This window comes from Hyphomicrobium denitrificans 1NES1, assembly GCF_000230975.2.
Classification (GTDB): Bacteria; Pseudomonadota; Alphaproteobacteria; order Rhizobiales; family Hyphomicrobiaceae; genus Hyphomicrobium_B; species Hyphomicrobium_B denitrificans_A.
Genome location: NC_021172.1, coordinates 1,486,257 through 1,601,599 on the forward strand (window position 1 = coordinate 1,486,257; position 115,343 = coordinate 1,601,599).

Annotated in this window: 105 protein-coding genes and 1 tRNA gene (1 of these 106 only partly in view); 60 read left to right on the top strand and 46 right to left on the bottom strand. The window is 60.6% G+C overall.

The features are described 5' to 3' along the window. Positions 1-62: the 3' portion of an OmpP1/FadL family transporter gene (locus HYPDE_RS07005; protein ID WP_051111978.1), read on the top strand. It extends 1,171 nt beyond the left edge of the window; 62 of the gene's 1,233 nt are visible here — the last part of the coding sequence; its start codon lies beyond the left edge, outside the window; its stop codon occupies positions 60-62. 84 nt (positions 63-146) lie between these two features. Here the strand turns inward: HYPDE_RS07005 and HYPDE_RS07010 are convergent, their stop codons facing one another. After that, positions 147-695: a hypothetical protein gene (locus HYPDE_RS07010; RefSeq protein ID WP_015597713.1), complete on the bottom strand. Its 549-nt coding sequence runs from the start codon at positions 693-695 to the stop codon at positions 147-149. Positions 696-865: 170 nt separating this feature from the next. Here HYPDE_RS07010 and HYPDE_RS07015 point away from each other — a divergent pair, with 170 nt between their 5' ends. Then, positions 866-2,071, top strand: a complete 1,206-nt coding sequence (locus HYPDE_RS07015; RefSeq protein WP_051112060.1) for an MFS transporter — start codon at positions 866-868, stop codon at positions 2,069-2,071. 7 nt (positions 2,072-2,078) lie between these two features. Here HYPDE_RS07015 and dgcA read toward each other — a convergent pair whose 3' ends face one another. Then, a complete protein-coding gene (dgcA, locus tag HYPDE_RS07020) occupies positions 2,079-3,056 on the bottom strand; it encodes an N-acetyl-D-Glu racemase DgcA (RefSeq protein WP_041320122.1) in 978 nt (325 codons plus the stop codon). A 63-nt stretch (positions 3,057-3,119) separates the two neighbouring features. Continuing rightward, on the bottom strand, positions 3,120-5,852 hold the full coding sequence (locus HYPDE_RS07025; protein ID WP_015597716.1) for an apolipoprotein A1/A4/E domain-containing protein: 2,733 nt from the start codon (positions 5,850-5,852) through the stop codon (positions 3,120-3,122). A 376-nt stretch (positions 5,853-6,228) separates the two neighbouring features. On the opposite strand from HYPDE_RS07025, the gene HYPDE_RS07030 reads away from it, so the two are divergent. From HYPDE_RS07030 to HYPDE_RS07040, 3 genes are all read left to right on the top strand, one after another. Then, a complete protein-coding gene (locus HYPDE_RS07030; protein ID WP_015597717.1) occupies positions 6,229-6,621 on the top strand; it encodes an Hpt domain-containing protein in 393 nt (130 codons plus the stop codon). 190 nt (positions 6,622-6,811) lie between these two features. Then, entirely contained in the window at positions 6,812-7,132 is a 321-nt protein-coding gene (locus tag HYPDE_RS07035) for a 2Fe-2S iron-sulfur cluster-binding protein (protein WP_015597718.1), read from the top strand. 24 nt (positions 7,133-7,156) lie between these two features. Then, positions 7,157-8,218, top strand: coding sequence for an NAD(P)/FAD-dependent oxidoreductase (locus HYPDE_RS07040; RefSeq protein WP_051111979.1), 1,062 nt, complete (start codon positions 7,157-7,159; stop codon positions 8,216-8,218). Between the two features lie 23 nt (positions 8,219-8,241). Here the strand turns inward: HYPDE_RS07040 and HYPDE_RS07045 are convergent, their stop codons facing one another. The 6 genes from HYPDE_RS07045 to HYPDE_RS07070 form a co-directional block, all read right to left on the bottom strand. Continuing rightward, positions 8,242-9,492 (bottom strand): GNAT family N-acetyltransferase, encoded by a 1,251-nt coding sequence (locus tag HYPDE_RS07045; RefSeq protein ID WP_015597720.1) that lies wholly within the window; start codon positions 9,490-9,492, stop codon positions 8,242-8,244. A 111-nt stretch (positions 9,493-9,603) separates the two neighbouring features. Then, positions 9,604-9,969 carry a hypothetical protein gene (locus HYPDE_RS07050; RefSeq protein WP_041320124.1) on the bottom strand — a complete coding sequence of 122 codons (366 nt, stop codon included), beginning with the start codon at positions 9,967-9,969 and terminating at the stop codon, positions 9,604-9,606. Between the two features lie 65 nt (positions 9,970-10,034). Continuing rightward, positions 10,035-10,538: a hypothetical protein gene (locus HYPDE_RS07055; RefSeq protein ID WP_015597722.1), complete on the bottom strand. Its 504-nt coding sequence runs from the start codon at positions 10,536-10,538 to the stop codon at positions 10,035-10,037. A gap of 138 nt (positions 10,539-10,676) precedes the next feature. Then, a complete protein-coding gene (locus HYPDE_RS07060; RefSeq protein ID WP_015597723.1) occupies positions 10,677-11,855 on the bottom strand; it encodes a vWA domain-containing protein in 1,179 nt (392 codons plus the stop codon). A 119-nt stretch (positions 11,856-11,974) separates the two neighbouring features. After that, positions 11,975-13,303, bottom strand: coding sequence for a porin (locus HYPDE_RS07065; protein ID WP_041320977.1), 1,329 nt, complete (start codon positions 13,301-13,303; stop codon positions 11,975-11,977). 404 nt (positions 13,304-13,707) lie between these two features. Continuing rightward, positions 13,708-15,039, bottom strand: a complete 1,332-nt coding sequence (locus tag HYPDE_RS07070; protein ID WP_041320126.1) for a porin — start codon at positions 15,037-15,039, stop codon at positions 13,708-13,710. 776 nt (positions 15,040-15,815) lie between these two features. Between HYPDE_RS07070 and HYPDE_RS07075 the strand changes: the two genes are divergently transcribed. After that, positions 15,816-17,375, top strand: a complete 1,560-nt coding sequence (locus HYPDE_RS07075; RefSeq protein WP_015597726.1) for a glucan biosynthesis protein — start codon at positions 15,816-15,818, stop codon at positions 17,373-17,375. Positions 17,376-17,422: 47 nt separating this feature from the next. Continuing rightward, complete coding sequence (mdoH, locus tag HYPDE_RS07080; RefSeq protein WP_244437797.1) at positions 17,423-19,333, top strand: glucans biosynthesis glucosyltransferase MdoH; 1,911 nt, start codon at positions 17,423-17,425, stop codon at positions 19,331-19,333. A gap of 16 nt (positions 19,334-19,349) precedes the next feature. Here the strand turns inward: mdoH and HYPDE_RS07085 are convergent, their stop codons facing one another. The 3 genes from HYPDE_RS07085 to HYPDE_RS07095 all read right to left on the bottom strand — a co-directional run bounded on the left by HYPDE_RS07085 (position 19,350) and on the right by HYPDE_RS07095 (position 22,659). Continuing rightward, positions 19,350-20,387, bottom strand: a complete 1,038-nt coding sequence (locus tag HYPDE_RS07085) for a YcjF family protein (RefSeq protein ID WP_015597728.1) — start codon at positions 20,385-20,387, stop codon at positions 19,350-19,352. Beyond that, complete coding sequence (locus HYPDE_RS07090) at positions 20,384-21,832, bottom strand: YcjX family protein (RefSeq protein WP_015597729.1); 1,449 nt, start codon at positions 21,830-21,832, stop codon at positions 20,384-20,386. The genes HYPDE_RS07085 and HYPDE_RS07090 overlap by 4 nt, the downstream gene beginning before the upstream one ends. A gap of 329 nt (positions 21,833-22,161) precedes the next feature. Then, positions 22,162-22,659: a hypothetical protein gene (locus HYPDE_RS07095; protein ID WP_015597730.1), complete on the bottom strand. Its 498-nt coding sequence runs from the start codon at positions 22,657-22,659 to the stop codon at positions 22,162-22,164. A gap of 83 nt (positions 22,660-22,742) precedes the next feature. On the opposite strand from HYPDE_RS07095, the gene HYPDE_RS07100 reads away from it, so the two are divergent. Together HYPDE_RS07100 and ypfJ are read left to right on the top strand one after the other, a co-directional pair. Further along, on the top strand, positions 22,743-24,182 hold the full coding sequence (locus tag HYPDE_RS07100; protein WP_015597731.1) for a malonyl-CoA decarboxylase: 1,440 nt from the start codon (positions 22,743-22,745) through the stop codon (positions 24,180-24,182). Positions 24,183-24,332: 150 nt separating this feature from the next. Beyond that, entirely contained in the window at positions 24,333-25,292 is a 960-nt protein-coding gene (gene ypfJ, locus HYPDE_RS07105) for a KPN_02809 family neutral zinc metallopeptidase (protein WP_015597732.1), read from the top strand. A gap of 105 nt (positions 25,293-25,397) precedes the next feature. Here the strand turns inward: ypfJ and HYPDE_RS07110 are convergent, their stop codons facing one another. Beyond that, on the bottom strand, positions 25,398-26,267 hold the full coding sequence (locus HYPDE_RS07110; protein WP_015597733.1) for an SPOR domain-containing protein: 870 nt from the start codon (positions 26,265-26,267) through the stop codon (positions 25,398-25,400). Between the two features lie 377 nt (positions 26,268-26,644). Between HYPDE_RS07110 and glmU the strand changes: the two genes are divergently transcribed. From glmU to HYPDE_RS07135, 4 genes are all read left to right on the top strand, one after another. Further along, complete coding sequence (gene glmU, locus HYPDE_RS07120; RefSeq protein ID WP_041320979.1) at positions 26,645-27,997, top strand: bifunctional UDP-N-acetylglucosamine diphosphorylase/glucosamine-1-phosphate N-acetyltransferase GlmU; 1,353 nt, start codon at positions 26,645-26,647, stop codon at positions 27,995-27,997. A gap of 144 nt (positions 27,998-28,141) precedes the next feature. Beyond that, positions 28,142-29,962, top strand: a complete 1,821-nt coding sequence (gene glmS / locus HYPDE_RS07125) for a glutamine--fructose-6-phosphate transaminase (isomerizing) (RefSeq protein ID WP_015597736.1) — start codon at positions 28,142-28,144, stop codon at positions 29,960-29,962. A gap of 111 nt (positions 29,963-30,073) precedes the next feature. Then, positions 30,074-31,372 carry an SPOR domain-containing protein gene (locus HYPDE_RS07130; RefSeq protein ID WP_244437798.1) on the top strand — a complete coding sequence of 433 codons (1,299 nt, stop codon included), beginning with the start codon at positions 30,074-30,076 and terminating at the stop codon, positions 31,370-31,372. 44 nt (positions 31,373-31,416) lie between these two features. After that, positions 31,417-32,241 carry a DUF502 domain-containing protein gene (locus HYPDE_RS07135; protein ID WP_015597738.1) on the top strand — a complete coding sequence of 275 codons (825 nt, stop codon included), beginning with the start codon at positions 31,417-31,419 and terminating at the stop codon, positions 32,239-32,241. Here HYPDE_RS07135 and recG read toward each other — a convergent pair. Beyond that, entirely contained in the window at positions 32,238-34,352 is a 2,115-nt protein-coding gene (recG, locus tag HYPDE_RS07140; RefSeq protein WP_041320129.1) for an ATP-dependent DNA helicase RecG, read from the bottom strand. The genes HYPDE_RS07135 and recG overlap by 4 nt on opposite strands. A gap of 231 nt (positions 34,353-34,583) precedes the next feature. Between recG and HYPDE_RS07145 the strand changes: the two genes are divergently transcribed. Beyond that, complete coding sequence (locus HYPDE_RS07145) at positions 34,584-34,856, top strand: succinate dehydrogenase assembly factor 2 (RefSeq protein WP_144061219.1); 273 nt, start codon at positions 34,584-34,586, stop codon at positions 34,854-34,856. Positions 34,857-34,865: 9 nt separating this feature from the next. Beyond that, complete coding sequence (gene mfd, locus HYPDE_RS07150; RefSeq protein ID WP_015597741.1) at positions 34,866-38,351, top strand: transcription-repair coupling factor; 3,486 nt, start codon at positions 34,866-34,868, stop codon at positions 38,349-38,351. Here mfd and HYPDE_RS07155 read toward each other — a convergent pair. Then, the gene (locus HYPDE_RS07155; RefSeq protein WP_015597742.1) at positions 38,348-39,889 is read right to left on the bottom strand and encodes a class I adenylate-forming enzyme family protein; all 1,542 of its coding nucleotides are present in this window, start codon (positions 39,887-39,889) and stop codon (positions 38,348-38,350) included. The two genes, mfd and HYPDE_RS07155, sit on opposite strands and share 4 nt — an antisense overlap. Beyond that, positions 39,889-41,685, bottom strand: a complete 1,797-nt coding sequence (locus HYPDE_RS07160; RefSeq protein WP_015597743.1) for an extracellular solute-binding protein — start codon at positions 41,683-41,685, stop codon at positions 39,889-39,891. The genes HYPDE_RS07155 and HYPDE_RS07160 overlap by 1 nt, the downstream gene beginning before the upstream one ends. 331 nt (positions 41,686-42,016) lie before the next feature. On the opposite strand from HYPDE_RS07160, the gene HYPDE_RS07165 reads away from it, so the two are divergent. Then, positions 42,017-42,895, top strand: coding sequence for an invasion associated locus B family protein (locus tag HYPDE_RS07165; RefSeq protein WP_015597744.1), 879 nt, complete (start codon positions 42,017-42,019; stop codon positions 42,893-42,895). Between the two features lie 112 nt (positions 42,896-43,007). Here HYPDE_RS07165 and hspQ read toward each other — a convergent pair whose 3' ends face one another. After that, positions 43,008-43,340 carry a heat shock protein HspQ gene (gene hspQ, locus HYPDE_RS07170; RefSeq protein ID WP_015597745.1) on the bottom strand — a complete coding sequence of 111 codons (333 nt, stop codon included), beginning with the start codon at positions 43,338-43,340 and terminating at the stop codon, positions 43,008-43,010. A 54-nt stretch (positions 43,341-43,394) separates the two neighbouring features. Then, positions 43,395-44,453 (bottom strand): HpcH/HpaI aldolase/citrate lyase family protein, encoded by a 1,059-nt coding sequence (locus tag HYPDE_RS07175; protein WP_015597746.1) that lies wholly within the window; start codon positions 44,451-44,453, stop codon positions 43,395-43,397. 220 nt (positions 44,454-44,673) lie between these two features. On the opposite strand from HYPDE_RS07175, the gene HYPDE_RS07180 reads away from it, so the two are divergent. Then, complete coding sequence (locus HYPDE_RS07180) at positions 44,674-46,299, top strand: isovaleryl-CoA dehydrogenase (protein ID WP_041320131.1); 1,626 nt, start codon at positions 44,674-44,676, stop codon at positions 46,297-46,299. 212 nt (positions 46,300-46,511) lie between these two features. Further along, positions 46,512-47,399, top strand: a complete 888-nt coding sequence (locus HYPDE_RS07185) for a hypothetical protein (RefSeq protein ID WP_244437799.1) — start codon at positions 46,512-46,514, stop codon at positions 47,397-47,399. Positions 47,400-47,403: 4 nt separating this feature from the next. Here HYPDE_RS07185 and HYPDE_RS07190 read toward each other — a convergent pair whose 3' ends face one another. Continuing rightward, complete coding sequence (locus HYPDE_RS07190) at positions 47,404-47,751, bottom strand: DMT family protein (RefSeq protein WP_187290872.1); 348 nt, start codon at positions 47,749-47,751, stop codon at positions 47,404-47,406. A 620-nt stretch (positions 47,752-48,371) separates the two neighbouring features. Beyond that, a complete protein-coding gene (locus HYPDE_RS07195; protein ID WP_041320133.1) occupies positions 48,372-48,668 on the bottom strand; it encodes a hypothetical protein in 297 nt (98 codons plus the stop codon). A gap of 183 nt (positions 48,669-48,851) precedes the next feature. Here HYPDE_RS07195 and HYPDE_RS18745 point away from each other — a divergent pair, with 183 nt between their 5' ends. Together HYPDE_RS18745 and HYPDE_RS07210 are read left to right on the top strand one after the other, a co-directional pair. After that, positions 48,852-49,157, top strand: coding sequence for a hypothetical protein (locus HYPDE_RS18745; RefSeq protein ID WP_081625101.1), 306 nt, complete (start codon positions 48,852-48,854; stop codon positions 49,155-49,157). A gap of 137 nt (positions 49,158-49,294) precedes the next feature. Beyond that, a complete protein-coding gene (locus tag HYPDE_RS07210; RefSeq protein ID WP_015597751.1) occupies positions 49,295-49,534 on the top strand; it encodes a DUF883 family protein in 240 nt (79 codons plus the stop codon). 29 nt (positions 49,535-49,563) lie between these two features. Here HYPDE_RS07210 and HYPDE_RS07215 read toward each other — a convergent pair whose 3' ends face one another. The 3 genes from HYPDE_RS07215 to HYPDE_RS07225 all read right to left on the bottom strand — a co-directional run bounded on the left by HYPDE_RS07215 (position 49,564) and on the right by HYPDE_RS07225 (position 52,667). Next, positions 49,564-50,370, bottom strand: coding sequence for a hypothetical protein (locus HYPDE_RS07215; RefSeq protein ID WP_015597752.1), 807 nt, complete (start codon positions 50,368-50,370; stop codon positions 49,564-49,566). 75 nt (positions 50,371-50,445) lie between these two features. Next, complete coding sequence (locus HYPDE_RS07220; protein WP_015597753.1) at positions 50,446-51,291, bottom strand: lysophospholipid acyltransferase family protein; 846 nt, start codon at positions 51,289-51,291, stop codon at positions 50,446-50,448. A 143-nt stretch (positions 51,292-51,434) separates the two neighbouring features. Then, positions 51,435-52,667 (bottom strand): FAD-dependent monooxygenase, encoded by a 1,233-nt coding sequence (locus HYPDE_RS07225; RefSeq protein WP_244437800.1) that lies wholly within the window; start codon positions 52,665-52,667, stop codon positions 51,435-51,437. Positions 52,668-52,906: 239 nt separating this feature from the next. On the opposite strand from HYPDE_RS07225, the gene HYPDE_RS07230 reads away from it, so the two are divergent. The 8 genes from HYPDE_RS07230 (at position 52,907) to HYPDE_RS07265 (ending at position 58,051) form a co-directional block, all read left to right on the top strand. Beyond that, positions 52,907-54,229 (top strand): porin, encoded by a 1,323-nt coding sequence (locus HYPDE_RS07230; protein ID WP_041320139.1) that lies wholly within the window; start codon positions 52,907-52,909, stop codon positions 54,227-54,229. A gap of 305 nt (positions 54,230-54,534) precedes the next feature. Next, the gene (locus HYPDE_RS07235) at positions 54,535-54,855 is read left to right on the top strand and encodes a hypothetical protein (protein ID WP_244437801.1); all 321 of its coding nucleotides are present in this window, start codon (positions 54,535-54,537) and stop codon (positions 54,853-54,855) included. A gap of 306 nt (positions 54,856-55,161) precedes the next feature. After that, positions 55,162-55,428 (top strand): FtsB family cell division protein, encoded by a 267-nt coding sequence (locus tag HYPDE_RS07240; protein WP_244437802.1) that lies wholly within the window; start codon positions 55,162-55,164, stop codon positions 55,426-55,428. A gap of 138 nt (positions 55,429-55,566) precedes the next feature. Beyond that, positions 55,567-55,896 (top strand): DUF5076 domain-containing protein, encoded by a 330-nt coding sequence (locus tag HYPDE_RS07245; protein WP_015597759.1) that lies wholly within the window; start codon positions 55,567-55,569, stop codon positions 55,894-55,896. A gap of 245 nt (positions 55,897-56,141) precedes the next feature. Beyond that, the gene (locus HYPDE_RS07250; protein WP_041320983.1) at positions 56,142-56,570 is read left to right on the top strand and encodes a hypothetical protein; all 429 of its coding nucleotides are present in this window, start codon (positions 56,142-56,144) and stop codon (positions 56,568-56,570) included. 241 nt (positions 56,571-56,811) lie between these two features. After that, positions 56,812-57,099, top strand: a complete 288-nt coding sequence (locus HYPDE_RS07255) for a hypothetical protein (protein ID WP_041320141.1) — start codon at positions 56,812-56,814, stop codon at positions 57,097-57,099. Between the two features lie 82 nt (positions 57,100-57,181). Next, positions 57,182-57,436: a GlsB/YeaQ/YmgE family stress response membrane protein gene (locus HYPDE_RS07260; RefSeq protein WP_015597762.1), complete on the top strand. Its 255-nt coding sequence runs from the start codon at positions 57,182-57,184 to the stop codon at positions 57,434-57,436. Positions 57,437-57,568: 132 nt separating this feature from the next. Next, entirely contained in the window at positions 57,569-58,051 is a 483-nt protein-coding gene (locus HYPDE_RS07265; protein WP_015597763.1) for a type II toxin-antitoxin system RatA family toxin, read from the top strand. On the opposite strand, the gene HYPDE_RS07270 is transcribed toward HYPDE_RS07265, so the two are convergent. The 5 genes from HYPDE_RS07270 to HYPDE_RS07290 form a co-directional block, all read right to left on the bottom strand. Then, positions 58,048-58,896, bottom strand: coding sequence for a pentapeptide repeat-containing protein (locus HYPDE_RS07270; RefSeq protein WP_015597764.1), 849 nt, complete (start codon positions 58,894-58,896; stop codon positions 58,048-58,050). The two genes, HYPDE_RS07265 and HYPDE_RS07270, sit on opposite strands and share 4 nt — an antisense overlap. Further along, complete coding sequence (locus HYPDE_RS07275; protein WP_041320143.1) at positions 58,896-59,384, bottom strand: CinA family protein; 489 nt, start codon at positions 59,382-59,384, stop codon at positions 58,896-58,898. Before HYPDE_RS07275 ends, HYPDE_RS07270 begins: the two co-directional genes overlap by 1 nt. 120 nt (positions 59,385-59,504) lie before the next feature. After that, positions 59,505-59,981 (bottom strand): MarR family winged helix-turn-helix transcriptional regulator, encoded by a 477-nt coding sequence (locus HYPDE_RS07280; protein WP_244437803.1) that lies wholly within the window; start codon positions 59,979-59,981, stop codon positions 59,505-59,507. A 177-nt stretch (positions 59,982-60,158) separates the two neighbouring features. After that, complete coding sequence (locus HYPDE_RS07285; protein ID WP_015597767.1) at positions 60,159-60,773, bottom strand: cation transporter; 615 nt, start codon at positions 60,771-60,773, stop codon at positions 60,159-60,161. After that, the gene (locus tag HYPDE_RS07290; protein ID WP_015597768.1) at positions 60,770-61,957 is read right to left on the bottom strand and encodes a bifunctional 2-C-methyl-D-erythritol 4-phosphate cytidylyltransferase/2-C-methyl-D-erythritol 2,4-cyclodiphosphate synthase; all 1,188 of its coding nucleotides are present in this window, start codon (positions 61,955-61,957) and stop codon (positions 60,770-60,772) included. The genes HYPDE_RS07285 and HYPDE_RS07290 overlap by 4 nt, the downstream gene beginning before the upstream one ends. Before the next feature lie 216 nt (positions 61,958-62,173). Here HYPDE_RS07290 and dusB point away from each other — a divergent pair, with 216 nt between their 5' ends. From dusB to HYPDE_RS07335, 9 genes are all read left to right on the top strand, one after another. Beyond that, the gene (gene dusB / locus HYPDE_RS07295) at positions 62,174-63,160 is read left to right on the top strand and encodes a tRNA dihydrouridine synthase DusB (protein WP_015597769.1); all 987 of its coding nucleotides are present in this window, start codon (positions 62,174-62,176) and stop codon (positions 63,158-63,160) included. Then, a complete protein-coding gene (locus HYPDE_RS07300) occupies positions 63,157-64,314 on the top strand; it encodes a two-component system sensor histidine kinase NtrB (protein WP_015597770.1) in 1,158 nt (385 codons plus the stop codon). The genes dusB and HYPDE_RS07300 overlap by 4 nt, the downstream gene beginning before the upstream one ends. Continuing rightward, positions 64,314-65,759, top strand: coding sequence for a nitrogen regulation protein NR(I) (gene ntrC, locus HYPDE_RS07305; RefSeq protein ID WP_015597771.1), 1,446 nt, complete (start codon positions 64,314-64,316; stop codon positions 65,757-65,759). Before HYPDE_RS07300 ends, ntrC begins: the two co-directional genes overlap by 1 nt. Positions 65,760-66,029: 270 nt before the next feature. Further along, positions 66,030-68,351, top strand: coding sequence for a sensor histidine kinase NtrY-like (locus tag HYPDE_RS07310; protein ID WP_144061221.1), 2,322 nt, complete (start codon positions 66,030-66,032; stop codon positions 68,349-68,351). Between the two features lie 30 nt (positions 68,352-68,381). Next, the gene (locus HYPDE_RS07315) at positions 68,382-69,782 is read left to right on the top strand and encodes a sigma-54-dependent transcriptional regulator (protein WP_015597773.1); all 1,401 of its coding nucleotides are present in this window, start codon (positions 68,382-68,384) and stop codon (positions 69,780-69,782) included. A gap of 11 nt (positions 69,783-69,793) precedes the next feature. Next, positions 69,794-70,657, top strand: a complete 864-nt coding sequence (locus tag HYPDE_RS07320) for a D-amino-acid transaminase (protein WP_015597774.1) — start codon at positions 69,794-69,796, stop codon at positions 70,655-70,657. A 170-nt stretch (positions 70,658-70,827) separates the two neighbouring features. After that, on the top strand, positions 70,828-71,076 hold the full coding sequence (hfq, locus tag HYPDE_RS07325) for an RNA chaperone Hfq (RefSeq protein ID WP_015597775.1): 249 nt from the start codon (positions 70,828-70,830) through the stop codon (positions 71,074-71,076). Positions 71,077-71,171: 95 nt separating this feature from the next. After that, positions 71,172-72,476, top strand: coding sequence for a GTPase HflX (hflX, locus tag HYPDE_RS07330; RefSeq protein WP_041320991.1), 1,305 nt, complete (start codon positions 71,172-71,174; stop codon positions 72,474-72,476). 22 nt (positions 72,477-72,498) lie between these two features. Next, the gene (locus HYPDE_RS07335; RefSeq protein WP_015597777.1) at positions 72,499-73,725 is read left to right on the top strand and encodes an FAD-dependent oxidoreductase; all 1,227 of its coding nucleotides are present in this window, start codon (positions 72,499-72,501) and stop codon (positions 73,723-73,725) included. On the opposite strand, the gene mazG is transcribed toward HYPDE_RS07335, so the two are convergent. Then, complete coding sequence (gene mazG, locus HYPDE_RS07340; protein ID WP_244437804.1) at positions 73,722-74,780, bottom strand: nucleoside triphosphate pyrophosphohydrolase; 1,059 nt, start codon at positions 74,778-74,780, stop codon at positions 73,722-73,724. The genes HYPDE_RS07335 and mazG overlap by 4 nt on opposite strands. A gap of 69 nt (positions 74,781-74,849) precedes the next feature. After that, positions 74,850-75,515, bottom strand: coding sequence for a DUF2306 domain-containing protein (locus HYPDE_RS07345; protein WP_041320146.1), 666 nt, complete (start codon positions 75,513-75,515; stop codon positions 74,850-74,852). Here HYPDE_RS07345 and HYPDE_RS07350 point away from each other — a divergent pair. From HYPDE_RS07350 to HYPDE_RS07365, 4 genes are all read left to right on the top strand, one after another. Beyond that, entirely contained in the window at positions 75,514-76,011 is a 498-nt protein-coding gene (locus tag HYPDE_RS07350; protein ID WP_015597781.1) for a hypothetical protein, read from the top strand. The two genes, HYPDE_RS07345 and HYPDE_RS07350, sit on opposite strands and share 2 nt — an antisense overlap. Further along, positions 76,008-76,523, top strand: a complete 516-nt coding sequence (locus tag HYPDE_RS07355) for a GNAT family N-acetyltransferase (protein WP_015597782.1) — start codon at positions 76,008-76,010, stop codon at positions 76,521-76,523. Before HYPDE_RS07350 ends, HYPDE_RS07355 begins: the two co-directional genes overlap by 4 nt. 67 nt (positions 76,524-76,590) lie before the next feature. After that, positions 76,591-77,316, top strand: a complete 726-nt coding sequence (locus HYPDE_RS07360; RefSeq protein WP_015597783.1) for a hypothetical protein — start codon at positions 76,591-76,593, stop codon at positions 77,314-77,316. Positions 77,317-77,333: 17 nt separating this feature from the next. After that, entirely contained in the window at positions 77,334-77,693 is a 360-nt protein-coding gene (locus HYPDE_RS07365; protein ID WP_015597784.1) for a hypothetical protein, read from the top strand. A 138-nt stretch (positions 77,694-77,831) separates the two neighbouring features. Here HYPDE_RS07365 and HYPDE_RS07370 read toward each other — a convergent pair whose 3' ends face one another. Then, positions 77,832-79,361: a leucyl aminopeptidase gene (locus HYPDE_RS07370; protein WP_015597785.1), complete on the bottom strand. Its 1,530-nt coding sequence runs from the start codon at positions 79,359-79,361 to the stop codon at positions 77,832-77,834. A 359-nt stretch (positions 79,362-79,720) separates the two neighbouring features. Here HYPDE_RS07370 and lptF point away from each other — a divergent pair, with 359 nt between their 5' ends. From lptF to rsmA, 6 genes are all read left to right on the top strand, one after another. Continuing rightward, complete coding sequence (lptF, locus tag HYPDE_RS07375; protein ID WP_041320999.1) at positions 79,721-80,917, top strand: LPS export ABC transporter permease LptF; 1,197 nt, start codon at positions 79,721-79,723, stop codon at positions 80,915-80,917. After that, entirely contained in the window at positions 80,914-82,008 is a 1,095-nt protein-coding gene (gene lptG / locus HYPDE_RS07380) for an LPS export ABC transporter permease LptG (protein ID WP_015597787.1), read from the top strand. Before lptF ends, lptG begins: the two co-directional genes overlap by 4 nt. A gap of 3 nt (positions 82,009-82,011) precedes the next feature. Then, positions 82,012-84,462, top strand: a complete 2,451-nt coding sequence (locus tag HYPDE_RS07385) for an LPS-assembly protein LptD (RefSeq protein ID WP_041320148.1) — start codon at positions 82,012-82,014, stop codon at positions 84,460-84,462. Positions 84,463-84,613: 151 nt separating this feature from the next. Then, complete coding sequence (locus tag HYPDE_RS07390) at positions 84,614-85,918, top strand: SurA N-terminal domain-containing protein (protein ID WP_244437806.1); 1,305 nt, start codon at positions 84,614-84,616, stop codon at positions 85,916-85,918. A gap of 2 nt (positions 85,919-85,920) precedes the next feature. Then, complete coding sequence (pdxA, locus tag HYPDE_RS07395; RefSeq protein WP_041320150.1) at positions 85,921-86,967, top strand: 4-hydroxythreonine-4-phosphate dehydrogenase PdxA; 1,047 nt, start codon at positions 85,921-85,923, stop codon at positions 86,965-86,967. Between the two features lie 5 nt (positions 86,968-86,972). Then, positions 86,973-87,836 (top strand): 16S rRNA (adenine(1518)-N(6)/adenine(1519)-N(6))-dimethyltransferase RsmA, encoded by an 864-nt coding sequence (rsmA, locus tag HYPDE_RS07400; RefSeq protein WP_041320152.1) that lies wholly within the window; start codon positions 86,973-86,975, stop codon positions 87,834-87,836. On the opposite strand, the gene gmk is transcribed toward rsmA, so the two are convergent. The 8 genes from gmk to HYPDE_RS07440 all read right to left on the bottom strand — a co-directional run bounded on the left by gmk (position 87,833) and on the right by HYPDE_RS07440 (position 95,417). Further along, positions 87,833-88,510, bottom strand: coding sequence for a guanylate kinase (gmk, locus tag HYPDE_RS07405; RefSeq protein ID WP_015597792.1), 678 nt, complete (start codon positions 88,508-88,510; stop codon positions 87,833-87,835). The two genes, rsmA and gmk, sit on opposite strands and share 4 nt — an antisense overlap. 1 nt (position 88,511) lies before the next feature. Continuing rightward, entirely contained in the window at positions 88,512-89,402 is an 891-nt protein-coding gene (locus HYPDE_RS07410; RefSeq protein ID WP_015597793.1) for a YicC/YloC family endoribonuclease, read from the bottom strand. Positions 89,403-89,499: 97 nt separating this feature from the next. After that, entirely contained in the window at positions 89,500-90,783 is a 1,284-nt protein-coding gene (mltG, locus tag HYPDE_RS07415; protein ID WP_244437807.1) for an endolytic transglycosylase MltG, read from the bottom strand. Positions 90,784-91,050: 267 nt separating this feature from the next. Then, positions 91,051-92,313, bottom strand: a complete 1,263-nt coding sequence (gene fabF, locus HYPDE_RS07420; RefSeq protein ID WP_015597795.1) for a beta-ketoacyl-ACP synthase II — start codon at positions 92,311-92,313, stop codon at positions 91,051-91,053. A gap of 140 nt (positions 92,314-92,453) precedes the next feature. After that, positions 92,454-92,696: an acyl carrier protein gene (locus HYPDE_RS07425; protein WP_013215676.1), complete on the bottom strand. Its 243-nt coding sequence runs from the start codon at positions 92,694-92,696 to the stop codon at positions 92,454-92,456. 399 nt (positions 92,697-93,095) lie between these two features. Then, positions 93,096-93,842, bottom strand: a complete 747-nt coding sequence (gene fabG / locus HYPDE_RS07430) for a 3-oxoacyl-[acyl-carrier-protein] reductase (RefSeq protein WP_015597796.1) — start codon at positions 93,840-93,842, stop codon at positions 93,096-93,098. A gap of 10 nt (positions 93,843-93,852) precedes the next feature. Then, complete coding sequence (fabD, locus tag HYPDE_RS07435) at positions 93,853-94,800, bottom strand: ACP S-malonyltransferase (RefSeq protein WP_015597797.1); 948 nt, start codon at positions 94,798-94,800, stop codon at positions 93,853-93,855. Between the two features lie 371 nt (positions 94,801-95,171). Beyond that, positions 95,172-95,417: a hypothetical protein gene (locus HYPDE_RS07440; RefSeq protein ID WP_015597799.1), complete on the bottom strand. Its 246-nt coding sequence runs from the start codon at positions 95,415-95,417 to the stop codon at positions 95,172-95,174. A 398-nt stretch (positions 95,418-95,815) separates the two neighbouring features. On the opposite strand from HYPDE_RS07440, the gene rpsF reads away from it, so the two are divergent. The 11 genes from rpsF (at position 95,816) to HYPDE_RS07495 (ending at position 106,174) form a co-directional block, all read left to right on the top strand. Next, positions 95,816-96,352, top strand: a complete 537-nt coding sequence (gene rpsF / locus HYPDE_RS07445) for a 30S ribosomal protein S6 (RefSeq protein ID WP_015597801.1) — start codon at positions 95,816-95,818, stop codon at positions 96,350-96,352. A gap of 3 nt (positions 96,353-96,355) precedes the next feature. After that, complete coding sequence (gene rpsR, locus HYPDE_RS07450; RefSeq protein WP_013215683.1) at positions 96,356-96,610, top strand: 30S ribosomal protein S18; 255 nt, start codon at positions 96,356-96,358, stop codon at positions 96,608-96,610. Positions 96,611-96,726: 116 nt separating this feature from the next. After that, entirely contained in the window at positions 96,727-97,677 is a 951-nt protein-coding gene (locus HYPDE_RS07455) for a DUF2232 domain-containing protein (RefSeq protein WP_051111982.1), read from the top strand. A 39-nt stretch (positions 97,678-97,716) separates the two neighbouring features. Then, entirely contained in the window at positions 97,717-98,301 is a 585-nt protein-coding gene (gene rplI / locus HYPDE_RS07460; RefSeq protein WP_015597803.1) for a 50S ribosomal protein L9, read from the top strand. A 155-nt stretch (positions 98,302-98,456) separates the two neighbouring features. Then, on the top strand, positions 98,457-99,965 hold the full coding sequence (locus HYPDE_RS07465; protein ID WP_041320155.1) for a replicative DNA helicase: 1,509 nt from the start codon (positions 98,457-98,459) through the stop codon (positions 99,963-99,965). Between the two features lie 23 nt (positions 99,966-99,988). Then, positions 99,989-101,131, top strand: a complete 1,143-nt coding sequence (gene alr / locus HYPDE_RS07470) for an alanine racemase (RefSeq protein ID WP_015597805.1) — start codon at positions 99,989-99,991, stop codon at positions 101,129-101,131. After that, positions 101,131-102,507 carry a DNA repair protein RadA gene (radA, locus tag HYPDE_RS07475; protein WP_015597806.1) on the top strand — a complete coding sequence of 459 codons (1,377 nt, stop codon included), beginning with the start codon at positions 101,131-101,133 and terminating at the stop codon, positions 102,505-102,507. The genes alr and radA overlap by 1 nt, the downstream gene beginning before the upstream one ends. A gap of 55 nt (positions 102,508-102,562) precedes the next feature. Beyond that, positions 102,563-103,195, top strand: coding sequence for a CvpA family protein (locus HYPDE_RS07480; RefSeq protein ID WP_015597807.1), 633 nt, complete (start codon positions 102,563-102,565; stop codon positions 103,193-103,195). Positions 103,196-103,285: 90 nt separating this feature from the next. Continuing rightward, a complete protein-coding gene (purF, locus tag HYPDE_RS07485) occupies positions 103,286-104,767 on the top strand; it encodes an amidophosphoribosyltransferase (RefSeq protein WP_015597808.1) in 1,482 nt (493 codons plus the stop codon). A 39-nt stretch (positions 104,768-104,806) separates the two neighbouring features. Further along, positions 104,807-105,592, top strand: a complete 786-nt coding sequence (locus HYPDE_RS07490) for an SDR family NAD(P)-dependent oxidoreductase (protein ID WP_015597809.1) — start codon at positions 104,807-104,809, stop codon at positions 105,590-105,592. Between the two features lie 180 nt (positions 105,593-105,772). Further along, positions 105,773-106,174, top strand: coding sequence for a DUF930 domain-containing protein (locus tag HYPDE_RS07495; RefSeq protein WP_041320157.1), 402 nt, complete (start codon positions 105,773-105,775; stop codon positions 106,172-106,174). Between the two features lie 40 nt (positions 106,175-106,214). Here the strand turns inward: HYPDE_RS07495 and HYPDE_RS07500 are convergent, their stop codons facing one another. From HYPDE_RS07500 to HYPDE_RS07530, 7 genes are all read right to left on the bottom strand, one after another. Then, positions 106,215-107,012 carry an MBL fold metallo-hydrolase gene (locus tag HYPDE_RS07500; RefSeq protein WP_015597811.1) on the bottom strand — a complete coding sequence of 266 codons (798 nt, stop codon included), beginning with the start codon at positions 107,010-107,012 and terminating at the stop codon, positions 106,215-106,217. Then, complete coding sequence (locus tag HYPDE_RS07505; RefSeq protein ID WP_015597812.1) at positions 107,009-107,818, bottom strand: TatD family hydrolase; 810 nt, start codon at positions 107,816-107,818, stop codon at positions 107,009-107,011. Before HYPDE_RS07505 ends, HYPDE_RS07500 begins: the two co-directional genes overlap by 4 nt. Then, entirely contained in the window at positions 107,818-109,380 is a 1,563-nt protein-coding gene (metG, locus tag HYPDE_RS07510; RefSeq protein WP_041320159.1) for a methionine--tRNA ligase, read from the bottom strand. The genes HYPDE_RS07505 and metG overlap by 1 nt, the downstream gene beginning before the upstream one ends. A gap of 49 nt (positions 109,381-109,429) precedes the next feature. After that, complete coding sequence (locus HYPDE_RS07515) at positions 109,430-110,551, bottom strand: DNA polymerase III subunit delta' (protein WP_015597814.1); 1,122 nt, start codon at positions 110,549-110,551, stop codon at positions 109,430-109,432. Continuing rightward, positions 110,551-111,180 carry a dTMP kinase gene (gene tmk, locus HYPDE_RS07520; RefSeq protein ID WP_015597815.1) on the bottom strand — a complete coding sequence of 210 codons (630 nt, stop codon included), beginning with the start codon at positions 111,178-111,180 and terminating at the stop codon, positions 110,551-110,553. Before tmk ends, HYPDE_RS07515 begins: the two co-directional genes overlap by 1 nt. A gap of 29 nt (positions 111,181-111,209) precedes the next feature. Further along, positions 111,210-112,391 (bottom strand): D-alanyl-D-alanine carboxypeptidase family protein, encoded by a 1,182-nt coding sequence (locus tag HYPDE_RS07525; RefSeq protein ID WP_015597816.1) that lies wholly within the window; start codon positions 112,389-112,391, stop codon positions 111,210-111,212. Positions 112,392-112,499: 108 nt separating this feature from the next. Beyond that, on the bottom strand, positions 112,500-113,597 hold the full coding sequence (locus tag HYPDE_RS07530; protein WP_015597817.1) for a septal ring lytic transglycosylase RlpA family protein: 1,098 nt from the start codon (positions 113,595-113,597) through the stop codon (positions 112,500-112,502). A 228-nt stretch (positions 113,598-113,825) separates the two neighbouring features. On the opposite strand from HYPDE_RS07530, the gene HYPDE_RS07535 reads away from it, so the two are divergent. Next, a tRNA-Ser gene (locus HYPDE_RS07535) sits at positions 113,826-113,915 on the top strand. A gap of 152 nt (positions 113,916-114,067) precedes the next feature. Continuing rightward, the gene (locus tag HYPDE_RS07540) at positions 114,068-115,264 is read left to right on the top strand and encodes a tyrosine-type recombinase/integrase (RefSeq protein ID WP_015597818.1); all 1,197 of its coding nucleotides are present in this window, start codon (positions 114,068-114,070) and stop codon (positions 115,262-115,264) included. Positions 115,265-115,343 lie beyond the last annotated feature (79 nt).

Sequence of the window (115,343 nt, forward strand, 5' to 3'; positions counted from 1 at the left end):
ATACCGGCACCGTCGAGGCGTCCGTCGACCTGTTCTCGGTCGGTATGCGGACGAGGTGGTAGGCCGCGTTTTTCCCTCGGTTCCTGCAAACAAAAAACCGGGCTTCGCGCCCGGTTTTTTTATTCCCGATCCAGCTGTCGGATCTGTTACGCGCCGTCATCAATCTTCAATTCGTGCAGGACGCTTTCGAGGATGCCCTCGAGTTTCGTTGCGGCGGCATCCAAGGTATTGGCCGCCGCAACGGCGCGGTGCGATTGGGCCGCCTGGGACTGGCTCATCGCGTAGAGCTTTCCGGCGTTGCGCGCAATTTCCTCACACCCTTTCGGATCGAAGGGATTGGCCTGCAGCGACCAGGCGATGTCGTGGATATCTTCCGCCGCCTTCAGGATGGCATGGGTCGGCAGGATGCTCTCATCGACAGTCGGTCGGGCCATGAGTCTGGCGCGCGTCTCGGCGAGGCTTGCCTTGAGCGTCTCGATCTCCGCCTTGAGTTGCCCCAAAAGCGCCGGCGGCTCGCGCAACGAATTCTGGAGTCGCTTGATCGCGTCTTCGAGTAGATTGCTGTCGAGGCGGCGCGCGCGACGGCCATGCTCGGCCAGGAACCACCGGCCGCGTGCGGTTTCCAGAAGCGTCGCTTCAATCGCCCGGTATTCGGTGTCGGCGTCCTCTGCGACCGGTAGAGACAAAGGCTGCATCGTCGTTTGTGCTCCGCAAAAAACACTCAACGCATATGCGATTCTCGTGGCATGAGCAGGGGTTGCCATGACATCCACAGCGATAAGCCGTGCAGAGCCGGTGGTCGTATCAAATTCGCATCTTTCCGCTACATGGTTGGCTCGTCTTTGAGCATTTCGAGGGGTCGCACGTGACCGGTATTGAGGATAAAGGCGCATTCGCTGTGCCGATCGCTCTCTTCTACGGCGCGCTTTTCGTTGTCTACGGCATGTATGTGCCGTTCATGCCTGTTTGGCTCGATTGGAAGGGATTGACGGCTGGCGAGATCAGCACCGTGATCGCCGCTCCCCTTTTCGTTCGCGTCCTGGTGACCCCGACCGTTGCCGTGGCTGCCGACCGTAGCGGACTTCATCGCCGTCCCTTGATCGGGCTCGCATGGGCGGCGTTGGCGTTTGTGCTGATGCTGACCGTGTCGCGGTCGTTCTGGGCAATTCTGATTTTCGCGATCCTGCTGATGATCAGCAATTCGACGATCATGCCGCTGATCGACACGATCGCGGTTCAGGGCGCGCGGCAGAGAGGACAAGATTATGGACGCCTCAGGCTTTGGGGATCACTGAGCTTCGTGGCGGCGAGCTTTGTGGGCGGCATCGCAATCACGAAGTTCGGAGGCGGCGCAGGAATCTGGCTCATCGCGATCGGCTGTGCGCTGACATTGGTCGCCGCGTATCAGGTGCCGAACGTGGGCGGCAAGCCGGTATTGCCCGCCGACAATCCGCAACCGCTCTGGAAGATCGCCGAACCTCGCGAACTCTTGGCGCAGCGTGAATTCCGGCTGTTTCTCATTGCAGCGGGACTCGCACAGGCGGCCCATGCCACGTTCTTCACGTTCGGAACGCTCATCTGGCAGAAACAGGGGTTGTCAGCGGCGTGGTGTGGAACGCTCTGGGCGATCGGCGTTTTTGCCGAAGTTCTACTTTTTACGTTTTCCGGGCGCGTCGTTGCAAAATTCGGAGCTGCGCGGCTGATCGCAATTGGAGGAGCCGCCTCCATCCTGCGCTGGCTGACGCTCGCCAGCGATCCGTCGCTTGCGATCCTTGTGCCGTTACAACTCCTGCATGGTGTGACCTACGGAGCGTCACATATCGGAGCGATGCATTTTATTCATGACGCCGTGCCGCGTGACAGGGCTGCGAGCGCGCAGGCTCTCTATGCGACGGTGTCGGCGGGTGTCGCGATGGGCGTTGCGACGCTGATTGCCGGCTACGCTTATGCCCAGGCCGGTCCTCTTTCATATGTCGCGATGGCGGCGATTGCCGCGGTGTCGCTAGGGGCGGCGCTGCGACTCCTTCAGATTTGGAATGGCGCTGTGCTTGTCCCACGGCCAGCGGCCTGAACGCACATCATCCCCACAACGCGCGCTCAGGCGGAGATATCCGGCCATTCCCGACGCGGAGCGGCGGCTGGCGGTCCCGTGCCAGAAGCAGCGGACCATCGAGATCGGCCCAATCCGCTGTTGCCGCGAGAAGCATCGCCGGCGCGACGGCAAGGGAGGTTGCAACCATCGAACCGATCATCACCTTGAGGCCGTGCTGCCGGGCCGCACGCTCCAACGCCATTGCCCCGGTGAGACCGCCGGCCTTGTCGAGCTTGATGTTGACCGCATCGTAGAGGCCATTCAGGCGATCGAGATCGGCGGCCGTGTGAACGCTTTCGTCGGCGCAGATCGGCACCCGATGCGGCATAGAGCGGAGAGCTTCATCTGCCGAAGCCGGAAGCGGCTGCTCGATGACCTCGATCTTGCACTCGGCGGCGACTGCGATCAGCTCAGGCAGTGTTTCTGGTGTCCACGCTTCGTTGGCATCGACCAGTAGGCGAGCGCCCGGCCTTGCAAGGCGTACGGAGCGCATGCGGTCCACATCGTCTGGGCCGCCGAGCTTCAGCTTCAAGATCGGAAGATCGCGGGCGTCGGCGGCTTTTGCGGCCATAGCCTCGGGGGTATCGAGGCTTATCGTGTAAGCCGTGTACGCAGCCTCGGGCTCGGCTAATCCGGCGAGGTCAGCAACAGTGCGGCCGGTGCGTTTCGCTTCGAGGTCCCAGAAAGCGCAATCGAGGGCATTGAGCGCTGCGCCTGGTTTGAGGATACGCGTAAGGTCGCTGCGCGCGTTGACGGTTGCGGACGCGTCGCGAATTTGATCCAGCACGCCCTCGACCGTTTCGCCGTAGCGCGCATAGGGGACGGCTTCGCCGCGACCCGCGAAATCTCCATCGCGCACCGTGACGACGACGACGTGGGCCGCTGTTTTTGATCCGCGCGAGATCGTGAAGGCGTCCTTGAGCGGCCAGATCTCGCTTTGAGCGTCAATGCGGAGAGGGGACATCAGCAATGGCCAGAGTTGCGGTGTTTCACAGCACGCCCCGCAACCTTTGCAATCATTGCGTGATCAGCGGATGCGCCCTGCAGCATGGGCGAGGAACAGATAGACGCGGCCGGTATCCGATACGAGGTGGTTCTGTGCGGTGCGTCCGCTCGGATCGCGTGCCTCGGCATCCTTGATGATGCGTTCGAAGTCGGTCAGATAACGGAAAATCGATTGCTCGAGATCGCGGTCGATCCGAACACGGTTCGAAATCTGGTCGAAAAGGGCCCGCGCTTCCGGCGCATAGATGCTGCGCACCAGGACGTTGCGCTGACCTGCGCGAATGCGACCCCAGATGGCGGACGCGGTAGCCGGATCGATAGCCCTCGCAATAGTTGCAATGTCGAGCCGGGCAGGGGCAGCATTCGGCGGCGCACTCTGATCCTGCGCTTGGGCGGCTTGGGATTGGGCTTCGTCTTCGTGCGACGCACGCGCCAGCAAATCGCCGAGTGACCAGGATTCACGGCCGTCTTGGGACGAGGACGTCTTGCCACGGCTTGCGGACGACCCCTGCTGGACCAGCGCCGAGGTGAGCGAAACCGGTGAGCGCGCCGTGCCAGGCAGTTCCGGCCGAACGACATCGCGAGGGGCGTTGGCGCGCTGTGAGATCTGATTGAGCTGCTCGATGGCGCGGAGCTGATCCTGGAGCGCGCGGCGCATCGATTCAGCGGTCTCGCGAGTCGACGCAGGAAGGCGCGCAGCTTCTTCGCGGATGCGGGCCTGCTCGCGGGCAAGAGTCGCAGCCGCCTCGGCGGCGCGTTCGCGGGTTTCGTCCGACGCGGAGGCAAGCCGGGACGAGAGGGCTTCGAATTCCCGCGACAGATCCCCGGAAACGCTATGGAAGCGGGTTCGGAGGTCTGCGATCACGCGGTCGCTTTGGGCTTCCGTTTCGTTCTTGACGCGGTCGAGTTCCGCCATCAGCACGCGCGACCGGCTTTCGGCCCCATCGCGAAGCTCTTCGGCGATAGCGCGGGCGCGCACTTCGATATTCGACAGGGAGCCTTCAAGATCGTTGGAGTATCCAGCGAGCGTGCGGCCGAATTCGTCGGCTTTGCCGGAGAAACGGTCGAGTGTGCTGCTGAGTTCGGCATGGCGCGATTGAAGCGTGGACTCGATCCTGAGATTTGCAGTGTCGAGTACGTTCGCGGCCTTCAGGATCTGCTCACCGTGGCTTTCGAAGCGATCCGTCACGCCATGAATTTGCGAGAAGAGGTTTTCGGCCACGTTCTGCAACGCGCCCGACTGCTTGGCGAGGCCGTCGATCGCCTTCATCGTCTGGCGGGTGATGTTCTCGCTGGTGCGGCGGACGGCGCTGATGCCATTCATCACCGAGTCGTCGAGGTCCGCCGCCTGCCGCGAGATTGTTTCGCGGAACGAGTGCGCGTGGAGTTCGAGAGCATTCGTCAGCAACGAGGCCTTCTCGCTGACTGCCGTGTCGATCGCCGTTGTCGAGCGCATGATCTGGTCGTCGAACAGATCGAGCCGCTTTTGGAAGGCTTCGTCGAGCGAGCGGGTGCGTTCGACGAGCTGAATATCGAGGGCCTGAGCCCGGTTTGACAGCGTGGTATCGAGGGCGCGCGCATATTCCTCGAAGACTGTCTGCAGGTTTTCCGTGCGATTGCCGAGTGTCGTATCGAGTGTCTGCATGTAACCGTCGAACGTCAGACGCATCTGTTCCGTTCGAGCGCCCAGCGCCGTCGCGAAAGCGGCGGTATAATCTTCGAGTACCGTCTGCAGCTGCTGGGTACGGGCGCCAACGGTGCCTTCGAAGCGCCCGGTCGCGGTCGCGAGCGATCCTTCGAGGTTTGCCAGGTTTTCGCCGGCGCCGCTGATGATCTGCGAGAGCGTAACCTGCTGCGTCGAGAGCTTTTCGATCAGCATCGGGATCTCTGTCCCGAGCGTTCTGAGTGTGTCGGTGACACTGGTCGATGTGTCGACGAGAGCGTGGCGTTCGCCGCTCAGCTCCTTGATCAGGTCGCGGATGCGCTGCTCGTTCTGCTCGTAGGAGCGTTCGAGTTCGGCGATCTGGTTGTGAACGAGCGCTTCGAGCTCCCCTGCACGACCGAGCGCCCGAGAGACCGCGTCGTTCATGAAGGAGACCTGACGGCGAACCGCCTGGCCGAGGCTCGCGATCGATTGCTCCGCAGTGCGGTCGGGTTCGGCAAGGCGGATCGCAACTTCGCTCATCGTGGAGGATTTGAGCGCGAGCGACGCGACATGCCAGCTGAGCAGGGCGAGCAGCCAGATGATGCCGATCGGTGCGATCACCGCCGTCGCCGTGTAGAATGCCGCGGGCTGCAGCAGGAGCGTCCCGAGGGAGGCCCCAGCCTGCCACTGCGGCACAAGAGTCAAAGCGCCGATCGCCAAACCGCCGATCGCCCAGACGATGCTGCCGATGGTGGCTAGGCGAAAGACTTTGCTCGATGGTTTTTGCTCGAGCGCATAGATGAGCCCGCCGATGCTCGGAACGTCGTCGTTGGCGGCGATCTTGCCGCGAACGGGGCCTGCGGGGCGACGGCGCGCGACGCGGCGCTGTGGCGGATCTTCTGCCGGCGCTTGTTTTTCAGGTTTCGCCTGTTCGGAAAGTTGCGGTCCGCCCAACAGAGGTGGGGGTAGGGCGAGTGCGGGCATGGCGGCGGAAACGGGGCGCGCCTCTTTGTCGGACGCTGGCTGGCCAAGCGTCGGCTCGACCGGTGTCGCCGTTGCAGGCGCCCTCCCGGCAATAGCCATCAGCTTCGCAATTTGATCTTGCGACATTGCGCAACGCCCCCCACTCAAACCGGCAATCAGAAACAGACCCCGTGCGCCCGGGGCAGCCGGAACTCTCTTTGCACACTATCGGACTTTCTAACCGTCCGCAAAATGGAAAGACCTATCCGATGATAAGAAATGCCTATGCATCCTCGGCACTTAGCAGCCTATCGCGACGTTTGCGGCTGGATTACGGCAAACGCGCCGTCAAAAAGAGCGCCCCGACGCGTAACGCGGTTGAACGGCCATACCTAAATATCTCTTGACGAAACTCTTCGAAATAGACGCTTCGACTTTACCCAGAGTTATTCCGCATTTGCCACAATCTGAGAGCTTTTGCCGCGATGCAATGAGGAAATGGGTCGCAATCTCGGGGAGTTCGATGCAGAGAGCGCCAATCTTGGCACACGGCCCGGGGCCGACTGGGTCAGCCGCAGACTTATCCGAGCCGGTCGATCTCCAGCATCTCCGGCGATACACGTTCGGTGATCAAGCTCTTGAAAAAGAAATACTCTCTTTATTCATGACGCAACTTTCGGAGACGATAGCAGCTCTCCGCGCCGCAGCGAATCAGAAGGACTGGAAAGTGGCTGCTCACACGCTCAAGGGTTCATGTCGGACGGTCGGGGCATTCCAGCTCGGCGACATCGCTCAGGACGCGGAGAAATTGACCTTTAATGCCGGCTCGGAGGCCTGCACGGAAGCCATTTCCCGGATCGAGCTGGCCACAGCCGAGGCCTGCGCATTCATTCGGAACGCCTACGGGCTATCTTGAACTCCGACCGCGGCTCAGGCATTCGAGGTTGCGCTACAGGGAGCGCCTTGTCTCAGGGTGCCGAAAGCCCTTTGGCTTGAAATGCCGCAAGCGTGCCTCTAAGTGTGCGCGCTATCGTAACTTCCAATCAGCTCAGAAAGCCAAACCCACCGTCGGGTTTGCGAAATAGCGACAGGATGCGCACGTAACCATGACGAAAATCACGTTCATCCAACCCGACGGCGAGAGCCAGACGGTGGAGGCGGAAAACGGACTGACCGTCATGGAGGCTGCCAAGCTGAACGATATTGCCGGTATCGAGGCAGAATGCGGTGGAGCGTGCGCCTGCGCGACGTGCCATGTTTATGTTGACGAAGCCTGGCGCGAGAAGACAGGCAAGCCGTCCGAGATGGAAGAAGACATGCTCGATTTCGCTTTCGATGTGCGGGAGGAAAGCAGGCTTTCCTGCCAGATCAAGATCAGCGATGCGTTGGACGGGCTTGTCGTTCGCGTCCCCGAGAAGCAGTTCTGACAGCAATAGTTATTGGGCTTTGGAATGACCCTGACCGCGCCGGCACCAGAGGCGACGAAGACCTCCGAGATCATCGAGACCGATGCCGTCGTCATCGGCGCAGGGCCGTGCGGACTTTTTGCGGTGTTCGAACTCGGGCTTCTCGATATCAAGGCGCATGTGGTCGATATTCTCGATCGTCCGGGCGGGCAATGCGCCGAGCTTTATCCGGAAAAGCCGATCTATGACGTTCCGGCTCTGCCGATCGTCACCGGCCAGGAACTGACCCAGCGGCTAATGGAGCAGATCAAGCCCTTCAGCCCCAAGTTTCACTTCAGCGAGCAGATCAATACGCTCAGCCGCGAGGCCGACGGGCGCTTTCGCCTGACGACGGATGCCGGGACGGAATTTCTGACGAAGGTCGTGATCATTGCCGCCGGCGGCGGATCCTTCACGCCGAAGCGACCGCCACTCGCCGGGATCGAAGACTACGAAGGAAAATCCGTTTTCTACTCGGTACGCAAAATCGAGCAGATGCGCGGCAAGGACGTGGTCATCGTCGGCGGTGGCGACAGTGCCCTTGATTGGACGCTGAACCTTGCACCTGTCGCCAGAAGCCTGACGCTGGTGCACCGCCGCGACGAATTTCGCGCGGCTCCCCATTCCGTCGAGAAGATGCGCAAGCTGGTCGAAGAGGCGAGCATCCGGCTTTTGATCGGTCAGGTGGCGGCACTCGAAGGTGCGAACGGCGAACTCTCAGCCGTTCAGGTCAAGACCGCGAATGGTGTGGAGAGTGTTCCGTGCACCGCCATGCTTCCGTTCTTCGGGTTGACGATGAAGCTCGGGCCGGTTGCGGACTGGGGCCTCAATCTTCATGAGAACCTCATTCATGTCGATACGGAGCGCTTCGAGACGAGCGAGAAGGGCATCTTCGCCATCGGCGACATCAACTGGTATCCCGGAAAACTGAAGCTCATTCTGTCGGGTTTCCACGAGGCGGCGCTGATGGCGCAGGCTGCCCATCGTGTCGTCTATCCGGACAAGAAGCTGATGTTCCAGTACACGACGTCATCGTCGAGCTTGCAGAAGAAGCTCGGCGTCAAATAGGACGGCGCAGCTTATTTTGTCAGTCAGCTTGGTACCGAAGCGCTGCCAAGTCCCTGGCGCATCAGGCGACGAAGCGGTTTCGGCATGGATTTGAGCGTCGACTTCAGGCGGGTGCGCAGAAACCCGAGATACACGCGAGCATAGAGGTAGCCCTTGGCACTCAAGGGTTTCACCCAATCGACGACCGGCTCGGACTCGTCGCACCAATCGAGTTTGTAGGCGTCGCCGGGCGCCATCATGTCGTAGACGGCCAGCTTTTCTTCGTACCCCGCTTTCAAATTCTGTTCGAGAAGCAGCACTCCGACACCGGCTTTTTCGTGCGCGAGTTCGAATGCCATCACATGCACGACGAGGCGACCCTTGCATGTGAAGGAAATTTCGAATGCGGCGGCTTGTCCGCAGGTCTTGAGGATCGAGACAACGCAGGGAACCTTCTTATCCCTGCCTTCGGCGAGATCCTGGAAAAGCCGAACCGTCCTTTTGTCGTTGAGGGCGCTCGAAACCAAGCCGCGATCCTTGAGCCAAAGAGATTTGACCGCAATCGCTTTTGCTGCGAGTTCGCCCGCTTCGGTCCCTCCGCGCAGTCGCAGGAATTCGACGAGGCCTTTTTCCTCCAGGCGTTTTATCAGCCGCCGGCGATTGCGACGCATTTTAGCCGAAAAGCGTTCTTCGAACGTCGCAAAGTCCTTGGCGCTCGCAAGATCCATGTAGGGCGCGATCTGCTCATCCGCGACCTGCGCGCCGATTTCGGCCATGAGCGGCGCGATGTTCGCGTCGGCGCGGACGCGCCTCAAACGCAGAACATCCGACGACAGATTTTTGCGGAGAAATTCCAGCCCGGCGCGCAAGGTCTCGACGGCGTCGAAGTCCGTATCGATCAGAGCGTCGCCGTATTGGCTCAAGGGCTCACCCATCCAATAGGTCTGCGTGACACCGTGCATGCGCTCCGAAACGAGCGGCCAGATCATGATCAGGCGGCCGTTGCGGCGACCGGTCAGGATCGCGAGGCGGGGAGCGGATTTGCCGCTTTCTTGCGCGAGGAAGTGGTTTGCCCAATGCCAGCAGACGTTAAAGGATTGGAACACGTGAATCGATCTTGCCGCGCGCTCGAAGAGGGCGTTCCACTCGGGCTCAAGCGCATCGAATGCGCTTCGCTCGGTTATGAGGTTGAGATCGAGACGTGGCTCAATGCTCTCGCGCCCAAGAGCACGCGGTGCCGTCTTCGCCGGTTTTTCCAGATTGAGCGAACTGACCGAACGGGCGGCAGCGTGCATAGCGATTTTTCCATAAGAGTTCGGCACGACCGAACTGGCGCGCTCGATAGACGTTCTTTTCTAGAGGGCAATCGTTAGGCGACGGTTACAGGCCGCACATGAACCGAGTGTCTACACGTGTGCGATTTCGAGAAACGAGAGCACTAGGAGCAAGGTGGCGGAGAAGGCGACTATGAACTTGCCTCGTCGCGATGGAGCCGCCTTGCCAAGGATGAGGGGAGCGATCAGCGCCCCGGCCACGGCGAGATTGATCGCAATCAGGCCGCCTGGACCGATCGCGCCCCTAGCCTCCGGAAACTGCAACCCGATCCAGATGCCTGCAGCGATGCCGAGCGTAACCGCGCCGAGCAGCCTGGGCCAGAAGCCTGTGTTCGGCCGTTCGAGTCCGAGAAACGCCAACGCCGTCAGCGGCGCAAAAACGAGCAGTCCGCCCGTGATGGCCTTGATGACGATTTCAGCCCACAAAATCTGTTGCACGGAATAGGATCCGGATCGACGGACTGGAGCGAAGCGGTGTCACCGAGCAGGAAACCGCACGCAGATTACTGCATCATCTGCTGCATGTTGGCGCCATGGCCATCAGGCGACGGCTGTCCCCAGCCTCCAAACAGGCTGTCGTCTTCAACCGGCTCAGGCGGCGAAGGCGTATAGTCGCCCGCCAGATGCCGGTTCAATGCCAGTTTGATCTTGGCTGTCTTTTCCGACGTGCAATAGTCTGGCTTGTCGACGAGAGCCTTCGAGACTGTGTTGAAGGACGCATCGTAGATTTGCGTGAGCTTGGGCAGATCGGCCGGGTTGCCCGCGGATTGAGTCGTCAGAAAACTTGTCTTTAGCTTTGCGGGATCGAAATTATAACCGCACTTGATCGCGCGGGCAGACGTTGCGGCAACGTCCATCGTGCGCGTCGCGGGATCGTTGTCGCGGTCGATCGGCGTTTCAGTCTTGGCGCCGAAGAGCGAGCCCGTCGACAGTTTCGGCAGGCTGGCGCCGCAGCCGCCGAGGCTCGCTGCCGCCAAGCCCACGAATAGCATCCGTGCGATCTGCATCTGGGAATGTCCCCGTCCCCCCAATCCACCATGACATGGCGCAGGTCAAAGGCCCGGTCAACCTCCACGGCCGATTTCCCTAAGTGCTTTGCACCGCATTAACTCAACGTGAGCACCCGTTGCGAACGGCATGATGCGTCAACGCATCAGTTCGCGCATGGCGGCGTCGAGGCCTTCGAGCGTCAAGGGGTACATGCGGCCGCTGAGCAACGTCCGAACCATGTCGATCGAGGGAGTCCAATTCCAATGGCGCTGATCGATCGGATTGAGCCAAACCGCGTGCTTGTAGATGTCGGTGATGCGGTTGAGCCAGAGCGCACCCGACTCTTCGTTCATATGTTCGACGGACCCGCCCGGGACCGTGATTTCGTAAGGGCTCATCGATGCGTCGCCGATGAAGATCACCTTGTAGTCGGCGGGGTAGGTATTGAGCACCTGCCACGTTGCTGTCCTGTCGGTATAGCGCCGCGCGTTGTCCTTCCAGACGCTCTCGTAGAGGCAGTTATGAAAGTAGAAGTACTCAAGGTGCTTGAATTCCGAGCGCGCCGCCGAGAACAGCTCCTCGACCTCCTTGACGTGATCGTCCATCGATCCGCCGATATCGAAGAACATCAGCAGCTTTACCGCGTTGTGGCGTTCGGCCCGCATGCGGACGTCGAGATAGCCTTTTTCGGCGGTGCCGCGGATCGTGCCGTCGAGATCGAGTTCGGACGCGGCGCCGGTGCGGGCAAACTGGCGCAGGCGGCGCAGCGCGACCTTGATCGTGCGCGTGCCGATTTCTGCGGTGCCGTCGAGATCCCTGAACTCGCGCTTGTCCCAGACCTTGATCGCGCGCCTGTGCCGGCTCTCATGCTGGCCGATGCGGATACCGGCGGGGTTATAGCCATAAGCGCCGAAGGGTGACGTGCCGCCCGTGCCGATCCATTTATTGCCGCCCTGATGGCGTTCCTTCTGCTCGGCGAGGCGCTTCTTCAATTCCTCCATGATCTTGTCCCAGCCGCCGAGCTCGGCGATACGCTTCTTATCCTCGTCGGAAAAAAGATGCAGCGTGCTGATGCGACGGAGCCAGTCCTCGGGGATCTCGGCCTCGATCGCTTCGCTCGTCAATTCGAGGCCCTTGAAGACGTGACCGAAGACCTGGTCGAAGCGGTCGAGGTTGCGCTCGTCCTTCACCAGGGCGGCACGCGAGAGATAGTAGAAATCTTCGACGCGTGTGCCGGCCGCGCCCGCCGCGACGGCTTCGAGCAGCGTCAGATATTCCTTGAGCGTGACAGGGATTTTGGCCGAGCGCAGCTCGGTGAAAAACGTCTCGAACATGGAGGGGAGTGTAGCGCAACATAAGGATCGAGCAACGCGGCGGGATAACGGACGAGCGTCACGCAAAAAAGAAGCCGCCCGGTGAAGGGCGGCTTCCGTATTCGTGGTTTCCGATCGGATTAGAAGTTGATCAGAGCACCGGCGGTGACTTCGTTGAAGTTGTCCGTTCCGAAGCCAGTCTCGCTGTTAGTCTCGACGCCACTGAAGCTGGCGTCGATGTTGCGATACTTCAGCCACAGAGACATTGCAGCAGCATCGATTTCCTGGACCACGCCGACGCCCCACAGCCGTGCCGACGAGCTGTCGTAAAAGGTAACACCGCCGCCCGTGTCGGTAACCGGTCCGGTAAACGCAGTGCCGTTACGGTTCTCGATGTGCTCGTACTCGCCGTAAAGAACGGTGTGGCCGAGCGGGTTCCAACGCTGACGGATACCGGCCTTGCCGTACCAGGTGTCGTTGCTCCGGGCGTCGCCCCAGTGATCGCCACCGTAGTTCAGGTGGCCATAGGCACCGTAGGCGAACAAGCCGGTCGGCACATGCTCAGCGTAGGCGCCGATCTGGAAGTATCCGGTATCGATTGGCTGAAGGGTGTTGCCCGCCGGGAAGAAGGCGTTCGTGTTGTGATTGTCCGACGTCTGGCTATACGCCGCAGCGATAGAAACCTTCACGCTGTTCCATTCACCCGCGTAACGAGCAGCGACATCCCAGAAATCGTCTTCACCCCACGAAGCCGACACCGAGAAGCCGCCGAAGGTCGGCGAGTCGTAACGGACCGAGTTCGTCGGAAGGCCGTTGACGTCACCCCAGACACCGGCGCCGGCCCACGCGAGATTGGTAAGAGCACCGTTATCCCGACGCACGAAGAACGAGAAGAAGTCGAAGGGCACCCAGTTGGCCGGCACGAGCGAACCCGAACCGTCGACCAGGATGGCCGTGTTGTCCGACGCCTGCGACTGCTTACCAACCGACACCTTGCCGAGCTGGTCGCTCTTGATGAACCAGAACGACTGCAACGTGCTGACGCCATTGGTTGCCGTGCTGCCCGAGAGCAGGACTGCGTTCGGACCGTCGGCAACGTCTTGGCTCGTCGTTAACGAGTCGGAGCCGATGGCTTCCAAGTGCAGCACGTAACCGGCCGTCCAGCCGGGCATGATCTGCGCCTGGCCGGTGAACATCACGTGACTGGCGAGCGTCGAGCCGAGGTCCGTCACATAGACGTTCGATTCGCTGCCGTCATCCCACCAGGTGACCTGCTGGCCGACCCAGCCGGACACCGTCAGCGAAACCTTGCGGTTGCCCTTGCGCGCCGTCGTAGCTTCGAGTTCCGCGATGCGTTCCTCGAGGTCTGCGCAGCAATTGCCGCCCAGGTCCGCAGCAGAGGCACTCGTGGCGAACCCGCCAGCGAGGACGCCTGCAGCGACCAGAGCGCCTAGCCTATATTTCATCATTCTACCTTCTCCCGTCTTCATCACTTCTAGTGGTGGACGCGGTACTTGGCGTTTCGCCGTAATGTCGACTGCGCGACTACGCAGCCCACGGCGGTACACCTGCCAAGTGACTTCGCCGCTTGCGGGGGAAGCTCTGTGATTCGCCCCTTTGCAACAATTACGGTTTGCAAATTCGGCGCGACGAATCCTGCGTTGTGGCGGGAGGGCAACTAAGAGCAGCCGGGAGAAGGGGCCGCAATCCTATGCTAATCCGTTGATTTCTTTGGATTTGTGACGATTGCGTGGAAAGTGTACTGACGAAATGGGTTTTCCACGCATCACATGAGAACAACCTGTGCAAGACGCAAAAGAAAAGGCCGCCTCGAAAGGCGGCCTTAACTTTTTTCGATTTGTCGAGGCCCAGATCAGAAGTTGATCAGAGCACCGAAGGTGACTTCCTGGAAGTTGTCCGTTCCGAAGCCAGTCTCGCTGTTAGTCTCGACGCCACTGAAGCTGGCGTCGATGTTGCGATACTTCAGCCACAGAGACATGGCAGCGGCATCGATTTCCTGGACCGCGCCGACGCCCCACAGCCGTGCCGACGAGCTGTCGTAAAAGGTAACACCGCCGCCCGTGTCGGTAACCGGTCCGGTAAACGCAGTGCCGTTACGGTTCTCGATGTGCTCGTACTCGCCGTAAAGAACGGTGTGGCCGAGCGGGTTCCAACGCTGACGGATACCGGCCTTGCCGTACCAGGTGTCGTTGCTCCGGGCGTCGCCCCAGTGATCGCCACCGTAGTTCAGGTGGCCATAGGCACCGTAGGCGAACAAGCCGGTCGGCACATGCTCAGCGTAGGCGCCGATCTGGAAGTATCCGGTATCGATTGGCTGAAGGGTGTTGCCCGCCGGGAAGAAGGCGTTCGTGTTGTGATTGTCCGACGTCTGGCTATACGCCGCAGCAACTGCGACCTTGAAGTCGTGCCATTCACCCGCGTAACGAGCAGCGACATCCCAGAAATCGTCTTCACCCCACGAAGCCGACACCGAGAAGCCACCGAAGGTCGGAGAGTCGTAACGGACCGAGTTCGTCGGAAGGCCGTTGACGTCACCCCAGGTACCGGCGCCGGCCCACGCGAGATTGGTAAGAGCACCGTTATCCCGACGCACGAAGAACGAGAAGAAGTCGAAGGGCACCCAGTTGGCCGGCACGAGCGAACCCGAACCGTCGACCAGGATGGCCGTGTTGTCCGACGCCTGCGACTGCTTACCGACCGACACCTTGCCGAGCTGGTCGCTCTTGATGAACCAGAACGACTGCAACGTGCTGACGCCATTGGTTGCCGTGCTGCCCGAGAGCAGGACTGCGTTCGGACCGTCGGCAACGTCTTGGCTCGTCGTTAACGAGTCGGAGCCGATGGCTTCCAAGTGCAGCACGTAACCGGCCGTCCAGCCGGGCAGAATCTGCGCCTGGCCGGTGAACTTCACGTGGCTGGCGAGCGTCGAGCCGAGATCCGTCACGTAGACGTTCGAGTCGCTGCCGTCATCCCACCACGTCACCTGCTGGCCGACCCAGCCGGACACCGTCAGCGAGACCTTGCGGTTGCCCTTGCGTGCCGTCGTAGCTTCGAGTTCCGCGATGCGTTCCTCGAGGTCTGCGCAGCAGTTCCCCCCGAGGTCGGCTGCCGATGCGCTGCTGACTGACATCCCGCCTGCCAGCAGGCCTGCCGCCACCAGGGCACTCAGACTATACTTGCTCATGAACCTACTCCCGTCTGCTTTGACTTGAGGAATGACGGACGGAACGGAACTGTTCAGCCCAGCACTCTTCTTATGCGATGTTATTTTGTTAACCCGTCCTCAAACCCGTCTTCTGCGGTCCACGGGTTGCCCCCCGAATCACCGCTCAGGGCAATGTTTAAAGCAGATTAGATTCGTGGGTGAAATAGCTTTGACGAAAGTGTCTGTGGAATCGCCTAGCTTTGTGACACAAAAGTCACGAGCAGATGGAGCCGCCACAGGCAGACGAGATGTTGCGGATTAGCTGCAAGCCCGAAATGCGGGCGTTCCAATATCGTCGATCACGTGGTCGTCGACGGCCTGCAGAGTCGTGCCGCTACGCCGTCATCCGAGATGGAAGGGCGATGCGCAGCTTTGGATAAAGCGTCTCTATAAGAATGCCAAGAGGATAACGACGAGCGCGGCGGCATGCGTCAGCACGACCATCATCGGCCGCATTGCGTAAGCCGCAAGCATGAAGTGTTAGTGAAACGCAGCATGAAAGCGATCGGCCTGACTGAAGCTCCAACAATACCGGTCCTGCATCGCATCGATTCTATACCAGACCATCATACCAGACCGTCCGCCGGCATCGAATATTGGAGTTGACGGGAAAGTCACACCCGCGAAGATCGGACGTGGAAAATCTGCCACAATCGTCGTTTAGCAAATTCGTGGTTGCTATTTGGTGCGCGCCTGGCGGGAGCGTACACCTGACCCGAAAAACGCTTACCGCTAAGGCCAGCAGAATATCGGACATGACAGGCAAATTACTCGATCGGCGGTCGGTTCTTGGGCAGGCCGCAATGGGAACCCTTGCGCTGGCGGCGGCGAAATTTGCCACGACCGCAGGCATTGCCGAAGCGGCAGGGGAGACGCCGTCGCAGCCAACCCCGTTCAATGCAACGAACGTCAATGCCGAGGCGAAGCGTCTCGCCGACCAACCGTTCGCCAAGCCGACCCTCGACCTGCCGCCGCCCTTCAATAAACTCAACTACGACCAATATCGCGATATCCGATTTCGACCGGAAAAGGCGATCTGGAGGGGCGAGCATCTCAACTTCGAAATTCAACCCTTCGCGATGGGCTGGCTTTACGATATGCCCGTCGACCTGTGGGTCGTCGACAATGGGGCCGCCTCCCGCCTTGTCGCCAATGGCAAACTTTTTACCTTCGGACCTCTGATCGGCCCGGGTCCCGAAGATGCGCCGTACGGCTTCTCCGGATTTCGCATACACGGACCCATCAATCGCTCCGACTATTTCGACGAGTACGCCGTATTTCAAGGCGCAAGCTATCTGCGCGCCGTCGGCCGGGGGCAAGGCTACGGTGCCTCGGCGCGCGGGCTGGCTCTCAATACGGCGCGCCCCGGTGGCGAAGAATTCCCGTTCTTTCGGACATTCTGGCTTGAAAAACCAAAGCCGGGTGCAACCCAGATCACGATTTATGCGTTGCTGGATAGTCAGTCGACGACCGGGGCGTACCGGTTCGTCATCGAACCGGGAGAGACGACCGTTATGGATGTGTCGGTGACGCTGTATCCCCGCGCCACGCTTCCCCATGTCGGAATCGCGCCTTTGACGAGCATGTTTCTCTATGGAAACGCGACGCCGCGTCGTTCGAAGGATTTCCGCCCGGAAGTTCACGACAGCGAAGGCCTGGCAATCGTCAATGGCGGGGATGAGCGCTTATGGCGTCCGCTGAATAATCCGAAAACACTGCAAGTCAGTGCCTTCATGGACAATGACCCGAGAGGCTTCGGATTGTGGCAGCGTGACCGTACGTTCCGCAGCTACGAGGATCTCGAAGCTCATTATGAGCAGAGGCCGAGCGTCTGGGTGCAACCCAAGGGACAGTGGGGCGAAGGATTTATCGAGCTGGTCGAAATCCCGGTCGAGAACGAAATTCACGACAATGTCGTCGCCTATTGGCATCCGTCGAAGGAGTTAGCTCCCGGAGGGCCGCACGTTTTCAACTACAGGCTTTTCTGGGGCAGGGACGTTCCCGCCTCGTGGTCGGGTGCGCGCGTCGCTAAGACGCGTATCGGTGGCGGCAAAAAACCCGAGAACGTGCTTTTTGTCATCGATTTGACAGGTCCTTCGGTCAAAGATGCGAAGGATTTGCCCGTGGCTGACGTTTCGGCGAGTGTCGGCCGGATTTCAAATGTCGTCGTGCAACGCAATCTTGAGATTTCCGGTGTTCGAGTGACGTTCGAGCTGACGCCCGGCGACGCCGAACTCGTCGAGTTGCGGTGCGTTTTGAAAGCTGGCGATCAGGCGGTTTCGGAGACTTGGCTTTATCGATGGACGAAGCCGTAAACGAAAATTTCAAAGGCCAAATCCCCCGAAACCCGGCGCAGCCACCCGTGGCACGCGACGCGGGACCTTGGTGGCATTTGCCGTCACCTGCACCGCTCGATATGCCGGAGCAGGACTTCGGTGAGCGCGTCGCTCTTGTCGGCGAGCCGCGGCGGCGCGGCTACTGGGTGCCTCGCACGGCGATCTTCGCGGGTGCCGCGGCGCTGACGGCAGCATTTGCTCACGAACTCTTCAGCATCCTGGCGTTCGTCGTGATTACGCCGGTGCAGTTCCTGTTTCTCATCCTGTCGACGATTGCATTCGGCTGGATTGCCGTCGGCAGCCTGAGCGCGGCTCTCGGCTTCCTGCCGTTATTCGCGGGCGAGCGCCCCGACACGATCGATCCGCCGCCGCCGACAGATCCGCTCACGTCGCGCATTGCGCTGCTCTTTCCCGTTTATCACGAGGAGCCGACCAGGATCGCCGGCGCGATCGAAGCCATGGCGCGCGAACTCGAGGCTCTTGGGCGTTCCGGGAATTTCGACGTCTTCGTTCTTTCCGACACGCGCGGAGACGACGATGGCGGCCGTGAAGCCGACGTCTATCGGGCGCTTGCGCAGGAAATCAAGTCCGTCCTTCCCGTCTACTATCGTCGGCGGTTGCAGAATACGGCCCGCAAAGCGGGCAACATCGCCGACTGGGTCAGTCGTTTTGGCGCCGGCTACGACACCTTCGTCATTCTCGACGGCGACAGCGTGATGGACGGCCGTACGCTCGTTTCGCTGGCACTTGCGATGGAGGCCGACCCGAAGGCCGGCCTCATTCAGACCGTTCCCCGTATTGCAGGTGGCGAGACATTGCTGCAGCGGCTGCAACAGTTCGCCTGCAATACCTACGGACCAGCGGTTTCTGCCGGCTTAGCATTCTGGCATCGCGACCAGGGCAACTACTGGGGCCACAACGCCATCATCCGCACGGCGGCGTTCGCCTCGGCTGCAGGGCTTCCCGACCTCCCCGGTCGCAAGCCGTTCGGCGGTCACATCATGAGCCACGACTTCGTCGAAGCGGTCCTGCTGCAGCGCGCCGGCTATGGCGTGCACATGATGCCCTCGCTCGAAGGGTCCTATGAAGGCATGCCGCCGAACATCATTGATATCGTGGCGCGCGACCGACGGTGGGCGCAGGGAAACCTTCAGCACCTCGCAATCGTATCGCAACCCGGCCTGACCCCAATGGGACGTCTGCATCTCGGCATGGGCGCGGCCTCCTACCTCATCTCGGCAGTCTGGGCGTTGTCGCTGGTAGTCGGCATGATCTTGGCGCTGCAAGGCCAGCAGATGATCCCGAGCTATTTCCGCGATGCCAAGACACTGTTTCCAATCTGGCCGATTATCGATCCCGGCGCTGCGCTCCGGCTTTTTCTCGCGACGCTGGTCGTCGTGCTCCTGCCGAAGTTTTTAGGGCTTATCCTCGCCTGGAAGGAAGCGCGCGCCCGGAATGACTTTTTCGGTGCCGTGCGTGTGACCATCGGCGTCTTCATCGAGACGATCTACTCGATGCTGATCGCGCCGATCTTCATGCTGACGCAAACAGTCGGCGCTGCGGAAATTCTAGCGGGGCTCGATTCCGGCTGGAAGCCGCAGAATCGAGATGACGGCGTGCTGTCGTTCGACGATGCGATGTGGTTCTCGCGCTGGCATACCCTGATCGGCTTGATCGCGGGCATCATCGCGTGGACGGTATCGCCGGGGCTTCTGGCGTGGATGGCGCCAGTCATTCTCGGCCTTGTGCTGGCCGGGCCGGTCAGCTGGATAACGTCGCTCAAAGCCGGGGCGATCGAGCGTTGGGCGCTGGCAACGAACGTCGACCTTTCGCCGCCGGCCGTTCTAATCGATGCGGGGCACCGGGCGAGCAACTGGGCGCGCCGCGCTGCAACGCCGGGCGGTCTTAGCATGCAGCCCGAAGCGGCCGCAGCCTAGACGCGCGACGGCAGTGCTAGGCTTTGTCGGCTTTCTCCGAACCTCTGAGCGAGCGCACAAGCTCGCTGAAGATTTCGCGCACCCGCAAAGGCTCGGCATCGAGGTAAGGCAGGGGGCGCGTCACCTCGACCGCAACGACTCCAAGGCGCGCCGTCAACGCTCCATTGAAGGCCCCCTCGCCAAGGCGGCGGGATAATCTACGAAGAACGTCCTGTCCTACGAACTGACCGAGAAGATCGTCCGTCATTGCGATGCCGCCGGTCGCGATCACATGCGCGACGACGAGGCGGGCGAGACGCAAGGCTCCGAGCACGCCCGGCCGGCCGCCATACAACCCGGCAATCGAACGGAACATTCTGATGTTCTCGACAAGCACAAACCCCATCGCGACCCACATGATCGGCGACAATGCCGAGACTGTTGCGACACGCTTGCCGGATTTCAGAATGACGCGCCGGGCTTCGCCGTCGATGGGGTGCAGCAATTCGCGGTCGGCAAGGCGAAGCAGCTCGTTAGGCTCGAGAACGTCGCCTAGATGATCCCTTACGCGAGCCAGTCCCCAGGCCAGATCGGCCCGGCCGCGATAATGGGCAAGCAAAGCATTGACCGCCGCGCGTTCGCTTGCGCGATCGGGTTTTGCGGTCGCCGTTTTGACCAACGCTCGAAGTTTGGCAAGCCGGGCAAGCCGTCGAAATCCGATCAATTCCCTGAGCACGATGCCAATCAAAGCGACGATAATGATCGACATCAGCCCGAATGCCAGCCAGCCCACCCAATCCTGGCGTTCGAGCGCAACCGAGACGAAGCGGGCGAACCAGAGCCCCGCGGCCAACGATGCCAGCGCGGCCATCGCGGATAAAAGGATGCCGCCGAAGCGGAATCCGCGATTGATGTCGGTGACTGTCAAATGACGTGATTGCACCCGCGCCGCTCGCCGTGCGGTGACTGCACCGATACCTCTCGCAACGTCATTACCTTCGGTCTCGACGACGATGTCGTCGGGTTTGAAGACGCGCGGTTTGCGCGGCGGCGGGACATCGTTCTCGAAGGTCATGCGAGATAATCCGAAATGAGGAAATCGAGCGCACGATCCAGTCTGATATGCGGGAATGCGGCAGGCTTTCCATCGGGAAGCGTATCGATAAGCTTTGGTGGCGCAAACCGAACAAGCTCAAGAGAAGCCGTTTTCACGCTTCGCGCGGCGCTCAGCGCGGCTTCAGGGTCGATCGGCAGGTCGCCTGGAAAAATTGCGGCTTCCGTTTTGCCGTTGAAAGTCACCCCGCCGATCGTTTCGCCGTTGATCGGCATCCCGCGCAGGCAGGGCAGGATCTCGCTTCCGTGTTTCGCGGTCGTCTCGCGTGTGGCGCGCAATGCCGCCATGGCAAGCGCGCTGACCCCAGCGCCCTCAGTTTCGGCGCGCGAGATTGCCTCGTCGACGATGAGTTTCAGGATTGCTTCCAGGCGATCGTGGCTCGAAGCGGGCAAATGATCGGCCTTCGTAGCGGCGAAAAGAACACGATCGATCTTGCGTCCGATGATCAGTGAAAGCCAGGAATTGGCGCCGGGGCGAAAGGCCTTCATGATCGCGGTCATCGCGCGTTCGAGGTCGCCGACGGCGTCGGCGCCGCGGTTCAAGGCGCCGAGGACGTCGACAAGCACGATCTGGCGGTCGAGACGGGCGAAATGCTCGTTGAAGAACGGTTTGACGACGGTCGATTTATAACTCTCGAAGCGGCGCATCATCATTGCGGCGAGGGAAGCGCGTGGCGGGCGTTCGTCGGATGCGAGCGGCATCGGAAAGAACGTCAGCAGCGGCGAGCCTTCGAGGTCGCCGGGAAGGAGGAAGCGTCCGGGCGCGAGTGTCGACTGGGCGCCGCCCTCGCGCACGCGGCGGAGATAATCGGTAAACAGCTTCGCGCCCGTCATCGCGATCTGCTCATCCTCGACGGCCGCAGGATCGGTCCCAGCCAGAAATGACAGAAAGGGTTTTGCGGTATCGGCACGCTCCGGAGCGGCGGCGAGCGCCAGCGCTTCTGTCGAAAAGCCTCGATAATCTTGATCGAGCAGCGGCAGGTCGATCAACCACTCTCCGGGGTAATCGACAATATCGACGTGGAGTTTCGACAGGCCGACCATACGCTTCAGAAGGGACGCCGATTGGTATTCGATTGTAACGCGCAGCTCCGAGATGCGCCGGGTGCTTTCGGGCCACGCGGGCGGTACGGAAAGAAGATCGTTGAGATGCGCCTCGTAGTTGAAGCGCGGAACGCTGTCGTCCGGCTGCGGCTCAAGATAGGCTCGGACGATCCTGTGTTCCGCGTCGGCCGCAAAGAATGGCAGCCGGCCGCCCGATACAAGATTGCGGACGAGCGCCGTGATGAAAACGGTCTTTCCCGCACGCGAGAGTCCCGTGACGCCGAGCCGGACGCAGGGTGTCAGGTAGTTGCCGAGGCGTGTCTGAGCATCTCTGATGAGATCGGAGTAGGTGAGGTCAGTCAAATTGCGCCGCGCGTTATCGCAAAAAAAGGGGCCGGTAGGCTCCCTCTAAGTGGCGCAACTCCACCCGTCCGACAAGGCCGGATCGCGCGGACTTAAGCCATGCGCAGGATTAGCCGTAAAAAATGACGACGACGCCGGCCGCCAACACGACCACCGCCATCAGCATCAAGGCTCCGGAACGAATGAATTCGGACATGGCACGCTCTCCTCGCGCGTCTCGCCACCCATAAGAAGCAGAGCTAACGCATCGTGCTTGAACGAACCCTGACGCGCAGGTTCACACCCCGTTCATGCTAGGCGAGTGAGCAGTGAGGAGAAACGTAGCCTCGTCAGGCGTCGTGCGCCTTCTTGACCTCGAAGACTTCCATGATCCGGCAACCGCGGTGCGGACCATCGACGACGAAGGTCCATTTACCTTCGGTGAAGGTGTCGCACATCTTGACTCCCTTCACGAGGATCCAATGACCTTCTTTGCCCTTGTGGATCGCAAGAATGTAATAAGCCCAGGCGTTCCTCGGCTTCTGCATCCAGGTCCAGAGCGTCGGACGTTCCTTGCGGGCGCGGTGAAGATGGGTCTCCTTCAGCACCATGCGATAGCCGAAATGAGCGAGCGCCGATTCAACTTCGTCAGCATAGGTACCCTTGACGACGGGTTTGCGATGGGGCGGCAGCTCGCGCCCTTCGCGGATCACGTCCTCGATCTTGGAAATGCCGTATCCGGTGATCGCGGAAAGCACGTAGGGACCGCAAAACGCCACGCGTCCGGTGTCGTTGTTCGCGGCATCGAGCCTCGATGCCGGTCTGCCGCTGGAAAGGCGATCGCTCATGTCGCATATGCCCTATACAAGTATGCTGAACGATGCTCGGCCGATACGGTTAAGCATAAGTTAACGCGAGGTCCCTGGCGCCGATGGGTGAACGTGTGAACGTCTCGTTTTTCCAAGAGCTGATGAATTCGATTGCGGAGCAGAGCCGGGCGCTGCTGCCAAAAGCGCTGTTCGGTGCGGCGGGCGGAGACTCGATCGAAGTTCTGGCGCGGGCGCTGATGTCAGGCCGCGGAGAAGCTTCGGGCGTCGCGATCGCGAGGCAGCTTTTGATACAACTCAAAAAGGCATCGAGCGACGAGCGCTTGCAGTTCTATCGTTTCCTTGCCGACGAACTGCAGCCCGACGCCGCCGACGTTGCCGACGCGGCGCGCGCATATCTCGATCATCCTTCGGACAAGAGCCTCGCGCGCCTGCAGAATGCAGCCTACAGCCCGCGCATGGAATTCTTCAGGCGCCTCAATCTGGCGCCGGGAGCGACTGGAGAGATCGTGGCGCTCAGAGCGGATCTCGTCCGCCATCTCAAGGCCGACGATGCGCTGGCTGCCGTCGACCGCGACCTGCAACGGTTGCTGACGTCATGGTTCAATCGTGGTTTCCTGGTTCTCAGGCGCATCGACTGGCAAACGCCGGCGGCAATTCTTGAGAAAATTATCGCTTACGAGGCCGTGCATGAGATCCGCGGCTGGGATGATTTGCGCCGGCGGCTCGATCCAAAGGATCGGCGTTGCTTCGCCTTCTTTCACCCAGCACTCATCGATGAGCCGCTGATTTTCGTCGAAGTAGCTTTGACACGCGAAATTCCAGGTACGATCTCGGCCGTTCTCGATGCCCACCGCGACGATGACGACATGCCGCCAACCACGGCCGTCTTCTACTCGATCTCGAACTGCCAGGAAGGGCTCAAGGGCATCTCGTTTGGTAATTTTCTGCTGAAGCAGGTGGTCGAAGACCTCGTTCGTGACAGCCCGAGTCTCAAGACATTCGTGACGCTATCTCCGGCGCCGAGTTTCGCACGCTGGCTCGACCGGGTGCTCGCAATTGAAGGCGACACAGGCATCGACCGGGAGGAGCGTGCAGTCCTGGCGCGCCTCGAAGATCCACGCTGGGTCGATGACGTCGTCAAAGGCGTGCCGGGGAGTGAAGAGCTCAAACCGGTGCTGCTGTCACTCGCGGCACAATACTTCCTGGCGGTCCGGTCGGCGGATGAGCGGCCCGTCGATCCGGTCGCCCGTTTCCATCTCGGCAACGGCGCCCGGCTTGAACGGCTCAACTGGCTTGCCGACACGTCCGAGAGAGGGCTCCGGGAGGCTCACGGGCTGATGGTCAACTACCGCTATGATCTCGCCGAAATCGAGCGCAATCACGAAGCTTACGCACAAGACGGCACGGTCGCCGCGTCGCGCAGCGTCAGGGCTTTGCTCAAGTCGGGCGTCCAGGTGAAGGGGCTCGCGGCGACACCCGATCTTCTCGCGTTACCGAGCGCGACAAAAGCAAAACGCGCCCGTTCAATGGGCTCGGATTGATCTGTGGCACGGATGCGCAGGAGGCGTGAAGGAAGTCCTTGTCTTGGCTATTTCTCCGTGCAGTATGACGCGGCTGGCGTTGCGGAGCGCACGTTGATTTCGGTGGGCGCTGCTTGAACCCGGAACGCGATCATCAACGATAGGGCCGCCATGCGCTACGACCAGAACGACCGCGAAAGTTCGAACGTTGAAGATCGCCGCGGGGAAGATGGCGGCGGTCCCAGATTTCCCGGCGGTGGATTGCGGATTCCAATCGGCGGTAGCGGCGGCTTCAGCATCACGACTCTGCTGATTATCGGCGCGCTGATGATGTTCATGGGTATCAACCCGCTCGACGTACTGTTCGGCACGGGCGGGCAGATCAACATGCCTCAACTTCCGCAGTCCGAGCGGCCGGAGCAACGAGCGCCGCGCAACAACATTCCCGGACTGCCAGGTTCGCCTCAAACGCAAGCCGCCGGCGAAGACGACGAGAAGGCGTTCATCAGCCGCGTTCTCGCCGACACCGAGGATGTTTGGACATCCGTTTTCAAGAGTTTTGGCAGGAACTACCCCGATCCGACACTGGTCATCTATTCCGGTATCACGCGGACGGCGTGCGGAGCTGGCCAAGCTGCGATGGGACCGTTCTACTGTCCTCTCGATCAGAAGGTCTATGTCGACCTCGCGTTCTACGACGAGCTGAAGCGCAGATTCAATGTCAGCGGCGACTTCGCGCAGGCTTACGTCATCGCGCATGAAGTCGGCCATCACGTCCAGAAGCAGCTTGGCATTCTCGATAAAGTGCAGGAGCTGAAACAACGCGCCGACGACGAAGCGACCGCCAATCAGATTCAGGTGCGAACCGAGCTTCAGGCCGACTGTCTGGCAGGTGTCTGGGCAAACCTCAACGATCAGATGAAAAAGCGGCTGCAGCCAGGCGACATCGAGGAAGCCTTGAACGCAGCCTCACAGATCGGCGACGACATGATTCAGAAAAGGATGACCGGTCGCGTTGTCCCGGATGCCTTCACGCACGGCACCGCTGCACAACGCGTGCACTGGTTCAAGGCGGGATTCGAATCGGGGCGCATGGATGCCTGCGATACGTTCAACACGTCGAACTTCTAAGAACTGCTCGCCTGTTCTCGATCACGCACACCATAAGACGAAGAGACCGGCGGGCCCTGAGCTTCGCCGGTCCAAATCGGTCTTATGCTGGCCTTGCTGCTTCAGCTAAAGCGCGTTGCCGGTGAAGTCGCCGACTGCGCAGGACACAGCCAGCGCTTGAAGGTCCTTGCAGAGCTTGATTGCCTCGGCCTTCGTTTTGACCGGCCCTGCGATCAGGTTGAAGTTCGGGTTCGCCGGATCGCCGTTGGTCGTATAGCGCGCCTTCAGCCGTTTCAACTTGTCGCCGTGTTGTTGCGCAAGTTGGCTCCAATTCAAACGGAGACCTTCGACGCTCGAACTCGATGCGAGTTCGATGCCGATCGGTTTCTTCACGGGCTTCACGATCGCAGGACCGAAACTGATTTCGCCGCTATTGGCGGCGCTCGACTTGGGCTTCGCTTGCGCCGGCGACTTGTCGACACTGCCGGTGACGATCTGCGTTTTTTCCGGCGACGCATTGATGATCTTGGTTTGAGGCAGCGCGTGCTCGGTGGACGTGTCGAGAGCGCCAGGCGCGTCGTCCGCCGCTCCAATGACGTCCGTTCCGGTTTGCGGCTGCGGCGCCGAAGCAGATGCCGGCGGCGCCTCTGCCAGTCGCATTTTATCCTCGATCGCAGTCACCTGCGCGCCGAGCGTCTGCGTCTGTTGCGCCTGGTTGGTGACATCGGACTTCACACCCGAGACATCGAGTTGCAGGCTCGCCACCGACGACTTGAGGCCATCCACGTCCGCACTCAGTTTCATGAGGGTGGCTTGCGTCTCGGCGTTGTGCTCGATCTGGGCGCTGGTTGGCGTCAGGCTGTTAAGCCAATCAGGCTGGAATATTGCGACGCCGAGATATGCCAGTCCGAGCGCCCCGAGCATCGACCAGAGAGCGGCGTAGGGCGTAAAAATCGCGTTCCTACGAACCGGCTTATCGATGGCGGGCTTGGTCATGAGATGTGGTGTCCTAAGTTCCGTTTGGGTTCCCGGTAGTTCTGCGGCAGGGTTTGTTAGCCGAATCAATTTCGCCGCATTGGGAACGTTGGGTCGCTCGGCGCGCGTTCGCAATGGCCGGGCAGGATGTGTTGCGTCGAAGTTGTGGACGGTGGCATCGATGCACGCGACTCGGCCATCCCCAGGAAACTTCTGAGCAAAATTGATCTGATGGTGACAGAAACGCTGTCGATGTGGTGGCATGAGCGCCAATTCTTGTGCCTCCCTTGCCGCGAGGGGATTGCGGGCGCTATGGCTTGGCGCCGCTGACGCAGATCGTTGATCCGCACGGCATCTCTGAAGCCCACGGCCACACGCGGCCCAGCCGAAGGTCTCCCATGAGCGCATCGTCCCCGTTGTTCGTCGTTCTCGCCGCCGGCAAGGGCACGCGCATGAGATCGGGCGTACCGAAGGTGCTGCACAAGATTGCCGGTCAATCGATGCTGGCCCACGTGCTCGGGACGGTATCCGAGGTGCCAGGCGGCGTGGCAGTCGTCATCGCTTCCGACATGGATGCCGTCGCGACGGAGGCTCAGCGGATCATGCCGTCGGCGCAAGTTTTCATACAGCCATCGCAGCGGGGAACCGCGGATGCGGTCCTTGCCGCCCGGCCGGCGCTCGATCACCAGAACGGCGACGTCATCGTTCTCTACGCCGATACCCCGCTCATTCGCTCAGAAACACTTTCTCGGTTGCGCGCGGCTCTCGACGGGGGTGCCAACATCGCGGTGCTGGGATTCCGGCCCATGGATGCGTCAGGTTACGGGCGGTTGCTGACCGACCATAACGGCGCACTGGTCGCGATCCGCGAGGAGAAAGACGCCTCCGACGCTGAGCGGCTCATTGACCTTTGCAACTCGGGGGTGATGGCGTTCCGCGTGCCGAACATTTCGGACCTGCTGGGCCGCATCGGAAATGCCAATGCCAAAGGTGAATTCTATTTGACCGATGCCGTTGAAATCGGCGTCCGTAGCGGTCTGACAGCTACAGTCGTCGAATGCAGCGAAGACGAGGTTCTTGGCGTTAACGCCCGCGATCAACTTGCCGCCGTCGAGGCGATCTGGCAGGCCCGCGCCCGCTCTCAGTTCATGAGGGACGGCGTGACGATGATCGCGCCCGAAACGGTCTGGCTCAGCTTCGACACGCGGATCGCTTCCGACGTTCTCATCGAACCGCATGTCGTTTTCGGCTTGGGTGTGACGGTCGAGGAAGGCGCCAGAATTCTCGGCTTCTGCCACTTCGAAGGAGCGGTGATCGGCAAGGGCGCCCGGATCGGACCCTTCGCGCGCTTTCGCCCGGGCGCGCGGATTGGTGCCGACGCCCACATCGGCAATTTCGTCGAAGTGAAAAACACGACTCTCGGCCCCGGCGCCAAGGCCAATCACCTTGCCTATCTCGGCGACGGCGTGATCGGCGCCAAGGCAAATGTCGGCGCGGGCACGATCTTCTGCAACTACGATGGTTACGCCAAGCACAAGACGGAGATCGGAGACGGAGCGTTCATAGGGTCGAACGCGTCGTTGGTGGCGCCGGTGTCCATTGGGGCGGGAGCCTATATCGGCTCCGGCAGCGTTATCACGAGAGACGTCAGCGCCGGCGCGCTCGCACTCGAACGGAGCACACAGGAGGAGCGTCCGGGCTGGGCTGAGAGATTCCGCACCTTGATGGCGCGCAGAAAAGCCACAAGATAATGCAATTCGTTAAGGATAGGCGTAAGTTGCGGGCCCGAGCTGGCACGGCGTCTGCAAACGTTAAACTGAAACATTCTGTGATTTGAGAAGATCCTAAACCGCCCTCATCGTGCAACCAGAGGGTGAATCACGCGGGGACATCTGATGTGTGGCATCGTCGGGATTCTCGGGAAATCGGCCGTTTCAAGCGATCTGGTCGACGCGCTGCGGCGGCTCGAATACCGGGGCTATGATTCTGCCGGCATTGCGACGGTCGAAGGCGGGACGCTTGCGCGGCGGCGTGCCGAGGGTAAGCTCAGGAATTTGGAAAAGCGCCTTCTCGCCGAACCTCTCGCGGGACGCACGGGGATCGGCCACACGCGCTGGGCGACGCATGGTCGCCCGACCGAACGCAACGCACATCCGCACATGACCGATAAGGTATCGGTGGTCCACAACGGCATCATCGAGAATTTCCGCGAGCTTCGCACCAAGCTCGAAGCCAAGGGACACCGCTTCGATACCGACACGGATACCGAAGCCGTCGTCCATCTCATCACCGATGAACTCGATCAGGGCAACGATCCCGTCGCCGCGGTCGGCAGGGCGCTCGACCATCTGCAGGGCGCCTTCGCGCTCGGCATCATCTTCGCCGGCGAAGACGATTTGATGATCGCCGCCCGCAAAGGCTCGCCACTCGCCATCGGACACGGGTCGGGCGAAATGTACCTCGGCTCCGACGCAATAGCGCTGGCACCGTTCACCGACGCGATCACATACCTCGAAGAAGGCGACTGGGCGGTGCTGCGCCGTTCTGGCGCCGAAATCTACGACCGCCAAGGCGTGCGCACCGAGCGCCCGGTCATCAAGGCTGTCGCAAGCTCGCTGCTCGTCGATAAGGGCAACTATCGCCATTTCATGGCGAAGGAAATCAATGAGCAGCCGGAAGTGGTCTCACACACGCTCGCCAACTATCTCGACATGGCGGCGGGCCGCGTCCACTTCCCCGATCTCGGCGTCGATCTCGCGCAAGTCAGCCGAGTGACCATTTCGGCCTGCGGCACGGCCTACTATGCGGGCCTCGTCGCCAAGTACTGGATCGAGCACTATGCACGAGTTCCGGTCGATATCGATGTCGCGTCGGAAATGCGCTACCGCGAGCCGCCGCTTTCCGAGAATGGCCTCGCCATTTTCGTCTCGCAGTCGGGCGAGACGGCAGATACCCTGGCGACGCTTCGCTACTGTAAAGCCAACAAGCAGCGGATTGCCTCGATCGTCAACGTCAGGACATCGACCATCGCACGAGAGTCGCACGCCGCGCTGCCGACGCTTGCTGGACCGGAGATCGGCGTCGCCTCGACGAAGGCCTTCACCTGCCAGCTTTCCGTTCTGGCCTGCCTCGCAATCGCAATTGCGAAAGCGCGAGGAGAGATAACGGCCGAGCAGGAGATGGCGCTGGTTACGGCGCTGACGGAGGTGCCCCGGCACATCGCATCAATTCTGCGCCAGGATGAAATCTACCTTTCAGTTGCGCAGGATCTCGCGAAGGCACGCGATGTGCTCTACCTCGGCCGTGGATCGAGTTTCCCCATCGCGCTCGAAGGAGCCCTGAAACTCAAGGAAATTTCCTACATTCACGCCGAGGGCTATGCGGCGGGCGAACTCAAGCACGGGCCGATTGCGCTGATCGACGAAAGCGTGCCGGTCATCGTCGTCGCGCCGGAAGACGACCTCTTCGAGAAGACCGTGTCGAATCTCCAGGAGGTTGCAGCACGCGGCGGCCAGATCATTCTGATTTCGGATGCGGCGCCCAAGATGGTCGGCTGCAATACCGCAGCGCACATTCAGATGCCGAAGGTCAATTCGTTCATAGCGCCGTTGCTGTATGCGGTGCCTATTCAACTTATCGCGTACCAGACAGCCGTCCAGATCGGGACCGACGTCGATCAGCCGCGTAACCTTGCAAAATCCGTCACCGTCGAATGATGGGGGAAAACGTGGCGATATCGGGGCCCTGAAATTGCCCAGTTCGACTGGTTGCAATATGGGGAAGGGGGTATTGCGCCTAAAGTCGTCGCCATGGGGGAAGAAACGCACATGACGCAATTCCGGAAGCTCGCGCGTGGCACACTGCTCGCCGCCGCTGCTTGTGTGTGTGCGTTTGCTTCCATCGGCATGGGAGCCCCCTCGACCGCAGAAGCAAAAAAGGCAAAGGCCCCAGCACCTCAGAGTGCCGCGCAGTCAAGCGAAGATTCGAAGCTGTCGCCGGAAGAGCAGAAAAAGAAGGCGTCTCGGCAGGCTTATGATGCGGGCCTCAAGGATTTCGCCAACGGCCGCTATCAGCCCGCGATTGATCAGCTCTCGAGTGCGCTCAAAACAGGCGGTCTCTCATCGACGGAGATGGCGAAAGCGCTCTACACGCGCGGGATCGCCTACAAAAAGCAGAAGCAGCCGGGTCTTGCGATCTCGGACCTGACGAGTGCCCTTTGGTTGAAGAACGGGCTCAGCGCCGGCGACCGAGAAACCGCGACTGCGGAGCGGGCCGATGCCTACAAGATGGCCGGGATCGAGGATACCGGAAAAGGTCCCGAGCGGGTCGTTGGTACTCCGACATCTACCACCAAACCCGCCTCAACCGCTGCAGCCACACCCGCCGCGGGTCCCAACGCAGGTTCGGCGGGATTGTCGGCGGCCGCGATTGCGCAGGCCGCCGCCAACAACAACACCTCGAACGATTCCGGCGCAGCGCTTCCGGTCACTCGCCAGGATCCGTCGAGCACCGCCGCTCAGGATGCGGCACGGGCACGGGCGGCTTATGCACCGGTTAATTCGCTCGCGGGATCGGCGGCTACCGGCGGCACGTCAGAGCCCGCGCCTGCAGCCCAGACCTCGTCTCCTGCCCCGGCACCGTCGAGCTCTTTCGGTTCGGGCGTGACGGGCTTCTTCTCCAACATGTTCGGCGGATCCTCGTCTGCTCCCGCGGCAGGGACACAGGCGCCGGCCAGCGTCACAACGGCGTCGACAGGCACGGTCGCAGAAACGTCGAGCTGGAGCAGTGCAACGGTTGTCAATGAAGGCAGCGCCGCGAAGTCCGCCGACAAGACCCGCCAGGTCACGGCCGCCGCGAAACCCACACGTGCCACCAAGGGCAAATACAAAGTCCATATTGCTGCCTTGCGGTCTCGCGCCGAGGCGGAGGCCCTGGCGCAGCAGCTCATCGCCCAGCACGGAGCCGATCTCGACAATCATGTACCGACAGTCGATGAAGCCGTTATTGGCAGCATGGGAACCTTTTATCGCGTGCGGATCAATGGTTATGCTTCGCAAGAGGAACCGCGAAGCCTTTGCGATAAGCTCAGGACCAGTGGCCTAGACTGTCTGGTCGTGACAAACTGAGGTATGCCCGATCTCCGTCGGGTAACTCGCCCGAGTAAGGAGACATGAGCGCATCCCCGCCCGATCCCGATTCGGAACACGGTGCCCGGCATCACGCGGATGCGGAGGCAGCGCAGCTCACCGAAGGGCTGAAGAGGCTTGCGAGCAGCAGCGACGGCAAAACGGGCTGGCGCCTGGGTTCGCGCTTCCGAAATGCCTTCCTGACCGGACTCGTCATTGTCGGTCCGGTCACAATCACGCTGTGGATCATGTGGGGCGTGATCCATTGGGTCGATGCGTGGATCAAGCCGCTTCTACCGACGACGTTCAATCCGGACACCTATCTGCCGTTTCCTCTGCCTGGACTCGGGCTTGTCGTCGCGATCGCCGGTCTGACGGTCATCGGCGCTCTCGCCGCCAACCTGCTGGGGCGAACGCTCGTATCCTCCGGCGAACTGATGCTGTCGCGCACCCCGATCGTGCGCAACGTCTATGGCGCGCTGAAGCAAATCTTCGAAAGCGTGATCTCGACAGCCGGGCCGAACCAAAGCTTTCAGAAAGTCGGGATGATCGAGTTCCCGTCGAAAGAAATCTGGAGCCTTGTCTTCGTCACCGGCGAGACATCGGGCGAAATCAAGGATGTGGCGCCGGGTGGAGAAAGCGATCTTTTGACCGTTTTCATGCCTACGGGCATCGTGCCGCCGACGGGGTTCATCTGCTTCGTACCGCGGTCGAATGTCGTCTTTCTCTCGATGACGGTCGAGGAAGCCGCCAAGATCATCTTGTCCGGCGGGATCGTGATGCCCAGCATGGACGACAAAATGCGACGCATCGGAGCGGGCTTGAGGCCGGGATCACATTATCCGTTGGAACGCCAAAAGAAATCCTAGGCGGCACGAAACAGGCGCACGGCCTCATCGCATTCGAAGACGTAAAGCAACGTGCGCAGCGCTTGCCCGCGCGGCGACGTGAGATGGGGATCGTTGGCGAGCACGAGCGCGGCGTCATCGCGGGCGGCAGCGAGTAACGTCTCGTAACCCGGCACCTCGGCAACGCGAAAGCTCGGGGTTCCGCTCTGGCGGGCGCCCAGAATCTCGCCGCCGCCACGCAGTTCGAGATCTTTCTCGGCAATCTGGAAACCGTCTTCGGTCTCTTCCATCATCTTGAGACGTTGCTCGGCCGTCTCTCCGAGCGGCGCCTTGTAAAGGAGCATGCAGAAGGATTCCCGCGTGCCTCTGCCGACCCGTCCACGCAGCTGATGCAATTGCGCGAGGCCGAAGCGCTCGGCGTGCTCGATCACCATGATGTTGGCGTTCGGGACGTTGACGCCGACCTCGATAACGGTCGTCGCGACAAGGATCTTGATCTGGCCGTCGGCGAAGGCAGCCATCGTCTCGTCTTTGTCCTTGGCAGAGAGAGCACCGTGCAGGAGACCGACACTCTCTCCGAAAATCTGGCGGAGATGTGCGAACCGTTCTTCTGCGGCGGCAAGATCGGTCAGCTCGGAGCTTTCGATCAGCGGGCAAACCCAATAGACTTGCGCACCTTCGGCGAGTTGCGCGCGAATGCGATCGATCAGGCGTTCTAGCAATTCAAGCGGCACGGCTTTGGTGGTGATCGGTTTCCGCCCGGCGGGCTTTTCCGTAAGCTTGGAAACGTCGAGATCGCCGTAATGCGTCATCAGCAGCGTTCGCGGAATCGGCGTTGCCGTCATCACCAGGACGTTTGTGTCGTTGTTGGCACCTTTCGCTTGCAATGCCAGACGCTGGTGCACGCCGAAACGATGCTGCTCGTCGATGACGGCGAGAGCGAGATCCTTGAACACGACATCGGATTGAAACAGCGCGTGCGTGCCGATCAAGATGTCGATGTCGCCGGATGCAAGGCGTTCTAGGATTGCGTCGCGCGCTTTGCCCTTTTCGCGGCCTATAAGCAAGGCGACCTGCAAACCCGCGGCTTCGGCAAGCGGCATGATGGTTTCGAGGTGCTGGCGTGCAAGGACCTCAGTCGGCGCCATCAAGGCGGCCTGCGCACCGGCTTCGATCGCGACGGCCATCGTCATCAGCGCAACGACGGTTTTACCGGAGCCGACATCGCCTTGCAGCAGGCGCAGCATGCGATGGGGTGCCGCAAGGTCTTCGGCGATTTCATCGAGGGCGATTTTCTGCGACGGCGTCAGCGTGAACGGAAGCGCCTCCGCGATTTTCCTTCGCAGTTGACCTTCACCCAAGAGGCGGCGGCCGCGTTCGGTTTTAAAATTCTGGCGAACGAGGGCGAACGCCAATTGGCCCGCTAAAAGCTCGTCGTAGGCAAGGCGCTGCCAGGGCCCTGCGCCGTTCGAGACATCCTGAGCATCGACTGGGCGGTGAACCCGGCTGACGGCCACTTTGAAATCTAGCCAGCCGCGCGCTTCGAGCCAGCGGCGCTCCTGCCACTCGGGCAGGTCCGGAACGCGATCCGCAGCCTGCCGCGTCGCCTTGACCATGATTTTGCCCGACAACCCGGCGGTCAACGGATAGACAGGTTCGAGCATCGGCAGATCGTCACGCGCCTCCGGCGCAACGATATAATCCGGATGTGTCATCTGCAGCGCTTCGCCGTAGCGTTCGATACGTCCCGAGACGAACCGCAATTCTCCGATGGGGAGCTGCTTTTCGATGAACTTCCGCTCGGCGTGGAAGAACACGAGATCGATCCGGCCGGTATCGTCTTCGCAGGTGACTTTGTACGGGGCTTTCCTGTTGCCGCGCGGCGGCGCCTTGTGCTTCAGCACTCTGAGCTTCAGCGTCACGATGCTGCCGGGAACGGCGGAGGCAAGCTCGGGCTCAGCGCGCCGGTCGATGACGCCGGTCGGCATATGCCATAAGAGGTCGATCACGCGTGGCTCGGCGACACCTGGCGGCAGTGTCAGACACTTCTTCAAAAGCAGGATGAGCCGCGGGCCGATCCCGGCGATCGTTTGCGCCGATGCGAACAGCGGGTTGAGAAACGAGGGACGCATTGTCGAATTGGCTTGCCGTTGAGGAATCTCGCGCCCCGCCGTCCGATAACGTGGAGAGCACGGCGATAAAACGAGGGTCGCGGCAATAAGCACCGACCTTCGCGCTAGGCGTCAAGGGCGGCGGGCGCTATAGGAACCCTTCGCACGGACGGCACACCGTGGCGGCTGATCGCTTTCCAGTCAAGCCGCGAGGGGCCGCTATCCCATTTTGCCATGCAACCCGGATTCACAATGGCGGACGATCTCGATGTGCGGCGGCGGCGCGCCTCCTATCGCGCGCACCACCGCGGCACGAAGGAGATGGACCTCCTGATAGGGCGTTATGCCGACGCTCGGCTTTCCGCATTGTCGGGCGATGCGCTGGAGCACTTCGAGAGGTTCCTGAACCTTCCCGATCCGCTGTTGCAATTGTGGATTTTCTCGGGCGGAGCTGAAAGCGGTGAATTTCAGGATCTGCTCACCGATATTCGCATTTTTCACCGGCTCGCCGCTGATGCAGACTGATGTCTTTCAATGACGGATCAATTGCAGAAATCCCGTGTTGTTTTTTCCGGCGTCCCCGAGGGGTTCGACGGCCGTGTCCTTGCGGACGTCACGCGGGCTGCGCGTGGCGGCGATCAGCCGGGTCTGCATCTCCATGTCGTGCGCGATGACAGGCGTCTCGAGGAACTGCAAGCGGCCGTCGCATTCTTTGCTCCAGACGTTGCCGTCATTTCGTTCCCGGCGTGGGATACGGTTCCATACGACCGGACCAGCCCGAACGCCGAGATCGTGGCGCGCCGCATTACGACCCTCGGACGCCTCGCCATCGGCGGGCGCAAGAAAGCGACGCTCGTTCTGACGACCGTCAACGCGATCCTGCAGAGGGTGCCGCCCAGGAGTTTCATTCGCGGCGCCGTCAAGACCATCGCTCCGGGCCAACGGATTGATCCCGCCGAACTGATCAAGCGTCTCGAGTCGTACGGCTATGACCGTTCGAGCACCGTGATGGAGCCGGGCGAGTACGCCCAGCGTGGCGGCATTCTCGATCTCTATCCGCCGGGCCGCAGTAATCCGATCCGTCTCGATTTTTTCGGCGACACGCTCGAAAGCATCAAGGCGTTTGACGCGGAAACGCAGCGCTCGATGAAACCGGTGCCGAAGTTCTCGCTGATGCCGGTCAGCGAAGTTGCATTCGGCGAAGCGGCGACGGCGCTTTTCAGGACTCGCTACGTCGCGCTCTTCGGTGGCAATACCGGCGACGATCCACTTTACGAAGCCGTCAGCAGCGGCCGCCGCTATCAGGGCCAGGAGCACTGGCTACCCTTCTTCCATCCCTCGCTCGAAACGCTTTTCGATTATCTGCCCGGCGTCGGCATCAGCTTCGATCATATGGCGGACGAAGCCGTCAAACGCCGTTTCGAGCAGATCCGCGAGCATTACGAAGCGCGAGTCGATTCTCTTGAGGGGCAGCGCTTCGGGGCGCCGCCTTACAAGCCCGTGCCGCCGGATCAGATGTTCCTCGATGGCAAGGACTGGGCGTCGGCACTCGACGCGCGCACGGTTTCGCGACTGACGCCGTTCGACGATCCGGGCACGTCGAATGTCTATGCGATGAAGGGCCGCCGAGGCCGGACGTTCGCAGCGGAGCGTGCCGATCCCGACAACAACGTGTTCGATGCCGTCGTGGGTCACATCCGGCGCATCCACGCTGAGTCCCGGCGCGTCATCCTCGCAGCGTGGACCACAGGCGCGCGCGAGCGATTGATAACGCTTCTGGCCGACCACGGCTTGAAGGACGCGGAGAAAGTCGAAAGCTTTACCGAGGTGCAGGCGCTGAAGCCGAACGCCACAGCGTTCGCAGTCTTCGGCATCGAGGAAGGCTTCGAGACGCCGGACTTCGCCGTCATCGCCGAACAGGACGTGCTAGGCGACCGCCTCGTGCGGCAGCGTCGACGGGCGCGTAAGGCTGCCGACGTCCTGACCGAAGCGACGAGTCTTTCGATCGGCGACCTCGTCGTGCATAGCGATCACGGTATCGGGCGTTTCGCCGGATTGCAGACGATCACCGCGCTCGGGGCGCCGCACGACTGTCTCGAGCTTCACTACGCGGGTGGCGACAAGCTGTTTCTACCCGTCGAGAACATCGAGCTTCTGTCGCGCTACGGCGCCGACGAAGGGGACGCGCAGCTCGATCGTCTTGGCGGCCTCGGGTGGCAGTCGCGCAAAGCACGCCTCAAAAAGCGCCTGCGCGAAATCGCCAACGAACTTATCAAGATCGCTGCGCTCAGAGCCCTGCGCGAAGCACCCGCGCTCGTCCCGCCGACCGGCGCTTATGACGAATTCGTTGCGCGCTTTCCCTACGAGGAAACGGAAGATCAAGCCGCCAGCATCGATACCGTGCTTGCCGATCTCGCGTCGGGCAAGCCAATGGACCGGCTCGTCTGCGGCGATGTCGGGTTCGGCAAAACCGAAGTGGCGCTGCGCGCGGCATTCGTCGCCGCGATGAGTGGCGTGCAGGTTGCCGTCGTCGTTCCGACGACGCTGCTCGCGCGCCAGCACTTCAGAACGTTCTCCGAACGGTTCCAGGGATTGCCCTTACGCATCGCGCAGGCGTCTCGTATGGTCGGCGCCAAGGGGCTTGCCGAAGTCAAGGCCGGGCTCAAGTCCGGAGACATCGACATCGTCATCGGTACGCACGCGCTGCTCGGCAAATCGATCGAGTTCCAACGGCTCGGCCTTCTCATCATCGATGAAGAGCAGCATTTCGGCGTCAATCACAAAGAGCGCCTGAAGAAGATGCGCGAAGACGTGCACGTGCTGACGCTATCGGCAACGCCGATCCCGCGCACCCTGCAACTCGCGTTGACGGGCGTGCGCGAGCTGTCGCTGATCACGACGCCACCCGTCGACCGCATGGCCGTCCGCACATTCATTTCGCCGTTCGATCCGGTCATTTTGAAAGAAGCCCTGCGGCGCGAACGCTTCCGCGGCGGGCAAACCTATTACGTTGCGCCGCGCATTTCCGATCTGGACGACATTGCCGAGTTCCTGCGCGAGGCGGTGCCCGATCTCGTATTTGCCCGCGCCACGGGGCAGATGTCGCCGACCGAACTCGAAGACGTCATGACCGCGTTCTATGAAGGTAAATACGACATTCTGCTTTCGACGGCGATCGTCGAATCCGGCCTCGACGTGCCGAATGCCAATACACTGATCGTGCATCGCGCCGATATGTTCGGCCTCGCGCAGCTTTATCAATTGCGCGGTCGCGTCGGGCGGTCCAAGACGCGCGCTTACGCCTACATCACGACGCCGCCCGGCCAGAAGCTGACCGAAGGCGCCGAGAAGCGGCTCAAGGTTCTGCAATCGCTCGATACGCTTGGCGCCGGGTTCTCGCTCGCGTCGCACGATCTCGATATTCGCGGCGCCGGGAATCTGCTCGGCGAAGAACAATCTGGTCACATCCGCGAAGTCGGCTTCGAACTCTATCAATCGATGCTGGAAGAGGCGGTTGCTACGATGAAGGGCGGCGAGATCGAAGCCGACGACAAGTGGAGTCCGGAGATCCAGCTCGGCACCTCCATCATGATTCCGGAGGCCTACGTCGCCGACCTGCAACTTCGGCTGGGTCTCTACCGCCGTTTATCGAACCTCGAAAAGCGCACCGAAATCGATGCGTTCGCAGCAGAGCTTGTCGATCGCTTCGGGCCGTTGCCGGACGAGGTCGGGCACTTGCTCGACGTCATGGAGATCAAGGGTCTTTGCCGCGCAGCCGGCATTGCGAAAGTCGACGCAGGGCCGAAGGGCGGCGTCATCACGCTGCACAAGGGACGCTTTGCAAATCCGGAAGGTCTTATCGCGTTCGTGCAGAATTCGCGCGGTGCGCTCAAAGTTCAGCCTGATCAGCGGCTCGTCTACCGCGCCGACTGGGATTTGCCGGAGGCGCGTCTCAAAGGTGTTCGCGCACTCATCCAGAAGTTCGTCGAGCTTGCGAGCAAGACCAGGCAGGCAGCTTAACGCGTGTCATCGACCCCAGAAGGCAACGCGAGAGCCTTGCGTTGAACCTTGCCGTTGGGCGTGCGTGGCAGCCGGTCGATGAACACAACCTCGCGCGGGATCTTGTAAGCGGCGAGATGTTCCTTCGCGAATTCCTTGATTGCGGTAGCGTCACGCACTGCGCCGTCGGCCGCAACGACGAATGCAGCGATAATCGAAACATCACTTCTTATGCGTATCTCTGCGCAGGCGACCTCCGCAACAGCGGGACAGCACGCGATTGCCGCTTCGACTTCGAGAGGGGAGACACGATAGCCTCCCGCATTCATCAGCTCGTTAGAGCGACCGAGGTGCGTGATGTAGCCGTCGTCATCGATCGAACCGAGGTCACCGCCGGTGAACCACTCGCCGCGAAAGACTTCGGCTTCCTCTTGAGGCCTCTTCCAATAGCCGAGCATCAGGCCAGGGTCCGAGCGATGCACGGCAATAAGGCCTTCGCTATCGGGAGAGAGCGGCTGGTCGTTGCCTTCGACGGCTAGGATGACGACGCGACGCCCGGCTTGCGCCTTGCCGACCGTGCCGGGTTTATGGGGAACTGACGGGCCGGTCGAAATGTAGGTCGAGATTTCGCTCATGCCGAGGGCCTCATAGAGCGGCAGGCCGGTTGCCGACGTCCAATCCTCGATCAATCCCGGCGGCGGCGTTTCGCCCGCCATCAAGCCGTGCCGCAATTTGCCAAGCGAACCGCGCCTTGGCGGCGCGTACTTCAGAATTTGCCGATAGATTCCCGGCACGGCTGCAAACAGCGTAGCACCGGTTTCTGCGATGACGTCTGGCCAGAGCTCCGGCTTTTTATCGCCTGTGCAAACGATGGCCGTCGCCCCGTTTGCCCAGGGATCGGTCAAGCCGACTCCGAGCGTGAAGGTCCAATTAAATGCGCCCGCATGCAGCATGCAATCGTCGGGGCGAATGCCATACCAGCCCTGATACATCGGCTGTCGACCGAGCGCCGAGCGATGCGCGTGGAGGACACCTTTCGGGCGCGCTGTCGTGCCTGATGTGTAGATCAGAAATGCCGGGTCGTCGCGCGTGGTCGGTACATAACCCTGGTTCGTATTTTGCGCGATCATGGCCGCGACGTCATTCGGAGAAATGGCAAGGATCGTGCGCCGCGACGCGGTATCGGGCAACGCGTCCCCAGTTGCGAGCACTGCTGCGCCGCTGTCTTCGAGAAGTGTCACAAGTTCGGACGCAGTCAGTTGATCCGAAAGCGGCAGAGCGATGAAGCCCCCGGCCATTGCGGCAAAAAACATCAACGCGGACTGCGAGGAGTTGCCAAGCCTGATCCCGATCCGGTCGCCGCGCTGCAAGCCTTTGTCTTGAAGACCTGCCGCCAGATTGCGGACGGCCTGGTCGAGTTCGGCGAACGTCCATGCCTCCAACGGATCGCGCGGATTTTCGACATCGTAAACAAGCAGCGCCGTTTTTTCCGGCATCTCGCGGGCAGCTCGACCGATCGCGTACTCGGCCATGTTGAAGAGATCGGTCCCTGGCGACATCACTTGCTCTCGACCCACCACGTATCGACGGCGTAGCCGAAGAGAGGTGTCTTCTCGGGGTGTTTCAGCCTTGCCCAGTAGGCGACCCACTGGCGCGGCGTGTAAAAGAGCGGCACGACGTAATCACCCGAGAGCAGCACTCGGTCGAGGGCGCGGACGGAAGAGACAAAATTCTCCTCCGTATCGGCAGCCAGCATGGCGTCGATCATCGCGTCGGCAGCCGGGTTCTTCACGCCCGCGAAATTGAAGGAGCCTTGCGCGTCAGCCGTTTTGGCCGACCAGCGAAAAAGCTGCTCGTTGCCGGGCGAAAGCGACGACGGCCAAGTGTTTTGAATCATGTCGTAGTCGAAGCTCGAAAGGCGTTCCTGATACTGCGCGCTATCGACGACACGGATGCGCGCGACGATGCCGAGCGGCGCCAAGCTTCGCGCATAGCTCAGGAGAAGTGCTTCCTGGGCGTTGCTGTTGGCCAGAATTTCGAACGTGAGAGGACGCCCGGTCTTGGAGTCGATCAGCTGTTCCCCCTTCAGAACCATACCGGCTTCGGTCAGCAACTTGAACGCGGCCTTTTGATTGTCGCGATTGCGGCCACTGCCGTCGCTTTCCGGAAATTTATAGGTGCCATCAAGAAATGCCGGGCGGACGGCGTCGGGATATGGTGCAAGCAATTGCCGCTCGTAGGCATCCGCCGGGCGGCCGGTGGAGGCGAGGTAGGACCGCTCGAAGTAGCTCGTCGTACGCTTGAACAGTCCGTTGTAAAGCGTCCGGTTGGTCCATTCGAAATCGAACAGCATCATCAGCGCCCGGCGCACACGCGGATCGGCAAAGACCGCACGGCGCGTGTTGAAGACGAGCGCCGTCATACCCGCCGGGAGGCCGATCGGAAATTCCGCCTTGACGATGCGGCCATCGCGAACTGCAGGAATGTTATAGGCATCAGCCCAGCGCCCTGGGTCTTCCTCGAGGCGTAGATCGAGCGTACCCGACCGGAACGCTTCGAGCATTACCGACGCATCGCGAAAGTAGTCGAAGCGGATTTCGTCGAAGTTGAAGCGGCCGCGATTGACAGGGAGATCCTTTCCCCAATAATCCGCATCTCGTCGGTACGTGAGCGAGCGGCCGGGATCGACGCGCGAAACCGTATAGGGACCCGAGCCGACGAGCGGTGTCATCGAGGATGAGTCGAATTGTTCCGGCGTCATCCCATGGGCCTCGAAAACCGGCATCAAGCCGAGGATAAGGGGAAGCTCGCGGTCGTCCGCATCCTCGAACGTAAAACGAACGGCGCGGTCTCCAATCTTCTCGGCCTTCGGAACTTTCGCAAAATATGTGCGATGATTTGGCCGGCCTTTCGTTTTCAGGAGCTCGAAGGACGCAATCACGTCGTCTTGTGTCACGGGCTGGCGATCAGAAAACTTGGCAGCCGGGTTGAGCGTGAACGTGACCGATTTCCGGTCGTCGGCGACGTCGATCGTTTCCGCCAGCAAGCCATACAGTGTGAAGGGCTCGTCGAGGCTGCGCGCCATCAGGCTCTCGACTGAGAATTCGCGTACTCCGGAAGCGGGAACGCCCCGAACAATGAGCGGATTGAGGTTCTCGAACGAGCCCAGAACACCAAGGGCGAGCTTGCCACCTTTCGGCGCCGATGGATTGACATAGGAAAACGCAGAAAAATCGTCAGCGTAGCGTGCCGCGCCATGAAGGGCGATGGACGGCCGGGGCGCCGAGAATGCAGCTTGGCAAGCGAGGACCCAAAATCCCAGTGCCGCGATAAAAGAAAATTTCCCGAATGGCATGCCGGCACCTAAAAATTGATCGACCGGCCGAAAACCATGCGAACAAGTCCTGGCGGCGTGATGTTTTTCCCGACGCCGGTGTTTTCTATCGGTGCGACTTGGGGCTTGTCTAGCTTGTCGCAGTGGCATGGGCGCAACGACCGCATATTGGGAGGCGCGTCCACTAGTTGTTGAGCCACCCGGCCACGGGATTGCCGTAATCCGAGCCTTACTCGGGCTCCGATCGGCGGGGTGCCGGGTCGACGCAGAACTGGCTGAGCCTGCTGCGCAGACGACGAGGGTAGGGGCCGGGAGATCCGGCTAGATAGCACAAGCGAGGATTTTTACGTTGATGGCAAACGCGGTATTGCGCACGAGCGGCAGGGCGCTCGTTTCTGTCCTGGCTATGGTTGCGGCGATGTCCGCAGCCTCGGCACAGGATAAGGAAAAAGAAGTTCAGATCGCGCCTAAGAAAATCCAATCGGCACCGGCGCCCGCAGCTCCTGCCGCTAAAGCGGCTCCGGCTGCGAATGCTGCCGCGGCTGCATCCAAGAGCGCCTGGGTAAAGCTTTGCGAGAAGGCGCCGGTCGCGAAGAAGGACAAGGACGGTAAGGAAGTCAAGGAAGAGAAGCAGCTCTGCCTGACGCATCATGAACGTCTGGACGGCAATACGGGCATGGTTCTCGTTTCCGCGGCCATTCGCGAGATCGAGGGTAACCCCAAAAAATCGCTGATGATCATGGTTCCGCTCGGCATGGCCATCCCGCCCGGCCTGCGCGCCGCGGTCTACAGCAAGGACGAGTGGGCGAAGGCTTCGAAAAACGAAAAGATCGACGAAAGCAAGCTGAAGCCGATTGAATTGCATTATTCGCTCTGCCATCCCGCCGGCTGCACGGCCGAAACGGAGGCAACCCCCGAAATTCTCGATCAGTTGTCGAAGGGTGGCGGCATCATGGTGCTGGCAATGAACGCCGCGGCTCAGCCCGTCGGCTTTCCCGTTCCGCTGGACGGCTACAATGAGGCCGCCGCCGGACCTCCGGTCGACAATAAAAAATATGCTGAGGCTCGCAGCGCGTTGATGCAGCAAATCCGTAACCGTCAACAAAAGCTTGCCGAGCAGTGGAAGGCCAACGAGCTGAAGAATCTCCCGCTTGATGCGCCTGGCGCGCCGCCAACCACAACGGGATCGACTGCGCCGAAGGCTCCTGCAGCCGCGCCGAAGCAAAAGTAACTGTTGAATATAGGCTAATCATTAAGCCGCCCCGGCGTTGCCTGGGCGGCTTTTTGTTTTGAAAATTCTCTCGGAGCAAGCAGCGCACCTTTGGTGCGATACTGCATCTACGTCAGTTGGCGGATCGCGGTCGCAGACGATAGATGCCGCTCTCGTCGCTGATGAAGCGGTCGGAAATGTCGGGATGACGAAGCGGCGCCGATGTCTCGTCGAGCAGCAGGTTCTGCTCGGAAACGTAAGCGAGATAGGTCGTCTCCGCGTTCTCCGCGTAAAGATGATAGTAGGGCTGATCTTTCCGCGGACGTACGTCTTCCGGGATCGATAGCCACCATTCCTCGGTATTTGCGAATTCCGGATCGATATCAAAAATCAACCCGCGAAACGGATAGATGCGGTGACGGACCACCTGTCCAATCGCAAATTTCGCATGCCGGATCGCGTCCATCCCCTCAATGTGTGACGGATGGAACAAACTCGCAAGAGCTACATGTGCCGATGTTCAGAGCACGCCGTAGAGCGCCGCCCGTTCCGGGTCCTTGGCAGCGACGATCTTCGCCAGATCGACGATGACCTTCGCCTGCTTCCAGGTGGCGTCGTCCTGCATCTTGCCGTCGAGCATGACGGCGCCGGTGCCGTCAGGCATGGCGTCGAGGATACGCTTGGCAAATTTGACTTCGGCCGGATCGGGCGAGAAGACACGCTTGGCGATCTCGATCTGCGAGGGGTGCAACGTCCAGGCTCCGAGACAGCCCTGAAGGAAAGCGTTACGGAACTGCGCCTCGCAGGCCGCCAAATCGGAAAAATCTCCGAACGGACCGTAAAAGGCCTTTAGTCCATAGGCTTGGCAGGCGTCGACCATTTTGCCGATCGTGTAGTGCCAGAGATCCTGCTGGTAGAAGGTGCGGGCTGCAGCTGCATCTTTGCCAGGGTCCGCGAGCACACCGTAATCGGGATGGCCGCCGCCGACGCGAGTTGTCTTCATGCCGCGCGAAGCCGCGAGGTCGGCCGGCCCAAGGCTCATGCCATGCATGCGAGGCGATGCCGCTGCGATTGCTTCGACGTTATTGACCCCTTCCGCCGTTTCCAGGATGGCGTGAATGAGGATCGGCTTCTTGACACCATGCTTGGCTTCGAGCTGCGCCAGAAGCTGATCGAGATAGTGGATGTCCCACGGCCCTTCGACCTTCGGCAGCATGACGACGTCGAGCTTGTTTCCGACATTGGCGACTATCTCGGTCACGTCGTCCAGCATCCATGGCGAGTTCAAGCAATTGATGCGTGTCCAGATGCCGGTTCCGCCGAAATCATTGTCGCGCAGCATCTGGATGAAACCTTTGCGCGCGTTCTCTTTCTGATCGAGCGGTACCGCATCTTCGAGATTGCCGAGAACGACGTCGACCTGCGCCGCAAGATCCTTGATCTTGGCGCGGATCTTCTCGTTATGGGGCGGCACGAAATGGATCATCCGCTCGAGCTTGACGGGGAGGATGCGGTAGGGCTCAGGCGCGCCGATAGCGAGAGGGGAGAAATGTTTAGCGGGCGTGCGTGTCGAGGCCATCGGCAGCGATCCTGTTCGAGTTCTGGGAAAATATGGGCCGCACCATTGGGCGTGAGCAAGCACATGTCAATTGGGCACTCTTTCGCTTCGAGCCGGCCCAGCTCGGTTTTGCCATCGTTAATCTGCTCCGGGACAGGAAGATCGCGCATGTTTCTTGAAATTGCGGCTGAATGATCTGACAACTAAGGTGCGATTGGCTCGATGCGTGAACGAGGCCTCCATGATCGAAGTCGCCAACCAGCCGCCGCCACTGGAAGATTATAATCTCTTTGAAAGCGACGCGGTGCTGCACGAGGCCGTCGGCCGCGAAGGGGCGACCTGGGCAGAACCCGCCCTTAGTGCACTTGGCGCGCGCCTCGGTAGCGCAGACACGATAGCCCTCGGCGCGGACGCCAATCGCAACGCGCCGGTACTGAGAGCTTTCGACCGCTATGGGACGCGCATCGATGAAGTCGATTTCCATCCCTCATGGCATGCGCTGCTGGGGCTCGCGATGGAGACGGGTCTTCATTCGAGCCCCTGGGCGGAGCCGAGACGCGGCGCGCATGTCGCGCGCGCCGCCGGATGCTACATGCTCGCTCAGATCGAAAGCGGTGTTTATTGCCCCGTTTCTATGACGTACGGTTCGGTGCCGACGTTGCAGCGCGCGCCGCAGATTGCAGCGGATTGGTTGCCACGCCTGTTTTCGCGCACCTATGACCGGAGGTTCCGGCCTGCCGCAGAGAAAACCTCGGCGCTCATCGGCATGGCGATGACCGAAAACCAAGGCGGCTCCGATCTTAGAACCAACGTCTCACGCGCCGAGCCTTACGATGTGGATGGAGAGCGGCGTTACTATCGGCTCAATGGTCACAAGTGGTTCATGTCAGCGCCGATGTGCGATGCATTTCTCGTGCTGGCGCAGACGGGAGTTGGGCCGACATGTTTTCTCGTGCCGCGATGGAAGCCCGACGGCACGCGCAACACCATCCGCATTCGCCGTCTCAAGGATAAGCTTGGAAACCGCTCGAATGCGTCGAGCGAGGTCGAGTTCGAGAACACGCACGCCGAGCTTCTGGGGGAGGAAGGCCGAGGGATTCCGACCATCATCGAAATGGGCAACTACACGCGGCTCGATTGCGCCATAGGCTCTTCCGGGCTCATGCGCCAAGCCGTGGCCCAAGCCATTCACCACGCGCAATACCGCACGACATTCCAGAAGCACCTGATCGACCACGCGCTGATGGCCAATGTTCTCGCCGATCTCGCGATCGAAGCCGAAGCGGCGACGCTCCTGGCGCTGCGTCTTGCGCAAGCCTACGATGAAGAGGGCGAGGCCGCGGTCACATTCCGTCGGGTCGCAACGCCCGCTGCGAAATTTTGGATCTGCAAGCGCGCTCCGACTTTTGCCGCCGAAGCGATGGAAGTTCTCGGCGGCAATGGCTACGTCGAAGACTTCAATCTGGCTCGCATCTACCGCGAGGTCCCCGTCAATTCGATCTGGGAAGGGTCCGGCAACATCATGTGTCTCGATGTGCTGCGGGCCCTTGCGCGGGCGTCGCTCGCCGTCGGCGTTTTGGCCGATGAAATGCGCGACGCCGCAACCGCCGACCGCCGGTTGGCGCGGTTCATCGATCGCATGCGTGCGGCCGCCGCGTCCGCGCACGATGAGGCGCAGGCCCGCAGTTTTGTCCGCGATCTCGTTGTCGCATTGCAGGCGTCATTACTTATCCGGCATGCGCCGCAAATGGTCGCCGACGCATTCTGTGCGTCGCGGCTGGGCGGCGGCTCCGGCGCATTTGGAATGCTTCCTCCTGGCGTCGACACGCGCCGCATCGTCGCCCGCGCCGCTCCCATGTTGCATTGAACGCCAGCATTCCGCGCCTATGGCACATTTTCTGCCGGGACCTCGGTATCGGAAAGAAGTTACCGTGAATTCTTCGCATTCGAATGCGGCGCCACATGATGAGCAAAGTTCGAGACTAACAGGCGCGGATGAGCATGTATTTCATAAATAATATAGCAAAAGCGCGAGCGTCCTGCTTTTGCGTTCTGGGCCTCGCGGCGTTCGCATGCATCATGCCCGCGGCTCATGCCGACGAATGCGTGAACATCGCAACGAGCATGGCAGAGCCGGACTTCTCGCCCTGCGATTCCGACTTGCCGCAGATCGACCTCGAAGCAGCACTCGCCGATCATGCCGCGTCAAAGCCTGCAATATCCGCAGACGCGGCGAGGCCCTGGATCGCGCAACAAGACAAGGGAGTGCCGCTGACGGTCAACTCGTCGGATTCAGGCGTATCGCTACGCACGAGTCTTGACGATCTTCGAAATTTCAATACCCGGACCTATGCGGTAGATCACAGCACTACCGGCGCGCCAGCGCTGCCGAAAATAAGCACACCCAACCTCCCGGTCGACGTCTGGACCAGTATAGACGTCAACGGCTATCAGGGCGATCGTGATCAATCGACTCGCACCGGCCTCGGAGTTGATTACAAACTTTCGCGTTCCGCCATCGTCGGCGTTTCTGTCGAGCGCGGCGATGCGCGCTCGGCAAGTGCTGCTACGGAACAAGATTCGAAAGCCTCTGCATATGTCACCCTGCAGGCGACGCCGTTGATCAGTCTTGATGCGCGAACAGAATGGCAGGCGGGTAACGCCGAATTCGCGGCAGCGAACGGCGCAACCGAGAAAAGCTCGATTATTCTGGCGCCAAAAATCGATCACTCATTTGCGCTCGGGGACGGCAAGACGATCTCGCCATTCCTGACCTACAAGCGCGAGTTCGATATGTCGGCAGGGCCTGAAGTCCTTAGCACACCCGAGCGATCAGCCGGCGCCGGTGTGACGTACAAAGACGCCGATGCCTATACGCTGAGCGTCACGACGGACGTTGATGAGGCGACGGCAACGGCTCCGCAAAGCGTCAATAGTAAATTCAAGCTCAGCGTGCCGATCAATTGAGCGATTACAGCGGCCCCTTGAACACGAAGAAGGCGCCGGCGGCGATCAGCGCAAAACCGACCGCGTGATTGATCGTAATTGCTTCCTTCAAATAGACGACCGAAAAGACTGCGAAGACGATGAGGGTGATCACTTCCTGCATCGTCTTCAATTCGGCGGCCGAATAGATGGCGTGGCCGTAGCGATTTGCCGGCACCGCCAAGCAATATTCAAAAAAAGCTATTCCCCAGCTCACCAGCACCACGAGCCACAAAGATCGGTCGGTGAATTTGAGATGGCCGTACCAGGCTGTGGTCATGAACACGTTCGACATCGTCAAGAGGACGATGGGCAGAATGGATGGGGGGATCATGGATCGATGCGTCCAGAGAGCGAGGGGAAGAGAATTTGCGCGGGCCACAGAACGTCTGGCAGGGCATCTGGTTCCGGGCAAGCCCATTTGCGGTTTGAGTACGGGCGCGTGCTTCTAGCACAAGCATTTCGTCAGCGGCAGTCCGATTGGTGACCGGAACCACAAATACGCGCCGTGCGTTGTTTTCTCGATAAAGCTGATGGGAACTTCAATGGCCGGCAGCATTCAGGAAACCGCTCCAAACGTCCTGACTCTTTGGAACCTGGAAAGCGGATTGCGCAGTGCTGCTCAAAGCGGCGTCATCTTGCGAAGCGAGGAAGCGCGCAACCATTTGGCGCGAGCGCGGCATCATCTCGATCGTCTTCTTGGGCTTTCGCAACGTTCCGAGGAGACGCGAAGCACCGCGTCACCGAATTCCGCGATTACATCGAACGACCAACCCCGAGGAGACAATCTATGGCACGCGATATCATTCTCTGGCTGGCGGGTGTTCCGCTGATCGTCATCATCGGCCTGCACTTGTTTGGTTTCTTGCACTAGCCCTGCGCCTGCAAGCCCGGAGTTCCGCACCGGGTTTTTCTTTTGACCGGAGTTCGCGGACGGATGCGATTCCCAAGATCTCAACTGGTGGCATCCGCATCATCGCCTTCATCTCGAGCCAGCATGACAGCGACATGGCGATTCAAGGCATCGGCAACAAGAGTCGGGAGGAGGGCGGGACCGATTGGCCCCTGAGCCGCATTATAAGCGGATCGCATATCGCCACGACCGTCCCAGACGACGAGCGCATAGCCTGCGATGTGATCGAGTTCGGCAACCGCCGCATGGCATTTTTCGAGGAGCTCCTCGCGTAACTCGGCTGCATCCTTCGCAATGCGTCGTTCGCGTTCCGAAACAAGATTAATAACAGCAGTCATTATCGACACCTCATGCGGGTTTCAAACGCATAACGTGAAAGGCCGGACGAGAGTTCGCGTCCGGCATTGCGGCCAAATCTGCCACTTCATCGACGGTCACGCGCGGAACAGCGGCGCCTGACCGGGTCGCGTAGATCTTTCGCAACATAAGCCCCAACCTTGCGAGAGAGCGGAGACGCGACGATGTTATCGAACAGATCTTTGAAAACAACCAAAGCAGTCCTGACATCAGCGATGGCGCTTGGCGGTGCGGCGATCACGGCAAACGACGCCTTTGCTGTCAGCCTGAGTGTCCAGCTCGCTTGTGCGACCGACTATTACGCCCATTGCAGCGCCTATAGCCCTGACAGCCCGCAGGTTCGTTCCTGCATGCGATCCGTTGGGAATGGTCTTTCGAAACGTTGCGTCAACGCGCTCGTAGCGGCTGGAGAAGTATCCGCCGCGGAAGTTGCCCGCCGCCATGGAGCCGCCAAGACCGCTTCAAGGTGACGTTTCCAGAGTTTCCGTTCTCTCTTGAACGTGGGTCAGGGTGTGAGCCGTGGCCCACATTTCATTTCGAGCCGCTCTGCAACGCAACCAAAGCGACGGCCTCAGCGTTGCATCGATAATTCAACAAGGAGTGGCTCATGGCATCGACATCCTCATCTTCATACGGATCTTCCGGCTCGGTCGAAGACATCAAGGGGCGCGCCCGGCAGACCGTCGACGCCGCAAACGAAGCCGCCGGAGATGCGAAACAGCAGGTCGAAGAAATGGCCGGCAACGTCAAGGGCGCTATCGACAGGTCCGTCAAGGAGCAGCCGCTGACGACGCTCCTCGTCGCGGCGGCTGTCGGCTTCGTTGTCGGCGCTCTGTGGAAGTCCTAGTTTATGGTCCCCGCCCGCGGGCGACGCAATCAGTTGCCGGCAGACGATTCTTTTTTGCTTCCCCGAAGGTCGGCGGCTGGGCCGGCCTTTCGGCGCAACTCGCCGCTGTAGAGATCGACAGCCGCCATTCCGACTTCGCGAATATAAGCCCGTGTCAATCGCGTCGTGATCGAGCCCTTCACCCACTGTAAAATGGATTTCGAAAGTCGCTCGCGCATTTCATACGTTGCGGCGGTCACGGGATTGAATACGCGCGCGATGCGCCAGATCGACCAGGCGCGTTCGGCCGCATCGTAGATGCCGCGCCAGCGGTAGATCTGCGCAAACTGTGCAACGGTGAGGCGGCTGCCGAGGGGGATGATGCCCTCGAAAATTGGGCGCAGCCTGCCGCTCACCTGCTCGATCAGCGTCAGGGCTTCGGGAACGGTGAAGCGCAGCATCGGATCGGCGCGATCCGGATGGTAGACTTTGGCGACGGTTTCGACCGTTTCCAGGCCGCTGTTCAAAGCGTCATTCCACGAGGCAATAGCTTCCGTCGATGTGCTCTTCGCAAGAGCTTCCACCGCGGCCGCTGCCTTCTTGCGTAACGGATCGTCGTCTAGCCGAAGCGTCGTGACCTGAAGATCGGAGTTGATCGGTGGCGGCGGCTCCGGACCGAGCGTCATTCTTTCGAAAACGTAAGCGATGAGCGTGCAGGCGAGTGTCGCGAACGCCCAATGAATCAGGAACCCATGCTGCCATAGCCATAGGCTTCCAAGCGGAATCAGCGCGACCGTCGGCAGAAGAAGGCCCAGAAAAATGATCGCGACGCGTAGAGGTGTGAGTGTATCGCTCATGGCGAACCGCTGAGTTCGAGGTCGGCAGCTAACAACGCGGTGCCTGGCGCCTCGGTTCCGATCCGGAACCCCTGCTTAGCTCCAGCGCCGGTTGGACCACATCCATTGCTCGGGCATTTCGCGGACCCATTCTTCGAACTGGCGGGTCATTTCCGCAGTCGCCCATTTGACATCCTCGCCGTGGTTGGCGGTGCGTGGAATTCGAAGCTCCTTGAGCTCGATTTCGAAGCGGCTGTCCTTGCCGATACGTATGCAGCGCGACATCCAGATACGCGCGCCGGCGCGTCGTGCGATCATCGCCGGAATAGCGACGGTGCGCGCGTCTTTGCCGAAGAACGGCACCGGCAAGCCCGTTCTGTCATAGAGATCGCAAACGACTCCGAGTTGTCCGCCGCGACGAACGAAATCCATGATAATGCGCGCGGTTTTCTGCGATTCCCCATGTTCGCCTTCAACCTTGCCGCGGCCGAACATGCCGCCCGGATAGAGATCGCGGCGCTGATAGCGCAGATAGCGATCGATATAGGGATTATTGACCGAACGATAAACGCAAGCCGGGTTTGTTTCTGCGATCGTCAGAGGCCAAATCGCGAGCTCCCAGTTTCCCATGTGCAGCGAAGCGCCGATGATCGGGCCGAGCTTTCTGGCGTAGCGCTGAAAAACTTTCGGGTTCCTGATCGTCAGTCGGGATGGATCGGCGACGACTTGGTCGATGCGCATCGTCTCGGCCATGACACGACCGAGATTTTCCCAATGTTCGAGTGCAATCGCGTTGCGTTCGGCTTCCGACTTTTCTGGAAAGGCGATGCGCAGATTGTCGAGCGCACGGTTGTGTCGTTTCGGACTGATGATGGGGGCTAAGCGGCGCCAGCACCACGCGGAAAAGTGCGTCGCGACGTCGAGCGGCACGATGCGAACCATGCCGACGATCAGACGCAGAAGCGCATATTCGAGCCTGAACTGCAGATCGCGCAGCGGCGAGACGGCGACGCCCGAAGACAGTGGTCGATTTCCCTAGGTAATGGATAAGACGCGCAAGTCTTGCCCGTCGAGCAACGGCACAGTCAAGGCCGGGCTGCCGGAATTTCCCCGCTTCGATGCAACGGCCGCATAAATGAGAGGTCGCCTATACTCGGCATGATGCCTTCGCGCATCACGCGGGCGCGTAGCCGACGGCTGGTCGCGAGCGCAAAAAGCCCGAAACCACGCGCAAGATGGATGCCGGGAACTGAAGAAAGAAGCGATCGATTGAGCAGATCGACCGCAAATATGCGGAATGCCACGTCGCCGCGCCTCAAGTGATCGTAGTTCGAGAGCACCTGCTCTCCGCCGATATCCTCCCCGGCGCGCATGGCTTCGTCCGCGACTTCTGCGATTGTCGCGGCGTCACGAAATCCGAGATTTAGGCCTTGCGCCCCGATAGGCGGGATAACGTGCGCCGCCTCGCCGACAAGCACTACGCGCGACTGGCCGAGGACAGAAGCGGTGCGTCCTGACAGCGGAAATGCGCGCCTCGGCATCAAGTCGGAGAGAACGCCAAGCAGAGCGCCGACGTGCGCCGTCAGTTCGCGGTTGAAGCTCTCGTCATCGAGGGCGACGAGGCGCTCGGCCTCTCCGGGCGCCTCAACCCAAACCAAGTTTGAGGTATTGCCAGGACCGGGGACGACCGTCAGCGGCCCCTGCGGCCGGTGCAACTCGGTTGAGACGCCGCGGTGAGGGCGTGAGTGCGCGAATGTCGTGACGATAGCCGTTTGAGGGTATGACCAACTCGACGTCCGGATGCCGGCGGAGGTTCGGGTTGGCGATTCCCGGCCGTCGGCCGCCACAAGCAGACGGGCTTTGATTGCGAGCCCGGTGCTAGTCGACAACACGGCGTGGGTTCCAGCCAGATCGGATACCGTTGCCTTCGGGTCGACCAGGCGCGTCAATCGCGGGTGCGACACGGCTTCGAACGCAGATGTCAGGGTTGCGTTGGGAATATTATAGCCGAAGGCCGGAAGGCCAATTTCGGACGCCTCGAATACGACCTCAGGGGCACGGACAAGCGCACCTGTCGCATCGACTAAGCGTATGGCCCTCAGAGGCGTCGACGCCGATGCAACCCGTTCCCAAACACCAAGCCTTTTCAGCAGGTTGATAGAGCCGTCCAAGAGCGCCGCCGTGCGCCCGTCCCGCGCGTCGGCGTGCGGACCGACGACGGTTGTCCGCAACCCCGCTTCCGCACATGCGAAGCCGGCGGCAAGTCCAGCGGGGCCGGCACCGACAACTGCAACGTCGAAGGTCGCTTCGTAATTCAAGGGCAAGTCCTTTTCTGTGTCCATTGAAGCACAGAAATGGTCGAAAGGACCACCTGTTGCAGACTTGCAACCGTCCGGAGCCCCAACTGTCACGCATCTGTTAAATGAGCATGCTTTGCAGGGCGCAAGGCGCTGCTGAGATTTCAAATCTCTCGCAGTGCGGTGGCAGGAATTGTCCGGTGCGCTTCAGGGGATTGCGTGCCGTTCTGGTTGGGGTCTGTAAAAACAGAGGGGCACCGATGAAATCGGTATTCACGCTATCTTGTAGCCGTCTTGCGTTGTTAGCGGCATTCGGGCTTGCAATGAGCTTCACGCAAGCCTCCGCAGCTGATCTGGGCGGCAACTGCTGCGCTGATCTCGAAGAGCGCATCGCCGAGCTCGAAGCGACGACGGCCCGCAAGGGTAACCGCAAGGTCTCGCTGACGATTTCGGGCTGGGTTAACGAAGCTGTTTTCCTGTGGGATGACGGCACGGAACGCAATGCCTACGTCGGCACGAACGCGCTCGAGCAGTCGCGTTTCAGATTCGTCGGCGAAGCTCAGATCATGCCAGGGTATTCCGCCGGTTATACGCTTGAAATTGGCGCGCAGGGCGATCCGTCGAACAAGTGGGATCAACTTGGTCCATCTAGCTCATCAGCCAACGCATTAGTCGTTCGTAAGAGCAACTGGTGGCTGAAGAGCAAAGATTACGGCAAGGTCACGGTTGGTCTTGAAGGCACTGCCACGTATCACCTTCTCGACGACGCCGACGGCGCGAATACCCGCAACGTTTCGGACGCTCAGGCTGCTGCAGTGTATCAGGGCAATTTCTTCCTGCGCAGTGGTGTTGCGGGCGTAAACGCACTGCGCTGGAGCGACGTCCTGCGTGGCGTCGATAACGGCACGGAAGGCCAGAATGGCCGCAGAAATATCGTCCGTTACGATTCGCCGACGATTGCCGGTTTTGTCTTGACCGCCTCTTGGGGTGAAGACGATCAGGCCGGCGTGTCGCTGACTTATAAGGGGAAGTGGGGCGACTTCAACATCCTCGCCAAAGGCGGCTGGGAGAAGAGCACCGACGAGAATCTGACTGGGTGCGCACCGTTTAGCTCTGGGGGTGCTGGTGATGCTCAGGACTGCGAGTGGTTTGGTGGTGCTGCGACCGTCATGCACGTGCCGACCGGCCTTTACGTCTATGGCGGTGCTGGTCAGACCATCGACCATGGTGTTCAGCTAATCTCGGCTTCCGCGGAAGATACGAGCACCATGTGGTTCATCCAGGGCGGTATCGAACAGAAGTGGACCCCGCTCGGCAAGACGACGATCTTCGGTGAGTACCGGCATGACGACGTTGGATCGAGGACCAACAAGGCCTTCGGCGCCGGCTTAGATGCAGGTTACGTCCACAATGGCGATATGAACTTCTGGGCGGCCGGCCTGGTGCAGAATATCGACGCCGCTGCGATGGACCTCTACGTCATGTACCGCCATGCGGATGGCGACTTGACGAATTCGGTCAACGTTACAGCCGATCTCGACGCCTTCGATATGGTCATCACAGGCGCACGCATTCAGTTCTGATCGCTCTCTCCCGTTTGCGACAGACGAAGGGGGCCGCCAGCTTAGGCGGCTCCCTTTGTCGTTCGCCAATCCCTCCCAAGCGCCCTCAAGAGGGCCATTTCCAGGCAAAATGAATCTTCTTGAACTTCTGTGTCGCGTCAGCAACATGGCGATGATACAACAGGCTCCAGAGAAACGGCGTTCCAAGCGTTAAGCTTCGGAAAAGGGCATTGAAGTTCCTTTATCGACCGCTCATCACTAAAGCCATGTGCGTGCTTCCGAGGCATTGCGGGGTATTTGTGGGACGACTTTGGTTGGTGATTGGCATGTTGGTGGCCCTGGCCACCGCTGCGAGCACCGGGGCAATTGCGCTCGACGAACAGCGCATGGCGATCCCCAACGCGGGACCGGATGCGCCGAAAGCGCAGGTTCAAGATCAATCCGCACCGAAGAGCGAGGAAGGAACCGAGATCCGCATTCCGGGTCTGGGTAAGCTCGGCACTTTGCCGAAAATGGATTTCGGCCTGGAGCTGCTGTACGGCGCGGCCGAAGACAACAAGACAGAGCAGAATAGCGAGCCGCCGAGCAACGGTCCCGAGTCGCCGCAGGATCTCATGATCCATGGCAGCATGAAGCACCGTTTCTAGGCTCGGTTATTGTCTCGCAAGGCGACTTGGGCCCGGTTTCAATTCATATGAACGGCTGGCCATGCGCGCGGCATTCGCGTCGGCATGCGTATACGGCCTTAAAGCGGATACACCCTTACACGCTATTTCTATCGATCCGGCGCATCTCCTCCCGTCGGATGACGCCCGAATTTACCTGCCCTTAAGTCGAGCCCTGCATAACCTCATCCTCTTCCGCGATCTCCTCCCTCGGAGACTGAATCAGTGCTGCGTGCCACTAGGCCTGATGGGCGAAATAGGCCTCGACATCTCTCACGGCAGATATTCGTGTTGCTTGCCTGCCTGACGTCGACAGCCTATTTCGTCTATCATGCGCGCTACGGTCGTCATGGATTTGAGGCTCGCAATCGCCTCATGGAGCGTTCGGCGCTTCTTGACTTCGAAATCAAGGGCCTTGAGTCCGTGCGGGCGAAACTCCGGCTCGACGTGGCGCTCCTCTCGCCGGAAGTTCCCAATTCCGATCTGATTGAAGAAATCGCGCGCGATGTGCTCGGCTATGTCCGTAGCAACGACAAGATTGTCGCTTCACGATAGGCGCGGCCAACGCCGCGCGATGGCTGCGGGGTGCCGGACGTATCTGGAGACGCCTTGCGTCTCAACGCCCTTGCGATAGGGGGCCGCGCCCATTAAAGCTGCCGGAACGTGCGTATCGCGTATTGAAGGCCCGCTGACATGAGCAATCTCCAAGACACCGAACGACCACTGGAACTCGATATCCCGGATGGCGTTCCGGAAGCCCAGCAGGCAGTCGAGTTGATTCGAGCGTGGGTCGCAGACGGTGCGCTGATGGTCACCATCAACGGCGAAGCTCTCGGCGATCAATTGCAGGATTGGGGGCGTCTCCTCGCCCAAATCGGCCACCACGTCGCGCATTCGGCCGCGCTCAACGGCCAGAAAGGCGAGCGGCAATCGCTCGATGAGATTCGCAAGGGCTTTGACGCCATGCTGCCTAGAAACGAGTCGAAGCTATCCGGAAAAGTCCGCCGACGTAGCGTCCACTAGCAGATTTTTCAACCGGACATAATAGTTGTCGACTGATGTTCGCGCTACGCGCTAGCTCAACTGGCGTATGGCGCGGCCTTGTTGCTGATGGGCATCATGTTGCAGGTGTCCACACTTTCGATGCAGGCGACGTCTGTTCACTGGGGACGAGATACCTCGATCGCCTTGCGGTGTCTGCCGCTCCATCCTTAAGCAGAGAGCGTGTGCGCGTTCTGTTGCAGGTTGCAACGTTTCGGGGGTGGACGATGATAGAGGGCGCAACGGGCAAGATTGCTTTGGCCGTACTTGCAGCAGGCTTGACCTGCGGATGCGCGGACGGTTCGAATTTGGGGCTTTCGACGCAATCGCTCGGTCCCGACAATACAGCCGCAAAGACAGACCCCATGTGCGTGTCGCTTGCGAGCCAGATCAACACGCTGAAAGGCGACGGAACGATCGAGCGACTGGAAAAAGCCGCCGACGGCAAGACGGTCAAAGTTTCGGTCAAGCGCTCGGCTTTGCAAAAGCAGGCGGAACTCAATAAGGCCTACGCCGACTTCCAGACCCGTTGCGGCCCGAAAGTTCCGGCGCAAACAGCGGCTCAGGCACAGCCGGCAGCAGCGGCCGCCGCCGCGCAGAAGACGGCCAGCACGCAACCAGCCGCTGCGCCTGCTAATGCACCAAAGCCGGACTGAAGCCGAGATAATTTCTAATGCGATCAGGCTTCCCGGTATTTCCGGGAGGCGTGATTGGCGTAGAATGGAATTTTCCGCTCGCACGCGGTCATGCTCACGTCGTGTCAAATGGAGGTTATGCTGCATCGTTGCCACATAGAGGCCATCAGGAGTTGCAAAAGGAAGCTCCACTATGGTCTTTGATGTGCAGCGCGTATAATTCGGCGGGCGCTGCTGTCTATTAAGCCAGTAGGATTGCGGAATGCGGGGTTTTATCGCGGTTGTAATGGTGTCCGCTTTATCGGCGCTCGTGCAGGGCTGCGGCGGTGCTTCCGGCGGAGGTTACCAGGATCCGGGTCCACGGGCGCTACCGAGTGGGGAGACCTGTGACTCGATCCGCGGCCAACTCAATCGGCTCGACTCCAAAGGCGTGCCCGCACAAGTCGAGCGCGCGAGCAGCGGCGGCAGCCTTTCGGCTTCTCAGCGCGCCGACGTTGACAAGTACAATCAGCTGCTCAATCAGTACCTGGGTGCCCGCTGCCACGTTTAAGGGGCCCCGCCGGCTGCAAGTCGGTATCGATCGTGTGTATCTGCGCCAAGCGTAAGATTGCAGCACTTTCGGGAGCCTAACCATGGATGAGCGAACGCGTGATCTCCTTGTTTTCGCGGCTATCGGCATCGTCGCCGGGTTTTTCGCATCTTTTGTCGTCGGCGGTCACGGGCTGATCCGTTACCTCGTGACAGGCATCATCGGTGCTTTCGTCGGCGGCTATCTATTCAAGGCACTCGGCATCAATCTCGGAATTGGCAACGCTTTTGTTTCGCAAGTCGTCACGGCAGCGATCGGCGCAATCATCATCGTTCTATTGGCGCGGCTCATTGCATAATAACCGTGTTGCGCCGCTCGGCCTCATCCACGCGGGTCACAATGTGCATTATGGCGACTGATCCCGTGACAGGCACGGGCTTGGGCTGTTGCGCCAAATCAGGCGGCCCCTAGAGCCGCCGATATTGCAACCATGCCATCATTCAAAACCACACGACACGTTCCCTTTTCGGCCAATCAGATGTTTGCGCTGGTCGCCGACGTCGAGCGCTACCCTGAGTTTCTGCCGCTTTGTACCGGTCTTTCGGTCCTGTCGCGGCGACCGCTTGGCGAGGGTGAGGAGCTCACAGCACGCATGAATGTCGGCTACAAGGCGATTGCCGAAAGTTTCACGACGCGTGTCGTCACGAAGCCGAGAGAGAAGCGGATCGACGTCAGCTATCTCAACGGACCGTTCAAGCGGCTCGTCAATCACTGGGCCTTCATCGACGACGCCGCGGGAACGGGATCGACGATCGATTTCTTCATCGACTACGAGTTCCATTCGATGCTGATGGGGGCGCTTGTCGGAGCCATGTTCGATCAAGCGTTTCGCCGGTTCGCTGTGGCCTTCGAGGAGCGAGCCGGGCACGTCTATGGAAAGCCGAAGCCTGGCGCAGAGAAAAATCAGTCCTAGCGAACAGTCTTCTCGAAGTTTCGTGCGAGCGCCAGGCCCTTCAATGTATCGAGACCCTTTGCGGCATGGAGTTTGGCCCCTTCGAGGTTTGCGCCGGTAACGTCGGCGTCGCTTAGATCGGCGTCGGTCAAGTCAGCGCCTGATAAATCTGCGCCGCTCAGGTTTGCCCCGGAGAGATCGGCTTCGCGCAGAATGGCATCACGCATCACCGCGTTTTTGAGCACCGCGAAGCTCAAGCGCGTTTGTGTCATGTCGGCTCGCGTCAATTGTGCGCCAGTCAGGTTGGCGCCCGAAAAATCCGTTCGCCAGATGTATTCAATAAAGCCCGTCTTGTTAATGGGAGCGCAAACGGAGTCGGTAAGATCGGCGCCTGCAAAATTCGATCCCGCGAAGACACCGAAGAATTTCGCGCCTCTGAGCGACGCGGATTTGAAGCTCATCGTCTCGCCAGGACTCGGCGTCAGCGTCGTCGTGGTCGACGGTCGCATCAGGCTTGCATGATCGAGATTTGCGCCGTCGAGGCGGGCTCCGATCAGCGTGACGCGGTCGAGCATTGCGCCCGAGAGATTCGTGCTGGAGAGATCGGCTCCGGAAAGGTCGGCTCCAAACAGATCCGATTTACTGAGATCGGCGCTTTTAAAATCGAGGCCCGCAAGATCAAGGCGTTTCAGGTTTTTGCTGCCGAGTGCCGGCCGGTTGCCGGGAGCCGCCTTGAAAAGAAGCGCCGCGACGTCGTGCGCTGTCAGCTCGGCCGCAACGCCAGGGCAAGCCCATAAAGCTGTTGCCACGAGCGCGGTAAGATAGCGGACATCCATCCTGAAGGTCCGCACGCGCGAGTGCGTCATTAGCCAACCCTTTCGAGTAGCACCAAGGCTTCGCGGACGGTCGCGAGGCGAACGCCCTCACGACCTATATCGCCGAATTCGAATCGCTGCACGTGGCTCGGCGCTTTTCGGAAAGCAATTCCGATGAAAACCAGGCCGACCGGCTTCTCTGGCGTTCCGCCCCCCGGACCGGCAATGCCGGTGACCGCCACTGCGACGTCGGCTGCGGCTGCTTTTAGGGCACCGTCAGCCATGGCGCGGCCAACCTCTGCACTGACGGCGCCGTACTCGCGTATCAAACCGGCATCGACACCGATCATCGCGGTTTTGGCGGAGTTGGCGTAGGTCACGAAACCCTGATCGAAAACGTAGGACGATCCGGCGACCGTCGTGATCGCGCCGGCTATGAGCCCGCCCGTGCAACTCTCTGCCGTGGTAATCTTGAGGTGCGCAGCGCGTAATTTGGCAACGACCCGCCCTGCGCTAACCAGAATGTCGGATGGGAACACGCACCCCTCACGATCGCCAGCAATAGGCCCGACCCAAACGAAATTCGGAGAGTGCTTCGGGCGAAGCACTCTCCGGTAAGGCTATCCAGAGAGAGGAGAATGTGCAAACGGCCTGGCTGATCAGGCCGCGGCTAGGACCTCGGCATGTGAAAGCAAGCTGTCGAGGACAGTCCGACTGTCGGAGCCCATGGCCCCGACCGTCCGCTTCTGTGCGTCCTGCCATATCGGATATGCATCCTTTAGAACGGCCTGACCTTTGGGCGTAAGGTGCAGACCGCGGCCACGCCGTCCGGCGGGCGGATCCATGATGATATGGCCAAGCGCCAGAAGGCGCTTGAGGTTGCGCGAAAGTGTCGATTTCTCGATATCGAGTTCGTGTCCGATCTCGACGGCAGTGATTCCGTCACGTGAGGCTAACTGGGCGAGCAAGGTGTATTGGCTCGCAGTGATGCCGAGTGGGCGCAAGGCATCATCGTAGACGCGCGTGACGATGCGCGAAAGCTGACGCACACGGGTCGCAAGGCACATCTCGGCGGTCGTCTCGGCGATGGTGCTGATCGCGGCATCGGCGGGTGGACGGTCAAGAGTGTGGGGCATGACGTTCATATCGGCTCCCGTATGTGAGCGCTTTCGTGTGGTTCGTGGCAATACAACCACATAGCCATTTGATGCCGCGATTCTGGCAGGCGGGTCAACGATCAAAGCCGTTGCAAATGCGCATTGGCGCTGTCGTCACATCATCAAGGTGTGACATGCAACCCTGTGTCCGGTTGTTCAGGATCTGGCGGCAAGGTGCTCGGCGCGGGCCGCTTCATAGACTTCGTGCGCTGCGCCGGCGTTGATGGCGGCGATCCCAAGTCCGACGATCAGGTCAGGCCACGTCGATGCGGTTGCCGCCGTCAGCAGTCCGGCGATGACGATGGCAACGTTGGCAATGACGTCGTTTCGCGCAGAGAGGAATGCGGCGCGTGTCAGGCTTCCGCCGGCCGTACGAAACGGCGCCAGGAGCCGCGCACAGATGAAATTGACGGCGAATGCACCTAGACCGGTTGCGGTCAGAGGAACCGGCTCGGGCACGGTGCCGTTCGAAAAATTCTGCCATGCCGTCCAGAGCGTCGCGAGCGCCGGAAAAAGAATGATCGCGGCGAGAAGCATTCCGAGTTTCGCGCGCCGCGCTGCGGAGAATCCGAGCCCCGCGAGGATCAATAGATTGACGGCGCCGTCCTCGAGAAAGTCCACGCTGTCGGCAAAGAGCGCAACCGACCCGATCGCCAGTGCGACGGCAAACTCGATTCCGAAGTAGGTGAGATTGAGCGCTGCGACGTTGCGGACCGTAAGCCGCAGAGCTCGGTTCTCGCTGATGTCCGGAAACTCGTCGTCGCCGCTCATACGCTGGCGCCACATGGGAGCAGGACACTTGCTGACGCCATCGCGGCAATGCCTTCGCGACGGCCGGTAAAGCCCATGCCTTCGGTCGTCGTCGCCTTGATGCCGATGCGATCCGCCGTCAGGCCAAGCACATCGCCGATCAGAGCTTGCATCGCGGGACGGTGCGGGCCGATGCGCGGTGCTTCGGCGAGAACGGTGATATCGACATTGACGATGCGCCCGCCGCGGTCCCTCACGCGCCGCGCGGCGTCTTCAAGAAATAGGCGCGAGGCGGCACCCTTCCACTTGGGATCCGATGGCGGGAAGTGCTGTCCGATGTCGCCGTCGCCGAGAGCGCCGAGCAGCGCATCGGTCAGCGCGTGGAGAATGACGTCGGCATCGGAATGCCCTTCGAGCTTGTGCGTATGCGGAATTTTCACACCGCCCAGCCAGACGTGGTCGCCGTCGGTAAAGCGGTGAACGTCGAACCCCGTTCCTGTGTGCGGTTCCCATGCGTTTTGCGAAGCCATCTGCCGGTTGGCCAATTCGAGATCCTCTGCGGTGGTGAGTTTGATGTTACCCGTCGTGTCTTCGACGATTGCTACGTCGGCGCCGCCCCATTCGGCAATGGCAGCGTCGTCGGTAAATTGGTCGAGACCTTGTTCTGCCGCTTTCCGATGCGCGTCGAGGATCGGTGCAAAGTGGAAGCCTTGCGGCGTCTGCGCACGCCAAAGTCCAGCGCGTGGAATGGTGTCTCTCACGATGCCGCTGTCCGACGCACGCTTCAGCGTGTCGGTAACCGGCAGCGCCGCAAGCGCTGTGGGCCCGTTCTTCAGTGCTTCGATGACTTTCGAGATCGTCGCTGCGGAAACGAACGGGCGCGCTGCATCGTGAATGAGCACGAGATCGGGAGATGACGCGGCGAGCGCCTGCAGACCGTTCAGCACGGACGCCTGCCGAGTCGCGCCGCCTATCGCAGGGGGCGAAAGCTTCGGCGTGTTTCCCGCTGCGGCTGCGTACAAGTCGCCGTCATCTTGGTGAATGACGACTTTAACCTCGTCGATCTCAGGATGGCCGACGAACGCTTCGATCGTATGAGCCAGCACCGGCCGGCCGCCGATCGGAGCGTATTGCTTCGGTCCGCTGCCGGAAGCCGCGGCGCGCGTTCCCCTGCCGGCCGCGACGATCAAAGCGGCAATGCGCATGTCGAATCTCCATCCGGAATTCAGTCCCCAGGCAAACCCGCTTTGCCGTCTGGATGAAGCTCAGTGCCCCGAGTTGGCGCAATCCGCAACGGCCGTCGCGCCTCCGGGTGCGACATTCGAGATCGGGGCTTGCGTATTTGGAAGCCGCATCCTAGTCTGCTTAAACTAACGGCATTATTGAGTACTGCTTAAATTATAGGCAAACCAGCAGCACACATGCTGAAAACCTTCATTAGCGGCACTCCGATGGTTGCGCTGGCGCCGATGTCCGGAGTTAGCGACCTGCCTTTCCGCCGCCTGGCGCATCGGCTGGGAGCGACGTTCGTCGTTTCGGAGATGATCGCCAGCGAGGAGCTAGTAAAGTCGCGGGCCGACGTGCTGCGCCGCGCCGAGGGTCGCGATCTGACGCCGTTTGTGATGCAACTTGCCGGGCGCGAAGAACGGTGGATGGCTGACGGCGCACGGATCGCCGAGGCCAAAGGCGCAGACATCATCGACATCAACATGGGATGTCCTGCGAAAGAGGTGACCGGCAAGCTTTCGGGCTCCGCGCTGATGCGCAATCTCGATCATGCCCAGGCGCTGATCCGAGCCGTAGTCCAAGCCGCCGGCATTCCAGTGACCCTCAAGATGCGGCTCGGCTGGGATGACAAGACGCGCAATGCCGCAGAGCTCGCGCGCCGGGCCGAAGCCGAAGGTGTCAAGCTCATCACGGTGCACGGCCGCACCCGATGCCAATTCTTCAAGGGCGCCGCCGACTGGGACGGCGTGCGGTCCGTCGTCGAAACGACGTCGCTTCCGGTCCTCGTCAACGGCGATATTAATTCTCCTGCCGATGCGCGCCAAGCACTCGACGCGTCCGGCGCGCAGGGCGTCATGGTCGGACGTGGGGCTTACGGCGCACCCTGGATGCCCGGCCGCATCGCGAAAGCGCTTTCGTGTGACCACGATCCCGGCGATCCGAGCCTTTCCGCGCAGCGCGATATCGCCCTCGAGCACGTGGATGCGATGCTGACGCACTATGGCCGCGAGCTTGGCCTCAAAAACGCCCGCAAGCATATCGGCTGGTACCTCGTATCGAGCCGCGCCGACGCAATGACCGTCAAAGCCTGGCGAGCACGGCTCTGCACGGCGCTCGATCCTCAGCACGTGCTCGCGGGTCTTTCAGCGTTCTATTCGGGTGTGGAGCCTTTGGCGGCATGAGCAGTAAAGCGACGGTGCGCAAATCGAAGATTGAAGCCGTTCCGCCCCGGACCGTCGATTGCGAGAGCCTGCTCAACGCGCTGCCCCATCCCGTCCTCGTCGTAGGCGAGGATGAATCCATCGTGTTCGCCAACGCGGCAGCCGAAGCCTTCTTCTCGATGAGCGCGTCGATGCTGATGCGGAGCCGCCTTTCGGACATCGTGGCCTTCGGTTGTCCGCTGATGGCGCTCGTCGAGCAAGTGCAGGCTACCGGAGCGACGATCAACGAGTACGGAATCGAGATTGCGACGCCGCGGTTCTCAGGTTCGAAACTCGTAGACCTTTACGGCGGACCGTTGCCGGAAGAACCGCGCAACATGTTTCTGATGCTGCAGCAGCGCTCGATGGCGCAGATGATCGAGCGGCAATTGACGCATCGCGCCGCGGCGCGCTCGGTTTCAGGCATGGCGGGCGTGCTCGCGCACGAGATCAAGAACCCGCTCTCCGGCATTCGCGGGGCAGCGCAACTTTTGGAGCCCGGCCTGTCAGATGAGGACCGCGCCCTGACACAACTCATTTGTTCGGAAACCGATCGCATACGGACGCTCGTCGATCGTATGGAGGTTTTCGGCGACGAGCGGCCCCTTGCCAAGGAAGCCGTCAATATTCACGACGTTCTCAATCACGTACGCCGGATTGCAGAGCACGGGTTCGGGCATGGCATCCGGTATGTCGAAGATTACGATCCGTCTTTGCCGCACGTTCTCGGCAATCGCGACAAGCTGGTCCAGGTTTTCCTCAATCTGCTGAAGAACGCCGCAGAAGCGATCGGCAACAATCATGAAACCGGACGCATCATTTTGCAGACGGCGTTCCGACCCGGAGTGAGGCTCTCGCTTCCCGGTACGGATACGCGCGTCAGCCTGCCGTTGATGATCCAGATCGAGGACAACGGCTGCGGCATCCCCGAGCATTTAAAGCCGCATCTCTTCGACCCGTTCGTAACGACGAAAACCACGGGCAGCGGCCTCGGCCTTGCGCTCGTCGCCAAGATCATCGCCGACCACGGCGGCATCATCGAATGCGACAGCGAACCCAGACGTACCATATTCCGCGTCCTGCTGCCGATGCAGCGATCCCGGATCAGCACGCTCCAAACGTCGAGAGAGGGTTGATGGCCAGAGGCACGGTTCTCATTGCCGATGACGACACCGCCATTCGGACGGTGCTCAATCAGGCGTTGGCGCGGGCGGGCTTTGCGCCGCGCGCCACCGGGAATGCAGCAACGCTATGGCGCTGGGTCAGCCAGGGAGAAGGCGACGTCGTCATCACCGACGTCGTCATGCCGGACGAGAACGCTTTTGATCTCATTCCACGCATCAAAAAGCTCAGGCCCGATCTGCCGATCATCGTCATGAGCGCGCAGAACACTCTGATGACGGCGTTGACCGCAACGGAAAAGGGCGCCTTCGAATACCTGCCGAAGCCCTTCGACCTGAGCGAGGTCGTCGCGGTCATTTCGCGGGCGCTTTCCGAACCCGGACGCAAACGCCAGACGCCGGCGGCTGAGCGGGATTCCGATGAACTGCCGTTGATCGGCCGCTCGCTGCCGATGCAAGACATCTATCGCGTACTCGCGCGCCTGACGCAGAGCGATTTGACCGTCATGATCAACGGCGAAAGCGGGACAGGCAAGGAACTCGTTGCGCGCGTCCTTCACGACTATGGCAAGCGCCGCCACGGACCGTTCGTTGCAATCAACATGGCAGCGATCCCGCGCGAATTGATCGAGAGCGAACTTTTCGGCCACGAGAAGGGCGCATTCACCGGCGCGCAGACGCGGACGCCGGGCCGCTTCGAGCAGGCCGAGGGCGGCACGCTGTTCCTTGACGAGATCGGCGATATGCCGCTCGAAGCTCAGACGCGCCTGCTGCGCGTCCTCCAGCAAGGCGAATACACGACCGTCGGCGGGCGCACGCCGATCAAGACCAACGTGCGCATTATCGCCGCCACCCACCGCGATCTCAAATCGCAAATCCAGCAGGGATTGTTCCGCGAAGACCTGTTCTATCGGCTTAACGTCGTGCCGATCCGCTTGCCGCCACTGCGCGAGCGCCTCGAAGACGTCGGCGATCTCGTCCGGCATTTTCTGAGGCAGGCAACGCGGGAAGGGCTCGGACAAAAATCAATCGAGAGCGCGGCAATCGAACGGCTGAAGGCCCATCCGTGGCCCGGCAATGTGCGCGAGCTCGAGAATGTTGTCCGGCGACTCGTCGCGCTTTATCCACAGGACACGCTGACGACCCAGATCGTGGAGCAGGAACTCGCAGGCTCGGCGATTTCGTCTCCGCCTGGAGGCAGCCTGGAGAACGGCGACCTCAGCGAGTCCGTCGAACGCTATCTGTCGCGCTATTTCTCGTCGTTCGGCAACGAGCTGCCGCCGCCAGGTCTCTACGATCGCATCATTCGCGACGTTGAAAAGCCGCTGCTGAGTGCAGCGCTCGCAGCGACGCGCGGCAACCAGATAAGGGCCGCCGAGCTTCTGGGGCTCAACCGGAATACGTTGCGCGCCCGTATCCGCGACCTCAACATCCGCGTGTTTCGCACCGTCGAAGGTTGAGCTATCGGTTGGGAGAGCAGCGACTTTTCCCAAAAAACGTGCACGAAACCCGCAGACTCGCGCTTGGCGCTTGAACTGCACCATCAATGTCGCGAAAATGTCACAGTTAGCCTGTTGGGTCACCTAAGTGTAGCGGATCGGCTGCACAGGATCGCACGTTGAACACGTTGTCGGTCTCACAGAATGATTTCGACGGCATTCGTTGCAGTCGGTTGGTGCCTTTCGCAGGGAAAGCGGTGTCGTTTCGATGGTCGGGCCGAGCACAAACTGATGAATGGCAGCAACAGCAAAACGAATACAATGCATGCCGATCAATCCCGGCAGTCGGCTGCCGCGCTGATGGAGGAAGGCGCGACATCGCTCAATCCGTCCGACCGGGCCTTCTGGTTCGGCTTGGGCGTGGTGCTGCTGTCGATGCTGTCGGCGCTCGCCAGCTACATGATCCTGACGGGCCTGACCGCAATCACGCCGCGCAACGAATACGTCTGGGCGGCACTCGCGGTGAACGTGCTGCTGATCCTGACGATGCTCACAATCGTCGGCTGGCAGGCACTCGGACTTCGCCGCGCCTGGATAGAGAGGATTCCGGGCGCCCGATTGCACACGCGTATCGTCGTTCTATTCAGTCTGATTGCAGCGCTGCCGGCAGGATTGCTCGCAATTGCTGCCACGACGACCTTCTCGCGGTCACTCGACGGTTGGTTTTCCGGACGCACGAGTGCGATCGTTGAAAATTCCTACGATGTCGCGAAAGCCTACGTCGACGAGCACAGCCAGATCATCCGGACAGACATCGTCAACATGGTCCGGGACATCAACGGCGAAGCCGCGACGCTCAGCGCCGATCCGGATGCGTTCCAGAAATTCCTCATCGGGCAGGCGGGCCTTCGCGATTTGACATCGGCCTACGTGGTCGACGGCGATGGCGTTCCGATTGTGCTCGCGCTCGACGATCCGAAATTGCCATATGTCGTTCCTTCGCTGGCGGACATCAAACAGGCCGAGGCCGGTCAGGTCGCATTGTCGAGGCCGTCGAGCGATTATCGGATCTCGGCAGTCGCCAAGATCGACAGCATGCCCGGCCGCTATCTTTATGTGGCACGCGGCGTCAGCCCGAAGGTGATCAACCACCTTCAGAGAACAGAGCAGAATGTCTACGAATACACGCGGCTGAGGAAAGCGAAGGGCGGTCTCAAGGTCGCGCACGGCCTCATCTATTTCATGATTTCGGTCACGTCGCTGCTGGCCGCCATCTGGGTCGGCATGTGGTTCGCAGGGCGTTTCGTGGCGCCGATCCGGAGATTGATCGCCGGCGCCCAGGAAGTTTCAAAGGGCAATCTCGAAATCGCATTGCCTGAAAAACGCGGCGAAGGCGATTTGCGGCGCCTGTCGCACACCTTCAACCTGATGACGCGTGAGCTGAAGCTGCAGCAGGACGCACTGCATCAGACGAACACGCAACTCACCGAACGGCGCAATTTCATCGAAGCGGTGCTGTCCGGCGTTTCGGCCGGCGTCATAGGCCTCGACAGCTCCGATCGCATCACGCTGCTCAGCCGTTCGGCGGAAAGGCTGCTCGGTCTCGCGGGAGCCGATGTCGTCGGCAAGCCCTTGGCTGACGTCGTTCCGGAATTTGCGTTGGTGCTTGGACCGTCTGACGAGACGGGATTCAAGAACAAGGGCCAGGGCGAAATCAAGAAACAGATCGGCGACGAAGAGCGGACGTTCGCCGTCAAGGTCACGCATGAACGCGCCGGCGAGGGCGATGTCGGCTCCGTCGTTACGTTTGATGACATCTCGGAACTCGTTCAAGCACAGCGCACAAGCGCCTGGGCGGACGTCGCGCGACGCATCGCGCACGAAATCAAAAATCCACTAACGCCAATACAACTTTCAGCCGAACGGCTGCGCCGGAAATTTGGCAAGCAGGTTTCCGAGGACCACGACCTGTTCGAAACGCTGACGCAAACGATCGAACGGCAAACCGGCCAGATCAAGAGCATGGTCGATGAGTTCGCCTCCTTCGCGCGCATGCCGCAACCTGTCATGGCCGATCAGGATTTGAGGCTTGCCGTGCAGGAGCCGGCGGTTCTCTTTCGCGAAGGCCACAAGGATGTCGATTTCAAGCTTTCAATTCCCGATGACCCGGTACGCGCGCGCTTCGATTTGAGACTTGTTTCGCAGGCCGTCACCAATCTGATCAAGAACGCGGCGGAAGCGATCGAATCCTATGGCGAGCCCCAAGGGCGCCCGGCCGGATACAAGGGCGAGATCGAAGTGAAGGTTAAGCCGGCCGCCGATCGCGTTGCAATCGAGGTCATCGACAACGGCATAGGCTTGCCGAAGCAGAACCGTGCCAAGCTTCTCGAGCCTTATGTTACGACGCGTGCCAAGGGCACGGGCCTCGGCCTCGCAATCGTGCAGAAGGTCGTCGAACAGCACGGCGGCACGCTGACTCTCGAGGATGCGCCCCACACGGCAACACGAACGCGCGGAGCGCTCATTCGCATGACATTGCCTATCAAGGAAATCGGAAACGACCTTTCCACTGAACAACTTCATAACGCCTCGCATGCCGCGAGCAGAGCATGATACAAAAGTCCAGTCCCCAGGAGCGCCACGATGTCCGCTGATATTTTGATCGTTGATGACGAAGCTGATATTCGGGATCTGATTGCCGGTATCTTGCAAGACGAAGGCCACCGGACGCGCCTCGCACGCGACAGCGATGAGGCGTTGCGCGCAATCGAGGATAGAAAACCGCACCTTGTCATTCTCGACATCTGGCTGCAGGGCAGCCGCCTCGACGGCCTCGAGGTGCTGACGATTATGAAGCGGACGTATCCCGATCTGCCGGTCGTCATCATTTCGGGCCACGGCAACATCGAGACGGCCGTCACTGCCATCAAGCGCGGCGCGTACGATTATATCGAGAAGCCATTCAAGGCCGACCGCCTGGTTCTAGTGACGTTGCGCGCGCTTGAGGCCTCGCAATTGAAGCGCGAGGTGCGGGAACTTAAGGAACGTTCGGTCGTCTCGGCCGAGATGATCGGCAAATCCCCCGCAATCAATCAGCTCAAGAACAACATCGACAAGGCCGGCCCGACCAACAGCCGCATCATGCTGCGCGGCGCTTCGGGTTCGGGCAAGGAGCTTGCCGCGCGGGTTCTGCACCAGAAGTCGCTACGCGCCGACGGTCCGTTCGTCGTGCTCAATGCGGCGGCAATGGTTCCCGACCGCGTCGAGGAGGAGTTGTTCGGAACCGAGGACCGCACCGGCGGTCCGCGCAAGGTCGGTGCATTGGAAGAAGCTCATACCGGCACGCTTTACATCGATGAAGTCGCCGACATGCCGATGGAGACGCAAGGAAAAGTCCTGCGTGTGCTCGTCGAGCAGAAATTTCTGCGCCTTGGCGGAAGCCAGAAGGTGTCGGTCGACGTCCGTATCATTTCATCGACATCGCGCGATCTCGATCAGGACATTCGCGAGGGGCGTTTCCGGGAAGACCTCTATCACCGTCTCAACGTCGTGACGCTGCGCGTGCCGAGCCTTGCGGAGCGACGCGAGGACATTCCCGATCTCATTCAGTATTTCGTCGGGCAAGTCGCCCAGACATCCGGCCTGGCGCCGCGACGGATCGGCGAGGATGCCATCGCCGTGCTGCAGGCTCACGATTGGCCGGGCAACGTGCGCGAGCTTCGCAACAACGTCGAACGCTTGTTGATCCTCGCAGGCGGCGATCCGAACGCAGCGATCACGGCCGACATGCTTCCCGACGAAATCGGCTCGAACGTGCCGCTGCCGGTCAACGGCGGAGCCGAACATCTGATGTCGCTGCCACTGCGCGAAGCGCGCGAAATCTTCGAGCGGGAGTATCTGCTGGCGCAGATCAATCGCTTCGGCGGCAACATCTCGCGAACGGCCGAATTCGTCGGCATGGAGCGTTCGGCCCTGCACCGGAAGCTTCGGGCGCTGGGCGTTTCGTCCGAGCAGCGGGCAGGCGATCTGCGGTCCGTTTCCTGAGGGCAGGCCGCGTGACCCGCATCGTTTATGTCAATGGCGCCTACAAGCGCTACGCTGAAGCTGCGATCCACGCCGAGGATCGCGGCTTTCAATTTGCCGATGCCGTCTACGAAGTCATCGAGGTGCTCGACGGCCGACTGGTTGACGCAACTCGCCATCTGGCACGGCTGGCGCGTTCGCTCGGCGAGCTGGCGATCGCGCGGCCGATGTCCGATCGGGCCTTGCTGAACATCATAGGCGAGGTTTTGCACCGAAACCGCGTCCGTAACGGCATCGTCTATATCCAGGTGACGCGCGGCGCAGGCCCGAGAAATTTCTCTTTCCCGGGACCAGAAATTTTCCCGACACTCATAGTTCTCGCGCGCGCGCAGAGGCGAGGATGGGCGGACGAACTCGCCGAGCAAGGCATCACCATCAAGACGATGCCTGACAATCGCTGGGGCCGCTCGGATATCAAAACGGTGATGCTGTTGCCGGCTGTGCTCGCAAAGGACGCGGCGCGCCGCGACGGTGCCAATGAGGCGTGGTTCGTCGACTCCTCCGGCGCTATCACGGAGGGCGCATCCAGTAATGCCTGGATCGTGACGGGTGAGGGTGTGCTTGTTACGCGCCAACTCGATACCCGCATCCTTCCGGGCATCACGCGCGCCACTGTTAACGACATCGCCGCGTCTGAACGGTTGAAAGTTGAAGAACGCGCGTTCACACTCTCGGAAGCGTTGAAAGCGCGCGAGGCTTTTGTGACATCAGCGACAAACACGGTCATGCCGGTTGTCGCCATCGACGGCAAGGCGATCGGGGAAGGGCGTCCGGGTCCGGTCGCGCGGCGCCTCCGGTCGCGTTTCCATCAACTGGCCGAAATTTCAATCGTGTAGTGCGAATGTTGCCGCATTGTGCGAAGCAATAACCCCTGTAAAGTACCTCCGCTTCGATTGTCATCCCCCCGATGCCCGTCGAAACCGCCGCTTGGACGCTTCGTCGATTTTTTCTAAGCACGACGGCGCCCGGCGCTTTCCAAAAGACGTCGAGAAGAACGGACAAAAACATGGCGGCTGAAAAAACTCAAAATCTGCAAGACACCTTTCTTAATTACGTTCGCAAAAATAAAACCCCGCTGACGATCTTTCTCATCAACGGCGTCAAGCTGCAGGGCATCGTGAGCTGGTTTGATAATTTCTGCGTGCTGCTCCGGCGCGATGGACATTCTCAACTCGTCTACAAGCACGCCATTTCGACCATCATGCCGGGAGGCCCGGTCAACCTCAACGATCAGGACGGCGAAGGCGCCGGTTGACACCGCATTCTGAAAATGACGACGGCGAGCGGGCTTCGGGCCGGAAACGCCGACGTGCGAGCAAAGAGACGCGTCAGCCGAGAACGCGTACGCTCGTGCTCGTACCGGCTTTGAAGCGCCCGGCGCGCTCAGGCGAGGCCGCAAAAGGGACGCGCGAAATCCACACGCCGGAAAATCGACTGTCCGAAGCCGTCGGTCTCGCCAACGCCATCGAACTCGACATCATCGATTCTGCAATCGTGCCGATGTCGGAGCCGCGGCCGTCGACCCTACTAGGATCGGGCAAGGTCGATGAACTCGGCCAACGTGTACGCGATCTTGATATCGGCCTGGTCGTCGTCGATCACGCTTTGACGCCGGTGCAGCAGCGCAATCTTGAAAAGGCGTGGAACACGAAGGTGGTGGATCGCACCGGGCTCATTCTCGAGATCTTCGGCGCCCGGGCGCGAACGCGGGAAGGCGTGCTGCAGGTCGAACTCGCGCATCTTTCTTATCAGAAGGGGCGGTTGGTCCGCGCCTGGACCCACTTGGAACGCCAGCGCGGCGGCGGCGGCTTTCTCGGCGGCCCGGGCGAAGCGCAGATCGAACTCGACCGGCGCATGCTTCAGGATCGCATCGACGCCATCAAGCGCGATCTGGCGGATGTTGTCAGGACGCGCGATCTGCATCGCAAAGGACGGCGCAAGGTGCCGTATCCGATCGTGGCCGTCGTCGGCTACACGAACGCCGGGAAATCGACGCTGTTCAACAAGATCACCGGCGCCGGCGTCGTCGCGATGGATCAGGTGTTCGCAACGCTCGATCCGACGATGCGGGAAGTAAAGCTTCCGAGCGCCCGGCGCATCATTCTTTCCGATACGGTTGGGTTCATCTCGGACCTGCCGACGATGCTCGTCGCCGCGTTCCGCGCCACACTTGAAGAGGTTGTCGAAGCCGATCTCATTCTGCATGTGCGCGACATTGCGCATGAGGAGACCGAAGCGCAGGCACGCGACGTCGAAAAGGTCTTGGGCGAACTTGGAATCGATACGATCCAGGCCGACGGGCACATTCTGGAAGTCTGGAACAAGATCGACCTTGTTTCGCACGACAGGCGTGGGGAGCTTCAACACGAAGCCCTGCGTAACGAGTGTCCGCCCGTGCTGGTTTCGGCCGCGACGGGGGAGGGGATCGTACCACTGCTCGACGCGATCGACAGGCGGCTCAGCGTCGCCGACGAAATTCTCGATGTCATTATTCCAGGAAGCCAGGGGGCACTCCTCAATTGGCTGCACGAGACATGTGACGTGCTGGCGCGAGAAGCCCGTAAGGACGGCAGCATCGAATTGCGTTTGCGAATTCCCAGCGAAAAGAAAGAGCGTGTCGTCGGGCAACTGCGCAAAGCGGGTTTGAAGGTCTGACGCGAACGGCTAGACTGGCGCCATGGATCAGCGCGTCACCTGCTGCATTGCCGGAGGCGGACCGGCCGGAATGATGCTCGGCGTCCTGTTGGCGCGCGTCGGCGTCGATGTCCTCGTTCTCGAAAAGCACAAGGATTTTCTTCGCGATTTTCGCGGCGACACGATCCATCCTTCGACGTTACGGATGATGGAGGAGTTGGGCTGGCTTCCAGACTTCCTGAAGTTGCCGCATCAGGAAGTGAAACGACTTTCCGGACAATTCGGCACCGCGCGCATCGAATTGGCGGATTTTTCGCACCTGCCGATTTCGACGAAGTTCATCGCGCTGATGCCGCAATGGGATTTCCTCGATTTTCTGGCTGAGAAAGGTCGCGCCTATCCGAAGTTTTCGCTCAGGATGAACGCCGAGGCGACGGATCTCATCTACGACGGCAACCGCGTATCGGGCGTCAAAGTTACGACACCCGAGGGGCCGCTGACTGTTGCGGCCGAACTTGTCGTTGCGTCCGACGGACGGTCGTCCACACTGCGCAAGGCTGCAGGATTTGTCAGCGAGAATTTCGGTGCGCCGATGGACGTCATGTGGTTCCGGCTACCAAGGCTTCCGACCGATACGGAAGAAACGCAGGCCCGTTTCGATGTCGGGCATATCTTCATCATGCTTCAGCGCGGCGACTATTGGCAGTGCGCCTACGTCATCCCGAAAGGCGGCGATGCGAAGGTGCGCGCGGCCGGACTCGATGCTTTCCGCAAATCGGTCGGGGTGCTTCTGCCGTTCGATGCAGCTCGCGCCGACGCCATTTCGGATTGGGATCAAGTGAGGCTATTGACGGTCGTGGTTGACCGTTTGAACGAATGGGCGCGTCCTGGGCTGCTTTGCATCGGCGATGCGGCGCATGCCATGAGTCCGGTCGGTGGCGTGGGCATCAATCTCGCAGTTCAGGATGCGGTGGCGACCGCCAACGTTCTCTGGCAGCCGTTGAAGGAGAAACGTTTGACCTTTGACGATCTGAGGAAAGTTCAAGCGCGACGCGATTTTCCAACGCGCGCGACCCAGCGCCTGCAGCTTACCGTTCAGAACCTCATCATCGCCAAGACGCTTGCGAATACGCGCGAGCTGAAGCCGCCGTTGATCTTTCGCCTGTTCAATAGTCTGCCGTTCCTATCGCGCATTCCGGCGCGGCTGATCGGTTTAGGCTTCCGGCCCGAACATGTCTCGGACGCGATCAGGGCAGGGATGGGCGTTTAGGCTTCGCGGGCGCCGCGCTTTTTATCTCTTGCTTTCGCTTCATCCCACAGTGCGTCCATTTCCTCGAGCGTCGATTGGGATGGAGTTTTGCCGCGCTCTGCCAGGCGCACTTCGATATGAGCAAAGCGTCGCACGAATTTCTGGTTCGCCGCGCGGAGCGCGGCTTCCGCATCGAGTTTTAGATGCCGCGCGATGTTCGCCATCACGAACAGCATATCTCCGAACTCTTCTTTAATGGCGCCTTCCGACTCGCGTTCCGCGAGCCGGCCGGAAGGCGCCGCGTCCGGCGGCCGGCTCCTCGGAGGGGAGTCGCCGGACGCCAATAAAGACTCTCCGCGCGGATCGGCGGGGCGGGCGACTTCCTCGAATTCGGCGATCTCTTCTTTCAGCTTGTCGAAGACGGGCGCGAGGTTCGGCCAATCGAAGCCGACCTTTGCGGCTTTGTCTTGCAACTTGACGGCACGCGTCAGGGCCGGAAGACCGACAGGAACGTCGGAGAGGGTTGGAGACGTAGCAGCGCCCTCGCTCACTTCCCCTCTCCCTTGCGGAGAGGGGTTAGGGGCGGGGGTACCGTCCGGCACTGCGTCACCCCGCCGGCCCCTCCCCGTCGAGGTGAGGAGTGAATTGCTTTGCGCAAGCTGCACACGCTCGGCTGCTTTTTCGGCGCGTTCCTCCGCCTTGATCCTATCCCACGCGGCTTTGATCGATGCAGGGTCGCGCGCGGCTCCGTCTCCGAAGACGTGCGGATGCCTGCGGATCATCTTGCGCGTAATCGCTTCAACCACGTCACCGAACGCGAATGCGCCTTGCTCCTCTGCGAGCCGCGCGTGGTAGACGACCTGAAGCAGCAGATCGCCAAGCTCGTCCTTGAGATCGGGCAGGTCGCGGCGCGCGATCGCATCGGCAACTTCGTAGGCTTCCTCGATGGTGTAGGGCGCGATCGTTTCAAAATTCTGCTCCAGGTCCCATGGGCAACCGGTGCCAGGCGTTCTGAGCGCCGCCATGATCTCAATGAGCCTTGCGATGTCGCGCGAGGGTGTAATGGCGTCCGTCATGTCCATCCTCATGATTACGCGGCGGAGACTAGAGGATGGGAGCCCAGCGGGCGAGGGGCGACGGTGCGGCTATCGCGACATCAGCTCGGTGATAACGCGTGGCTTCACCAATACGAACGCCAGTGGAGCCATCCAACCAATCCAAGCCGACGCCGCGTAGATCGGTTCGAATGGCAGGTGCAGCGCGGTTGCCGTGCCGGTGATCAGCCGAAACCAGACCGCGCCGGTCGCCACCGCGATCATGGCCACCATCAAGTGCGCGTGGCGACGGATGTCGCGCACTCTGATTGCGACGTAGGCCGATGCGAGCAGGTAAAGCCAGACGAGCCCCTGTACGAAAAACCCGGCGCGCGCCCATGGTGTCGAGTCACTCATGGCGGCGACTGGAAGAGCTGTCAGCCCACCAATCACCACAAAGAAGCCTAACAGCCGGCCAAGCGGTCTGTGAAACTCAGGACGTCTCCTAGCCAGGACGACGACCGGTGCCAACAGAAGCGCCAGCGCCGCAGAGACCATGTGAGCAGGAAAGATGATGGGCGCGCGGCTCGCCAGCTCGAACATCTCGTAGGGCAGCGCGATCAATCCGGCTCCGGACCCGAGCGCGACTACGCCGACAGGTATGATGAGGACGATCGTGATGAAAAATATTGCGACGCGCGCGATCAGTCGGCTGGTTTTGCCGGCGCGAACTTTTCGCAGCGTAGCAGCCGGAACTGTCATAGTAGCGTCGGTCATGGCTCCGGCAATCATCGATTCAAGTTTTGGCCGCTCTGCGGCGGCTGAAACGGCTGGCGAAGCGAAAAGCACGCCAGGGGCGCCGATCTCGTTGGCCGGACGCTGGAGCGGCAAGCGATACGGCTACGGCCGAAGCAAGGCCGAAAGCGATTGCGGGAGCGGATGCACGCTGGCGTATGATTTCGTCGCCTGCAAGGAAGGCTGGTGTGGGATCGCGGTGAAAGACGACAAGACGTGTGGAGCGATCGGCGTGCGGCTCGCATCCAATGCGTCAGGGACCGGCGGCGGCGCCTTCAAGGGACAGCTCGTGCTTGCCAAAGGCTCGGCTCCCTATGCGGTTGAAGCCTGGTATCGGACCGACGACGAAATAGCGAAACTGCATTTCCTCGGCGACACGGGACCCGAACTTCGGATCATGCGCCGTTCGTTTCCGTTTGAAGCGGATCTCGCACGCACGGGAGATGCGGTCTGTACATTGGAGAAAGCTACATCGTGACGGTTGCTTCACTTGTCATTCGTGATGAATTGCCCGCTGACATCGGTGCGATCGAAAACGTCATTGAACGCGCATTTGCCAAGCATCCGCACAGTCAGCAAACCGAGCATCGAATCGTACGGGAGTTGCGGGCCGCTGGAGCGCTTGTCCTGCCAAAGGTCGCGGTGCTGGATAGGGCAGTCGTCGGCTATGCAACATTTTCGCCGGTACGGCTGACACCCGCGCATGGCGGATGGTATGGGCCCGGACCGGTGGCTGTCGGCCCAGAGTTTCACGGGCTCCGGATCGGCTCGGCTCTGATGAGCAAGGAGCTTGAAGCTCTGAAAGGCAAGGGCGCCACTGGATGCGTCGTGCTTGGCGAGCCTCGCTTCTATCGACGGTTCGGATTTGAACGCGAGCCGCGCTTGGCGCTCGAAGGCGTGCCGCCCGAATATTTTCTGGCGCACGTCTTTAAGGGGCCCGCGCCCTCGGCCACTGTTTCATATCATCCGGCGTTCTCGGTCGCTGGCTGACATCAATGGAGTGTCCGAGCCGGGCTTAGTAGTGCTACCCTCTCGTGGGGCAAGGCTCGGGGCGGCGATGTACATCCTCTTCAACGGCCTGATGATGGCGCTGGAGCTGGCGGCGATTTACGGCGTTGCGTGGGCTGGATATACGGCGCCAGTCATCTTCGCCGCCGGTACGGCATTGATCGCGCTCGGTGTCGGGGCGGCACTTGAGATCGCGCGGCTTAAGTATGAATTTCCCTTCTATTTCGACCGCGCGCCCGGCCGGTCGATGATATTGATCGTGGCCGTCGGGGCGCTTGAATCGATCACCAAAGCCGTGCTCGCCGGAGTGGTCGCTTTGCTGACGTTTCTTGGCACCGATCAGGAGCGGCTGAAGATCGTCGCGATTGTTTTTGCCGCGTCCCTGTTTCTCGGCGTGCAGGTCGTGCGCTTCCTGATGGGTCGTCTCAAAGCGCGACCGCTGCGCTGGGGGTATTTCCGGCTTGCCGCTCCGCTCGGTCTTCTGTTTTCGGCGGGGCTGACGTTCTTGCCGGCGCCCGGCATTACGGAGCTTGCGAAGCGCGCGGCATTCGATCTTCCAGCGAAACCTTCGATGGAGCAGGCGAGCGAATTCCTGTTCCTCCTGAAACAGAGCTTCGATGAGATCGTGGTACGAATGCTGTCCTGGGTCTTCGATCCGTCCGTGGCTCAGGCGATCGGCGCAATCGTCTCCGTCAACATGCTGTCGGGGTTCGTGCTGGCGCTTTATGCTGTCTTGATCGCGGAAGGAATAAGAACGCTCGAAAGCCGGGTTTAACAAGCCGAGGCGTCCGCATGCCGCTCGTTCGTGCTCATACGACGCTGATGTTGCCGGAAGCCATCGTGATCGAGAGCTTGCTCGATGCACATGGCATTCGCTTTGCGTTGGCAGGCAAGGACATCATCTCGCAATGTCCACAATTCAAGATCCTGTTCGGCGGCATCAGCTTTCTTGTCGATGAAGCGGATCTCGAAATGGCGAGGGCGCTGATTGCGGATGCCGAGCACGTACCGGGTTATCTGTCGATCGAGAGTGCCGGGTTCGAGCGGTGGCCTGTCCGCAATGCGATCCTGGCGTTCGTCATGCTGATCATCGGCACACCGTTTCCATTCTGGTATCGGGGCCGTGGAAGCCAGAGCGGTCTGAGACCCTAGCCGTAGCCAATCTCAATTTCGCGTAATATATATTATGGAAAATAACTGTGATATGTATTTGTGTTTCAATACGATACGATGACATTAAAAATGTTCAGCCGGTTGGCTGACGACCGGCTGAACATCTGATCCGACAAGCTACTTTTCGCTCTTCTCGTGATGCTCGGCAACGAACCTATCAAGCAGCCGGATGCCCCAGCCTGCACCCCAACTCTGGTTGATATCGTTGCGGCTGCCGTCCATCGCCGTGCCGGCGATGTCGAGATGGCACCAGGGTGTGTCCTTCTGGACGAAGCGCTGCAGGAAGGCGGCAGCAGAAGCGGAACCGCCCCAGCGGCCGCCCGCGTTCTTCATGTCGGCGTTTTTCGAATCCATCATCTTGTCGAACGCCTTGTCGAGCGGCATCCGCCAGAGCTTCTCCCCCGTCGTGCGCGACGCCGATAGAAGCTCGTCCGCTAACTTGTCGTCGTTGACGAACATGCCCGCGTATTCCTTGCCGAGTGCGATCATGATGGCGCCGGTCAGCGTCGCAAGATCGATGACGAGTTTCGGCTTGAACTTCTCCTGCGCGTACCAAAGGACGTCGGCGAGCACGAGCCGTCCTTCGGCATCGGTGTTGATCACCTCGATCGTCTGGCCCGACATCGACGTCACAATATCGCCAGGGCGCGTTGCAGCACCCGACGGCATGTTCTCGACGCAGCCGACGAGGCCGACCGCATTGACGTTCGCCTTGCGCTCGGCGAGCGCATACATCGTCCCGATGACGGCGGCGGCGCCGCCCATATCGCCTTTCATGTCTTCCATGCCGGCAGCGGGCTTGATCGAGATGCCACCCGTATCGAACACGACGCCTTTGCCGACGAAACAAACCGGTTTCTGCTTCTTGGAACCCTTGGCGCCGTTCCACACCATGACGGCGAGGCGCGACGGCCGTGCACTGCCCTGCCCGACGCAGAGGAGCGAGCCCATGCCGAGCTTCTCCATGTCCTTGACATCGAGGATATCGACAGAAACGCCAAATTTTTCGAGAGTTTTCGTCTTCTCCGCAAGTTCGACGGGACCAAGGATGTTGGCCGGTTCGTTGACGAGGTCGCGGGCGAAGTTGACGCCGTTTGCGACCGCTTTCAGCGGATGGAACGCGGCTTTAGCCTTATCGGGATGTGCGACGTGTACAATGAGCTTTTTCAGACCGTCTTTGTCAGCGGTGTCATCATTGGGCTTCTTGGTCAGATATTTCTTGAAGGTGTAGTGGCGCAGAAGTGCGCCCTGCGCGATCAGAGCCGCAACCTGCTCTGCTGACAGATCATTGCTGCCGTCTACGTCGACAATCAGGCTCGCCGCCGATGCCTTGCGTGTCTGGATCGCGCCGAGAATGGCGCCCCCGAGATCGACGTATTGCTGTGCATTGAGAGCACCTTCCTTGCCAAGCCCCGCAACGATCAGACGATCGATCCCGAGCTTTGCCGGCGCCAGAATTTCGATCGTCGCCTTGTACTTGCCTTTGTAATCGGCGGCAGCTGCTGCCTTGCTGATCGAGCTTGCCGACTTCGTTTCGAGTTCGCGCGCCTTGGACCCTAACTCCAGACCTTCGCCGGCCAATATGACTGTCACCGCCTCAGGATCGGCGCTGAGGGATGCGAAGGTAATTTCAAATCGCTCGGACATTTCTGGACAACTCCATCGGGAATGGTTCGCGCGTGTCAAACGCTCGGGTGGACGCAGATGCCGATCCGCGGTCCGGACCCAGCGTCGCCGCGACGCGAGACTACGGTGAGGGCGAAAACTCGTGGCTGAGTAATCCAACTTAGTCGTTCGCGGGGTCATGGCAAGCCGCGTTTTGCGGACTCGCCCCGGTAAACCTCGGATTCGATCTAACACATTGTCTTCTAATATTTATTCAAGCCTTCGAAAGCACCGTCAGCCGAAATTCCGCCACTGTGCTATGGGAGCCGGTATCAAAGGGTACCGGCGCGATTGGCGGCAGGGGCGCCGGGACCGGCGTGGCCGGAGGGGAACGGCGAGCCATGCGAATCTTCTCGAGATATGTGTTTCGTCAGGCTGCCGGATCGTTCCTTCTGATCCTGGTGTCGCTGACGGGTATCGTCTGGATCGCGCTGGCATTGCGCCAGTTCAACGTCGTGACCAGCCAGGGTCAGGACACCTGGATGCTCGTCAAGATGACGTCGCTTGCCGTCCCGAACCTGATGGCGATCATCGCTCCCTTCTCCTACCTCATCGCCGCGCTCCATACGCTCAACCGGCTCAATACCGACAGCGAGCTCATCGTGCTTTCGGCATCGGGTTCGAAAGTGTGGACGGCCGCGCGTCCGCTGTTGCTCCTCGCCTTCCTCGTCAGCATCTTCCTGGCGTTCGTCAGTCACTTTGCGCAGCCGTGGAGCATGCGTCAGTTGCGTGAGTACATGGTACAGGTCCGAAGCAACCTCCTCACTCAGGTCATTCAGCCCGGCCGGTTCACGAGTCCGGAAGCGGGCCTGATGTTCCACATTCGCGACCGCGACGCCGATGGTGAGCTTCTTGGCCTCGTCATGCACGACACGCGCGACAAGGCCCAATCGCAAAGCTACCTCGCCGAGCGCGGCACGCTGGTGAAACAGGACGGCACCGCCTACCTCGTGATGACCAACGGCCACATCATCCGCCGGACGGATGCCGATGGGCCGCCCCAGATCGTTGCCTTCGACAAATACATCGTGGATCTCGATCGCTTCGAACCCCAGGACGCCGGCGCTGGGGAATTGAAGCCGCGCGAGCGATATTTCAGCGAACTCATCAATCCCGGACCCGGCAGCAAGCTTTACCAGACACAACCGGGTCAATTCCGCTCCGAGTTGCATGAGCGGTTTGCAAACCCGCTCTACCCCATTGCGTTCGCATTCCTCATCATTGCGTTCGTTGGGCAAGCTCAATCGACGCGCACGAGCCGCATGCAGAGCCTGGTTCTGACATTCGTCGTAGCCGCGACGTGCCGCCTCGCAGGCCTCGCCCTCACGAATGCAATCGTCCGGAACCCGAGCATGGTGGTCGCGGCCTACGGGTTGCCGATCGGCGCCATTTTCTATTCGCTCATCGTTCTCAAACGCTCGAAGACGCAGCGGTCCGGCCGCGGCATGGTCGACAAGCTCGCTGACGCCGGTGCCTCCCTCTGGGACGCGTTGCGGAGCCGGCTCGGTCCTGAGCGCGCAAAAGGAGCGGCATCATGATCGCGGGTTTTACCCTGTCGCGATACATTGCCCGGATGTTCCTTGTCGCGATCGTGACGACGCTGGCGGTTTGCGCGCTGCTGATCTTCATGATCGATTTTGTCGAACTCCTGCGCATGGCCGGAAAATATGGCGCCGTTCCGGGCACGACCCTGGTTCGCATCGCCCTCCTCCGCCTCCCCGCCTATATCGAGTTTTTGATCGGCTTTGCCGTGCTTGTGGGCAGCATCAGCGCGCTTATCTATTTGAACCGAAAGAGCGAATTAGCCGTTATGCGCGCCGGCGGAATGTCGGTGTGGCAGTTCCTTGGCCCCGGCCTTTTTGTCGGATTGGCTGTCGGCCTTTTCGCAATGGCGGTTTTCAATCCGCTGGCCTCGCACGGCCGCGCCACCTCGGAGAAGCTCTATGCCAAAGCCTTTGGAAACGAAGCCAATCTGTTGCGGTCGCAAGGCGGCGGCTCGTGGATTCGCCAGAACGGTGCCGATGGAGAATCCGTTCTAGGTGCGGCGGCGGCCTCCAACCATGGCCTGACACTGACCGGCGTGCTGGTCTTCGCTTATGACCGTGATGGACATTTCTCCGAACGCATCGATGCGGGTCGTGCGGAGCTCAAGGATGGGTACTGGGAGTTGCAAGACGCCTGGGTTACAAGGCTTGGCCAAGAACCCGAAAAATTCAGCTCCTATCTGCTCTCGACCTACTTAACTCCAGACCGTGTTCAGGAAGCCTTGGGCACCGTCTTCTCGATCTCTTTCTGGGATCTCCCAGAGCTCATCCAAGCAGCTGATAAAGCAAAACTTTCAACCGAGGGATTGCGGGTTCAGTACCAATCCCTTCTCGTTCGCCCGCTGCTGTGCCTCGCAATGGTCCTTTTGGCAGCCACTGTGTCATTGCGGTCATTCCGATCAGGCGGCATCCAGACTATGGTTGCGACAGGGATGGTAGGTGGGGTTGGATTCTTTTTGTTCTCGGAAATTGCAAGACAAATTGGCATCGCCGGACTTGCGCCTGCGTGGGTCGCGGCTTGGGTGCCCGTTGTCTTGGTTCTCGCCATCTCAACGACGGTGCTTTTGCACCAGGAGGACGGTTGAGTGATGCGTGAAGCGCGGACACCGCACGAGGGTTGCGGAAGGTCACGCGAGGGGTCCTGGCGCCGTTCGGCGGCCGGGTTCGCTCGTGCGCTTTTGTGCGTCGTCTTCGCGACACTGTTTACGGTCCATTTTCCCCATTCCGCCCATGCCGCCAAAAAGCAACCCTCCACCTTCGGCAAGGAAAGCATCTTCGGTAAGGTCAACACCCAGGTCGATCACACACAGCCCATGCGATTGCAGGGCGACCAGTTGATTTATGACAAAGCTGGCAACCGCGTGATCGCGCGCGGTAACGTCGAAATCTACTACAACGACAACATTCTGACGGCCGATGAGGTTGTCTACGATCAGGGCGGTGGGACGCTGACCGCAATCGGTAACGTTACCCTGAAGGAGCCGCAAGGCAACGTCATTCGCGCCGACCGCTATACGCTGACGGACGATTTCCGCGATGGTTTTGTCCAATCGCTGTCAGTCGTTTCGCAGGACCAGTCGACGATCACCGCTGATCGCGCTGTGCGCCGGGGCGGCAATGTCAACGAATTCGAGAATGGCCGCTTCACGCCGTGCAAAAGCGATGGCGGAACACCGCCGCTCTGGTGCCTCAGCGCAGCACGCATCATCCACGATGCCGACGCGGCGACGATCACTTACCAGGATGCCTACTTCGAGATCTACGGGCAGCCGGTTTTCTATCTGCCTTACTTCCAGACTCCCGACCCGTCGGTAAAGCGCAAGTCCGGTTTCCTGACGCCGCAATACGGTCACTCGTCGACGCTCGGCTACATCACTGGCATCCCGTACTATTGGGCGATTGCTCCAAACTATGACCTGACGCTCACGCCAACCTATCTCAGCGACCAAGGGTTGTTGATGCAGGCGGAGTGGCGGCACCGGCTTGCGAACGGCCAGTACAATGTCAAGCTTGCCGGCATCGATCAGAACTACCACGACCTTCCAACCGACGGGTCGTCACCCGGAGACATCAAGAACTATGACGGCTTGCGCGGCAGCGTCGAGACGCACGGCGTCTTTTCGCTTTCGAGCTGGTGGAAGTTCGGCTGGGATGTGACGGCCGAGACGGACGATCAGTTCCGCCGCTTCTATAAGCTCGACAGCGTTCTCGTCACCGACCGAGTAAACCAGGTTTACCTGACAGGTCAGTCCGACCGGAACTATTTCAACGCCACCCTTTATCAGTTCCAGGGTCTGCTCAGCACCGACACGCCGCAGACGGAGGGCTACACCCATCCGATCATCAATTATAACTACGTCTTCAACGATCCTGTGCTCGGCGGCGAGCTTAAATGGAACACGAACGTTCTGAGCTTCACACGTGAGGACGGCGCGGTGATCGATCCCCTTACCGGCCAGTCCGCGAATTCAAATATGAATCGTATTGTGACGGAGCTGAAATGGCGGCGCCGCCTGACCGACGCGATCGGTATTAGCTACACGCCGTTCGCGGATGTGCGAGGCGACGCCTACCAATATGACAATTTCAACGATCCTGCGGATGCGACCGCGACGACCCCGGGAACATTCGTCGGCAGCGAAACCGTCACGCGCGGCATCGTCGATGGCGGCATGACGGTGTCCTATCCGTGGGTCGCGAACACCCAGAGCGCCAGCCACATCATCGAGCCGATTGGCCAGATCGTCGTCCACCAGGAAAGTATTCCGCAACGGCAGCTGCCGGACGAAGACGCGCAGAGCCTCGTCTTCGACGATACGAACCTGTTCGCGACTTCGAAGTTCTCAGGCTACGATCGGATCGAAACCGGCACCCGCGCCAACGTGGGCCTGCAATATACCTTCCAATCCCACGACGGTGGCTATGCTCGCTTCCTCGCCGGCGAGAGCTACCACCTGTCGGGCGACAACATCTATTTGAACCCAGGCCGCGATGCGGACGGCAACTTCATCTACACGCCAGTGAGCGGTCTCGAAACCACGCGGTCCGATTACGTGCTCGGTGTCTATCTGGCTCCGATCGATGAATTCAGGATCATTTCGCAAAGCCGCTTCGACCAGGGCAACTTCGACCTCAGACGTGAAGACGCGGCGATGGTCTTCAATTTCGGCCCGCTATCGACGCAGGTTGGATATAGCTACAATAACGACACGATACTCGTTGATCCCACGGATCCGGATCCGACACAGCAGGAGCTTCTCGCGTCTGCGACTCTGCGGCTCACGGACCGCTGGAGCGTCGGCGGCATGACCCGCTACGACATCGATACCGGCGATCTTCGCTACGATAGCGTTCAAATCAAGTATGCCGATGAATGCTTCGCGCTCACCGCCTCCTACATCGAGTCGAACTACACCGAGCAAACCATCGAAGCCGACCGCACATTCATGCTACGCTTCGAATTAAAGCATCTCGGCGATTTTGCCGCCAAGACCGACGCCTTGGACTTCAACCTGGGTGGCGATGAGCGTGTAAACTGACACCGGGCGCAACCCCGGGCGAAAATGGGCCGGATTTTGGCCACTCTTGATGTGGATAAGCTCCAGGGAACAGGCGCGCCTGCAGTATTCTGCAGGCTTGAGCGATTCGACAGTGGACCCCCTAAGGATGCCGTTTTCGCAAGATAGCAGCTTGTCGTTGATTTTCCGGCTGGTACGGGTTTTCGTCGCCGCGGGACTTCTCGCTGTGCTCTGGACGTTGCCCGTTTTGGCGCAGGGCGGCACCGTTGCCGTAACCGGGGACGGAACTGGCGGGCTGTTTGGAGCCCCCGCAGTCGGCAATTCAGATAAGACCGGCGACAAGGCAGCGGATAAGAAGGGTCATAAAAAGTCGGCTCCCGCGGCAAAGAACAAAGATACCGAGACGGCAAGCCGCAACCCGATATCGTCCGATCCGATAGGCGGCGAGAACGTGATCGAGGTTCTCGTCAACGATGAACCGATCACGGGCTTTGAAGTCGATCGGCGCGCTACACTGCTCAGCGGCGCTAGCGTACAGTCGCAGGCCAAGGCCAATTTCGAAGCCATCGTCAAGAATCCGAAGACGACGGAACGTCTGAAGGCCATCCTCAATCAGGTGGTGCAAGCCAACCAAGGCAAGCCGCGCGATGTAATCATCGACATCTTCGAGAAGAAAAAGAAAGAATTCGGCATGACCTTGCAGCGCGAGGCGTTCGAGAGCGCCCGTAAGGCGGCATTGCCGGCCGTCAAAAAACAGGCGATTGAGGAACTTATCGACGAACGGCTGAAGCTGCAGGAAGCAAAGAAACAGAGCGTGACGATCGAGGACGCGGAAGTGAATCGCGTCCTGACCGGCATCGCCGAGCGCAATAAGATGACCCTCGATCAGTTCACCAAGCAGATCGGCGGCAGTATCGACCCGATGAAGAACCGCATACGCGCTGCGCTTTCATGGAACGAGGTCGTGCGGCGGCGCTTCGGGCCTCTCATCAGCGTCAATACCAAAGACGTCGATAAGCTGGTGGCAGCGGCGACCGACACTCCCCAGGACGATGTCGAGTTGCAGATCCAGCGTGTCCGAATTATGCTTCCGAAGAAGATGGAAGAACACGGGATCGCGCTGCGTATCGAGGAAGCGGAAAAAGTCCGGTCGCGATTTACTGACTGCAAGTCCACGGCGGCCGCGGCGACCGGCATTCCGGGCGCTAAATTTGAGGCCATCGGCAAAAGGAAGTCCTCGACGCTGCCCGAGCCCACTCGTACATTATTGCTAAATGCCAGCGACGGAGAAATGTTGCCGCCGACTGTCGGCGACGGCGCCGTCGAGCTTTACGTTGTCTGCGGTCGCGATTCCGTCAAAACCGTCGAGGACAAGCGCACACAGGCCGAGGGCGAGTTGAAACAGAAAGAGTTCGAGGTCATGGCCAAGCGCTACCTCAAAGATCTTCGCGAAGACGCTCACATCGAGTATCGTTGAACATGGCCGCTCACGCGAGCGCGCGGCAACCTCCTCTCGCACTGACGATGGGCGACCCTGCAGGGATTGGGCCGGAAATTGCCATTCGCGCTTGGCGCGACCGGCACAACAGCACCCTTCCACCTTTTGCCGTTTATGCCGATTTCAAACTGATGCGTGCGACGTGCAGTTCGCTCGCCCTCCACTGCGATGTCGTTTCCGCTCCGGATGCCGTCGCTGCGGCTGACGTGTTCCCGCATGCTCTGCCGGTTGTCGACGTTCCCCTCGTCCGCTCGGCGGAAGCAGGTGTTCCCGATTCATGCAATGGTCCTGCGGTCATTCTTGCAATCAGGCGCGCCGTCGAAGCGGTCGCCGCGAGCAAGGCATCTGCGGTCGTTACGAACCCGATCGCGAAGTCCGTTCTTTACGACGCGGGATTCCAGTACGCGGGGCACACTGAATTCCTGGGCGCTCTCGCCAAGGAATTCTGGCCGGCAGAGCCAAACAATCCCGTTATGATGTTGGCCTCTCGCGATCTCCGGGTCGTGCCGGTAACGATCCACGTGCCGCTCAAATCCGTGCCTTCGTTGCTGACGACGGAAAAAATCATCGAGACTGCGCGTGTCGTCGCAGCCGCGTTGAAGCGTGATTTCGCAATCGCGGAGCCTCGCCTCGTCGTAACTGGCCTCAACCCTCATGCAGGCGAGGATGGCGCGCTTGGCAACGAAGATCGCGATATCATCGCGCCGGCGATCGCGGCGTTGCAATCGGAAGGCATCAGCGCAACAGGTCCTCACTCTGCCGACACCCTGTTTCATGCCGCGGCGCGCGAGACGTACGATGCTGCGATTGCCATGTACCACGACCAAGCGCTGATCCCGATCAAGACACTGGCGTTCGATTCTGGCGTGAACGTCACGCTCGGGTTGCCGTTCGTCAGAACATCGCCCGATCACGGGACGGCATTCGGCATCGCCGGCAAGGGCATCGCATCGCCGGTCAGCCTAATCGCGGCGTTGCAACTCGCTGCAGAGATGAGTGAGCGGCGAGCGCGCTCGAATACACCGTGAAACCCATGGCGGCTCCCGACGGCCTTCCGCCTCTTCGCGACGTAATCGAGCGCCATGGACTTGCGGCGAAGAAATCGCTTGGGCAGAATTTTCTTCTCGATCTCAATCTGACCCGCAAGATTGCGCGCGCCGCGGGCGATATCGCCAACAGCACTATCGTCGAAATCGGTCCCGGACCCGGCGGTTTGACACGAGCACTCCTCATGGAAGGCGCCAAGCAGGTCATTGCGATTGAGCGCGACGACCGATGCCTGGCGGCGCTCGACGACATTGCGGCTCGATATCCCGGACGGCTCCAAGTTCATTCTGGCGATGCCCTGGAGATCGATTGGACAAAGCTTATCGCCGGCGCGCATCCGGTTACGATCGCGGCTAACCTTCCCTACAATATCGCGTCGCTCCTTCTCGTCGGATGGCTTGAGACGGAGCCTTGGCCGCCATGGTTCGACCGCATGGTGCTGATGTTCCAGCGAGAGGTCGCCGAACGCATCATCGCCGCGCCACATACGAAAGCCTATGGCCGCCTTTCCGTGCTCGCACAATGGCGAACGCAGGCAAAAATCGTCATCAATCTGCCTCCCGAAGCTTTCACGCCACCGCCGAAAGTTGCATCAGCCGTCGTCGATTTTCGGCCTGTCCCTACGCCGGACCCGCCGTGCCGCGTCTCCACGCTCGCCCGTGTTACGGCCGCGGCGTTTGGGCAGCGCCGGAAAATGTTGCGTTCGAGCCTGAAGCAACTGACGCCGATGGCCGAGCTTCTTCTGCGCGAAGCCGGGATCGCGCCTGAGCGCCGTGCAGAAGATCTTTCGGTGGAGGAATTCGTGCGCCTCGCCGCGATCTTCGATCGAGGCGATTGGGAACGACCCTAGAGCACCGCTTGCATGTCGCGCACGAAGTCGGAAAGCCCGAGAAGTCGGGCACGCTTCAAACGCTCGGCCGTCAGAATGGCATGCGCTGCGGCGACGCTTCGCTCAAGCTCCGTGTTAACGATCACGTAGTCGTATTCCGGCCAATGGCTGATTTCGGAGGATGCCGCGGCCATCCGCCGAGCAACCGTTTCAGCGGAATCCTGCGCGCGCGATTTCAGGCGGTCTTCAAGCACACCGCCGGACGGCGGCAGCACGAAAACGCGAACCACGTCGTTCGGCAGTTTTTCGGAGAGCTGCTGAGCGCCCTGCCAGTCAATATCGAACAGGACGTCTTTCCCAGCGTGTATGGTATCTTCGACCAGCGCACGCGGTGTGCCGTAATGATTGTCGAAGACGCGCGCCCATTCGAGTAGCTCGCCTCGCGACTTCATCATCTCGAATTTATCACGATCAACGAAATGATAATCGACGCCATCGCGTTCGCCAGGGCGCGGTGCCCGTGTCGTGACAGAGACGGACATCTCAATATTGCTGTCGACGGCAAGCAACCGGCGAGCCAGCGTCGTCTTGCCGGCACCAGAGGGCGACGAGATGATGTAGAGAAGACCCCGCCGCGCGATGTGCGGTTCGATTATCACGATGTTCTCAGGTTTTTTGGGTGTCTCGGCTGACATTCTATTCGACGTTTTGCACCTGTTCGCGAAATTGGTCGATGACTGTCTTGAGTTGCAGGCCAAGCCGCGTGATGTCGACGGCATTCGCCTTCGAGCAAAGTGTGTTGGCCTCGCGGTTGAATTCCTGAGCGAGAAAATCGAGCTTCCGGCCGACAGCTCCGCGTTCAACCAGAATGTCGCGCGCCGCCGCGACGTGGGCCGACAGGCGCTGTAATTCCTCTTCGACGTCGGCCCGTGTCGCGATCAGCACGGCTTCCTGATGAAGGCGATGGTCATCCAACGTCGTCGTAGCATCGACGAGGCGAGCGATGGCATCTTTCAAGCGGCTCATGATCGCTTCCGGCGCTCGCGACGGAGAAGCCCGAACACTTGCTGCCAACTGGTCGATCTGCGCGATCTGTTCCCTGATGATTTCCCCAAGACGCGCGCCTTCCACACGGCGTGCTTCGGCAAGCTTGTCGAGTGCAGCCTCGAGGCTTTGCGTGATCGTCTTTTCGCGCGCCATGCGGGCGGTCACATCTTCAGGCGCTTGGTCGGACATCTCAAGCACGCCCTTGATCATCAACAGCTGAGCTGCATCGGGCTTTGCTGCGCCGCTTAACGTCGACACACGATCTGCTGCCTTGATGACGTCCTGAAGCACCTGCTCGTTCAAACGAATGGCGCCGTTTGTCTGCTGCTTCTCAATCGAAAGGGACAGAGAAACGTTACCCCGCGCGAAGCGTTTGGCGACGGCATCGCGCGCCGGAATCTCGATTGCCTCGTAACCCGAAGGCAGGCGCAGGCGTACATCGAGCCCGCGCCCGTTTACGCTCCGTGCTTCCCAGATCCAGCTCAAGCCGTCGGTTGAACCATCAGCGCGGGCAAAACCGGTCATGCTGGAGATTGTCATCGAGAATGGTCCTGCCTGGACTTTTACGAGGCGCGCAACTTAACGGGTCGAGCCGAATACGCCAACCCGAACCGGCAAAACCGTCCGTCTTTCTGGGTTACTGCTTCTTCGGCTTGCGGACCGGAGGGGGAATATCGGCGGTCTCCGTTGCCGTCCCTGCCGCCTGATCCGATGCAGCGGCATCCGTTGCGCTGCCATCGCCACTCCCGGCTCCGCCTGGCGGCGCCTGATTTTGGGCGGCTTTGGCGTTTTTACGCGCCTGCTGGACGGCTTTTCCCTTGCGTGCCTGGTCCTTAGAGGCTGCATCCGACTTGGCTTGCGGGATCGGTGCGCTGCTATCGTCCTGCTTGGCGGCGTCTGCATCGTCCGCCTGTTTGGTTTTCTGTTTCTCGACCTCACGCCATTTCTGGACGGCCGTATTGTGTTCCTTCAGCGTCTCTGAGAACGCGTGCCCCCCCGTGCCGTCGGCAACAAAATAGAGGTCCGAGGTCTTTGCAGGGTGCAATGCGGCCTGCAGTGCGGACTTTCCGGGATTGCATATCGGTCCAGGCGGCAGACCGTTGATCTGATATGTGTTGTAGGGCGACTTCGTCTCGATATCGGACTTCGTGATTCCGCGCCCGAGCGCACCCTGCCCGCCGACGATGCCGTAGACAATCGTCGGATCGGATTGCAACCGCATTCCCTTTTTCAGACGATTGTAGAAAACGGCGGCGACGCGATCCCGCTCATCCGCGCGGCCGGTTTCTTTTTCGACGATAGACGCAAACGTAACCAATTCTGCAGACGACTTGATCGGCAGTTCCGGATCGCGGCTCTCCCACAGCGTACTGATCGCCTTCTCCATTTCTGCCTGCATGCGATCAAGGATCTCCTGACGCGGCGTGCCCTTTGAGAAATAATAGGTATCCGGCAAGAGAGACCCTTCCGGCGGAACCCTGGTGACCTCTCCACTGAGACTCGGTTCGGCCTTCAACCGCTCAACGATCTGTTCGCTTGTCAGGCCTTCCGGCAGCGTCGCCTTGTATAGGATCGACTTACCCTCGGAGAGGGTCTCGATCACATCGCGTATGGATGCGTGCTCCTTGATTTCATATTCGCCGGCTTTCAGTTCCCCGTTCTTTTTGCGCCCGAAGAAATTCTGCAGCAGGTGACCGCCAACGAACGTCCAGCGATTGGAGATGATGCCATCTTTCTCAAGCCGTTCCGCGATGGCGATGCGCCCCTCGCCTTTAGGAATGACCACGACGCGCGGTGCGTCGAGAGGACCGGGGCTTTCGTACTGATTGTAGATCGTGAACGAGATGCCGCCCACGAGCAGCATGAAAATCAGAGAAACGGTCAGTACGCCGCTGATCACCCGAGCGATGGTAGAAAACACGCGCGACGGCTCACGCGCATCGAGGCCGCGCGGCCGTCTTGGCGCACGGCCAGGTTCAAGGCGTTCGGCCGGGCTTCGTGCTCCGGCGGTGCGAGCAGTCTTGCTCCCGTCCGGGCGTCGTCTGTGCTGACTCATGTTACTGCGAACGTTGTCCCTTGAAGAAGCGGCAGCGAGCGATTGAGGATAACTCAATCACGCCGCTTCATCAGCCCACCCCGGGCGGACGCTCAACGTAAAATGTGGCGAAACAGCGAATTTCGACGGTGTTTAGGCCGCTCTTCGCAGAACAAGGCACGCGTTGGTGCCGCCAAAGCCGAAGGAGTTCGACAGCGCGATATTGATGTCGCGCTTTTTCGGCACGTGCGGCACGAGATCGATTGCCGTTTCAACCGATGGCGCATCGAGGTTGAGCGTCGGAGGAGCAACGTTATCACGAATGGCAAGGGTCGAGAAAATGGTCTCGACCGCACCCGCGGCACCCAGAAGATGACCGATCGCCGATTTCGTCGATGACATGGCCAGTTTGCCGGCCGTGTTGCCAAACAAGCGTTCAACCGCCTTGAGCTCGATCTCATCGCCCATCGGCGTCGACGTGCCGTGAGCGTTGATATAGTCGATCTCGCTCGGCGAAACGGAGGCACGGGCGAGCGCCATTTTCATACACCGGTAGGCGCCGTCGCCGTCTTCAGCGGGCGCCGTAATGTGGAACGCGTCGGCCGACATGCCATAACCGATCACCTCGGCATGGATCGTTGCGCCGCGCGCCTTGGCGTGCTCGTAGCTTTCGAGAACGACGACACCGGCGCCCTCGCCCATCACGAACCCGTCGCGATCCTTGTCGTAGGGTCGCGAAGCCTTCGTCGGCGTATCGTTGAAGCCGGTCGACAGCGCGCGACACGCGGCAAATCCCGCCATCGCTATCCTGCAAATCGGACTCTCCGATCCGCCCGCGACCATCACGTCGGCGTCGTCGAGCGCGATGATGCGCGCTGCATCGCCGATCGCATGCGTGCCCGTGGCACAAGCGGTAACGACAGCATTATTCGGACCGCGCAGGTTGTGCTTGATCGAGACGTAGCCGCCGGCGAGATTGATCAGCCGCCCCGGGATGAAGAACGGAGAGACGCGGCGCGGGCCTTTTTCTTTGAGCAGGATCGACGTGTCGGCGATACCCGACAGCCCACCGATGCCAGAGCCGATCAAAACGCCGGCGCGCTCCTGGGCTTCGGTACTGTCGAATTTCAGACCCGAATCCCGAATGGCCTGATCTGCGGCCGCAACGGCATAAATAATGAAGTCGTCGACCTTGCGCTGCTCCTTCGGCTCCATCCAATCATCCGGATTGAACTTGCCTTCTGCCGTCGCGCCGCGCGGGATAAAATTGGCGATCTGGCAGGTAATGTCGGAGACCTCAAACTCCTCGACGCGGCGCGCGCCGCTTTGCCCTGCGAGCAGATTTTTCCAGGCTGACTCAACACCGCAGCCAACGGGGGACACGATACCCATTCCTGTGATGACAACTCGGCGCATGACGTCTTCTTGTTTTGCGGTTGGACTTGAATATCGGTCGCAATCAGCGTGTGAAGGGGGCCGGTTAACCCAGCCCCCTTTCTAATTCAACCCAATTGGCGCCAGTCGCTGCGCCTCAAGACTGTGGATGAACGAGGCCCTCAGGCCGCGCTGGCGTTCTTCTCCAGAAACTTTACAGCATCGCCGACGGTGAGGATGTGCTCAGCGGCATCATCGGGGATCTCGCATCCGAATTCTTCTTCGAACGCCATCACCAGTTCAACCGTATCCAAGCTATCCGCGCCAAGATCGTCGATGAAGCTGGCGTTGTCCGTGACCTTGTCTGCCTCGACGCCAAGATGCTCTACGACAATTTTCTTCACGCGCTCTGCAACATCGCTCATCGTAAATCCTCGTGTCTTTCTATTATTCGGCGTGCCTCAATGGCCCGCTCCGTTCGCTCTGCAGAACCCGCTGGAAACCGCATGCCTATTTTCAACTTAAGGGAAATTCGGCCTGTTCGGATAGGGGGCTCGCACCCGTTTTTAGAAGTCTTTTCTTTGGTCCCCGTAGCGTGAGTCTTACGCCGGAGTACCGCTCTCGCGTAACGCAATGCTGGTTTGTCCCCAGCTTCGCGCCGTCCCGATGGCGTGCTTTCCACACCTCAAAACCGTGGTGTCGTTAACACACTTACGGGGCCTTGCAAAGCACACGGTGACGCAGCCGAGAAAGCTCTTGTAGCACATGAGCAAAACGAAGAAATTAAAGCACTCCCGGCATTTACCATCGTTTTTCAATCTTCACTACACCATCGCCATGCCGCCATTGATGTGCAGCGTTTGACCGGTCATGTAGCCACCTTCGTCCGATGCGAGATAAAGGCAGCCGGCCGCGATATCCAATGGCTCGCCGAAGCGTTGCGCCGGGATGATCTGCGCGATGTCGCCCTTCTGCTTGTCCGTCAAAACGTCGGTCATCGCCGTCTTTATGAAGCCCGGCGCAATGCAATTCGCGGTGATGCCGCGCGAGGCAACTTCACGTGCGAGCGATTTCGTCATGCCGATCATGCCGGCTTTGGAGGCGGCGTAGTTGCCCTGGCCGGGATTGCCAAACACACCCGAAACGGAAGCGATATTGATGATGCGGCCATAACCCGTTTTAGAGCGCATCATGTGGCGGGATGCGGCCCGGCACAGCATGAACGTCGATGTCAAGTTGACGGCGATGACGTCGTCCCACTGATCGTCCTTCATGACCATGAACAGGTTGTCCCTAGTCAGGCCTGCATTGTTGACCAGAATGTCGAGGCGGCCGCCGAGAGCTTTCACCGCTTCATCGATCAGCTTCGCAACACTCGCACGGTCGGCAAGGTCGCAAGGAAGAACATGCACGCGATCGCCGAGTTCCTTGGCGAGCGCATCGAGGGCTTCGACTTTGCGGCCCGAGATGGCGACCGCCGCCCCCGCCTTGTGAAAGACGCGCGCAATCTCGGCGCCGAGACCGCCGGTTGCGCCCGTTACAAGCGCCGTCTTGCCAGTCAGATCGAACATGAATTCTCCTTCAAGCATTGAGTGCGGCAAGCGCCGCGTCGATGTCGGCCGGGGTACCTAGACTCGCGGCATTTGCCGCGGCGGCAGTCCGCTTCACGAGACCAGCGAGGACCTTCCCGGCACCGATTTCATAAAAATCAGTCACGCCGTTTGCGGCCATTGCGGCGACGCATTCGCGCCAGCGCACAGTCCCCGTCACCTGCTCGACGAGACGCTTCTTGATCTCGTCGGGATCGGAAATCGGCGCCGCGAGCACGTTTGCGACCACGGGAACGGACGGCCTGTTGACTGTCACCTTTGCCAAAGCCTCGGCCATGGCGTCGGCGGCGGGCTGCATCAGCGCACAGTGGAAGGGTGCGGAAACCGGCAGCGGCACGGCACGGCGCACGCCGTATTTTTTTCCGATCTCTGAGACACGGTCGATCGCAGTCTTGTGGCCGGACAGCACGATCTGTGTCGGGTCATTGTCGTTCGCAACTTGGCAAACATCGCCTTGTGCGGCTTCGGCAGCAACCTTCTCTGCGGCTTCGACGCCGACGCCGAGGAGGGCCGCCATTGCTCCGACGCCGATGGGGACGGCTTTCTGCATCGCCTGACCGCGGAGTTTGAGGAGACGCGCCGCATCCGCGAGCGAGAATGCACCTGCGGCGGCAAGCGCGGAATATTCGCCGAGAGAGTGCCCGGCGACGAATTTGACTTTATCGGCGAGAGAAAAACCCTTTTCTTTTTCGAGGACCCGCATGACGGCCATCGACACGGCCATCAGCGCAGGTTGGGCATTTTCGGTCAGTGTCAGGGTTTCCTTGGGACCTTCCCACATGATGGTGGAGAGTTTCTGGCCCAGCGCGTCATCGACCTCGTCGAATACGGCCTTTGCCGAGGGGAACGCTTCGGCAAGGGCTTTGCCCATACCGACGTCCTGGCTACCCTGTCCGGGAAAGATGAATGCGCGTGCCATAGATCTTGCGACTTTCCGCTCGTTCTCCGCTATTCGTCCATTTTGCAACGGACGCGGCGGCCTTAGTCCACTCCCCTCCAGCCCCTGTCAAGGCTGGGAGGCGGTCTGCCGCGACCCCGCCAATCCTTAACGCGCGCCTATGTTCAACCGGGAAACTGATGCGCACGCAGGCGCAGAGCGCTATCGCGACGAACGGCAAAACGGCACCAGCCCGCGTTTCATCGGGCGGCGCCTGTGGGTCTGCCGGTGCAATCAATCGCCGTAGAGACATTGGCGATGGCGAATCCTGAAAGCTACGCCGCTCACTCCGTGGCGGCTCGAGATCCGCGGATCATCAAGGCGATTGCCTATGGTTTCCAGAGGGCAGTGCTTTAGCCCTCGACCGTCTCGACTTCGCAGAGTTCGCCATCAATCAAATCAAACAGGACATCTTCGCCTGTGGTTTCCGCCTGGGCGAGGGCTTCGACGAGATCGTCGTCGATTGGCGCGACCTTGAGCGATGCCGCCTCGGCGGAAGCACCCATTTCCTGCATCGTCGCCTCGCCCTCGGAACGAGCAGCCTCTTCCGTGTCTTCGACCGCCCAGATGGTTTCCTCGGTATAAGCTGCGAACTTCATGGTTGTTTCTCCCTCGACGCACCGGGTGAGGCGTCCTACGGGCCCCGTTAGGCCATGATTCCCTGGTGCTGAGGCGACAGCCCTGTGGTTGTAGACCAAGAAATTGCTAGGGTGCTGCGACTAGGCCGCGGCGCGGCGCCCATGTTGCGGGCAGCCGGAACCCTTGCCGGATCGGCCAAATCCTGTATAAGCGCGCTTTCCGCTCCGGTTGGAGGCTGATCGGGGGCTTGGGTTGCATTTCCAAGGAGGTGCAACCGAGAGGCGTTTTGAACGTCGTCCCCCAGTGTCTTCTCCTGATGGGTACCAGATCGGCCTTTCTCGGGCCTGATTGGGGCTTTGCGCCGGAGGGATGCGACCCGCGTTGAAAAACGCGACAACTCGAACCGAAAGGCCATCGTATGCCGCTTTACGAGCATACGTTCCTGGCGCGCCAGGACGTGACCCAAGCTCAAGTCGAGGCCCTGATGAAGGAATTCCAGGGCGTCGTCGAGGAAGGCCAGGGCAAAGTCACCAAGCAGGAATATTGGGGACTGAAAAACCTTGCTTTCAAGATCAAGAAAAATCGCAAGGCTCACTACGCCTTCTTCAACATCGACGCGCCGCCCGCCGCGGTGACTGAGATGGAACGGCGCATGGGCATCAATTCCGACGTCATCCGCTTCTTGACCATTCGCGTCGACGAGCTGGAAACCGAGCCGAGCGTCCAGATGCGCAAGCAGGATCGCGACGAACGCGGTGATCGCGGCTTTGGCGGCGGTGGCCGTGGCGGCCCGCCGCGCGGTGACCGCGGTGGTTTCGGCGGCCGTGAAGGCGGCTCGACGTTCCGCTCGCGTCCGCCCAGAGACGGCGACCGCGGTCCGCGTCCGCCTCGTGACGGAGAGGCGCCGCGCGTACCTCGTCCGCCGCGTGACTCTAATCCTGGCTCGGAGGGCTGACCCATGGCTGAAATCGCTTCCAGTGGCGGCGGCGCCCGTCGTCCGTTCCAGCGTCGTCGCAAGACCTGCCCGTTCTCGGGCGAAGGCGCTCCCAAGATCGACTACAAGGACGTGCGCACGCTCGGCCGCTACATTTCCGAACGGGGCAAGATCGTTCCGAGCCGCATTACGGCCGTCTCGGCGAAGAAGCAGCGCGAGCTGGCGCAGGCCATCAAGCGCGCCCGCTTCCTTGGTCTGCTCCCGTATGTAATTAAATAAACTGCGCCTTCCGGCCGGCTCCGCGCGGCGGAGTCGGAAGGCGCAAACGAGAAACGTTGGGTCGGGACGGGAAACCGGATCCGGCTCTAACCGCTCGAAACGCGGGACAGCAAACGATGCCGACGAACGTTTTTCTTCTTGCCATTGCGGCCGGCGTTATCTCCTCGGTCGTCTTCGCGTCGGCGACGACGGGAGCCGTGATGCTCCGCGTCGTCCTTTTTCTCCTGACGCCGCTTTCCCTCTATCTTGCCGGTCTCGGTCTCGGAGTTATCGCGGGCGCGATTGCCGCCATTACCGCGACGGCTGCGGTGATGCTGATCGCCAATCCGCTGACGGCTGAAGTTTATGCCATCAGCACGGCAATCCCTGCCGTCATCTGCACGCGCTTCACGCTGATGAGCCGCGGACCGGAAGATGAGCGCGAATGGTACCCTATCGGCCGCGTCGTCGTCGTGGCGGCACTATTTGCAGGCGTCTTCGCGATGCTGGCGCTCATCCTGATGGGCGGCGACACCGACACACTAACGAAGATGCTTCGCGGTGCGGTCGAAGCCTTCGTGAAATCGGAACTCTCCCAGATTCCGGGCGCTCCCGCGATCGGCGAAGCCGAAATTGATCAAATCACGCGCTCGACGCTCTCGACGCTGCCGTGGGCGCTGGGTCTCTTGGCAATGGCGACGACATTGCTCAATCTCTGGCTCGCGGGCCGCATTACGCTGGCTTCGGGACGCCTCGTCCGTCCGTGGCCGGATCTCGCACAATTCAAGATGCCGGCCGGTGCAACGCTCGTGCTGTTCGCTGCAATCGGTCTGACGTTCACCGGCGGAATGACCGGGCTGCTCGCGGCGGGCGTCGCAGCGCCGTTCACGCTCGCTTTCGCACTCGTCGGACTCGGCCTCGTACACGTGCTGACGCGCGGCTCGCCATGGCGGACCTTCATTCTGAGCGCGCTCTATATCGGCGCAGTCCTGGTGCCGCACATCGGATTGCTGCTGGCCCTCGTCGGGCTCGCCGAAACCGTGTTCGGCTACCGCGCCGCCGGCAAGCCGCCCGAACCTCCAAACTGAATTGTACCTGATCAAACGAACCCAAAAGGAGCCAAACTCATGCAAGTCATCCTGCTTCAACGCATCGGCCGCCTCGGTCAGATGGGCGACATCGTCAACGTCAAGGACGGTTATGCGCGCAACTACCTGCTGCCGCAGAAAAAGGCGCTCCGCGCAACGGAAGACAACAAGAAGGTGTTCGAGGGCCGCCGCGCGCAGCTCGAAGCCGACAACCTCGCTCACAAGACGGAAGCCGAAGCCGTTTCCGCGAAGCTCAACGGACAAACGTTCGTCATCATTCGTGCTGCCGGCGATACCGGTCAGCTTTACGGTTCGGTGTCGACGCGCGACATCGCCGAGACGGTCAGTGCCGGCGGCTTCACGGTCAATCGCAACCAGATCGTTCTCGACAAGCCGATCAAATCGCTCGGACTGACGCCCGCCAAGGTTCAGCTTCACCCGGAAGTTGTAAGCACCGTCACGCTCAACATCGCGCGCTCGCAGGACGAAGCCGACAAGCAGGCGCGCGGCGAAGACGTCGCCGTTCTCAAGGACGAAGCGCTCGAACTCGAAACGTTCAATCCGGACGCCGTATTCGAGGAAGGCCACACCGCCGAAGCATCGGAAGAAGCGGAGAAATCCTGATCCGTTTCGGCTGCAGGTTGCACCGGCAGGCTTGGCTGTTGTTCGATTCGCAACGGCCAAGCCTTTCCGGCTCATGGTGTTGATAACGGGGACGGCTGCAAAGCACGCCGCCGTATCCTGACGTTCCGGAAATGGAATCTGCTAGCGTCCCGCGCATGGCAGATCCCGCAGTCCTCGCAACCGAGAAGCTCAAGCAGGCTGGCTCGGCAACCGAACCGCTGACATTCCGGCAGCCTCCGCATAACCTCGAAGCCGAGCAGGCGCTTTTGGGGGCGATCCTCGTCAACAACGAGGCTCTCGATCGCGTCTCGGGCTTTCTCTCTCCCGATCATTTCTTCGATCCGCTGCACGGGCGCATTTACGAGACGCTCGCGACGCTGATCCATGCAGGCAAGACGGCAACGCCGGTGACGGTCAAGACGTTCTTCGAGAACGTCGAGCCGATCGACGCCACGATGACGGTGCCGCAATATCTTGGCCGGCTCGCGGCCAACGCCACGACGGTCATCAATGCGGCGGAGTACGGCCGCACGATCTACGACCTCGCGACGCGCCGTTCGCTGATCCTGATCGGCGAAGACATGGTCAACACGGCCTACGACAGCGCCGTAGACAACGCCCCCCGCGCACAAATCGAAGACGCCGAAAGTCGCCTCTACTCGCTCGCCGAGCAGAACAAGTACGGCAAAGGATTCGAGACTTTCAAGTCGGCGCTGACGACCGCAATCGAGATGGCGAACAGCGCCTTCCAGCGCTCCGGCCATCTTTCGGGCGCATCGACCGGACTCGCCGATCTCGACAACAAGCTCGGCGGTCTGCAGCGCTCGGACCTCATTATTCTCGCGGGTCGGCCGTCGATGGGCAAAACGGCGCTCGCAACAAACATCGCCTACAACGTCGCAAAAGCGCATCGCAGCGAGCGACGCCCCGACGGCACGATGGAAACGACCGATGGCGGGATCGTCGGTTTCTTCTCCCTCGAAATGTCGTCGGAGCAGCTTGCAACGCGTATTCTCGCGGAACAGGCGGAAATCAGCTCCGAGAAAATCCGCCGCGGCATGATCGACGAGAACGAATTCCGCAAACTTGCCAATGTCGCCAACGAGATGTCGCGCATTCCGCTCTACATCGATCAGACGGGCGGCATCACGATCGCGCAGCTTTCGGCCAGGGCGCGCAAGCTCAAGCGGCAACACGGGCTCGACATGCTGGTTGTCGACTATCTGCAGCTGCTCGCGGGATCGAAGGCACGCAGCGACAACCGCGTGCAGGAAATTACCGAGATTACGACGGGCCTCAAGGCTCTCGCCAAGGAATTGAACGTTCCGATCATGGCGCTGTCGCAGCTCTCGCGTCAGGTCGAAACGCGCGAGGACAAGCGCCCGCAGCTCTCCGACCTCCGTGAATCGGGCTCGATCGAGCAGGATGCCGACGTCGTGATGTTCGTGTTCCGCGAGGAATATTACGTCGAACGCCTGAAGCCCGCCGAAGGAACGCCTGAATTTGCCGATTGGATGACGAAGATGAGCCAGGTCTCGGGGAAAGCCGAGGTTATCATCGGGAAGCAGCGTCACGGGCCTGTCGGCACCGTCGAATTGTCGTTCGAAGGGCAATTCACGCGCTTCGGCAATCTGGCGCGGGACTATATGTTGCCCTCGCATTAGCGGTTGAAACTTGGAAGGAACGAATGACGGTGAACGCGCGCATGTCGGGATCGCTCGCAGGCGCCACCGGCACGATCACCATCGATCTCGTACAGATCGCGGCCAACTGGAAAGCGCTGGCGGCGAAGGTTGCGCCCGCGCAGTGCGCCGCCGTCGTCAAAGCCGACGCCTATGGCCTCGGTGCGGAGCGCATAATAGCCACGCTAACGCAGGCCGGATGCACGACTTTCTTCATTGCGACGCCTGACGAAGCGGAGATTGCACGAAAGCTCGCGCCGGACGCTCAAATTTATGCGCTTGACGGACTGGTCGAGGGCGCGGCAACGGTCTTCGCACATCAAGGCGTCAAGCCTGTACTCTCGACGATTGACGATATTTCCGTTTGGGCGGCTCTCTCTCGGATGCGCGGCGAAGCGCTACCCGCTGCCATCCATATCGACACGGGGCTGCATCGCCTCGGGCTGCCGGCACGAGACGTTCGTCATCTCGCCGCCGATGCGAATTTCTTGGGCAGCATTCGCTTAGAACTCGTAATGAGCCATCTGGCTTCGGCGGATAATCCGCGCGATCCGAAAAATCGCGATCAGCTATTGGCGTTCGAAACGCTGTCGGCGCTTTTTCCAGGCGTGCCGCGAAGTCTCGCAGCGTCCGATGGATTGATGCTCGGCCCAGCCTATCACTTCGATCTCGTCCGGCCGGGTTACGCGATTTACGGCGGACAGGCGTCACAGCTCGCTCCAGCGCCGGTCAAACCCGCCGTGAGGGTTGCGGCGCGCATTCTTGCTGTCGCAGATGTCGCGCCCGGAGAAACCGTCGGCTATTCGGCGACGTGGCGTGCCAAGCGTCCGAGCCGTATTGCAACGATCGCGGCCGGCTACGCGGACGGTGTGCCGAGAACCGCGAGCGCGCCCGATGGACGGCCGGGCGGACACGTCATGATAGCCGGAAATCTGGCGCCCCTCGTCGGCCGCGTGTCGATGGATCTCATAACAGTCGACGTCACCGACCTTCCTGATGGCGCGGCGAAGCCCGGCGAATTCGCGACGCTGATCGGCGAAGGCTTAACGATCGAGGACGCAGGTTTTACTGCCGGCACGATCGGCTATGAAATCCTGACGCGTCTCGGCCCGCGCTTCACGCGACTCTACTTCGAGAGCGCTGCGTAATGGCGAAGCCTGCGAAATCACTTTACGTCTGTCAGGCATGCGGAGCCACTGCGGCCCGCTGGGCGGGAAAGTGCGGCGCGTGCGGGGAATGGAACACGCTCGTCGAAGAAACCGACGCAGGGCCGCCTCCGGGGTCCGGCATCACGCGCCAATCGAAGGGCCGCATCATCAAGCTCGAAACGCTGATCGGGTCGGCTGAGGAAGCGCCGCGCTTCTCAACCGGGATCATGGAACTCGACCGCGTCACCGGCGGCGGAGTCGTGCCGGGGTCCGCCATCCTGATCGGTGGCGAGCCGGGGATCGGAAAATCGACGCTGCTGCTGCAGGTCGCTGCCCACCTGGCGCGGCGCGGCGGGCGCTCGATTTATTTTTCGGGCGAAGAAGCGATTGCACAGGTCCGACTTCGCGCCGGGCGGCTCGGGCTCGCGGATGCACAGGTCGGTCTCGCGTCGGAAACCAACCTCGCAAACATCCTGGCGACGCTCGGCGACGATCGCCCGCCGGATCTCGTCATCATCGATTCCATCCAGACGCTCTGGGCCGACACGCTCGACGCGGCTCCCGGTACCGTCAGCCAAGTCCGCGCCGCGGCGCTGGCTCTGATCCGCTACGCGAAGATGGCAGGCGCCGCACTCCTCCTCGTCGGGCACGTCACCAAGGACGGCCAGATCGCAGGCCCGAAGGTGATCGAGCATATGGTCGACACCGTGTTGTATTTCGAAGGTGACCGCGGCCTCCCCTATCGCATTTTACGGGCCGTCAAGAACCGGTTCGGGCCGAGCGACGAGATCGGCGTCTTCGAAATGGTCACGGGCGGGCTGAAAGAGGTCGCAAACCCATCCGAGCTCTTTCTCGGCGACCGCGATAATCAAAGCCCCGGGGCTGCAGTCTTCGCCGGCATCGAGGGGACACGACCCCTGCTCGTCGAAATCCAGGCTTTGGTGGCACCCTCCGGGCTCGGGACGCCACGTCGGGCGGTGGTCGGCTGGGACAGCAACCGGCTCGCCATGCTTCTCGCGGTGCTGGACGCCCGCTGCGGCGTCTCGTTCGCCGGTCACGATGTCTATCTCAATGTTGCAGGCGGCCTGAAAATCGCCGAGCCGGCCGCCGATCTCGCCGCTGCCGCTGCCCTGCTCTCCGCGGTGACTGGCGTATCGCTGCCACGCGATGCCGTCTATTTCGGCGAGGTTTCGCTTTCCGGCGCCGTCAGGGCGGCGGCTATGATGACGGCACGTCTGAAAGAAGCCTCTAAGCTCGGGTTTTTACAGGCATTTCTACCCGAAAGCGGCGATGTCGACAGTGGGGGCCTGAAGTTGTCGCTATCCCGCATCGCACACCTCAAGTCACTTGCAGCGGCGGCAGCGCCATGCAACTGAACGTGCGGGCGAATCTCGGCCCCAGGGGGAGCTGGCTCACAGAGGGATTTCGGCCATGGTCGGTCCGTTGACTTACTTGGACCTCGCGTTGATCGCGGTCGCGTTCATTTCGGGGCTTCTTGCAATGTACCGCGGCTTCGCCCGCGAGCTGCTTTCGATCCTATCCTGGATCGCAGCTGCCGGGGTGGGGTATTGGATTTTCGCGACTAAAAAGGACATGACGGCCGAAATCGCTGCCCAGACGAGCCTGCCGCCGCAAATCGCAACCGTCGCCGTGGCGCTCGTCGTGGCGCTGATCGTCCTTATCATCGTTCACCTTATTACCGCGCGCATCTCGGATGCCATCCTCGACAGCCAGGTCGGGATGATCGACCGGATCCTGGGCTTCATTTTCGGCGTGCTTCGCGGGTTTCTGCTGTTTGTCATTCCCTATATGGCCTACGAGGCATTCATCTCGCCCGATAAGGACAAGCAGCATCCCCTCGTCCGCGATGCCTACTTTCGCGATTATGTGAAGTCGACGGGCGAAGCGATCCGCTCTGTACTTCTGCAGGTCATCCCGCAGCCCTCGGCGAACCCGCCGCCCAGCACCGAGCAGCCCGGTGGCCAGCAAGGCTTTCTTGACCAAAAAGGGCGTTCCGTCGCGCTGGTCATTAAAGGCAAGCGGTACTATATGACGGTCGCGTGACGCGGCGGGCGTCGAGCGGCCAACGCGCGTTCAGTTTTGAATACCCGGCGTAATCGGGCATAAGGGCGGCTCAAACGCGGGAGGTGCCGCATGGCACAGCAAGGCGGCGTGACTGTCGACGGTTTGACGTTTACCCGATATGGCGACGACCGCCTGCGCGAGGAGTGTGGCGTCTTCGGCATATTCGATCACCCGGACGCCGCGGCCATGACGGCGCTGGGCCTCCACGCACTCCAGCACCGCGGCCAGGAAGCATCCGGCATCTGCTCCTACGACGGCCGCAACTTCCATTCCGAACGCCGCATGGGACTCGTCGGCGACAACTTCTCGAAACCTGACGTTCTCGCCCGCCTCAAAGGCCGCATGGCCATCGGACATGATCGCTACTCGACTACCGGCGATCCCCTTATCCGCAACGTTCAACCTCTCTTCTGCGATATCGACACCGGTGGTTTTGCCGTCGCGCATAACGGCAACCTGACGAATGCCCTGACGCTGCGCCGCGAACTTATTTCATCGGGCGCCATCTGTCAGTCGACCTCCGACACCGAAGTCATCCTCCACCTTCTGTCGCGCTCCAAGAAACGTCGCATTGTCGAGCGGTTCATCGACGCGATCCGGCAAGTGGAAGGCTCGTACGCGCTCGTCTGCCTGACGAACGACATGATGATCGGGGCGCGCGATCCAATTGGTATACGACCGCTCGTCATCGGCCGGCTCGGCACGTCCTACGTCCTGGCATCCGAGACCTGCGCGCTCGATATGGTGGGCGCCGAATTTCTCCGCGAAGTCGAGAACGGGGAGGTCGTGGTTATCACGGACGAAGGCCTCGAAAGCCACAGGCCCTTCCCGATGCGCCCGGCGCGGCCGTGCATCTTCGAATACATTTATTTCGCCCGCCCCGACTCCATCGTAGGCGGGCAAACTGTCTATGACATCCGCAAGCGCATGGGTATCGAACTGGCGCGCGAAGCCCCGATCAATGCCAATGTCGTCGTGCCGATTCCCGACTCCGGCGTTCCCGCTGCGATCGGCTTCAGCCAACAAAGCAACATTCCGTTCGAGCTTGGCATCATCCGCAACCACTATGTCGGCCGGACGTTCATCGAGCCGGAACAACGCATCCGCCAGCTCGGCGTCAAGCTCAAGCATTCGGCCAATCCCGGCGTCATTCGCGGGAACAGTGTCGTCCTGATTGACGACAGCGTGGTCCGCGGTACGACATCGAAAAAAATCGTACAGCTCATTCGCGATGCCGGAGCGCGGGAAGTACACATGCGGATATCGTCGCCGCCGATTACGCATCCCGATTACTACGGCATCGACACGCCGAGCAAAAAGGACCTGCTCGCGGCGAACTTATCGCTTGAAGAAATGCGGAAGTTCATGGGAGCCGACAGCCTGGCGTTCCTTTCCGTCAACGGCATTTATCGCGCCATCGGTCTTGAGCACCGCGACGATCGCGCGCCGCAGTTCACCGATCATTGCTTCACCGGTGATTATCCAACCAGCCTCACCGACCACGACGGCTCCATTCCGCGCCAGCTTTCGCTTCTGGCCGAGGTCGGCTGACAAGCGCGGCTGCCCCAACCCGCAGCTTGAGTATCTTGCATGACGCAAAGTTTCGATGATGCGCCGCTCAAAGGACGAATTGCACTTGTCACTGGCGCATCGCGCGGCATTGGGCGCGCAGTCGCGCTGGGGCTCGCCAAGGCAGGCGCTCACGTCGTCATAACGGCGCGCTCGCTCGGCGCGCTCGAATCCCTTGATGACGACATTCGCGCCGTGGGCGGCGCGGCGACACTTCTGCAGCTCGACCTCACAAAGGGCGATCGTGTCGACCAACTCGGGCCGACGCTTTATCAGCGCTGGCAGCACCTCGATATTCTCGTTGCCAACGCCGGAATTCTTGGGCCGCTTTCACCGCTCGGACACACGACGGAAGAGGCCTATCTCGCCACGATCGATATTAACCTCAATGCCAACTGGCGTCTTATCCGCACCCTAGATCCGCTGCTGAAGCGCTCCGACGCGGGGCGGGCTATCTTCGTGACATCAGGAGCCGCAAGCGGAAAGTACGCTTACTGGGGCCCCTACGCCGCCTCCAAGGCGGGCTTGGAGGCGCTCGTAAAGACGTGGGCAGCAGAGCTGACAAACACGTCCGTACGAGCGAATTTAATCAACCCCGGCGCGACACGGACCAACATGCGCGCCAAGGCCTTCCCCGGAGAGGATCCTGCGAGCCTGCCGGCTCCCGAAGAGCTTGTTCCGCTTTTCCTCGAACTCGCATCACCGCATTGTACGCAAAACGGCGATGTCATCAATTTCCGCGACTGGCGTACTTCACATCGGTCCGGAGTTGCCTCCGATGCCAACATCATCGACGCCGATGTCTAGCTGAGCGCGCCGACTGGCAGCGCAGCTAACAGCTCATCTCATACCTGACGCGCAGCATCTCAGACGGTTGCAGCTTTCTGCCTCAATCCCGACACATCTTCGCGCGTTTTGGGGCCGCCGTCGGGGGACGGCGCGCAGCACATGCCTGCGGTTGCACGGGACGGGGGGAAGACACCAGAAATGCGTGGAGCAAGAGGCCTTTATCGAAGCCTATTCGTCGTTGGAATAGCGATAGGACCGCATGTAGCATTTGCCGACGCCTCGATGGACCGCGTGTTGCAAAAGCTTGAACCGGAAGAACGAGCACACCAGGCTTGCAGCTTGCGCGGTCTCGACGCGATCCGAAAGGGCACGCACCTGAAAGCCATCGACCGCCTCAAAACCAGCAGCAGAAATCGGGCGACCTTTAAAGACAATATTGTCGTCGCCAATGGCGCCGCGATCCGCGCCAACCACCGCTGGTACGCACTGAAGTACAAGTGCGCCGTAACAGACGACCAGATGAAGGCCAAGACTTTCGATTTTCAGGTTGGTGCAGAAATTCCGGAAGACCAGTGGGAAGACTTCGGTCTGTGGAAGTAAAGGTCAGCGCTTGGGTTGCGAGGGCGGTAGTACGCCAAGCTCAAGAAAACGTAACGACCATACCGTCGTAGGCAGGCTCGACGCCGCTCGGCAGCTCACTTAAGAGCTTCCCGTAATCGAGTTCGCTCGTCATGTGCGTCAGGATCGTGCGCTTCGGCTTTAACTTCTCGGCCCAGGCGAGCGCCTGCTTGACGCTGAAATGGCTCTCGTGGGGCGTGTAGCGCAACGCATCGACGATCCACACGTCAAGACCTTCGAGCATGGGAATCGAGGCTTCCGGCAGATCGCTGATGTCGGGTGAATAAGCAAGATTCCCGATGCGGTACCCAAGCGACGGCATAGTTCCGTGCCACTGTTGGATCGGCTGCGCCGAGATCGTGCCACCGCCGCCTTGGATCGCAACCGGTTTGATGCCGTCAATCTCATGGCCGTTGAGAATTGGCATATACGGCGATCCCGCCGGCGTCTCGAAGCAATAGCCAAACCGCGATTTGAGGCTCGCTGCCGTCGCGGTGTCGAAATAGACGTCGACGCGCCGCTTCATTGCGAATGCGACCATGCGGAGATCGTCAATGCCGTGGGTATGATCTGCGTGGTCATGCGTGTAGAGCACGGCATCGAGCCCCGTCAGTCGCGTCGCCAGAATCTGCGCGCGAAAATCCGGCGAAGTGTCGATCAGGACGGCTGTCTGTCCTCCCGATCCTTTTCGCTCGATGAGCGCGGAGCAACGGAGCCTTCTGTTCTTTGGGTTTTCGGGGTCGCAGGCGCCCCAGTTCATACCGACGCGGGGTACGCCGCCGGAGGAACCACATCCCAGGATCGTGCACCTGTAGCTCATGCGGCGACCGGCCCGCAGGATGCTGTCGGGAGACGCTTGGCCTTGTTATAGAGCCGGAAGAAATTATCGGTCGTCGCGCGCGCTAGTTCTTCGTTCGAGATGCCCTTGACGGTTGCGAGTGCTGCCGCGGTGCGGACGACGTAGGACGGTTCGTTACGTTTGCCGCGGAAAGGATCGGGTGCGAGGAACGGCGCGTCCGTCTCGACCAGCAGACGGTCCAGCGGCACGTCGCGGGCAATCTCGCGCAGCGCATCGTTTTTCTTGAACGTGATGACGCCGCTGAACGAGACATAGAGTCCGAGTTCCAGAGCCCTCATCGCAAGCTCGCGGCCACCGGTAAAACAATGGAGCACGGCTGGAAAAGCGCCCTTCGCGTGCTCGTCCTCGAGAATGGCGATCGTATCATCATCAGCGTCACGGGTATGAATTTCGAGCGGCAAGCCCGTCTCGCGCGCGGCTGCGATATGGCGGCGAAAGCCTTCCGCCTGCGCGTCCGGAGTCGAATGCTTGTAATAGTAGTCGAGACCTGCCTCACCGACCGCGACGACCTTCGGATGCCGTGTGAGATCGATGAGCTTCTCCAGCGGAATGTCGAGTTCCTCATGCGCGTTGTGCGGATGCGTGCCGACGGAGCAGTAGACGTTGTTAAAGCGCTCCGCTACCGCCAGCACCTTGTCGAACTGACGTATGCGCGTTGAAATGGTCACCATCGTTCCGACGCCCGCCTCACGCGCGCGCGCCACGACCTGATCCAGCTCCGGCGCAAACTCAGGGAAGTCGAGGTGGCAATGATGGTCTACCAGCATCAAGATTTCTTACCCTTGGGCTCATCCGGATCGACATACCGTGGGAAAACGCCCTGCGGCTCCGGGATCGGGGCGCCTGCCGTCAGGCGCCCTGCTACCCCGAGATTTGCAAATGTGCGCGCTTCTGCCGGAACCGCAAGCAGGTCGAGCAATTTCGCCGCGCTTTCCGGCATCACCGGCTGTACAAGAATTGCGAATTGGCGCACGCACTCGGCAGTGACGTAGAGGATCGTCGCCATGCGCGCCGGATCAGTCTTCTTTTTCGCCCATGGTTCCTCGGCCGCGAAATAGCGGTTCGCGTCGGCGACGACGTTCCAGACGGCGTCGAGGTATTTCGTGATCGCCTGGCGATCCATCTCGCGCCGTGCGAGTCCATAGAGCGCATCGGCGGCCTCCAGGATCGCTGTATCTTCCGTGCTGAACGCGCCGGGAGCCGGAATGGCGCCGTCGCAGTTCTTGAAGATCATCGACAGCGAGCGCTGTGCGAGGTTGCCGAGGTTGTTCGCAAGGTCGGCATTGATGCGGTTTGCGATCGCTTCCGGCGAATAGTTGCCGTCCTGACCGAACATGACTTCGCGCAGGAAGAAATAGCGGACGGCATCGCGGCCATAGGCTTTGACGAGATCGAACGGATCGACGACGTTGCCGACCGACTTCGACATCTTTTCACCCTTGTTCAGCACGAACCCGTGGCTGAAGATGCGCTTCGGCAGGGCCAGCCCGGCGCTCATCAGGAAGGCAGGCCAATAGACGGCGTGAAAGCGCACGATATCCTTGCCGATGACGTGCACGTCGGCGGGCCAGTAGTGTGCGCGCGCACCTTGCGGGTCGGTCAAAAGGCCGGTCGCCGTCACGTAGTTGTTCAACGCATCGATCCAGACGTACATGACGTGGCCCGCCGCATCAGGCACCGGAATGCCCCAATCGAGCGTCGTGCGCGAAATCGATAAATCTTCGAGCCCCATCTTCACGAAGCTGACGACCTCGTTCCGGCGCTCGGCGGGCAGGATGAAGTCGGGATTGGCTTCGTAATGCGCGAGCAGCTTGTCCTGATAAGCCGAGAGGCGGAAGAAGTAGGTCTCTTCTTCATTCCACTCGACAGGCGTTCCCGTCGATGTTGCAAAGCGCTGCCCGTCGCGGACTTCCGTCTCGCTTTCCTTGTAGTAGGTCTCGTCGCGCACAGAATACCAGCCGCCGTAAGGGCGCTTGAAAATATCGCCCGCTTTCTCCATGCGACGCCAGAGTTCTGCACAAGCGTCGTAATGGCGCTTTTCCGTCGTGCGGATGAAATCGTCGTTCGAGAGACCGAGCGTCTTCGCCATTTCGATGAAACGCGCGGTGTTGCGATCGGCAAGGGCTCGCGGAGTGACGCCTTCGCGCTCGGCCGTCTGCTTCATCTTGAGGCCGTGCTCGTCGGTGCCCGTCAGGAAGAAAACATCCTTATCGTCGAGCCGCTCGAAGCGTGCGATGACGTCGGTCGCGATGGCCTCGTAGGCGTGCCCGATATGCGGCACGCCGTTCGGGTAGGAGATAGCCGTCGTAATATAGAATTTTTCGCGCAACGGGTGAGCTTCCTTGTCGATGGTCGTTGGGCGCAGCAGAGCCCTGGGCTCAACGGCGGCTCGCGGCCTCCAGACGCGCGAAACTTCCGAGAATGAGCGATTTGCGGTCAAGGTTCAGGGCAGACGTATCCGCCTTGTCGCGGGCCGTTGTTTCCCATAGCTCGGCGAATGTGGCAAGGCGCTCGGGCCCAATCAGCCGCCCTGCCAGCGCGACATCCCGCTCCGGCCCCTCCCCCGTCGCCTGGGCTGCGATGAGGCGCGCAAGAGTCGACTGATAAAGCTCAAAGAAAAGCTCGAATTTTCTCTCCAGCGCTGGCGCCTGGAGTTCATCGCCGAGAGCGTGCACGGATTTGGCGTCGAGTTTCGGCAGGCCATTCAGAATGGCGTCGATCCGGGCCTGGAGCGCCAGTCCGCCGCCTCCAAGCAGCGTCAGAGCGCGACCGACGCTGCCTTGGGCCAGCGGCAGCAGCGACTCCCAGTGATGAGCTTCGGGGACAGGCTTGCCGACGCTCGTCAGGGCTTGGGCTGCGGCGCGTTTCAAATCAGCTTCCGAAAGCGGCGACAGAGATACAATTCGGCATCTCGATCGTATCGTTGCCAGCAGCCGCCCCGGCGCCGATGTGACGACCAGGAAGATCGTACGCGGCGGCGGTTCCTCGAGGGATTTCAGGAGCGCATTGGCGGCATTCGCATTCATGTCGTCGGCACTGTCGACGATCACGACGCGCCAACCTTGAGATTCGGCGCTCAAGGCCAAGAACGCCTTGAGGCGGCGCACCTCGTCCACCGGGATCGTTTGCGAGAAGCGTTTGGTCTTCGGATCGTAGGTGCGGTGGATGACGAGCAGCCCCGGATGCGACATGGCCCGGATCTGCCTGTCGGTCGGGGAATTCGGCTCGATGCTCAATCCCTGCCCGAAAAGATCGCGCTCTTCCGGACGTGCTAACGCAATCTTCGCAAACTGATAGGCGAGCGTCGCCTTGCCGACTCCTTCGGGCCCCGACAGCAGCCAGGCGTGATGCATGCGGCCGCTTGCGAGCGCGTCCGTCAGCATTGCCATCGCAGCATCTTGCCCAACAAGCGATCGTGTCTCGCGCGGGTGCGGAAAATCGTCGAGTCTGTCAGACTCGGGCAGCGCTTCTGACTCTGCAACCAACGGCGCGCGCGCCATCAGTGCGCCTCGGCAAGGAGGTGCGCCGAAACGGCTTGCCACACGGCTGTTTCAACGCTCGATACGGGCAAGCTCGCATCGATCAGTACGCAGCGTTTCGGCTCGTTGGTCGCGATTTCGAGAAAGCCCTTGCGCAGTGTCTCGTGCGTTTCGATGCGCTCTGCATCGTAGCGCGAGAGCGTGCCGCGGCTCTGGGCGCGTTCGACGCCTTCGTTTGCGGGAAGATCGAGGATTAGGGTCAGATCCGGAAAATCAGGCGCAACAGTGTAGCGCTCAAGGAGAGAAATCAGTTCGGGCTCCAGGCCATAGCGTTTGCCCTGATAGACGCGCGTTGAATCGATGAAGCGATCGGAGATGACCCACGTTCCATCATCGAGCGCGGGGCGGATCACGGAGGTGACATGCTCGGCGCGTGCCGCCGCAAAAAGCAACAATTCGGTGACAGGATCGGTCGGGCGATCCTTCAGAATGAGGTCGCGGACGTCTTCGCCCACCGGCGTGCCGCCGGGCTCGCGCGTTACAATGACCGGAACGCCCGTGCGTTCGAGACGGTCGGCCAAGCGCTTTGCCTGGGTGGACTTCCCGACCCCTTCGCCGCCCTCAAATGTGATGAACTTTCCGCGCTTCATAGGCCTCGCCTCAATGCTTCGCGCGTACTCTAGAATGCCAACCGGCGCAACGCCATCAGAACGAGAGAGTCGACGCCTTCACGGACGATGCCGCCCTTTTGTACGTCCTCGGTGGCATACAGCGGCAGTTCGGCGGACGCGCTCGTCGAACTCGATAATTTGAGCGTGGCGACCTGATCGCCCTTCTTGACCGGCGGCTTCAGCGGCGCCTTATAGACGATTTCGGCCGAAATCTTCTGATTGGCGGGATATTTCGGGACCGTGAACATGACGTCATTGTTCGAGGCGAGCGGCACGTACCAGACTTTGCCGCCCCAGACACGCGCCTTTCCGATGACCTCACCAGCATCAAATAGACGTACCGAATTGAACGAGTTGAAGCCCCAGCTCAGAAGCTTGACGGCTTCTTCCTTGCGCTGGTCTGCCTTCTCGAAGCCGCTCACGACGACGATCAGGCGCTTTCCATCCTGCACGGCCGAACCGACAAGACCGTAACCGGAGGCGACTGTGTGTCCGGTCTTCAATCCATCGGCGCCGATATTCAGGAAAAGTAACGGATTGCGGTTGATGAAGCGGTGCTTGCGGTACAGGAACTCCTTCTGCGCAAACACGGGATAGTATTCCGGATATTCATCAATTACGTAGCGCGCGAGGGTCGCAAGATCGCGCGCGCTCATCAATTGGTTCGGATCCGGCAACCCGCTCGCGTTTGCAAAACTCGACCTGGTCAAGCCGATGCGCCGCGCTTCGTCGTTCATCATGTGTGCGAAGGCTGCTATGGAGCCCGCCATGCCCTCCGCTATGCACATGGCAGCGTCGTTGCCCGACTGCACGGCGATGCCTTGAATCAATTCGTCGACAGTCACTTTGGTGTTGACCGGCACCATCATGGCTGACGTTCCCGACGGTGCGCCGCCGTTGCGCCAGGCGTTGACGCTCATCGTGAATTCGTCGGTCTTGTGAACCCGGCCTTCTTTCAACGCGCGGAACAGCACCGCGAGCGTCATCAGCTTGCTCATGCTCGCGGGAGGTGCGGGTTCGTCGGCCCTTTGCTGGAAAAGCGTCGCCCCGGTCGCAGCGTCAACAAGAATGGCGCGCGGTGCCTTGGACGTAAAACTACTCTCGGCAGCCAGTGCGGGACCTGCCGCTGTCATGAAAGAGATCACGATGAGCGCCGAAGCAAGAAGCTGGGCGCAGCTTTTGGTCAACATCGGTCTGCCAGCTCGCTTAGGGCTACCTCTGAAAGGCAGCATTTTGCGACGGACTTCAGTATTGAATCCAGCGGCGGCATGGTCAACGCCACCACTCATAAACTCATTTTAATCTGTCACGATGGCGGTATCGGCGACACCATAGGCGGCAATCTGATTTTGCGTTTGGTTTGCGGCGTCCGGCGAGAATGGCCCCATGCGTACGCGATAGACCTGCGTGCCATCTGCGACTTGCATAGGCGCGACTTCTATCGGGCCCAATAGGCCGAGTTCACGACGCAGACGTTCTGCATTCGAGCGATCGCGGAGCAATCCAACTTGCACGTACGTCCTTGCTGGTGCGAACGGCCGGACCGCAATCGGCGGCGCGGTCAGCGACATGCGTCCTTGATCGAAGCTCGCCGTTTCAATCGTCCTGTTTGCAGCTGGGCGCGTCATTGAAGGCGGCGCTTTTCCTGCGATCGACGCACGATAGCCGATCGGCGACCAGCGATCGGAAGCGTCCGCAGGTAAAGTTGCATCTCCATATCTTGGAGGTGCGTATTCGCGGTTCGACGCAAGTGCGACAGGCGCGGAAGAGTCCTGGCTCCGCCATTGCTGCTCAGCCAGATATCGGCGCTCACGGGTATCGTCGCCATTCAGCGGCGCACGGCCGGCATATTGAACCCTGACGCGAGCCCGGCCCCGGTTCACATAACCAAGTTCCTTGGCCGAGGCATAGGACATATCAATGACGCGATCATTGACGTAGGGTCCGCGATCGTTGACGCGCACAAGCACGCTTTTGCCGTTGTCGAGATTGGTAACGAGCGCGTAGCACGGCAGCGGCAATGTCGGATGCGCTGCAGTCAGGGAGTTGGCGTCAAAGACCTCGCCATTCGCCGTCCTGCGGCCGTGAAAGTCAGCGCCATACCAGGACGCAACGCCATATTCGACGTAATTTGGATTTTCGTGGGGTACGTACCAGCGACCGGCCACCTTGTAGGGTGCTCCAAGCTTGTACGTCCCACCGCCTTTCGGGATATATCGGCTCGCCGCCACACGCGGACTTGTGCTGACGCCGTATTCGTCTTCGGAAAAAACCGAGCGTGAAACCCCGCCAATGGTGCGGGCGGGTGGGTTGCTCGAACAGGCGGATGCGAGTGCCGCCGCGGTCGTCACCAGCATGGCGCGGGCGGCCAGCCGGCCGTAGAGGCCCCTGCTCATGTACGCATACTCAACTCGATACGCTACGCCCACCCCAGCGCACCCTCGCCGCGCAGAGAAGCACGTGAGCTTGGCCGAAGCATGCCTGAAAGATGACAAATGGGGCTTAGGATCAGGTTAAGCGTACCTGGGGCGTCACGGCGCTTGAGGCTGCTAACCGAACCGGATAGGAGGAACACGCCGAGACGCGGCCATACCCGCGCGTCAACTGCAGCGCAGCGGCACTTTGGAAGGGTGGCCGAGTGGTTTAAGGCACCGGTCTTGAAAACCGGCGTGGGCGCAAGTCCACCGTGGGTTCGAATCCCACCCCTTCCGCCAGAAGCCCTAGTCCACACCGGTCCTAACCAGTCCACGTTAGTCCAAAAAGCACCTATAACAATCCGAAGTATTAGCGTTTTTTCAGTCCATATTTGTGTGGACGTGTTCGGGCCCGTCCGTTCCAATCCGAAAGAAAGTGTGGGATGGGCTGAGTGGGGACCCGTCGCTGGAGGGACAATTGGCCATCCAAAGAGACAACGGACACGACTGTCGCGAAGGGCAAAAAGGGCCTGACAGCAGCCTTCGTCGAGAAGGTCAAGACGCCCGGCAAGTACGGCGATGGCAACGGCCTCTATCTCATTGTCGATCCGTCCAAAGCTTCGCGCTGGGTGCTCCGCGTCCAATCCAGCGGACGGCGCAGAGACGTGGGTCTCGGTGGAACGAAATCCGTCACTCTGGCCGAGGCTCGTGACCTCGCCTACGAAGTTCGTAAGAAAGCGCGCGTTGGGCTCGATCCCGTTGTTGTCCGGCGTGCTGAGCGCGAGGGCGTCCCGACGTTCGAGAACTGCGCGAAGACCGTCCATGCCGCGAACCTGAAGACATGGCGGAACGGCAAGCACACGGCCCAGTGGCTCAACACTCTAGAAACCTACGCCTACCCGACTATCGGTAAGCGGCAGGTCAACAAGATCGAAACAGGTGACATCCTGAAGATCTTGATGCCGATCTGGACCGAAAAACCAGAAACGGCTCGGCGCGTCCTACAGCGGCTACGAACGGTACTCGACCATGCAACCGCTGCCGGGCATCGCAGCGGAGAGAACCCGTGTCGGATTGCGGTGATCGGGCTTCCAAAGCAGATCGGCAACGTCAAGCACTTCGCTGCCCTACCCTACGCCGATGTACCAGCTTTCATTATGAAGCTGAGAAGCGCTGATTGCGATCCAATGATCAGGCTGGCGCTTGAGTTTCTGATTCTGACCGCTGCGCGATCGGGCGAGGTGCGTGGCGCCCCCCCCGAAGAATTCGATCTGGAGGCGAAACTCTGGACGATCCCGGCCGAGCGCATGAAGGCAGAACGCGAGCACGTCGTCCCGTTATCGCCGCGAGCAATCGAAATCGTCGAAGAAGCTCGGAAGCTCGCGCCTGAGAGTGAGTTCGTGTTCCCCTCTCGTCGGACAAACGGCAAAGCGTTGTCTGATATGGCGATGACCATGCTTTTGCGACGGCTGAAAATCGATGCAACGGCGCATGGCTTTCGAAGCACCTTCCGTGATTGGGCCAGCGAAGAAACCGACTTCCCGAGCGAAGTATGCGAGATGGCGCTCGCGCACGCGATTGATAACAAGGTGGAAGCCGACCGATGTCATCCGCGACCTGTTTCGTCCGGACGACCAGAAGCCCGGTGACGGTCCGAGCAAGTGGGATCCGGACAGTCCGAAACGACCGTCCGACGGTCTGTCGAAGACGCAGGCCCTCGACGATTTA

Excerpts from the sequence above, each read along its gene's own strand:
- HYPDE_RS07310 (WP_144061221.1), top strand. The coding sequence starts at position 66,030 with ATGAATGGCAGCAACAGCAAAACGAATACAATGCATGCCGATCAATCC.
- HYPDE_RS07315 (WP_015597773.1), top strand. The coding sequence starts at position 68,382 with ATGTCCGCTGATATTTTGATCGTTGATGACGAAGCTGATATTCGGGAT.
- HYPDE_RS07195 (WP_041320133.1), bottom strand. The coding sequence starts at position 48,668 with ATGACTGCTGTTATTAATCTTGTTTCGGAACGCGAACGACGCATTGCG.
- HYPDE_RS07255 (WP_041320141.1), top strand. The coding sequence starts at position 56,812 with ATGCGGGGTTTTATCGCGGTTGTAATGGTGTCCGCTTTATCGGCGCTC.
- dusB (WP_015597769.1), top strand. The coding sequence starts at position 62,174 with ATGCTGAAAACCTTCATTAGCGGCACTCCGATGGTTGCGCTGGCGCCG.
- mfd (WP_015597741.1), top strand. The coding sequence starts at position 34,866 with ATGACGGATCAATTGCAGAAATCCCGTGTTGTTTTTTCCGGCGTCCCC.
- HYPDE_RS07035 (WP_015597718.1), top strand. The coding sequence starts at position 6,812 with ATGACGAAAATCACGTTCATCCAACCCGACGGCGAGAGCCAGACGGTG.
- HYPDE_RS07290 (WP_015597768.1), bottom strand. The coding sequence starts at position 61,957 with ATGCGCATTGCCGCTTTGATCGTCGCGGCCGGCAGGGGAACGCGCGCC.
- HYPDE_RS07145 (WP_144061219.1), top strand. The coding sequence starts at position 34,584 with ATGGCGGACGATCTCGATGTGCGGCGGCGGCGCGCCTCCTATCGCGCG.
- HYPDE_RS07265 (WP_015597763.1), top strand. The coding sequence starts at position 57,569 with ATGCCATCATTCAAAACCACACGACACGTTCCCTTTTCGGCCAATCAG.
- tmk (WP_015597815.1), bottom strand. The coding sequence starts at position 111,180 with ATGAAGCGCGGAAAGTTCATCACATTTGAGGGCGGCGAAGGGGTCGGG.
- HYPDE_RS07455 (WP_051111982.1), top strand. The coding sequence starts at position 96,727 with ATGCCGACGAACGTTTTTCTTCTTGCCATTGCGGCCGGCGTTATCTCC.
- alr (WP_015597805.1), top strand. The coding sequence starts at position 99,989 with ATGACGGTGAACGCGCGCATGTCGGGATCGCTCGCAGGCGCCACCGGC.
- HYPDE_RS07160 (WP_015597743.1), bottom strand. The coding sequence starts at position 41,685 with ATGCCATTCGGGAAATTTTCTTTTATCGCGGCACTGGGATTTTGGGTC.
- rsmA (WP_041320152.1), top strand. The coding sequence starts at position 86,973 with ATGGCGGCTCCCGACGGCCTTCCGCCTCTTCGCGACGTAATCGAGCGC.
- HYPDE_RS07220 (WP_015597753.1), bottom strand. The coding sequence starts at position 51,291 with ATGGTTCGCATCGTGCCGCTCGACGTCGCGACGCACTTTTCCGCGTGG.
- HYPDE_RS07135 (WP_015597738.1), top strand. The coding sequence starts at position 31,417 with ATGAGCGCATCCCCGCCCGATCCCGATTCGGAACACGGTGCCCGGCAT.
- HYPDE_RS07370 (WP_015597785.1), bottom strand. The coding sequence starts at position 79,361 with ATGTCCGAGCGATTTGAAATTACCTTCGCATCCCTCAGCGCCGATCCT.
- rpsR (WP_013215683.1), top strand. The coding sequence starts at position 96,356 with ATGGCTGAAATCGCTTCCAGTGGCGGCGGCGCCCGTCGTCCGTTCCAG.
- HYPDE_RS07055 (WP_015597722.1), bottom strand. The coding sequence starts at position 10,538 with ATGCAGATCGCACGGATGCTATTCGTGGGCTTGGCGGCAGCGAGCCTC.
- HYPDE_RS07175 (WP_015597746.1), bottom strand. The coding sequence starts at position 44,453 with ATGGCCTCGACACGCACGCCCGCTAAACATTTCTCCCCTCTCGCTATC.
- HYPDE_RS07285 (WP_015597767.1), bottom strand. The coding sequence starts at position 60,773 with ATGAGCGGCGACGACGAGTTTCCGGACATCAGCGAGAACCGAGCTCTG.
- HYPDE_RS07525 (WP_015597816.1), bottom strand. The coding sequence starts at position 112,391 with ATGTTGACCAAAAGCTGCGCCCAGCTTCTTGCTTCGGCGCTCATCGTG.
- HYPDE_RS07065 (WP_041320977.1), bottom strand. The coding sequence starts at position 13,303 with ATGATGAAATATAGGCTAGGCGCTCTGGTCGCTGCAGGCGTCCTCGCT.
- ntrC (WP_015597771.1), top strand. The coding sequence starts at position 64,314 with ATGGCCAGAGGCACGGTTCTCATTGCCGATGACGACACCGCCATTCGG.
- HYPDE_RS07235 (WP_244437801.1), top strand. The coding sequence starts at position 54,535 with ATGTTGGTGGCCCTGGCCACCGCTGCGAGCACCGGGGCAATTGCGCTC.
- HYPDE_RS07095 (WP_015597730.1), bottom strand. The coding sequence starts at position 22,659 with ATGAGCGATCGCCTTTCCAGCGGCAGACCGGCATCGAGGCTCGATGCC.
- HYPDE_RS07385 (WP_041320148.1), top strand. The coding sequence starts at position 82,012 with ATGCGTGAAGCGCGGACACCGCACGAGGGTTGCGGAAGGTCACGCGAG.
- HYPDE_RS07215 (WP_015597752.1), bottom strand. The coding sequence starts at position 50,370 with ATGAGCGATACACTCACACCTCTACGCGTCGCGATCATTTTTCTGGGC.
- HYPDE_RS07270 (WP_015597764.1), bottom strand. The coding sequence starts at position 58,896 with ATGACGCACTCGCGCGTGCGGACCTTCAGGATGGATGTCCGCTATCTT.
- HYPDE_RS07365 (WP_015597784.1), top strand. The coding sequence starts at position 77,334 with ATGCCGCTCGTTCGTGCTCATACGACGCTGATGTTGCCGGAAGCCATC.
- glmU (WP_041320979.1), top strand. The coding sequence starts at position 26,645 with ATGAGCGCATCGTCCCCGTTGTTCGTCGTTCTCGCCGCCGGCAAGGGC.
- HYPDE_RS07425 (WP_013215676.1), bottom strand. The coding sequence starts at position 92,696 with ATGAGCGATGTTGCAGAGCGCGTGAAGAAAATTGTCGTAGAGCATCTT.
- HYPDE_RS07410 (WP_015597793.1), bottom strand. The coding sequence starts at position 89,402 with ATGACAATCTCCAGCATGACCGGTTTTGCCCGCGCTGATGGTTCAACC.
- radA (WP_015597806.1), top strand. The coding sequence starts at position 101,131 with ATGGCGAAGCCTGCGAAATCACTTTACGTCTGTCAGGCATGCGGAGCC.
- HYPDE_RS18745 (WP_081625101.1), top strand. The coding sequence starts at position 48,852 with ATGTTATCGAACAGATCTTTGAAAACAACCAAAGCAGTCCTGACATCA.
- HYPDE_RS07490 (WP_015597809.1), top strand. The coding sequence starts at position 104,807 with ATGACGCAAAGTTTCGATGATGCGCCGCTCAAAGGACGAATTGCACTT.
- HYPDE_RS07210 (WP_015597751.1), top strand. The coding sequence starts at position 49,295 with ATGGCATCGACATCCTCATCTTCATACGGATCTTCCGGCTCGGTCGAA.
- HYPDE_RS07060 (WP_015597723.1), bottom strand. The coding sequence starts at position 11,855 with ATGTTCGAGACGTTTTTCACCGAGCTGCGCTCGGCCAAAATCCCTGTC.
- HYPDE_RS07230 (WP_041320139.1), top strand. The coding sequence starts at position 52,907 with ATGAAATCGGTATTCACGCTATCTTGTAGCCGTCTTGCGTTGTTAGCG.
- HYPDE_RS07070 (WP_041320126.1), bottom strand. The coding sequence starts at position 15,039 with ATGAGCAAGTATAGTCTGAGTGCCCTGGTGGCGGCAGGCCTGCTGGCA.
- HYPDE_RS07165 (WP_015597744.1), top strand. The coding sequence starts at position 42,017 with ATGGCAAACGCGGTATTGCGCACGAGCGGCAGGGCGCTCGTTTCTGTC.
- HYPDE_RS07440 (WP_015597799.1), bottom strand. The coding sequence starts at position 95,417 with ATGAAGTTCGCAGCTTATACCGAGGAAACCATCTGGGCGGTCGAAGAC.
- HYPDE_RS07130 (WP_244437798.1), top strand. The coding sequence starts at position 30,074 with ATGACGCAATTCCGGAAGCTCGCGCGTGGCACACTGCTCGCCGCCGCT.
- HYPDE_RS07075 (WP_015597726.1), top strand. The coding sequence starts at position 15,816 with ATGACAGGCAAATTACTCGATCGGCGGTCGGTTCTTGGGCAGGCCGCA.
- HYPDE_RS07245 (WP_015597759.1), top strand. The coding sequence starts at position 55,567 with ATGAGCAATCTCCAAGACACCGAACGACCACTGGAACTCGATATCCCG.
- HYPDE_RS07345 (WP_041320146.1), bottom strand. The coding sequence starts at position 75,515 with ATGACCGACGCTACTATGACAGTTCCGGCTGCTACGCTGCGAAAAGTT.
- HYPDE_RS07110 (WP_015597733.1), bottom strand. The coding sequence starts at position 26,267 with ATGACCAAGCCCGCCATCGATAAGCCGGTTCGTAGGAACGCGATTTTT.
- recG (WP_041320129.1), bottom strand. The coding sequence starts at position 34,352 with ATGCGTCCCTCGTTTCTCAACCCGCTGTTCGCATCGGCGCAAACGATC.
- HYPDE_RS07300 (WP_015597770.1), top strand. The coding sequence starts at position 63,157 with ATGAGCAGTAAAGCGACGGTGCGCAAATCGAAGATTGAAGCCGTTCCG.
- HYPDE_RS07500 (WP_015597811.1), bottom strand. The coding sequence starts at position 107,012 with ATGAGCTACAGGTGCACGATCCTGGGATGTGGTTCCTCCGGCGGCGTA.
- pdxA (WP_041320150.1), top strand. The coding sequence starts at position 85,921 with ATGGCCGCTCACGCGAGCGCGCGGCAACCTCCTCTCGCACTGACGATG.
- rplI (WP_015597803.1), top strand. The coding sequence starts at position 97,717 with ATGCAAGTCATCCTGCTTCAACGCATCGGCCGCCTCGGTCAGATGGGC.
- HYPDE_RS07030 (WP_015597717.1), top strand. The coding sequence starts at position 6,229 with ATGCAGAGAGCGCCAATCTTGGCACACGGCCCGGGGCCGACTGGGTCA.
- HYPDE_RS07480 (WP_015597807.1), top strand. The coding sequence starts at position 102,563 with ATGGTCGGTCCGTTGACTTACTTGGACCTCGCGTTGATCGCGGTCGCG.
- HYPDE_RS07180 (WP_041320131.1), top strand. The coding sequence starts at position 44,674 with ATGATCGAAGTCGCCAACCAGCCGCCGCCACTGGAAGATTATAATCTC.
- HYPDE_RS07040 (WP_051111979.1), top strand. The coding sequence starts at position 7,157 with ATGACCCTGACCGCGCCGGCACCAGAGGCGACGAAGACCTCCGAGATC.
- purF (WP_015597808.1), top strand. The coding sequence starts at position 103,286 with ATGGCACAGCAAGGCGGCGTGACTGTCGACGGTTTGACGTTTACCCGA.
- HYPDE_RS07260 (WP_015597762.1), top strand. The coding sequence starts at position 57,182 with ATGGATGAGCGAACGCGTGATCTCCTTGTTTTCGCGGCTATCGGCATC.
- HYPDE_RS07465 (WP_041320155.1), top strand. The coding sequence starts at position 98,457 with ATGGCAGATCCCGCAGTCCTCGCAACCGAGAAGCTCAAGCAGGCTGGC.
- ypfJ (WP_015597732.1), top strand. The coding sequence starts at position 24,333 with ATGCGCTACGACCAGAACGACCGCGAAAGTTCGAACGTTGAAGATCGC.
- glmS (WP_015597736.1), top strand. The coding sequence starts at position 28,142 with ATGTGTGGCATCGTCGGGATTCTCGGGAAATCGGCCGTTTCAAGCGAT.
- HYPDE_RS07045 (WP_015597720.1), bottom strand. The coding sequence starts at position 9,492 with ATGCACGCTGCCGCCCGTTCGGTCAGTTCGCTCAATCTGGAAAAACCG.
- HYPDE_RS07025 (WP_015597716.1), bottom strand. The coding sequence starts at position 5,852 with ATGTCGCAAGATCAAATTGCGAAGCTGATGGCTATTGCCGGGAGGGCG.
- rpsF (WP_015597801.1), top strand. The coding sequence starts at position 95,816 with ATGCCGCTTTACGAGCATACGTTCCTGGCGCGCCAGGACGTGACCCAA.
- hfq (WP_015597775.1), top strand. The coding sequence starts at position 70,828 with ATGGCGGCTGAAAAAACTCAAAATCTGCAAGACACCTTTCTTAATTAC.
- hspQ (WP_015597745.1), bottom strand. The coding sequence starts at position 43,340 with ATGGACGCGATCCGGCATGCGAAATTTGCGATTGGACAGGTGGTCCGT.
- HYPDE_RS07495 (WP_041320157.1), top strand. The coding sequence starts at position 105,773 with ATGCGTGGAGCAAGAGGCCTTTATCGAAGCCTATTCGTCGTTGGAATA.
- fabF (WP_015597795.1), bottom strand. The coding sequence starts at position 92,313 with ATGCGCCGAGTTGTCATCACAGGAATGGGTATCGTGTCCCCCGTTGGC.
- HYPDE_RS07100 (WP_015597731.1), top strand. The coding sequence starts at position 22,743 with ATGGGTGAACGTGTGAACGTCTCGTTTTTCCAAGAGCTGATGAATTCG.
- HYPDE_RS07350 (WP_015597781.1), top strand. The coding sequence starts at position 75,514 with ATGGCTCCGGCAATCATCGATTCAAGTTTTGGCCGCTCTGCGGCGGCT.
- HYPDE_RS07155 (WP_015597742.1), bottom strand. The coding sequence starts at position 39,889 with ATGTCGCCAGGGACCGATCTCTTCAACATGGCCGAGTACGCGATCGGT.
- HYPDE_RS07185 (WP_244437799.1), top strand. The coding sequence starts at position 46,512 with ATGCCCGCGGCTCATGCCGACGAATGCGTGAACATCGCAACGAGCATG.
- fabG (WP_015597796.1), bottom strand. The coding sequence starts at position 93,842 with ATGTTCGATCTGACTGGCAAGACGGCGCTTGTAACGGGCGCAACCGGC.
- mazG (WP_244437804.1), bottom strand. The coding sequence starts at position 74,780 with ATGACGGACGCCATTACACCCTCGCGCGACATCGCAAGGCTCATTGAG.
- HYPDE_RS07250 (WP_041320983.1), top strand. The coding sequence starts at position 56,142 with ATGATAGAGGGCGCAACGGGCAAGATTGCTTTGGCCGTACTTGCAGCA.
- HYPDE_RS07190 (WP_187290872.1), bottom strand. The coding sequence starts at position 47,751 with ATGATCCCCCCATCCATTCTGCCCATCGTCCTCTTGACGATGTCGAAC.
- dgcA (WP_041320122.1), bottom strand. The coding sequence starts at position 3,056 with ATGTCCCCTCTCCGCATTGACGCTCAAAGCGAGATCTGGCCGCTCAAG.
- HYPDE_RS07335 (WP_015597777.1), top strand. The coding sequence starts at position 72,499 with ATGGATCAGCGCGTCACCTGCTGCATTGCCGGAGGCGGACCGGCCGGA.
- fabD (WP_015597797.1), bottom strand. The coding sequence starts at position 94,800 with ATGGCACGCGCATTCATCTTTCCCGGACAGGGTAGCCAGGACGTCGGT.
- HYPDE_RS07280 (WP_244437803.1), bottom strand. The coding sequence starts at position 59,981 with ATGCCCCACACTCTTGACCGTCCACCCGCCGATGCCGCGATCAGCACC.
- HYPDE_RS07085 (WP_015597728.1), bottom strand. The coding sequence starts at position 20,387 with ATGACCTTCGAGAACGATGTCCCGCCGCCGCGCAAACCGCGCGTCTTC.
- gmk (WP_015597792.1), bottom strand. The coding sequence starts at position 88,510 with ATGTCAGCCGAGACACCCAAAAAACCTGAGAACATCGTGATAATCGAA.
- HYPDE_RS07505 (WP_015597812.1), bottom strand. The coding sequence starts at position 107,818 with ATGCTGGTAGACCATCATTGCCACCTCGACTTCCCTGAGTTTGCGCCG.
- lptG (WP_015597787.1), top strand. The coding sequence starts at position 80,914 with ATGATCGCGGGTTTTACCCTGTCGCGATACATTGCCCGGATGTTCCTT.
- HYPDE_RS07515 (WP_015597814.1), bottom strand. The coding sequence starts at position 110,551 with ATGGCGCGCGCGCCGTTGGTTGCAGAGTCAGAAGCGCTGCCCGAGTCT.
- HYPDE_RS07010 (WP_015597713.1), bottom strand. The coding sequence starts at position 695 with ATGCAGCCTTTGTCTCTACCGGTCGCAGAGGACGCCGACACCGAATAC.
- HYPDE_RS07360 (WP_015597783.1), top strand. The coding sequence starts at position 76,591 with ATGTACATCCTCTTCAACGGCCTGATGATGGCGCTGGAGCTGGCGGCG.
- HYPDE_RS07530 (WP_015597817.1), bottom strand. The coding sequence starts at position 113,597 with ATGAGCAGGGGCCTCTACGGCCGGCTGGCCGCCCGCGCCATGCTGGTG.
- lptF (WP_041320999.1), top strand. The coding sequence starts at position 79,721 with ATGCGAATCTTCTCGAGATATGTGTTTCGTCAGGCTGCCGGATCGTTC.